This window comes from Tunturiibacter gelidiferens, from assembly GCF_051013345.1.
Lineage (GTDB): Bacteria > Acidobacteriota > Terriglobia > Terriglobales > Acidobacteriaceae > Edaphobacter > Edaphobacter gelidiferens_A.
The window spans coordinates 2,520,029-2,635,371 of the sequence record NZ_CP132939.1 but is presented as its reverse complement, the minus strand read 5'-3'; the positions used below and the strand labels follow the sequence as shown (position 1 = coordinate 2,635,371).

Genomic DNA, 115,343 nt, shown 5'->3' with positions numbered 1-115,343 from the left:
GTTTGTCGAGACTGAAGTATCGCTTAACTCGATGCGACTCCGGTGAGTTGTTGGGCTGTAGATTACTTCCGCCCCCGTTCAACCATCTCATGTACTACCTGAATCGCGACATCCCGTCAGTCATTCTGGACATAGTGCCGGCTTCCCTTGGCGACGAGCCGGGTTCCTCCTGCATCTGCTCCCATGCGGCGTCGGTGGCTCGATCCACATACTCTACAAAGACGAAGGAATCGGCTTCCTCAGTCGGGGCCATGCGAGTTTCGTTCTAACCCATTGCGGCTTCCAGCATGTATGGGACAACTAGAAGCAGCGGGCGGCGTTTCGAAAGATCACCGCAGACCGTCGAAGTCTGCGGTGATTGATCGGTCGATTACTGATCATGTGTCATCGAAAAGAGCGTTTCCTTACTGGATCTCGACGCCACAGATCTCCGGTTGGTTGACGCTGCCGTTGCTCAGATGGATGACGATCTGCCCTGAGTTGTTCGCCGTAGTAGTGAACTGCTGCACGTTGGCCTTGTATTGACCACCTGCAGCCGCCACGATATCGAAGTTCGTAAGAACGGGTGTCCCATTGATGGCGACATTGAACTCACGTTGACCTGTAGTTTTGAAGTAGAGTTCCGCGAAGTGCAGCCTTACGGTATGTGTGCTGCCTGCCGTGAAACCCGGGACAGTGTAAGTGATGGTTCCTTCGCGAGCATCCTGGTATACGGCTGCCGGCGCGGGATTGGTCACTCCTGCGGTGGAGATCGCATGCGTCACGGCAAAGGTACCACCTCCGGAGAAGTCTGTGTCCGCGACGAATGGTGATACGGCTGTTCCGCCCGAATTGATATCGACGTTCAATGTCCCTCCAGTCGAGCACGTGCCGCTTCCGGCATAAGACGTGAAGTCGTGAGGGGCACCGGCCGACGTTGTGGCACCACCAGTGTTGTTGATGACGTTGCTAATGCCGCCTGAACCGCTCAGCATCACAGTCACCATGTTGGTGAAATTAATCCCGGAGACGTTGGGGGCAAGAAGCGCATTGCTTTGCAGGATCGTTACATTTGGAACGTTAAAGAAAGAGTAGATACCGAGGCCGTAGGCGGTATGCGAGCAGACGTTTGAGGTCACCTCGTAGGAGGGGTAGCCGTTGGCGCCGTTGTAGGTCCATGAGCTTTGACTTGGAACGTCGTAAGGATCCTCGCTTTGATAGAAGATAGTTTCGCCGTTGTTGCCGTTCCATTGCACCTGGCTCTGTTGGTAGTGTTCGACTGCAAGCCCGAGTGCGGTCACATTGTCGCCGTTCACGATGAGGCCATGCGAGGCTGTGTTGGTGGTCCAGCCCACACCGGTGCCGTGATCGGCTCGCCATGCCCAGACGTTATCGAGGATTACGTTATTGCTATCCAGTTCAAGGCTGGTGGTAGCCGAACCAGCCTCGGCACCGCCGATACGAAAAGACACATCGCTGATCGAGGTTGGATTGTTGGCATGGCTTACGCGTGTCGCGCCTGCTACGCCAACCTGCATCAGTACGGGGGAGTTGGACGGGCCGGCGTCGATCATCAGGTCGGCGATTTGTACGCCATCGACATCGGCAACCGTGATTGCGGAGCCACCGTTTTGCGGTATCAGCGTCGGGTAGCCGAGGCCGAGGACGATCGCATTTGCGTTGGTGATGCTGATCGGCGCAGTGAGTTGGTAGATGCCGGGTGTAAGGATGAGATTCTTGCCGGAGGACAGTGCAGAGTTGATCTGCGCGGCTGTGCTTGACGGTGTCGCAATAAAGAAGGTACTGATGGCATCGCTATAGCCGGTCCCCAACCCTCCGTTCGCGGTCCAGTCCACGCCGCTCGATGAGGTTCTAACCGTGGGCACAAAGACGTTATAGTTCCCACTGCTGTCGAGGTAGAGAAAGGGCTTTTCGCGGACCACCGGCGTCGTCGAGAGAATAGTGTTCTTTGGGAAGGTGTTCGACGGTGCCGTGCCGGTAAACGTGTCGCCGGAGAAGACGAAGTTCCAGACATTGTCCGTGAAGGAGGCCATGGTACTGTTGCGCGTGTACCACTGTTGCTGGGAGCAGGCGTTGACGACGTTGTCTACCGTCGTGTCGGCGATGAAACCGCCGCTCGCCTCGCCGCAGCTCCGGTTTGTAAGCTCGAGACCGCCGGCAATATGGATGCGACGAAGCGAAGCACCTTGGGAGACACCCCAGGCTTCGGTGTTGCCTGTAGGCACGTTGATGCGCAAATTTTCCATCGAACGCCAGAAGTTCGTCGTCAGGTTGCCATTACTGTCGGTTACATCGAGATACAGACCGCCGCCATTTAAAACCGTCGAGTCAGGAGTCAATCCCAAGCCGGCAATGGAGGTATAGAAGCCCACCTCTTGGCTTACACCGGAGTATGTGCCTGGCTTGAATAGAACTGCGGCGCGGTTGCTGCTGAACTGTCCACCGCTTACCGTGGGATTGGAGATAGAGGCGATGTCTGAATTAATGACAGAGCCCGGTACTGACGGATCGAAGACGTAAACGTTTGGTCCAAAGATTGTTGAGTTGTACTGCGCGATAGCTGGCAGCGTGACGCCGCAGAGTGCAGCGCACAGGATGAGGGGTTTAATGACAGTAGTTGGAGTTCCAAAGAGACTCATGTGTGACCTCGTATTACAGGAGTGAAGTGGTGTGTTTGGCACAGCAGCCGGATGTGAGCCGCACCGTATCTTCAGAACGAGGAGAAGTAGAGCAAGTCCGAGGAGAGGACCAGAATGAACAGTGTTATCCAAGATTCATCCCGCAGATCTTCGGTTGGACCGGCAGGGCCGCAGTCTTTGCAGCAAGAGCTGCGTGGGACCACGACGTCGCAAATTATTGCATATGCACCATAAACTTGTCGTCCTTGATGAAGTCTCTCCATTGCCGAATGCAATTAATTCTGCCACCCAAGCGAGTTGTGCTGCCATCCGGTGCAACGGCATGCAGGCACCGCCGCGATATCTTCGCAACAGATCACCATCACCGATGCAACCGCATGGGCAGCGATCTACTACACCACTGATGGAGTAACCAGGCCGACAATCAACTCGGCCCAGTACACGGGCCCGATCCTGTCTCCCATGGAGACAACGCATTCTTCGTAGGTCCCTACGGAATAACCTCTTCATTGCGCGCTACCGCGAACGGAACGGCAGGTGAGAGAAACCCGCAGTAACGCGTCGAGGGTTCGAAGTTCAGGCAAAAGGCAGGTCTTGCCGTCCACGATGACAAACATGTTTGCATCTCACTTCAATTATTCAAAGATCCAATCACAGCCGCAGAGCAGTTCACATCCAGACAGCGCCAGCGTCCGCTTGACCGCCCGGACAATAGGCCCAAAACTTCCTCGACGATAGTAGGCGTAAACAAGAAACCATGACGATAAAGCCCGTTTATCTGCACCCCAGTATGGCCCAGATCATTTTGTCCACTTCTTCTGCGGGCGAAGAGGTGACTGCGGAGTTGCCGATGTTGGCGTGATTTGACTCTGAAATTCCTGCCTATGATTATCGGTTCCAGTTCGAAGTGGTTAATGTTGGCGGGAACGATTTGCGCGGCCCGGCGGCCACTTCTTCGCGGACAAATTCGGGCGTGATCCGGGGGAAACTGCGCGCCGAAAGGCTGACCGCGATGCTGCGAGAGAAGCGAGCGGTAAGCCGGGTCTTCTAACAACTCATAGGAGTGCATCGATTCACGCAGAGCAACAAATTCCATCTCCGGCGTTATGATCCCCTTACGGGCATAGTGCATTTGGCTTACGTTGCGACCACTGCGTGCGCGACGAGACACAAACGGAGAAGGAGAGCGCAAGTGGGACGTCAACAGATCTCGTTCACGCCAGCGCGCATACTCGGAAGTCGGACCCGAAAGAATCTCGGTATCATTGCGTTGTTTAATCCAGTCGATGCGAAGGTCGGGCAATCCGCGAGACAGGTCGATCCGCACGTCGGCGTCGTGCATGGACCGGACGTGTCGTAAACCGGCAACGGAGGGTTTTCTCCGATGCGATCACTATGGCGCGTGGGGGACAGAGCGATTTCTCGGTAAGGGACACGCAAATCCCCCGATAGCCTCGAAGGTAACGCTTGTGCGATGCCGGATAGGTGGAAGGTGTACGAATTGTCGAAAACGTTGGAGATTGTTTCAGCATTTGATCCTCTCGGCGCAGTGGATACCACTCACAACCGAACGATTCTTCCTCACCATGTCAAAGTCGTACGAAGAAGAAATACGTCCGCGTGGTGTTCATTGTTCGCTACCCCAGCGGCCATAGGGTTCCAAATGTGTTGATAACTTGGAATCAGCCTGATCGCCGGAGTGATCGCGAAATCGTAGAAGACCTCGAGCCCGTTCTCGTTTTTCACATTGGCTGCGGCTCCGGTGAGCCGCTGGAAGTCATTTTTCAAAGGCTGACTGATTCCATTGTGATAGGTTCCCAATCCAAAACTGTCATTGGGCCTGTGATCAGAGAGGCCATTGGAAAACAACGCTACGCTCGCATCACGCGTGATAGTGTTGGTCTCCTCGGGAGCATATCCGATGCGACCGAACAGACCGATTCCTCTGAGCGGCTGGCCGCTTCCGAGTTTCTTGGCGGCCGCTTCAGGCCGATCTTTCACAAAGAGATACTGCGAAAAGTTTCCGACCGTAACCCAACTCGTACCCTTATAGTTGATGGGCAAAGCCTGGGTCGAAGGAGTCCCCAACAGAACCCCGACAGCCTGCGGAACCTCCGACGGCGACAACTGCCCAAATGGTGACGTCAAATCGATTTTCGGCTTGTTGGTCCAGTTATATTGCGCCCAGGATTGGCCGGGCAGGTTGCCGATTTTATATGAAAAGATTGCGATGCCGTAAGCGTTGACCCGATCGAACGCCTTCGTTGCAAAATTATTTGCCTCGGTATTGGGATCGTACACGCCGCCAACAACGGTTACCCGTTGTGAAAGCGTCCAGATGCCAATCGCTGCCAGCGCATTGGTGTTATAAAAATTTAGGGCCATCGGATTCTTGTTGAAGTTCAGGTTCGCGAAGTAGTACTTGTAGCTGTCGCCGAAAAAGGTTTGATCGGCGTGGGTGAGCACGTTGGCCTTGCCTAAGATGACGGAGAATTTGGGCGTCAGCGCCTGAAGTAGGAAATATTCCGGGGAAGGACATCGTGGACGAAGAAGGGACCGGGAAAGGCCAGCCCGGTGTACTGAGGCACAGTGGAACCCACGGTAAAAGTATTTTGCGGCGAAGAGCTTCCATATCTGGATTCCAAGGTGATGTGGACTACGCCGCCCGGCCAGAGTCCGGCGCGCCCGGTATCCAGATTCATCGAAAGCTGGGTGTTTTGTATGGACGTGTTGCCGGTTTTGAGACCACCTGACGCTACGTCTTGATAAGCACTCGTGGAGTAAAGATCAAAGAAAAATCCATGACGAGCTAGATCTGTTCGCAGCCCGCCCCAATCACCACTCAATTGAGTGCGATAGCGAAAATCTCCCGCGTCCGTTCCTGGCAGCCCGAACACGGGTCCATTGTTGAGGAATGGCAGGAAGACGGGTGCCAGATTAGCCAGAGAAGCCTTTTTGTTGGAGCTGGACCCCAAGAGTCAGCTGCATTCGCGCGTGAAGGCGTAGTTTTCTCTTTGACCGGATCGTTGTCATGAGTTGGGTCGGCGATCACGTTCTGAGCCGCATCCACATCTGGCGTCATTGGCGCGCCGAACCCATTGTGTCGTGAGGATACGACACGGGAGCGACACAACGGCGGATTGGCCGTTTCGAACTTGCAGACGGGGGAACGATTTTTCTAGACGAAGTCGGAGAACTCTTGCCCGACACTCAAGTAGCGTTGCTGAGAGTGCTACAGGAACGGGAATTTGAGCGCCTCGGCGGAAATCAGTCCATCCAGGTTAACGTTCGGGTCGTCACTGCCACCAATCGAAATCTCGAAGCAGCCGTATCCAAATGGATCCTTCCGCCAAGACCTCTTTTACAGGCTAAACGTGTTTCCCATCGAGGTACCGCCCCTTCGCGAGCGGAAGGACGACATCTTGATGCTGGTCGAGTATTTTGTGCAGCGATATGCTTCCCGTGCAGGCAAGAATATCCGTTCCATCGACAAAAAGACTGTAGATCTGCTGCAGTACTACGAATGGCCAGGCAACATCCGCGAGTTACAGAACGTCATTGAGCGCTCCGTTATTCTATGTTCCAGTGAAGTCTTTTCCGTCGATGAGTCGTGGCTCTCCAAAGGATCTTCTGGGGCAGCATCTCGGGTTCAAACTCCCGCACCTCTCAAGGTAGAAGCTGAACCCCGCAGCGAGCGGGAGATCATCGAGGCGGCGCTGGCCGAATCTAGAGGGCGGGTTTCCGGACCGTCAGGGGCGGCAGCCAGACTTGGAATTCCACCATCTACCCTCGACCACCGCATCAAAGCCCTAGAGATCGACAAAACCAGGTTCAAGTTTCGCTGAAGCCCGCGCGGCAATCACCAGAACCACCATATTCACCGGAATCACCCAATTCCCGACAAATCCCTTTTCATTTCGACACCATGTGATGGTGCTGCTCGTGTCTTTTCCTAACTTTACGCATTGGCAGAAGACTTGCAATCACTCAAGCAGTAGTGAGCAGAAGGATAGGAGCGTAAGCCAACAATGACCTGCAGAATCGACCGCCGACTTACCGGGCAGGACCGCGCGATGTTGTACATCAGTGGACGAATTACGGAGGAGTGTACGGATACGCTGCGGGCCTTGCTGGAACAGGAAAAGGGCGTAGTGACCATCGATCTCAAAGACGTTCTCATCGTGGACCGGGAAGCCATAAAACTGCTGGGAGTGAGCGAGTCAAACGGAGTCGAACTTAAAAATTGTCCAGCCTATATCCGTGAATGGGTCACAAGAGAGACGGCAGATAGGAATACGTCCGAACGAAGAAAAGGAACGGAGGACAGCGAAGATGTTTGATGCATTTGATGCAAATGACCAGCAGAGCCGTGATTCGGAGGAAGTGAAAGCGGTATTCAGACCTCCGGTTGGCTACTCAGGAGTCCGAAACCGCCTGGCTGATTCGGATGTGATAGAAAAACGTCTCTTTGCGAGCGAACCCGAGAGCAATGAGACGATCTCCGAAGACGCGATTCGTGATGAGCTCTCTCGAATTCTGGAGAGTTCCATATTTGTTCAATCCGACCGACTAGGCCGATTTCTTCGGTTTACTGTGGAGAAAACGCTGGCAGGCGATGGGGAGATGCTAAGGAATATCTGATCGGCACGGAGGTGTACGACCGCCCTAGTTCCTATCGTCCCAATGAGGACTCGATTGTGCGCGGTGAAGCTCGCAGGCTGCGAAGTAAATTGAAGGAATACTACGAATCCGTTGGCAAGAACAACCCACTTTCTATCTACTGTCGGCCTGGCAGCTATGTGCCTATGTTCCGAAATCAACGTGGACGTGTGAACTTTACTGCCACAGAAGCCGCTCCTCGTGACTCTCTAACTGGTGGAGACGTCATCCGGATAGCGGTTCTGCCTTTCTTAGACGCTTCCGGCACCGCCTCGTCTGGTATTTGTGCTCAATTGATCACCGATGACTTGATTCACGAACTGGTGCGGACAGATGGGATTCGCGTGACCGCCGCAAGTTCAGTAGCGCCGCTGGTCGCGAAAGCTATGGGCATTCGTTCTCTGGCCCGAAAGCTGGACGTTCAGATCGTACTCGAAGGTACGGTGCGCCACGATAACAACCTATTGCGCATTACCTCCAGGGTCGTTGATCCTGCAGATGGATTTCAGATCTGGTCTGAAAGGATCCAAACGGAGCCAGATCTGCAAGATCTTTTCAAAGTCTCTGAGCGAATTGCATCGTCGCTCGTAAGCCGGATCCGCCCGACCAATGGCTTCAACGAGCGACAGCACAGTCTGCATCATGTTCGGCTGATTCTGAACTCGCCGGCCGAATCCGGCCTTCTGACACACACCTGTGATCGTATTCAACAATCTGAATATCAAGCTAAAGGGCCAAATCCAGATAGGAGGGTTTCGTTCGTGAAGACCGGTCCCGGAGGTGCCTGGACGACGGGTAAACCCGGAAAGTTCGGCGAACTGCAGCAAACCGGTTGAAATTGATTGGTGAGATGCGCTCTAGTCTACTCACACGCACGCTTTCTGTGGCGAGGATGCTGATGGGTTGAACCCGGCCGTCTCGAATCCTTACGCTACTTGCGCTCATCGAAACACTATTGCAATTGTGGAGACTACGACATGGCCGCTTTTTGTGCATGCTGTGGAGCAGAGATTACCCCGAAACCCCAGGCGTGTCCTGCATGTGGCGCCCCTCGCCACGGAATGTCGCCGCCGCCTGATCTACTGCGTACGTCAGATGCTGAGGCCGATCCTCAAAAGACGTCGAAGCGTTTGGAAGCTAACTAAGCCGCTATCAAAGTAAGCGGCAGTAAAACCTCTATGGCATGTGCGAGATATAACTGCTTTTTAAGGCACATTGGTACAAACGTTCCCGAGAATGAGGTCGACGGCGGCGCAAGCCAATCGCTCGAATTCTGCATCAGTTTTATGCTTACCGACTCCTGCTAACAGACGGTAAAGGATGTCTCCTGTCAATGAGTCGTGAAGCATCACCGCAATCCGTTCAATCGGAACAGTTGTTTTTCGCAACTCTTCCCGATGACTTTCTAATACAGATCGTATGAAGGATGCCGTTCTGGCAGGGCCGTGCGTATACCACGCCTCGCCTACTTCGGGACAATTCGCCGCCTCACCGATGGCCAGGCGATGAAGATCCACGGACCGTTGTGCGCTGATGAGCTTCAGAATGTAAAACGAGAGTTTCTTCAGGCTCTCTTCAAGGTTCAATCCTGTGTAATCGATCTTCGCGAGCGGCTCATTCGACTCGCGGCAGAGATTCTCGATACTGCTGATGAACAGCCCACACTTCCCGCCGAATTCGCTGTAGACGGTGCTCTTCGAACCACCGGCGAACTCAACGATCTTGTCGATGGTGACACCTTCATAGCCGCGCTTCAGAAATAGGTCCGCCGCGACTCTCTGAAGTTTGACATTTCGAGCTTCTCCGCGCGAAATCTTGTTAGGCATCCATCTCTCCTTTACTGAATGCAAAAAAATCACTGCGATCCCCAACTTCACTTCTCTTGTAATAACAGCATTTTATGTGCTTCTTTTTCATCGGGATCCCTGGATCGCTGATGCGTCGAATTCGCCGGCGCGTGCATCTTATATGTAATGTACAGTACAGTACATTTTTTGGGCAAAGACAATCGTGAACCACTTGGAGGTTATACATGGGAAGCAAACCTGATAACTCGCTCTTTCACCCGATAGCTGACCTGATTGCAATTCAACAGGGAGTCACCATTCGGTCGATGTCCCAACCGGGATCAAATTCAACGATCAGCGTTGTGCATCCCACTGAACTAAGCAGCGAGACCCAGCAGACACCGGGATCGCTGAGGATGTCCGCCATTGCAACGATGCATGGCATCGTCTCCTCGCTATGGGCAGGCATATTTTTGGTCGAGCCTTCAGCTAAGACCGGCATTCACCACCACGGCGAACAGGACACCGTCGTTTACGTCCTGGAAGGAGAGGCGTGTGTGCGGTGGGGCGATTTCGGAGGACATTCCGCCACTGTTAGGGCGGGAGATTTTCTGCATGTTCCGAGCTGGTTGCCGCATCAGGAAATAAACCTGTCGGAGGAAAATCCATTCCGATGGGTGGTCGTGCGAAGTACGCCAGAGCCGATCGTTGTCAATCTGCCCGACGATTTCTGGACCCCGACCATCTCAAAACCGATAGAGAGGAAACACAGATGAACATGAGAAGAGATATCTTGAGCATCACTGTCGAAAAATCGGCCATTCTCAACACGCATTCCAAATTCTCAACACGAAAAGGAGCAGTCTAATGAATAAGGAACAGATTCTTTCAGCTGTAGCTGCCGGCACGTTCACTATCGGTGGCGATATCACGGTCAACCGGATGGGCTATGGCGCAATGCGCATCACTGGGGCAGGAGTGTGGGGGCCTCCCGCAGACAAGACCGCTGCCCTATCGACTTTGCGGCGTGCGATTGAACTCGGTGTGAACTTGATCGATACAGCCGACTCCTACGGTCCTGGCACTTCCGAAGAATTAATCGCAGCGGCCCTTTATCCATATCCAGCAGGATTGGTAATCGCGACAAAAGGTGGATGGGAGCGGCCCGGACCAGGCCAATGGACGCATAATGCCAGCCCGAAACACCTCATCGAAGCACTCGAGGGAAGTCTAAAGCGCCTGCATGTTAACCGCATAGACGTCTACCAACTGCACGCGCCCGATAATGCCGTGTCCTTCGAGGCTTCGATAGAAGCACTGGCCAGACTGCGCGAGCAAGGTAAGATTCGCCATGTCGCGCTCTCGAATGTGACTCGCGAACACGTAGAGAGAGCCCGCGTGATCGTGCCGATTGTCTCTGTACAGAACCGCTATAGCTTCGCTGATCGGGAGTCTGACTTTATCGTCGACTATTGCGAGCAGAACAACATCGCATTCCTTCCGTGGGCTCCCCTTGGTCAAGCGAAGGAGGCACACGACGCCATCAAGAAAGTCGCAAACGATCTTGAGGCGACTCCTTTGCAGGTCGCCTTGGCCTGGCTACTCAAACGTTCCAAAGTGATCCTGCCTATTCCCGGAACGTCTTCGGTCAGGCACCTGGAGGAGAATATCGTTGCTGCGGGTCTTGAACTCCCTCAGGCCGCGTACGACAAGTTGTCTGCGGTAAGCCATCCTCCCGCAAGTCTGCGTGGTTGAGGCGTTGCCAAGCTAAGCCTTTGCACAATCGACTGTCGCCAAAATATAGATCTGGAGATAAGAATGATGAGACGTTCACGCTTCGCAAAGTTCCACGTATTAGCCCCTCTCACCTTCACCACCCTTCTTCCGTCTGCTCTCCACGCCCAGCAGACGATCACCGGCCAGGCTGCCTTCGCGGACTACACGCAGCAGAAACCGGGCGTCCGGCGAAAAATTACCGTAGCAGACCTACCAGAACCAAAGCCGTCCGAGTCTGTAGACAACGGTCCCTCTCTCGTTCCAAGGCCTGAGGCCGCGTGGCCCATTGCCCCAACCGGTTTTACGGTCCAGCTGTATGCGGGCGGTGACGCAGCCACGCCCATGCAGCGATCCGAAAACAAGAAGGAGACGCACGCGCCTACCTCTGGCACCTTCGTAATGCCCCGCATCATCCATGCTGCACCCAATGGCGATCTCTTCGTAGCGGACTCGCAGGCCGGCTCCATACTAGTACTGCGCGGCGTTACCGATGCCGGGAAGGCAGCTACCATCAGCACCTACGCCACAGGTCTCGATCATCCCTTTGGCATTGCGTTTTATCCTTCTGGTGCGAATCCTCAATGGATCTATGTCGGAAATGCCACGACCGTCGTCAGGTTCGTCTACAAGTCTGGAGATCTTAAGGCTACCCGCACGCCTGAAACAATCGTGCCCGATCTTCCTGGCTATGCCCAACTGCGTGGCGGTGGTCACTGGACACGCGATGTTATCTTCTCTGCCGACGGCAAGCGCATGCTTGTCTCAGTTGGAAGTGGATCGAATGCCGACGACCCTGACACGCATCCCAGCGAATTCCATCGGGCGGATGTACTCGAATACACTCCTGATGGCAAATTTGTTGAAGTGTACGCTTACGGCATTCGTAACTGCGTCGGCGAAGCGATCAACTCTATTACCGGTCAGCTCTGGTGCTCCACGAACGAGCGTGACGCCCTCGGAAACAACCTCGTTCCAGACTATGTGACCTCCGTGAAAGAAGGCGGCTTCTATGGTTGGCCATGGTTCTACATGGGGCCCCATCAGGACCCGCGCCTGATGGGCACCCATCCTGAGCTCAAGTCCAAGGTGATTACACCCGATGTTCTGGTTCAACCCCACATGGCCTCCCTCGGAATGACCTTCTACCCCACTAGCAAATCCACCTATCCCTCCGAGTACGACGGTGACGGATTCGCAGCCGAACACGGGTCCTGGAACCGCGCGAATCGCGGAGGCTACGAAGTCATCCGCATTCCCATGAAGAACGGCAGAGCCACCGGCGAGTACGAGGATTTTCTTACCGGGTTTGTTACCGCGGATGGACAGGTCTGGGGCCGACCGGTAGGAGTAGCCGTGGGCCATGATGGCGCTCTCTACGTGACAGATGACGGCTCTCGCAGCGTTTGGCGCGTATCTTACACCGGCAAATAGCCGGGCCACGCTGAGTTTCGAACGGACCGTCAACCCAAATGGGGACAACCAACATGATTTCCAAATATCACAGCATTGGAATTGCCGCTATCGTCACCGGAGCATCTCTGACGGCCGTACTCGCTCAAACTCGCGCGAGTAGCGTTGCAAGCGGTCAACGCGAAATCCTGCTGCAAACAACCCAATCGTGGAACGGCAAGCCCTACACACACTACCCAACGGGTCAGCCACAACTCACGACGATTAAGCTGACCATCGCACCACACACCGTCCTGCCATGGCACACGCATCCATTCCCAAATGTCGTCTACGTGCTTTCAGGCACGCTTACGCTGCATGACAAGGCCAGCGGCAAGACACAGGTTGTTCATCAGGGACAAGCGGTAGGGGAGTCAGTGGACGATGTGCATCGAGGCGAGTCTGGTGATGAGCCCACCGTGCTGCTCATCACCTATGCCGGCACCCCAGGTGTTCCGACTTCTGTTCCTGCAGCAGGCGAGAAAGCGGAGTACTGAATCATCTCTGCTCAACCAAACTGTTAATGAAAGACAGTGGAGGCGCTTGCGCCATCAAATGGAAAGCAAGAGTCAGCAACAGGATCGTATCGCGCCGCTTCTTTCTCGCAGCCGGTTCAGCAGCGTTGAGTAGGGTTTCACCTGCAGGGAACATGGAGGGGGAGATGACACAGACGAAGACAGAACCTTAGGGACGTATTCTCAATGGGAGAGTGGCTGTAGGTACTCGAGCGGCACGCGGAATTGGACGGAGCGCAAGAAAACTCAGTCGCCAACATCTCCTCGGTGTGTTCTTGCCAGCCCCTCCTTTAGTTCGATTCGCTTGGAGTGCCCTCCCCTTATCTCGGCTTTAAGCGCCCACCCATGATCGGTGAGGACACTCCTAATCACATTTATTTCTCATAACCAATTGCTAGCACTTTTGCCAGTGTCGCAATTCAGCCCAAAACTGCACAATAATAGTCACTTCGTTCTTCTAGGCAAACCTCGTGTTGAACGTACGATACCGTCACTCTTCTTGCCGTCAGCTCAGGCAATACCGAAAGGGTTAGATATGAAAACGAACCTCAAGATGCAACCCGCTACCGCTAGGAAATTCGGCTCTGGCGGTCTTGTGCTCGCGCTGCTTCTCGCCGCCGTGCCCGTTTCTGCGGACGACAGGAAATCAGAGACGATCGACGCTCAGGCGATGGGAACCAGCACCCAGATGGGCCGAAATGTCGCCGTCAAGGTGATCATCCAACAATTTTCCACACAAGAGGACCGGCAGGTCCTCGTCGATGCCTTCAAGAAGGGCCAAAGCCAGGGTTTGGTGAAAGCACTCACCAACATGAAACCTGTTGGCCGGATCGCCATCACAGGCACAGTAGGCTTCGACCTCAGTTACATTGCCCTGATTCCCTCGCCCACGGGTCGCAAGATTCGGTTTGCGACGAATCGACCGATCAGATTCGCCGAAGCCTATAACGGCGGCCCAAGCACTGCCTACGATTTGACCGCGGGCGAATTTGACCTGAATGATTCAGACAAGAACAAGAGTGCCGGTGTTCTCTATCCTGCTGCTCAGCTGATCATCAACAAACAAGGTCAACTTCAGTTCGAGCTTCGCAAGAATCCTTGGAAGCTTGTCAATATCATCGACTGGAACGGTGCTGGTTCCAAGAATGAAACCCCGCCTAAGTAGGTGCATCCTGTCGCATCCAGAGGGTTCGACCTTAACCATCGCTCTGCAACTAACCAATGACCACATCGATTCTTGGCCCAATTATTCTCTACTGTTTGAGACCCATAGCTGCTAGCGCCTGATTGGCGAAGATTGGAGAGGCGTCCTGAAAAGCCAACCCCGTCGAAGTCGCCACGAAGTCTGTCAATTCTTGTTCTTCATCCTCGTCTTGTGCTCCGCCAGCAGCAGCACTCAGGCGAAGGCTTGGCAGCAGCCGCACTCAGCAGACGCGGCGGATAGTCAAAGCGCGGTGCCTGAGGTCCCTCCTGCCACAACACCTCCCGTCTCCGCCATCCCATCTCCCGCAACAGCCACCGCTCCTGCACCTCCGCCCGTGCCTGTCGACCCGCTAGGCCGCACCACACCTCACGGATGTGTCCTTGGATTCCTACGCGCGGCCGAAGCGAATGACTACGAAAAGGCCGCGAATTATCTCGACGGAAAGCGATCAGGCAAACAAGCCCAGGAACTGGCCCAACAGCTGAAGTATCTACTTGATCAAGGACTATCCACCAGCATCGACGATCTCTCGCGCTCGCCCAACGGTAACGTCGAAGACCAGCAGCGCTTATCGCGGGAAAATGTCGGGACCGTAAGCACTCCCGCTGGCGATCTCAAGGTGATGCTCGATGAGGTTGAGCGCCCCGGCCAGCCAGCCGTTTGGCTCTTCTCCCAGGAGACGCTCCAACTCGTTCCGGCCGCATACGCCGGCTTGCACCCCACCGATTACGAGCACTTTTTCCCAGCCTGGATGGCGCGCGTTCGTTTCCTCTCAGTACCTCTATGGCGATGGGTAAGCATTCTCTTCTTCGTTGCGCTCGCGTTTGTCGCCGCATCCCTCCTCAGCAAGGCCATGATCTGGTTGGTCAAAGGAATTCTGCGAAAGAGAGTGTCATTCCGAGTTGAGGACTCCATTCTCGCGCTGAAGACGCCTATCTTTTGTCTGACGCTGGCAATCCTGAGCCGCGCGGCCGGGGGACATGCCATTACTGCGCTCGGTCGAAACTACTGGAGGATCGCTGGGCTCGTTCTTGGATGGGTCAGGTGTTGCATGGCTTTTGGTGCGTATCTCCGACATCTTCGTCAATTTTGGGTGCGATCGATACTTCCAGCGATCGCAGGTCGAGCGGGCTACCTTCGTCGGCCTCCTCGGTCGGCTCTTCAAGATCTTCGTTGGCCTTGTTCTCATCGTCGCGCTGTTGAGTCGCGCCGGCGTGAATGTCTCAGCCCTCATCGCCGGCCTCGGAATAGGCGGTATTGCACTTGCTCTCGCCGCGCAAAAGACTCTCGCCGACCTCTTCGGCGGTCTCTCCATCATCATGCGCGGCGCCGTGCGCGTCGGCGACTTTTGCCAGATCGACGGCATTACCGGAACCGTGGAAGACATCGGGGTCAGCGCTCTGAGCCTTCGCACCCTGGACCGCTCGATCGTATCCATCCCGAACTCAAAGGTCGCTGAAGTCGGCCTGCAAAACTTCTAGCTCCGCGATCAGTTCTGGCTCCGCCAAATATTTACCCTGCAGTTCGACACTCGTCACGACGTAGTTGAGATCGTGCTGGACGAGATCACCGAGATCTTGTGGGGGCATCCTGATATCGACAAAAGCTCGGCGAGAGCGCGGCTCATCAACCTGACCCCCTCTGGTCCACAGATCGAGGTCTCTGCCTACTACCGCAAGCGAGGCGCCGACTGGACGGCCTTTCTCGCTCAGCAGGAGAGCCTGGTTCTCAAGATGATGGGCGCAATCGAAGCAGCCGGAGCCAGCCTCGCCTCTCCCGTCGGCGCACTCCGTATGGAAATATCAAACACTCCTAACCCCTCCTCCACCCCTCGCTGATCTCTGGAGCGACCGAAGGATCGGTCCTTTTGACTGAGTTGCGGTTCGCGACAACGGCTACACCGTGACAGATACTATGGCGAGATTTATCTGTGCAATGCGGTGTACCCCCTGAGCCCCTCTGCTACCGCTTCGACACTTATCTCTGCTGGCCGCTACCAGGCGATTTACTTGCTTTCCAGCACCACTCTGTCATAGAGCGCCTGAGTCGGTCGTGCGTCGTGCCGGTACAGTTTCCCGAACTTCTCAATTTCTGCCGCTGTAACCGTGACCGGATGCTTCAACACAAACCAGGCCACGTTCTCGCTACAGGGCGGTGTAGTCAGCGACCCCGAAAACGTGTAATAACCTCGGTTCGCGGGCAACAGGGCAGTCAGATCAATCGGAACGTTGTCCAGAACCTCTTCCTTTTCTCTTTCCTTCGGCAGGTCGTTCCACAATTCGTGAACCAGCGAATTGTCCACGCCTTTCTTCAGCAAGATCGCCACAACCGCCACGTGGCCCGTCAGGTCGACGTGCACTAAGTGCACTGCCATCTCAAAATGCTTTCCATGGATCGTTTCTTCGCTGGGACGGTGGAAATGAAACTGTACCAGTTGGTATTGTTTGCCGCCTGTACGGAGAAAGCTGCCGGGCGCGTAATTGATCATGATGGTGTGGCCGTTGTCGATGATATCTAAACGGGAGGGCTTGTAATCGAATTGCAAGGCCGGCAGATCTGCCTTCTGGGTATTGCTGATGTCGACCGGGGACTGATGATGTCCATTCTTGCAAGTGGCGAATTCCGGTTTCAAGTCGCCCCAATGGCTGGGTCCTTCGGCCCCGTCGTAACCCCAGTCGTGTCCGAGAGGTGTGCCGGTGAGGTTCTTGTTCCGTTGAAGCGAGTTGTTGTCCACAGCGATCTGGTCAGGAAGAGCACCTTGTCCCGAATATCCTGTCGATCCCGTTGCTGTCGGCTGCTGATCTCCAGCTTCAGATGGCATACCACTAGTGATCAGCAAAAAAGATAAGGTAATTGACAAAAGCCGCTTTACAAAAGCCCTGTCACGTTTTTCTCTCCATCCGGGAAAAGGCCTCGGGTCTCGCTCTTCGCCTTGATTTGCCATGGATGATCCTCGTTTGGCGGCTGAGGCAAATGGCATAAACTGCCTCGAAAATTATGCCCCGGTCTATCTGCTCTGAGACTAGAGGACAAGAATTGATTGAGGAAGTAGCAAAATTCGTAGAGTTAGAGAACTACGGCAGAGAGGCTGTGATATCCAGATGGGTCTTGTTGAATTTGGTACTGACAAAACCGACAGGTGTGTTTTGGGTGCGCTGATCAACGGTGTATTCCTTATAGCCGAATTTTGCCACCGAGGCCTCCAAGCACATACAGGCTCGCCCGGTTACTATTTTTTAGGTAGCGTCCAACTCCTGCGCCGAGGGTCGTTTGCAGATTGATCTCCTGCACAGAACTTTGCAGGAACGCGGGATGGCTGATCAGGCATTACGTATTGAAAAGCATCAGGTACACTAGGTGGCTCATGGACCTTGAGCGGAGGGTGAAAGATGAGCGTCAGGGACTGTGCTGGTTTCAAATCGTTGTCAATTCATGGGTGAAGAAACGTCTCCACTAAGCATGTGCTGTCGTTCTCCGGTCTGTGCTCCCCTGTTCCAGAAACCGGCCCGGAATTCCAGGGTAGGTGTAATTTTGCAGTACTCCCCGGTTCTTCCAGGAGGTTCATAGGTGAAGGCGGAAGACCATACGAGGCTTGGCACAACCCACTTGAATCTCCCTGAGCTGAAACTGTTAACTGACCAACAGTTAATGGTCCAGCTAAAGAACGGCCTCAACGACGCTCTTGCCGTATTGTTTGAGCGGTACCATCGTCTTGTCTTCAGTATCGCGCTCAAAATCGTTCGAGACCGAGGTGAGGCCGAGGACGTAACGCAAAATGTGTTCCTCGAGATCTACCGCTCGGTGGCACAATTCGACCCTGCCAAAGGCAGTCTTAAAGTGTGGCTTCTGCAATATGCTTATCATCGCGCCCTCAATCGCAAGCAGTACCTGAATGCAAGAAGCTTTTACAGTCAAGAGAGCATAGAAGATCTCACGCCCATCTGTCGCGAAGGAATTTTTACATCAGGGAAATACGCACCGGGAGAAATGCAACGACTGCTGCAACAGGCTTTCGGCTCACTGGGGAAATCTCAAAAACGGGTACTTGAGCTCGCAAAGTACGAAGGACTTTCCATGAAGGAGATTGCGGACAAAACTGGAGACTCTTTATCAAACGTCCGGCATCATTACTACCGGGGCCTTCAAAATTTGCGTTCGTTTATCACCCAGCCACTTGGAAAGGACAGGTGCTAAAGCAGCCATGAGTGACCATTCACACTATGAAGAGTTGGTTGCCCTGGCGGCGGGCGGCCACCTCAGTGACGAGGAACTGAGTGATCTCCAGAGGCACGTAGAGACCTGCGCGCAATGCAAAGAGGCAGCGGCGGAATTCCGTGAAATTATCCAAATTGGCATGCTGCCGGTGGAGAGCCCGTTCCGCCGGAGCATCAACATGATCACGAACCGGCCCGGCCCTGGAGCAATAGAACGGTTTATCAGAAGGGCGTCATTGGAAGGTATAGCGTTTTCGCCAGAAGTCAAAAGACCGTCCCACTCCCAATGGCCACGTTTCAGTCTCGCCGCGGCGAGCGCCTGTGGGCTTGCCGTTATCGTCACCGCAGTCCTTTACCTTTCTCATCACCTTGGACCACCTTTTCGACAGCTTGACCAGGATCCGATGCAAGCCCGCCAACAGCTCGACCATCTAACCCTGCAGAACTCTACCCTCGAAGCGACGATCTCCCGCCTGGAACAAACAAATGCCGAATACCAGCGCGAAACCGAGGGGCTGCGCAGTCACATGGCCGTACTAACCTCTGCAGCAAGCCGCCATGACAACGACCAGAGGCGAGCAGACACAGCGCAATCACTGTCCCAAAGCACTCAGTTGCTCGAGGAAGCCGAGGCCGAAGGGAAGACACAGGAAAAATTGCTGGCCGATGCCAGAACAGAATTAGCAGGATTGAAAAAGGCCCGCGCTTCTGACCAAGCATCGATCGTGGCGGACCAAATTCGCATCAACGAACTGTCTGAACAATTGAAAACTGCCAGGGCGAATATAAATATGGAGAAGCAGCTCGCCACTGCAGGTGGAGACGTTCGCGACTTGATGGGTGCCCGTCAGTTGCATGTCATAGACGTTCGGGATACAGATCCCAATGGAAAACCTGGCAAGGCCTTCGGCCGTATCTTTCTGACAGAAGGCAAGTCGCTTGTTTTTTACGCTTTTGACCTAAACAACGGCACTAAAGACGAGGGAAGAAGACGTACGAGGTGTGGGCACAGCAGGAAGGCAACGCCGGTTCTTTGCGTAGTCTCGGGTTTTTGAAGGCAGACAATAGGATGCAAGGGCGTTGGGAGCTGAAGTCTGCCGATCACGCAGCCCTTAAGCAGATTAACTCACTATTTGTCACTGTCGAACCGCAGGGCGGGGCGAAGACTCCCAGTGGTCGACGGCTCCTGTTTGCCTATCTCGGAGAAGCCAATCACCCTTAGGCGTGGTCTTGCTTGAGTATTTTATTTGTGGGGAGATTTCTGTGTTTTACGGGGGTTTTAGACGAAAACGGCGTGCAGAACGTGGTTTTTCGATGGTTAACTTGTGGTGGAATGCTGGTGAAAGCTGGTGTGTTGACTGTCACTTTTCAGGGGGCGAAAATACGCCACGGATTCTGGATTTATTTTTGCGCGATTTCCGTTTTGGGAATGGATAGGCGCCCGTTGGCCGGGCGGTACGAGCGGTTTGTGTTCCAAGCGTTCCTGCCCCACCGGCAAAGCTGGCGGGACCCCATTCCGCAAAGGCGCGAAGGATAGGGACCCCGGCTGTTTCGGGTTGGTTGGAAGATGGAAGGTGCAGGGACCGGGCTTAGAACTGCAGTTTGAGTGTGAACTGTGCGGAGCGCGGACCACCCAATGTGTACAGTGCACTCTGTCCTCCCAAGGCTGCGCCGTTGCCCAGCCGAATGTTCGTCGTGGAGCCCGGACCTATTTTGCCAAAGGATGGATCAAAGACATAGCCTGGTTCGCTTGCCCCCGGGGCTCCGAACATCGGGTGGTTGAAGACATTGAAGTACTCTGCGCGCACATTGAGGGTGATGCGTTCGGTCAGGTTGAACCGCCGCCGCAGAGCGAGGTCGGTCTGATCTATCGAGTAGGGACTGCGCAGCCCGTTTCTGGGGAAGTCTCCAATCTGCCCAGCGGGGGGCTTGGTAAAGGCGGCCGGATTCAACGCTGTGCCGCTTGGCTGGCTCGGATCAGCTATCCAAAAGGGTTGGCCCGGAACGATCTGAGCCTGGGTTCTATAAGAACCGAATACGGGCGAGACCGCGCGCATGATGATGTTAATCGGCGGTGCCGAACTGACTCGTACCAGGCCGTCGATTGCCCAATCCCTGAATATCGCATTACCTATACGGCCCCATGCAGGCGCCGGCAGATGGTAGGAGACTGCTCCTGCAAGAGAATTCGTTATATCGAAATCGGATGGCGTTAATGGCGGTAGCACGATCTGACTCACACTCGCCGCCGCTCCTAAAGGGGCGGAATCATCGGAACCCAGATCGCTTGATTTTGCAAAGTTATATGAGACCAGCGCCTGCAAGCCATGGGACATCCGCCGCTGAAACTGAAGCTGTAAAGCGTTGTAGTGGGAGTATCCCGCGTTTCTTGTGGTGAGGACCGCTCCCCCGACGCCAAGGTCCACCAGCAAAGGTGGAAGGATCTTGTCTCCTCGCAGTAAGCGGCTGGCGTTGGCTCCTACATATGTGGCTGTGAATGTCTGATTTGCTCCCAGCTCCCGCTGAATCGCTGCGTTCCACTGGAGGGTATACGGAAGGCGCAGGTTCGGATCAACGGCGCCGATATAAAGTGAATTCGTATCGATTGTGGTGGAGAATGGCGGGGGCGCAAAAACCGAACTAGTCAGGTCGAGAGGTACGGGTGTAGAAAAGGTGGCGAAGTTGCTCCGGATGTATGGGAAGTAAAGAAAAGCGCTCCCAAAGTCGCCGTATCCCAGATCGTAGTAGACGCCAAACGCTGCCCGCACCACTGTTTTGGGCGTGATCTGGTACGCCGCGGCGATGCGGGGGCGAAGTTGTCGAATCTAGTGTGCCAGGCGCTTCCTGGTACCACCGCAAGCGGGTTCGAATCGAAGATTCCAGGTGTCCTGTAAAGAGGTTGACTTGAGTTCGTCGAGGCGGGCGGAGTGTTGATCTCCCACCGCAACCCATAATTGACGGTCAGGCGACTGGTGGTCTTCCAACTGTCCTGTGCAAACAACGAGTAATTATTCACGCTCACGGAAACGGGGTCGCCCGCCTCTAATAGAGCGCTGTCTACGGTACCTGCCACCAACTGCTCGAAACTGGACGGGAAAAGACCATATCCCGTTGGTTCCGAAACCTTAGGGTTGAGACGCCGATAGTCGATACCGAACTTGAATTGATGAGTCCTGAAGGTCCAGGACAGGGTATCCACGAAATTGAGTTGCTGCTCAATATTGTTGTATAGCTTGCCCTGCCTGACCAGCATGTTTCCCGCAAAGGCGACCAGCCCCTGCGCTGTGTCAGAGCTATAGGGGGAGGATGATGGGAAGATCACTGAGGAATCGGGCACCACGGCGCCGTGAAAGTCGGTAAGGGAGTTGGAATAGGAGGCGGTACTGCGGCTCCAGTTCGCGCGGAAGTCGTTCAGCATTGAGGGACGGAGCGTGATGGTGGCACCCGTGGTGAGGGTATCCAAATCGACGGTGCTAGCCCCCAACTGCTGCCACTGCCGAGTCACGTCATGCGATGGTGCGTGGTTATAACGCGCAAACAGGACGACTCCAGGAGCCGGGCTGGAATCGATGCGGATACTGGTTGCGTCGAGCGAGGAAGGATCCGAGTAGGCGTCGGTCAGATTGGCCTCGCACGGATTTGTGATGTTGTCGCAGAAGGGGTCGATAAGGGGTGCGCTGGGATCCGGGAGCGGAAGCGCATTCACCAAAGGCTGATAGGCCGGTGCAACTGCACCGCGTGCAGACGCGGTATAGAACGCATCCGAGGCGGTCTGAGGCAGGCGCAACCGCAGCCCTTCGTACGAGAAGAAGAAGAACGTCTTGTCTTTTACGATGGGTCCGCCAAAGGTCCCGCCAAAGTCATTCTGGCGCAGCGGGGGCTTGGGCAATGGCGGTGCGTCAAAGTAGTTGCGGGCATCGAAGACATCGTTGCGCAAGTAATCGAATGCTGTACCGTGAAATTGGTTGGTGCCGGATTTTGTGACGATCGAAACCTGCCCCCCAGGAGTACGTCCAAATTCGGCCTCATACGAGGAGGTCTGGATGCGGAACTCCTGCATGTCGTCGACGGAGACGAAACCGTTGGTGCCGCCTTGCGAAGTGAATGCCGGTATCGCACCGCCCAGTGCCTGACCGGGGGAACCGATCTGTACACCAAAGTTCGTGCCCACACCATCGACCAGGAAATAGTTGGCGTCGGTACGTTGCCCATTGACACTGAACTGGCCGGGGCCCAGGTCTGAGGAGGTGAACACTATACCGGGCGCCACCGATATCAGGGACTGAAAGCTGCGCCCATTGAGGGGCATGTTGTCCACAAACCGCTGGTTCACAACTGTACTGACAGCGGCCGACTGGGTCTGGAGCCCGGAAACGTTGCTCTGAACAGTAATGCTCTCTGTCCTGAGTCCGATTGCGAGTGTGAAGTTTTCGTTGACGGCGTCCTGCGCATATAGCTGAAAGCTGGGCTGAACGACGGTGCGGAAGCCTTCCTTTTCGATGGTCAGCTGGTAGATGGCCGGATGCAGGGCGGGGATGACGTAGATCCCGTCCTCGTTGGTCGTGGTGGAGGTCGAGACGTTGGTCTCGATGTTGGTAATTTTGCATTCGACTCCGACGATCGCGGCATCGCTCTGGTCCGTGACTCTGCCGGAGATGCGGGCGTCTCCTGTTTGTGCGGAGGCCGACATAGCGGTCACAACGAGAAATAGGAAGAGCCCGGGATATCTCATGGAACTTCTCCCTGATGCTCGCGCACACCAACGACTCTGCTCTTGCTAAGTACCGGGAAGAATAGCCTGTGCGTGGGTGAGATTCAAGCTGGAGAGGCCGAAAGACGGACGGGCTATCCAGAGACGCCATTTCGCTGCGGTTCGCCAAGGCGCCAGATATCGTGTTTAAGAATAGGAAGCTCCAAAGGTCGGTTCACCTCATCCACCTCGCTATCGAGTCGATAACCCATGCACAGGCGGTCAGGTGATCGCATTGGACCGAAACGGAGTAATGAAATAAGCCCGCGGCGCAGATCCCGTGCTCGGCAAGTAGGTGTAAAAATCCCGGTAAAAAGTGTCACACACAACAGTGTTTGAAGACATAAAAGCACAGATATTTCGCGCGAACGGATAGTGTGATTGTCACACACAATGGCAAACAGCCCTTCATCTCCGTAGCGAACTTACGAATAAGGGCGGCCCGGAAAAGCACTCCGGGCCGCCCCTTTTCATTTCCTGCGACGGCGTTACTTCTCGGCGGCCACCGCATTGATGAAGGTAAGCCCGTATGGAGTGCCATATCCCGTCACATTGTCCCATCCGGGTGTGACCGTAAGAGAGGTATCGATACCGAAGCCAAGGACAGCCCAGGTGTCGCCCCCCACAAAAGGCCAAATCGCGCTAGTGAATCCAGTGCTGGTCTCCAGAGATCCGCTAAAGAGATTGGCTGCTGAGTAGTAGGTAGAACCATTCTGATCAAACACGACCCCGGCAGGATTGGTCGCAGTGTTTGGTGTTGTTGGTAGAACATCCAGGATGTCGCCCTTCGGCAGCGCTGCAATCGCTGGTGCTGCCTGCCCGAGGGGTTTGCCGGCTTTCTGATTCGCTATCGCCCAGAAGGCAGAAAAAATTGGGCTCGCTAGACTCGTGCCACCGTAGCCAAACTGCAGAAACGCTGCGCCGAACTGGTTTGACAGAACGATAGGCACTCCGGTGTAAGGATCAGCGAGGGCAGAGACATCAGGAGTTTGCCGGCCCGTCCCCGGAAGAGTTTTCTGCCATGAGGGCTTGGGGAAAAAGATGCTTTCGCCGCCCCCGGCACCAGCTACAAAGAAGCTGTTCCCGGCCGGTGGATCCTGCACAACTCCACCCCGCATGAGGTAGTTGCCGACGGTGCCCCAGCCGGTCGTGATTGTTCCTGTTGAGCTGCCAACCTGGTTAAGAATACTGGTTCCACCGACCGCGGTTGCATGAGGTGAAACGGAGGGTACGCCCGCGGCACCAACCGGTGTGCCCAATCCTTCATCTCCACTATCGCCTGTCGAGAAGTTGACTGAGATACCCTTGGCCGTTGCAACTGCGAGAGTCTGGTCCCACGATTTTTGTTCGAGAGAGCCGGCAATGAGGTCCGTGTCAATCTCGTAGCTATTTGAAACAGAGTTGCCGAGTTTGTGCGAGACGGCGTACCGAATGGCATCCTGGAAGTCTTCGCTGTCCTGACCTGTTGTGACGACAACTACAATTTTGGCGCCGGGAGCCATCGCATGTGCCCATTCGACATCGAGTGCAATCTCCGTGTTCCAGCCGGTTAGGACACCCGCATTAGGATCGGCCGGTTGACCTTCCGGATAAACGATTTTGAAGTTCGACGAGGTAAGCGTGGGCAGGCCCATGATATTGCTGAAGATGTTGGCATCTTTCTCGATCGTGGAGTCCCCATAGGCTTCCACAAGAACGATTGTTTGACCGGTCCCGTCGAGCCCTTTCTGATATGCAGCGGTCAGTCCATACGCGGCCTGCAGGCTTGCGGCGTTGTAGTCGCATGAAATTAGAAAAGCTGATTTCCCTGCATGTAGACGTTTCCGAAATAAACACCGTTAGTTGCAGGTGTGCCAGACTGAAAGTCATAGGCTTGCGGAGCGGATAAACACTGATCGGTCATCAGGCCTCTCAGGTTCTTTGAGAGAGCTGAGGCTGTAGAGCTGGTTACCTCCGTTGAGGGATAGAACTGTTTCGTTTTTGGATCAATGGCGCGCGAAACAAGCGGATGTGCCTGATGACTTTCCAGACCCGCAACGGTGGAGACGTACTGTCCAGCCTCGCCGCTCAGTTGCGCATTCTGAACATTTGCACGGAATACCTTTCCGTTATGCCGATATTGGTTAATCTGGGTATTGAATGCTTGAGCAACATTTGAGGCAGCGCCGCGCACACGAATGGTGAAGCCGTTTGTGTCCGTAGACAGAATCGTCAGTCCCTGCTTTTCCAACTCCTTACGAACAATTGCGATCTGCGCATCAGTTGGCCCGTAGGTCTTCAGATCGGCGTCGGTCATCCATTTGTGGAACGTCGGGGAGGTGGGGTCGTACAACGCCTCGACAGCCTTGTCGAATTCAGTCTGCTTGGGGAGTTTAAGGTGCACCGTGAGGTTCATTTCCGTAGAAGGATTCACAGGGCCCAGGTCAGTCGAATAACGAATGCCGGTTGACACGTTATTTTCTGCCACTTGGGCGTAGGCGGATGAAATTGTTGCGAGCGAAACCAGAGCACCGGTCGCCGCGCTCTTAACGAATCTTTGAAATCTCATGCATCCTCCATAACAAATTGACTGAATTAAAGATGGGACAACGGCAATGAGACGACTCGGGATAAAACTCTTATCCTCGAGAGCTCATTCTTCTCAGCGATAACAGAATCAGGGACTCGGAATTTGTGGACGGGGCAAGAGAGGCAAGAGGGGCAAGCAAGAGCAAACGCCGATGATTAAGTTGGCGAAAGCTTAACACTCTCGAGCGAGGCGACAATAGACCGCAGAAGGATAGTTTTCAAACTACCCGAACGGGTATGTGGATTAGGCGTCGAGGAGGCCGCGCTGAATGGCAATCACCACGGCCTGGGTGCGGTCGTTGGCTTGAAGCTTCAAGAGGATCTTCTTCACATGCATCTTGACTGTGTTTTCAGTCACGAATATGAGATCGGCGATTTCCTTGTTACTCTTACCCTTTGAAATAAGACCGAGGACTTCAATCTCGCGCTCGCTGAGTTTTTGCGATCCGATGTATTGCGTAAGCTTCTCTGCAGTCTCAGGCGACAGGCAGCTGCCACCTGCGACGACGCGACGCACCTGGTTCCCCAAGGTGGTGCCGTCGATGCCCTTCAGCAGGTATCCGCGCACGCCCAGGCTGATCGCGTTATAGATCGAAGCATCTCCTTGCGCCGAACTCAGAATGATGATGCGTGCCAGCGGGTCGGTACCAAGCACTATGCGCACAACGTCGAATCCACTCTGGTCCGGCAAGCGCAGATCGAGCAACATTACATCCGGACGGCAATCCGAATACATCTCGACTGCTTGCTTTCCAGTGGCGGCAAGGCCGACGATCTTCATATTTTGCCGCTCCAGCACGCCCGCAAGTCCCTCCCGCACCATGGGATGATCGTCCACAATGAGCACGCGGATTGGAGCGTCCTCAGCTTGCTGCTGTGTTATTGCCAACTCTGATTTTCCGTTTGCCATTGCGCCGCCAGAAAGAATTGTAAGTCTTTACGCGCAGTATAACGTTGGTTCCTTGTCCTGGCTCACTCTCTGTCAGAAGCGTCGCACCGATCCTCTGTGCATGCGCCTGCATTCCACGCAGCCCAAAGTGACCTGGGCGGCCATGCTGCAGCAGCTCTTTTGTCATGCCCTTTCCATCATCGGAAATTTCGACTTCCAGCATATCAGGCAAAAAATGAACCTCTACTGACACATATGCGGCATTCGCGTGACGAAATGAGTTCGCGAGTGCCTCGCGGCAGATACGGTACACTTCGTCGCGAACCAGTGGATGTACCTCGCGTGGTTCGCCGGTGCAAAGCAGGTCGAATATCGGCAACGGGCCTGATCGAAACTCTGCTTCCGAGTGTTGAAGCACTTCCACGAGGCTGTATTGCGCAACCGCGGTCGAGTGGAGGTTCGACACCATGTTCCGGCTGCGAACGATCGTCTCGCGCATGCGTTCTGCCAGTGCCGCCAACATCCCCCGCGATGCCTCAGGACGATCGGTGACTTCAAATCCAATGAGTTCAATTTGTAAGGTAGCGCCAATCAGATCTTGGATTACTGTGTCATGAATCTGATGCGCAATTCGTTCGCGTTCTGCAGCCCGCTCCTGAAAACGGAGACTCAGTCGTTCTCCTCTTCGGCGAGTAAATCGCCGGGTGATTTCTACGACAACTCCTATAACAACCAAGGTTGCCAATAGCAGGAACAATCTCGTCTGCCAGAAGAACGGCTGCAGTTGTATCTGCGCCTGGGCCGGGATCCTACTTGAACCGCCCTCACGATTGAAGGCGACAACTTCGAATCTGTAACTGCCTGGAGGGAGTCCAGTGTACGAGACTTCGCGTGAAGTGCCTGCATCGACCCAATCGTGATCCCATCCCATAAGGCGATAGTGAAACCGTGTCTGCTCGGGGGCGACCGTGGCAGGAGATGTATACGCGAAGGTAATGCGATGCCTGCCAGGAACTATCGTGAGATCGCCAGCTAAGTGATGCAGATCGTCAACGACGATACTGTCCACAACGGCCTGTGCCGGTCTTACATCCGGCAGGTGCGGGTCAATAACGGCTGGCCCTTTGATAGTTGCAAACCAGAGACGCCCATCATGCGCCCGTATGGCAGTAATTTGATTCAAAGGAAGAATATAGCGGCTTCTCAGGCCATCCGCCTCAGTAAAGATCTCTGGATCAACTCGAGAGATGCGGCCGTCAGCGTAAGCCGTCCACATCTCTCGGGTGATGCGGGCAATCGCGCTCGCAGTGACAATCCAAACGTTATTCTGGTCATCGCTCAATATGTCGAGCACCAAGTTGCCGGGCAGCCCTTCATTCTGTGTCAGCATGCGCCCCGCACCATTCGTTCCGTTTCGGAGCAATACGCCATTGCGGGTGCCGACAGCTATTCCGCCTTTAGGCCACGCGACACAATGTACCGCCTCGTGAGTTGAAAGTGCTCGCTCGAACCGTTGGCCATTCCAGCGTTGCAATCCTGTTGCGTCTCCGGCCCACAGAGTCCCTTCGCGATCCACCGTCAAAGACGACAGTGGTGTCCCGCTGAGCCCATCCTTACTCCCGAACTCGGTAAGTTTGCCATTCTTTAATCGAAAGAGACCTCGATTGTCGATGCGAAACCATACACTTCCATCGCCGGAGATAACCGGTGTGCTCACATATCCGTGCGGAATCAATGGCATCTTCGTAAATCTGCCAGCACGCTGTTCAAAGATCCCGTAATCTGAAATTGCGATCGCCGGTATGCTTCCGTTCTCGATGAACCCGCGCACCTGTCCTGGTAACAACCCCTGCGCCTTGTCGAATCGTTGCCAGTGTCCTGCTTTCCAGCGCATGACCCCGCCTTCCAAAGTCCCGGCCCAGATGGAGCCGTCCTTCTGCTCGAAGATCGACTCCGTCTGACTGCGGTTCCCGGACAGCTTATCTAACGTGGAATAGCTCGTGAATATGCCCTGATGCAGACGCTCAAGACCCGCAATGGTCCCCAGCCAGAAATCGCCGTTGCTATCTTCGAGAATCGTGCGAACGTCGTTGCTTGCGAGGCCATCCGCTTCCGTCAATGTCTCCAGCTCATCTCCTGACCTGCGACTCAAGCCGTGCAGTCCTCCACTCGCCATCCAGAGACGATGATGGCTGTCGATCGTCATACTGACAAAGTTTCCCAGGCCAGGGTCTTTGACCTTTGTAAAACCGCTGCCCTCGAAGTGAAAGAGATGATGGCCATCTCCGGCCCACACCCCCAAAGCGGTCTGCATGGACTATATGGCAGTCCGGTAGCTTGTACTTCGCAACGGTGGCTCTCCCCGCATGCGGAAGATATTTTCGCGGTCCGCGATCCAGAGCGAGCCGTCGCTGCTCTCCGCCATATCGCTGAGCCTGTGCACATCGTCAGGCAGCGGGGCAGCTACAAGTTTGTCCGCATGAGTCCGCTCCAACCGACTCTCAAAGTAGAGCCAGAGCTCGCCATCGTTTGAACGCGCCAACGTCTCGATCCGATAACGGGATCGCTGCTCAAAGAAAATCGGTACAAAGCGGTGGCGTTCATAATGAAAAAGACTAGAAGCTGTCACGATCCAGAGCCCATCCCCGCCGTCTTTCACAAGTGCGCCGATGAAACCCTGCAACTCTGGAGGACCATCCTGGCTGAACCCGCGGAAATGGACACCATCAAAACGCACGAGACCATTCATCGTGCCTACCCAGAGGAAGCCATCTGACGTCTGCGCGAGAGATGTAACGAAATTCTGCGGTAATCCTTGCTCGGTCGTCCAGGTAGTCAGCACTTCATTTCGAAGCAAAGCGGAGGGCTCCAAGGCCCAGGCTGTGATTGAACTGCATGCCATCCCAAGCAACACGATGAGCGTTTTACAAGCGATGATTTTTGAGAATTCAATTTTGGTGGTGAACAGGAAGCTGTTTTCCATCATATGCGGCTCATTGTTCCCAGCTCAAAATACACGAGGCCATTGGAACCTTGCGCTCACGTGAGTTTACCGGAAATCCGTCACACTTTGAATCGGGGCATCCGTTACAAGTCCCTCGCGCCGGTGGGGACTGGATCTGGCATTTAGGGCTCGTCTTTCGCTGTTCCCTGCCCTTAGGTTTTCAGTTTGCGTAGAGGGCGTTCGCAGGAGGTGGCCCTTTCTGAGGCAATATGATCCACATTGCCGTAAAACCGGCTTTTCGGAGATTGACTCCGAACATTTATTCATCGCATGACCTGAACCTGGCCGAAAATTTGCGGGTTTACGACAGGCACTGCCGCCGCGCGGGGCAACTCATTCAGTTCGGGTGCGTGGCTACTAATGGCAGATGAAAGGGGGTCCCAAAGGAGACTCCCGCGCAGTCAAACTCTTCCGACGTGGGTAGACAGGAAGCTCAAAGATATCGCACGGGGCCGCTGGGCGGAACATCGGAGCGAGTCTTGTATCCCAAGGGATCGAGATCCAGGGGCACGTCTCGTCCGTGTCTACTGCGCCTTTGAACAAACGAACTGGGCGGCTGCTTAGCGGTGACTTCACGCCTCCCCAGACTGCGAATGTAACTTTCAATCACCCGTTCTCTCTGACGGAAGTACACCGGCTCTACTAGCCTCGCTATAATCGGTTCGCCCGCATTGGTGATGCGAAGCCCCTTATCGAGTCTGCACCGAAGATCGTTACCGGGTCCCACCACGACCGTATGGAGGGAAGACCGAGCTTCCTGCGCGACCGCAGGTGATACAGATACGGTCAAGAATAAAAACGAGAAAAGCATACCCCGTGATGTACGACTTCATAGTTCACCTCATGTAGTCGGGCAAATGCGAGCTCGGTGCTGGTTGAGCGCCCGCAACGGGGATCTTCGTGGAGCAGGACGCCTGTCATAAATTGCGCAGTGTTCCTGGACGTGTGATCTGCCAGTCTATATCCATAGTTCCTGCCAAATGCGCCGGCACCGTCTTTCCAGTCTCTGGGGTAATTGTTTGGTGGATTGATCATCTGATGGCCAGCCCCAAGCGCAAGCAAGATGACCGCTGGAGGGCCAAATGTCTTATGAATTTAGATCTGAAGCTTATCTTCTGCCGTCAGAGGAATCATGGTCCGTCGTGGGGCAGCATGGGCAGTCGGTTTAGTTTCTGACCCGAGACAGTTGTAGGACTCTGAGATTGGTCTCGTGTCTGACCTGCTGGCATCGGTGCATCGGGGATAGCGGCCTCGACCAGGTCATTCGCCGCAGATGTTAGCTTATCTTCCCTGCTGAGTGGAGATGGAACCGCATCTTGCGAATGGTCGGTGAATGGGGCTGCCGTTCCAGAGACGATGGTACGCGAATGAGCGTAAAGTATGGCAGTCGCATGCGACCGTCGCGCCAATCCTGGCGGATCAGGCTGCCAAAGCATATGAATCGGGCGGTCCTGAGGCGCTTGCTCGTTTCTTGCAAACCAATGATGAGGGCCGCGCACTGCAACTCTTTTTGCTCGACGGACTCTATAAAGATGTGCTGTCCGGCCACTGACAAACGGCCTTCGTGTTGCGCACGCAGCGAAGAATGGTCAGATCGTCGTACTCCGAGCCCATATCGCTGGCTACAGGGTTGTCTCTTCCTCGGGGCATCCCTACCGTTCTGCTGCTTTACCTGAAATTCGGTCTGCGTGAGATAGCTGAGGCGCTGTTGGGCGAGGGCCTGCCGTATACCACTTTTCTGGTCCTTCTGGTCTCACTACTCTGCTTCGCGCTTGCGTATCATATTGCGTAGCCAATCAACAGTATTCAGTCAACGGCTAGACGAGTCGCACAACGGGATCTCAAGGCGCGAGTGCCAGCTTCGGTGTCCAGGCGATTTGATGAATTGGCATCTCTGGTAAGAGACTCTGACTCGAGAGTGGGCCGTCTGGCCTGCTGGCTCAAACGCAAAAGAATCTTCTGAATTCGGTATCACATGAACTTACCCGGCAGACGCCGACGACATGTCCCAACGACTCGATCGGGACATCGCGAGGATCGATGTGTTGATGGACAGTATTGACTCTCTCTACTTGAAGCCGGGCTTTCATCTGCAGAGAGAGAAGATGTAAATTTTGCTCAACTGGTCGAGGAAACAGCGGCTACGGACTAAATGTTGATCAGACTGTGGGGTTTCCCGCGAGCATGACCTCCTTCAGTCCTTACGCCAACTCCCTGACGCCGGTTTCAGTTGGCCCCTTCGGCGACATTTGGCTACGGCGCGTATGTTCCTCTTCAGGACATCGACAATAGCTTCCTGTATTCCGGCGTAGTGAGCTGGACCAAGGGCAACCATAGTATTAAACCAGGCCTCGCCCTCCACGTTCGATTCACCCAACTTGACTTATCCCTCACGCTGCAGACTCCTCGTATACCCACCCGACGATCGCATGACAGCCACACCGTGAGCTAGTGTTTGCTCACCTCTTATAAGTTCTGCTTCTTGTGCCAACATACGTTGACAGCTTCGATCAGTTCAATTGGAATGCGACGCCAGTCTAGAACTTATAGCGGACGAAGGAGATGCGGAGGACAGCTTTCTGACAGCATGTAGTTCAAATGCTGTGAGTCCTAGTTGGCTGGTTGAATCTGGTTTCAATCACTTGCAAGTGGCCCGGCCTTGCAGACTGAGGTAATGAGGCGGCGAGAATTATTACACTGGACTGGCAAGCATTGATCCTCCATTCGTGGCCATTTCGCTGCAGATCATGGCATCGATAACGTATTGTCGGGCGGATCCGCAACGGATGAGTGAAAGAGAACGAAGTACAAGAAAATCTCTGGCGCATACAACGAATCCGGTGAAGCCAGGCGTGCATTGGCGTTAGCAATTGATCTCGCCAAGATTCTGGGTGTCTCCGTCACGATAAGCCGAACCTCCTGGTAATCGGGCTGACTGCACTTCCAAATCTCTTCTCGCCTTGCACTTGCCAGCTCAATCTATCTCCACGGTAGGCATGTACTCGACTAAGTTGATGTAGGCCGCGTGAGGTTAGCTTTGTGCTTTAGGGACTACAAGGAAGATGTAATTGTTTCCGAAGGGTACGGTTGCTACGATCACGCAATTGCTGCTGATGCTCGGCTATCAAGAGCACTCGGAATGGCAAGAGGTTGCTGCGATTGTTAGGGCCGCGGTGAAGAATTTGCGATGAACAAACCTAAGCTAGCCGTGACAACACGATTTCTGCCTGCGTTGCAAGAGTGCATTGCAAAGGAATATCAAGCTCTGCGTCCTACGATTTATTCGACTCTCGGGTGCGAAGATCTCCTGGCATTGGCAATGGAAGCCGAAGCGATGCTGGTCGCACAGAAGGCTCCGTGCAGCGTCCTCGGGCTCACTGATGTGCGTTCCATAGTGCATGTTCGGCACAAAGCGCGGACCATTCGCCACTCTGAAAGTGTTCGACCACTCGAGGCTTTAGTTCGGTCTCGATGATGAGTCGCGAGAGAGTCGACTCGAAAGGTAGTGTCGTACACCGCGAAAGGAATAAATGTGCTGAAGACGTCCACAAGACTCGCGGCGACACATCGAGAACCTGCTCGATGCTGGAGCGCGCGATGGTGGCGGGCACCGAGGGCGATGCTCCTTATGTTTGCCTTTTGCCACTTCGCTCCCTGCGCACTGGCTGATGACAACAGCGACCCAACCGGAAGGCTAGAAGGAACCGTATTTGTCGCAGGGAAAGGTCACCAAACCCATACGTCAGGAGCGAAGGTTTTGGCGAGCGGCCCAGTTAATATCGAAACAGAGACAAACGCAGATGGGAAGTATGTCTTTGTCGCGCTGCCTCAAGGAAGCTACACGGTCGAATCTACCTCCTCTGGTCTCGAAGCTATACAGACGATCGCTGTCCATGCCAATCAGGTGGTTCAGGTCCCGCTCCAGCTGAGGCCGCCACAGGTCAACACCTCGGTGACAGTAACTGCCAGCGAGACGAATGCCAAGAACACCGTTCCAACGGAGACCATCAACGAGAAGACAATTCGCGACGCTCCCAATGTGAATGAGCGGTTCGATACACTCCTTCCGCTCGTTCCCGGCGTGGTTCGGGGACCGGACGGACACATCAATCTAAAAGGCGCCAGCAGCACTCAGAACGGCGCACTCGTCAACAGCGCAAATGTCACAGATCCGGCAACCGGTTCTCCGGCCATCAACCTGCCGATTGATGTGGTGTCGTCGGTTCACGTCATGTCGAATCCTTATGACCCGCAATACGGAAAGTTCACGGGAGCGGTTTCATCCGTCGAAACAAAGACAGGAAGTTATGATAGCTACCACTTCTCCATTCAGAATGTGCTTCCGCGAATGCGAGACCGCGACGAGCACATCGTCGGAATCGGAGCCGCCACGCCGCGGATGACCTTTACCGGTCCAGTGGTGAAGGACCGCATCGCCTTCACGCAATCTTTGGAATACCGCTTTGTGCGCACTCCCGTTAACAGCCTTCCACCACTAGAACGGGACACGACGCTTCAGGGCTACAACTCCTATACGCAGTCCGATCTGAATCTTAGTCCTAAGCAAACGGCGACAGTGTCGCTCGTGGTGTATCCCCAAAAGCTGCAGTACATGGGTTTGAACACCTTCACGCCTCAGCCAGCCACGGCCGATTTCCATCAACGTGGGTATCAGATTTACGCTCAAGATCGGTACGTGACTGGGACCGACAGCGTTTTGGTTTCGCAGTTGAGCTACAAACGCTACGATGCAGACGTTACCGCACAAAGCGATGACCCTTATCAAATTCTGATCGATACGACAGAGGGAGGATTCTTCAGCCGGCAAGCACGCCGGACGTATCGCTACGAATGGGCGGAGAGCTACGATTTCTCTCCACGACACTTTCTGGGCACACATCAATTGAGGACCGGCTCAAATTATTCATACTCCTCGTATGTTGGCCGGCAAGTCTTTCTACCCGTCGAAATTATCGACGCATCGGGTGTGCCCATAGAGCGCATCAGTTTCACTGATCCGACTTCGTTCAACATTAATCAGAATGAGACTGCCGGGTATATGGCGGATAGATGGGCACTGTCTCAACGCTTATCCATCGACATCGGTATGCGTTTGGATAACGATACGATAACAGGATCCACACATGCAGCTCCGCGCGCAGGTTTTCTTCTTTCCCTGACAAATGATGGCAGGACGCTGCTCAAGGGCGGGGTGGGGATTTTTTACGACCGCGTGCCGCTGATGATTCCGACCTTTGAGGAACTGCCGAATAGGACAGTCTCCCTGCTTGACAAGAACGGCGACCCATCCAACTCAATCTCCTATCTGAATCGTGTCACGGGAGGGCTTCACAATCCGCAAAGCGTTTCGTGGAACGTTGCACTCGAGAGGGAGGTTCTCAAATCGCTTATGCTCCGCGTCGGCTATGAACAGCGCAACACCTCTAAGGTCTTCGTCGTCTCACCTAACTCCAATGGGAGTTCAGGCATTCTTGCCCTTTCAAATTCAGGACGAGATTCTTACCAGGAAGTTCAGGTGGCAGGACAGTACAAGCTTTCGCGCATCACGTTGAATAGTTCCTATGTCCACTCGCGAGCTTACGGGAACCTTAACGATCCTTCGCTGTTCTTCGGAAGCTATCCCCAGGCAGTGATTCAGCCGGATGCTCGGGCGCGATTGCCTTTTGATGCGACGAATCGTTTCTTGACCTGGGGTGAGATTCAGGGTCCCTGGAAGCTGACGATTCTTCCTGTGTACGACCTGCACACGGGCTTCCCCTATTCGGTCGAAAACGAACTCCGTGAATATGTCGGCCCGCGGGATAGCAGGCATTATCCGCGATTTTCGTCCCTTGATCTTCAGGTGTTGAGGCCGGTCTCGTTGCACCTGGGTAAGAGGGACCTCCATATGCGGGCCGGTTTCAGCGTATTCAATGCCCTCAATCACTTCAACCCGCGCGACGTGCAAAACGTGGAAGAGAGTAGTCTCTTCGGCGATTTCTTCAACGATGCGTGGCGAGAGTATCGCGGCAAGCTGGTGTTCCAGTTCTGACTATGAAAAATCAAATCCTCATCTTCGGCACTTTCCTTCTACTGTTCACGGCCACCGCTGTCGGCGTGTCCGAAAGCGATCCTGTTCCCAGCGCAGATGTTCTAGTGGCAAGAATGTTGGCGCACAACACGCAGCGGCAAAGTCAGCTTGCGGGATACCGCGGAATGCGGCGATACGTTCTCGAAAACGATCGAATGAAGAAGCATGCTGAGATGGTTGTACGCGTGGAAGGCGACGCGGACGAAACGAAGCACTTTGAAGTTGTCAGCGAGGAGGGCTGGAAAGCGGCCCAAAAGCATGTTCTGCAAAGGATGCTCGCAACGGAGTCTGAAGCATCCTCGCCGGAGATGCGCCAGAAGGCTCGCCTGAGTTCGGAAAATTACGAATTCTATATGGCGAGAACCGAATTGTTGGACGATCGCATGGCCTACATCATCGACGTTGTCCCCAGGCGACGCGACGGGCTACTATTCGAGGGCCAAATCTGGATTGATGCTCAGGATTACGCGCTGGCGAGGGTTGAGGGTAAGCCCGCGAAGAATCCATCTTTCTGGACTAGCAGCGTGCGTTTCGTTCATGCATACCAGAAGAGCGGTCCATTCTGGTTCCCAACTTCGACCGAGAGTGTCACCGATGTGCGTATTTTCGGCGCAACGAGCCTCACCATCCACTATTTCGACTACACGCCGAGTCTACCGCAAACGACCGAAACAGTGAGTGCGGCGTCGATGGGAGGTATTACGCAATGAGAAATATCAGAATCCCACATCCTTCACCGAGAGGGGCGCGCATCGAGTCAATCATTGTCTCATTCTGGCCGCAGGGAACGGCAGCCGGCTCATCAAGGCGTCCGGAGGATCTCCCAAGCCTCTCGTCCAGCTACACGGCAAGCCCTTGCTGGAACATGTAATCCTGGGCGCCCATGAAGCGGGAATCGACAGTTTTGTGATTGTGGTCGGCTACGGTGCGATTGCCATTCGCCAGTGGCTTTCCGAACGGCCGCTTGGCGGGGTTTCGGTAATTGTGGTGGAGAACTCTGAGTACCGTAAGGACAATGGCGTTTCGGTTTTGAAGGCCCGGGACCAGATCCGCGATCCCTTTCTGCTGCTCATGGCCGATCATATCTTCGAGCCGAAAACAGCCAGGACACTCCTTAAAGAACCGCTCGCGCCGGGCGAAGTTATTCTCGCAGTGGATCCGAAACTCGATCGCATTTTTGATCTTGACGACGCGACGAAAGTTAGACGCGACGGCGATCATATCGTGGATATCGGCAAGCAGATCGCCGAGTACGACGGCTTCGATACAGGCATGTTCTTGTGCAGCCCTGCTCTCTTCGACATTCTTGAATCGGTAAAGAAGGAGGGAAATTGTTCATTGTCGGACGGCATGCGCATGCTGGGAAGAGAAAGCAGGCTGCGCGCCTTCGATATCGAGGATGCAGCGTGGCAGGATGTCGACACCCCGGAGGCGTTGGCCTACGCGGAGAGTATCTTTGACCAACAGTTCTGCCGAACTCCTTCCGCAGAGAGTTACACCAATGTCTAAGTCGACGACGGTGAGGCAAATGGCTTTTCGCGCCGCCACGGCTATTTCCGGCATTGCGCTTCTGGCCTGCTTGATCTGGCGAGTCGGACCGGGCAGTCTCCTGGAGAATATCTCCACGCTAGGGTGGGGACTTGCCCTGATCGTAGCCTTGGGCGGAGTTGCGCATCTTGTGAAAACCTGGGCCTGGCGACTAACTCTCACAGGCGGCAGAGGCGGGGTTTCATTTACACGCATGCTCCAGCTTCGACTGGCGTCGGAAGCCCCGGGCCAGGCCGGAGCCCTTGGGCTGATGTTCGGAGAAGGGCTGCGAGTCTCTGCCCTCGGCTCTAAGATTCCCATCGACAGCCGTATATCGTCAGTGACGCTCGATCGTGCAATGTTCATCGCCTCCGGCGCGATAGTTAGCTTAGTGGGGACTGTAGCCGCACTTCTCGTAATCTCGCTCCCCCATGCGCTCCGCTTGTACGCAGTCCTGTTTGCCGTGACATTGTTCGGCCTGCTCTCTGTCGTTGCACTAGCAATGCTGAATCGCTGGCGCTTTGTGTCGCGATCCGCGCGGGTATTTTGCCGATTGGCCTTTCTGCGCCACCGACTGGAAACAAAACTGCCGCTGGTCTACTCGGTCGAAAAGAAGCTCTTCGATTTCCATCGCTACACGCCCGGCCTATTCTGGGCCAGCCTCGCCCTCAATTTGGTATGCCATGGCATGGCAGTGTTGGAGGTGTATCTGGTTCTATGGCTGATGGGAGTCAAAATCGCGTTCTTCGGCGCTCTCGCATTTGAGGCTCTTACCAAGCTCGTCAATGCCGTCGGGGTATTCAATCCGGCGAACGTGGGTTCTTATGAGGGCGGAAACATGATTATCGCAAAGATGCTTGGGCTTACCGGCGCTGTAGGGCTGTCGGTAGCAGTCGCCAGACGGCTGCGGGCAATCTTCTGGGCCGCTGTTGGAGGACTCTGCCTATTCCTTTTATCCAAATCGAAAGCCCATGGCAACTCAGGCGAGAGTTCCAAAGGCGTGGCGAAAACGCCGCAATCCAGGGTCGACGGGGAGGAAGCCAACCCCAGGTTCACGACCATCATCGTTGCCAACGCCTTTCGTGGAGCAGGTGAAGCCGGATCACCGCTCATGCGGGTCGGCGAACTTCCTGTCCCGCTTCGAAACATCCTTTCAGTACAAAAGTCTGTTGGAAGTCGAATCATAGTGTGCGTGGATCCCACCACGAGATCACATGTGGAGTCCGAACTGATGGGCACAGGGCGTCTTCCCTACTCCGTAGGGTGGCTCAAAGCGCGTTCGGATACGCCGTTGTCTCGACTGTTGAAACAGATTGCATCCGAATCCGGCGACGATCAGATGATGTTAGTAGAGGGAAACAGCGTTTATCATCCGGCGCTGTTCCGGCAGGCGAAAGAATGGAGTAAGAACAGCGACGCCTTGGCTCTGACCGCCAACGACCAGCCTATTGGCATTTACGCGCTCTCTGCCGATATGGCGTTGGCTGCGGCGAAGCACTGCCCATCGGAAGTCTGCAGCCTTGACCAACTCCACGCCTGGCTGATTTCAACTCACTCGGCCGAGTGCAAACCGGTAGACGGGAGTTTGTGGCAGCGAGTGCTCACTCTGGAAGATCGCGCCGCCGCAGAAGCGAAGTTGGACCGCTGGCTGGTGAAGCCCACAGACGGGATCTTCGCGCGGATGAATCGCAGAATCTCTGTGCCGATCAGCCGGCAACTCATAAAGTTTCCGATCACACCGAACATGGTCAGCATGTTTACTCTTGGAGTTGGCGTTGCCTCTGGCGCATTCTTCGCGTGCGGTGGTTACTGGAACGTGCTGGCAGGAGCGGTGCTGTCAGTCTGGGCGAGCATTCTCGATGGCTGCGATGGAGAGGTTGCTCGGCTAAAGCTTCTGGAATCGGATTTTGGTTGCTGGTTGGAAACAGTGTGCGACTATCTGTATTACTTGCTTATCTTCGCGGGGATGGCGATAGGACTTATACGGACTTCGGATGAGAGCATGTATCTTACTTGGGGAATCCTGCTTCTCTGTGGAGCTGTCATGAGCTTTCTGGTCACTGGGCTTGGCAGACATCGTCTCGCTACGGGACGTCCCGAGCAGTATCTGAGAATCTGGCAGGCGAAAGCGGAAGGCAGGCGATCGAATCCTATTCTGTACTTCGGTCGATATACCGAGTTCATTGTCCGGCGCTGTTTCATGCCTTATGTTCTCCTGTTCTTCGCTGTCTTCAACATCACGAAAGTAGTTTTCTTTTTGGCGGCGATTGGCGCTAATGTGGTTTGGTTGATATCCCTGTACTCGTATTGTGCCTTTGCGTTTACCAGAAGATCTCCGATAAGAAAAACTGCTGCCGTTCCTTCTGAGAATTCTGCCTGAGCGTGAAAGGCCCTAAGGTTGTATGAATTTCGAAGATGAACAGCTTTTGAGGGGTCATCACGTAGGTTTCGAACTTTTTGGTTATCCAAGGATATGAGTTCCAACCAGGAGATCGAAGTCGGCAACTTTGCGCCAACAGGCCGGCTGTTCAGGCCTGGGAGCCCAATCCAGGTAATCGACTGGAATATCGATCGCGGGCTTCAACTGGGAGGCATCATAGACTTCCTGGCCACGACGAACGCGGATCTGATTCTTCTGCAGGAGGTGGATCTCAATGCAAGGCGAACTCATCGACTCAATGTTGCGCGAGAGCTTTCGCAGAAGCTGCAGCTGAACTATATTTTTGGACGCGAGTTCCAGGAACTGACTCAGGGCTCGCGGACTTCGCCGGCCTTTCACGGGCAGGCCACACTCTCTCCGTGGCCATTGTCAAATCCCCGCATCCTCAAATTTCGCCGACAGTCAAGCTTCTGGCGTCCACGCTGGTTCCTTCCGGACATTGAGGTGTTTCAAGAGAGAATTGGTGGACGGATTGCCTTAGTGTCCGAGGTGAGCATCGGTGGACGGACACTAGTAACTTACAACTTACATCTTGAGAGTCGTGGCGACGATGCTTTGCGCTGTTCCCAACTCAATGAGTGCCTGGACGATGTGCTGCGCTGCAGTTCCACGACACCGAAACTCCTTGCCGGCGACCTCAATCTCGACGTTTCGCGAAGTGTTGCGGCGGCCAACGCGATAAGGCAAGCACAGTTTCTCAGTACTGCAGCGAAGGATCCGGTGCGAACGACACCTCCGCATTCGCTCATCGATAGGGGTCGGCCCATCGACTGGATATTCGTCCGCGGATCATTTCGAGTTGCACCCCTGCGCATTCACAACTCGGTTTCAGCTTCCGACCACTACCCACTGTCAGTGAGACTCGCTTTCATGTAGCGCGAGATTTTAAGTCAAAGAAGGCGAGTTCAGGCATTTAGGCAGTGCTCCTCACGGCGTCGCAGGTATCCCGGTTTGCCCAGTCGCGCTGCCATTCCAGGGTCACAGAGAGGGCCGTCACCGGTTTTACTCCCGCCTGGACACACGACGCATCGCATTGTCGTGTGCGAGTCGGCTAAGGTCGCCGCAGCAGTCTTCGCCCACGTAAACCTCGTAGCCATCGTGGATCGCCTACATGGTCGCCTGTCGATCAAAGTTACTCGTTCGGAACAGCATTTGCGGTTGGTGACGATCAGCGCTACGACGCAGTTGCCTGGCGTGAGAAGTCCTTTTTCGCTACGCTTCATGTTCCGTTATTTTGACCCATATTCATTTCTCCGTTGGTTTCGTATAGTTGAACTTTCAAAATCGCTCCTTGTAGTCGTTTGTAATATCCATGGTCTTCGCAACGATTGCGCCTCCGAGCAAGGTGCAGTGGCCCGGCGATACTAGCACGCTGGGGAGCGAGATAAATTACATGTTGCGGTAAAGGCGTCCTGCGGATTTATCACCCGCAGACCCAGGTCCATTGCTAACAGCGCATTCGTGCAGGATGCAGCTCATAGCGCGCTGAACCACACCTGCAACTTTTCCATTTAGGTCGAAGTGTGGCGTTCGGAAAGGTGTAGATTACGACTTCATTTAAATCGATGCAACAGAAGAAGACCATCGTTAGCCCACGTGCGTGCAGCTCGCGACTACAAGGAAGATGTAATTGTTTGTGGCGGCGGGGATTGCTAGGATCGTGCTATTGGATGGCTGAATGGATCGAGGACTCCGTCGGACTCTCAAAATAGACCTCGAGCTTTAAGCGATGAGGATTACCGAGGATATCCGTGGCGATTGCGGCAAGAAGTGCAGAAGGATATCCGAAATATTGGTCCAATTTGGTGTGCGTGCGCCGGTGAGGTTTATCCGTAACTCGGCCGGACATTGCCGTTGTTGGCGGGGGTTTACTTGGCCGGCTTCATATATAGCGCGCCACTTAGGCTGGGCTATGCGTCGCGCTATATATGAAGGACGGGCTTTACAGGTAAAGAGTCCGCTCCAGGTGTAGCAGCTGGAAGGATTACTCCGGCGGCCGGAATTCCAAGAAGGACTAGTTTCGCTGCAAAGGCAAGGCTGACTTCATCTATAGCTGCCAGACCATGCACTAGGAGGACAAGCATATGACACGCACCGAGCTTGAAATCAATCAGCAAGACATGTGGAGAATATTGGTCTTCGAACAGCGAACCACCCTCACACTCGCGGTTGAGATGCTATTGCGTTGCCAATTTTCTCCCGAACAGATCCTGACCAAGACGGCGTCGGCACTGGAAGGCTCACACTACGATTCGTGAGGTTTGCGAGGGCAGATTACCAGAGCCCGCCGCCGCGCGACGAGAATCAAAAGAGGCGGGATGGCAACTGCCAACCTCGCGGGAGCAGTATTGCTACACCCCAGTTTTCATAAAAGGCATTCTCATGACAACTACGGACCTCAGCACAGAACAAGAAGAGATGTGGAGAACATTCTTCGACGACAATCACGCAGATCTCGTTATCGTTGCTGAGATGCTTTTGCGTTGCCATCTATCCCCCGAAAGAATCCTCCGCAAGGCATTATCGGGCCTGGAAAGCTCATCCTGCGAGGTGACCTTTGAACAGGCAATCCAGGCCGTCATCGATACCGTCATTGAATACAATCGGGAGACTGGAGTGCCCGGCCTTTTTTGTAGCAGCTCTCGTGAGAGAAACTGTACAAAAAAGAGCTGAACATGGCGAAGGGAAAGAAGCATACACCGGAGCAGATCGTGAGCTTGTTGCGGCAGATCGAGGTGCGGTTGCAAACGGCAAGGCAACTCCGGTAGCCTGCCGGGAAAATGGGATCACCGAGCAAACGTATTATCGATGGCCGAAAGAGTACGGTGGCTTGCAGGCGGACCAGGCGCGGCGGCTGAGGGAACTAGAGCAGGAGAACGCGAAGCTGAGAGGTGGGTGAGTCAGCTGAGCCTGGAGAGGCTGGTGCTGAAGGACATCGCCTCGGGAAATTTCTGAGTCCTGAACGACGGCGCTATGCAATGGATCATGCGCAGGAACGAGGCATGAGCGAGCGGCCGCCTGCCGATTGGTGAACCAGCCACGCGGCACGTAACACTATCAGCTGACACAGCGCGAGGACGAAGCTCCATTGATATGGCACAAGCAATGTCCTCGAAGTGTCGAGAGTTCGCCAACACGTGGTGTTCGCGGCGGGGCTGGGTCCGTATTCCTCCTCTCGGAACCTGTCAGATTGTGAGGACGACTCAGCCAAAAGGGTGGCCCTCAACGAGGTAACGTTGGCCTTTGTGGAAGCATACCGTCTAGGGAGAGTCTGCACAAGTTCTGCATCGCTTGCCTGATTGATTAATCTGATAGCTGCGAGGAGATTGCGATGAAGCAGCAGAGTCTGTCGAGTCAGGGTGTGTTTGAGAAGTACGGGCGGAAGAGTCGGCGGGAGTTGTTTCTGGACGAGATGGAGCAGGTGGTTCCATGGTCTGCGCTGGAAGCCCTGGTACGACCGCACTATGCGAAGGCGGGCAAGGGACGGCAGCCGGTAGGGTTGGCGATCATGCTGCGGACTTACTTTGTGCAGCAGTGGTTCAATCTGTCGGACCCTGGGGTGGAAGAGGCGTTGTACGAGTCTGCGGCGCTGCGGCGGTTCGTTGGCGTGGACCTTGGGATTGCGCCTGCGCCGGATGAGACGACCATCCTGCGGTTCCGTCATCTGCTGGAGAGGCACGAGCTGGGCGGGTTGATGCTGGATGCGGTGAACGTGCATCTGGATGCCAGGGGCATCCGGATCGCGACGGGCACGATTGTCGATGCGACCATCCTGCATGCGCCTTCGTCGACCCAGAACGCGAGTGGCGAGCGCGACCCGGCGATGCACCAGACCAGGAAGGGCAACCAGTGGTACTTCGGCCTGAAGGCGCATATCGGCGTGGACGCGAGGGAGGGCATCGTCCACTCTGTGGCGACGAGCGCAGCCAGCGTGGCGGACTGCCACATGTTACCGGAACTGCTGCACGGCCAAGAGCGTAAGGTGTGGGGCGACGGCGGCTATCAGGGCCAGACCGACGCCATCCAAGAGGCCGCTCCGAAGGCACAGGACATGACCTGCAAGCGGACGAAGTTCAAAAACTATGTCGACGAGTTACAGAAAAGAAGAACCGGAGTAAGTCGAGGGTGCGGGCCAAGGTAGAACATCCGTTCCGGATCCTGAAGCGCATCTTCGGCTTCGACAAAGTGAGATACAGAGGCATCGCGAAGAACCATCACCGCCTGTGCGCGAACTTCGCGCTGGTGAACCTGTACCTGCACCGCAAACGTCTGGCAGTCCTTGGGCAGTAGTGCGCCTGGAAGCCCCGGAAAACGGGCGGATGCGCGTTCCAATTAGCCCTCCAACAGCATCAAACCAACCAAAACCCGCGCATCTTCCATGCCCACTCCTGACCCCAGAAAGTCAGACGCCTACGCAGAGGTTCCCTAGTTCAGAAGGTGCTCATGCACCTTCTCGAATAGCTTGTGATTGTCGCGATAGTCTACGCGAATCCCAATCAGAACGGGGCCAGGGATCTCAAATGCTTTTTTGAGCGTTGACCCGAATTGATCGGGTGGGTCGACCATGAACCCGACTGTTCCAAAACCTTCGGCATACTTCACAACATCGACGGGCCCAAGGTCCACTCCTGACGTGCGTTTGTATTTCGGCTGTTCCTGAACGGCTACGCATATCGTAGGTGCCGTCAATCCAGACCATATGCACGAGGTTTAGTTTCAACCTCACTGCGGTTTCGAGCTCCATGGCGGAAGACAGGAACCCGCCATCGCCCGAGATGGACAGCGTCTTTTCGTTTGGTCTTACCAGGCACGATGCAATCCCACGGAAGTGCGACGCCAACGTCTGTTGGCCATTGCTGGTCAGGATCTGCCGCGCTCGGAAGCTGAAGAGAAAATGCGCGATCCAAAGATGGAAGGAGCCCATACAGCCCAACTCGTAAGCGAAGTCGGGATGTCAGGTTGGGTAAAAGTGGAAGTGATCGGAGACAGAAGGACACTCCACCTGATGTGGCAGAAACCTTACGAGCGACCGAACTCTGGTTAAGGCCGGTTTCACGGTTTCTTCCGTATACCTCTGACGACATCGTCTTCGCCAAGCGGCTCATCGACGTGGGGACGGCAGCAATCATGCCGCTCGGAGCTCCCATTGGTAGCGGGCTTGGTCTTCAAAATTGCACGAGCCTTCGAATCGTGAGGGAAATGATTGATCAAGTGCCACTGATCGTCGATGCGGGGGAGGTACTGCCTCGGATGCAACACTAGCTATGGAAATTGGATTTGATGCCGTACTGATGAACACAGCGATCGCTGCTGCCCACGATCCGGTATCAACGGCACACGCGATGAAACATGCCGTGATTGCTGGCCGACTGGCCCATATTTCAGGGCGGATGCCGAAGCGATTGTACGCAACGGCCAGCTCGCCTCTTGAAGGCATATCGGGTTACTACATGCCTATGTTGTTTTCATAAGCAAGCGGAATCTGCTAGAAACGAGATCATGGGCATACAAGCTTATGTAATTGGCGTACAAGCACACGCTGACTAGAACCTATCTCGTAAATCGACTTAGGGAACCTCTGCGTAGGCGTCTGACTTTCTGGGGTCAGGGAGTGGGCATGGAAGATGCGCGGGTTTTGGTTGGTTTGATGCTGTTGGAGGGCTAATTGGAACGCGCATCCGCCCGTTTTCCGGGGCTTCCAGGCGCACTACTGCCCAAGGACTGCCAGACGTTTGCGGTGCAGGTACAGGTTCACCAGCGCGAAGTTCGCGCACAGGCGGTGATGGTTCTTCGCGATGCCTCTGTATCTCACTTTGTCGAAGCCGAAGATGCGCTTCAGGATCCGGAACGGATGTTCTACCTTGGCCCGCACCCTCGACTTACTCCGGTTCTTCTTTTTCTGTAACTCGTCGACATAGTTTTTGAACTTCGTCCGCTTGCAGGTCATGTCCTGTGCCTTCGGAGCGGCCTCTTGGATGGCGTCGGTCTGGCCCTGATAGCCGCCGTCGCCCCACACCTTACGCTCTTGGCCGTGCAGCAGTTCCGGTAACATGTGGCAGTCCGCCACGCTGGCTGCGCTCGTCGCCACAGAGTGGACGATGCCCTCCCTCGCGTCCACGCCGATATGCGCCTTCAGGCCGAAGTACCACTGGTTGCCCTTCCTGGTCTGGTGCATCGCCGGGTCGCGCTCGCCACTCGCGTTCTGGGTCGACGAAGGCGCATGCAGGATGGTCGCATCGACAATCGTGCCCGTCGCGATCCGGATGCCCCTGGCATCCAGATGCACGTTCACCGCATCCAGCATCAACCCGCCCAGCTCGTGCCTCTCCAGCAGATGACGGAACCGCAGGATGGTCGTCTCATCCGGCGCAGGCGCAATCCCAAGGTCCACGCCAACGAACCGCCGCAGCGCCGCAGACTCGTACAACGCCTCTTCCACCCCAGGGTCCGACAGATTGAACCACTGCTGCACAAAGTAAGTCCGCAGCATGATCGCCAACCCTACCGGCTGCCGTCCCTTGCCCGCCTTCGCATAGTGCGGTCGTACCAGGGCTTCCAGCGCAGACCATGGAACCACCTGCTCCATCTCGTCCAGAAACAACTCCCGCCGACTCTTCCGCCCGTACTTCTCAAACACACCCTGACTCGACAGACTCTGCTGCTTCATCGCAATCTCCTCGCAGCTATCAGATTAATCAATCAGGCAAGCGATGCAGAACTTGTGCAGACTCTCCTTAGGGCATGCCCGATCACCCATACCAGAAACATGTAATTTCGATGCTTACTGTGCTTTGCTACGATCAGCATCGGAGCACGTCATTGATCCCCATCTCATTGTGAGGATCTAATGAAAGCCAACGTGCACGAGTTTATCGTGTTCTTGATCTCTATTTCAGCCTGCAGCATTCGTAAGCCGATGTTCAATTGATAAGTCGACTGCCACCAGCGTTGGCTTATGGAAACATCCACAGAGGCGCCATGATGAGAGGAAGCGACGCCAGTAGTTGAGCATCTGTTAGTCGACTGTCAGCCTCCAAGCGGTGACCGACTTTCATTTCAATCATTTACAAACGGCCTTTGCTTTGCATTAGGGCAATGGTGAGTGACTGGAAACGGAGGGATGCATGACGCTTGATTGGCAGGTTTTGGTGATCGCCTTCATCGCCATATCCCTTCACCTACTGGCACGGGGGCCTGACCTGCGGAGCCTTGAGATAGATGGCCAACTGCCTGACCGGAACTTCCTAGGCACGACTCCGATCAAAATCACAGCAGCACGCGATAGATGTTTTCAAAACCATTCGTGCGATTGAACCTGATTTGCGAGAACCGAAGGGATGTATCTATGACTGAAATGCTTGAGGTTCTCGCTAAACACGGGTACTGGCTGCTCTTTGCTTCCGTGCTTGGCAGGCAAGCCTGTTTGCCAGTACCTGCGAACCTGCTACTGGTTGCCGCGGGTGCGCTTGCCGGGCTGGGGCGATTGAGCTTGCTCAGTGTCGTCGTGTTCTCAGTCACCGCGTTTCTATTGGCAGATTTGGCGTGGTACAAAGCTGGCCAGAGATGGGGCAGCAGCATACTCCATTTCATTCTTGGCGCTACGCACGGTTCGGAGCCACGCGTGGACAAGCTTACTGCGACCTTCGGCCGGTATGGAGTGAAATCTCTGTTGGTATCCAAGTTCATCTTAGGTGTGGATGCAATCGCCGCCCCCATGTCGGGGATCTCCGGAATTAGTCTTCCCAGGTTTCTGATCTTCGATGCCCTCGGAGCAATTCTTTGGGCGTGTGCTTACGCATCCCTTGGGTACGCTTTCAGTAACCAGTTGGACAGCATTGCAAAGTACTCCGCGAAGATTGGAAAGATGATGGTCTTAGCGGGAGTTGCAGGCCTTTGCGTGCTCATCGTCCGCAAACTGGTTTTCCTTCATCGCTTTCTCAGTGAATTTAGGCTCGCCCGGATCACGCCAGATCAACTCAAGTCAAAGCTGATCGCAGGTGAAGATGTTCTGCTCCTCGACTTACAAGGAGGCAAAAAACACTGTCAAGGTCTGATGGGTATTCCCGGTTCAATCAGAATCGACCCTCGTCTGCTCGGTCATTATAAGAGGGAGTATCAGGATATCGATCTGCCGGTAAATCGAGAGGTGATCCTTTATTGCGCCACTTTGGGAGAACGCCGTAGTGCTCGGGTGGCCCTCGCGCTTCACCGACGGGGGTTTGAACGCGTTCGGCCGCTTGCTGGAGGTCTTCGAGCCTGGCGCGACTGCGGTTACCCAATTACACGCGATGTTCAAGTGTTGGCAGCATCGGAACAAGCAGCCTTTGTACTGCGTGAGATCATTCGTTATTCACCAGCGATTAGTGCCCAGGGCCTAAATATGAGCATTGCGAATCCCAATCGGCTCCTGGAGCGGGCACAAGATGGGACCGCAAGCGACACAGATACGCGCCTCCCGTTCTTACAACATTGCCATCAAGAAGAGGATTCTCGGGCAATCGTCAATATCCCGGCAACAAGCTCATTCAGCAAAGGGAGTGAGCCGGAATGACATTGCTGTTTGCAGTGCGGGGGTGTATTGATTCTTCAAATGATCAGTCTATGTCTTTTGACAAAACTGTCTTCGAGTTTGAAATCTAAATCGGGGCAACTCACATGAACTCACCTATCTATTCCGGCAGTGACGTATCTCTCGATCGCGGTTCGAAGGCGATAAACGACGAGCTGTTGGTTTTGGCTGCAAAATCTGGAGATACCGCCGCTTTCGTTGAACTCAGGAGACGTCACGCCACTAAACTCCTGCGGACGATATACCGGGTCACCAGGAATTGGGAAGACGCAGAAGATGCTCTGCAGGATTCCTTTCTAAAGGCTTATCTTCATCTGAATAAATTCGAGAACAGATCCACCTTTGCATCTTGGCTCACCAGAATCGCGATCAATTCGGCTCTCATGATTTTGCGGAAGAAGCGTCCCTACGAAATCTCGATTGACGCTACCCGCGACGGATTCGAAGCCGGCGACAGGTGGGAGCTGCGGGACCTTAGGGACGATCCTGAGGGTTGCTATGTGCAGATTGAGAGGAAAGAGAAGCTCAGAAGCGCGATACTGCGGTTGCGGCCTGACTTTCGAGATGTGGTGGAGTTGCAGCAGACACAGGAATACAGCGTAAAGGAGCTGGCGCAGGTTCTCGGTATTTCGTTAGCGGCCGCCAAATCGAGGCTGTCGCGCGCAAGGATGGCTTTGCGCGAATCTCTGCGGCGAAACTCATTCGAAGCCTGACCTGTGAGGCGGGGCTGAGCGGCGTTTCCTTCACGGACTGATCAAGCAAAGAGTTCCGCTAATAGGTTTTACGCTTTGCTGCGAATTTATAGAGTTGATCGACATTGGCATCGCTCATGCCGAGAAGAAGCGTAGTCTCCTGGTACGAATAACGGAGGAGTCCGCACAGAAAATACACTGCACGCTCGGGCCATTGAAGCACGCCGATCTGTGAGCTTCCCGGAAATCCAGCCTTCACTGGATCTGGTTTTCCTGCCAGCACGGGTGAGTTGGCGGTCTCACGGTTGTGAGACTAGAGAATCCAGGGCTCGGCAGCCTCCTTCGCTGGTGACGCGATCCGGGTCTGCCAATCGTCAGGCAACTGGTAATTGTCATCGTTGTGAACTCGATTGTCGGAAGAGATTGCGCAAAACTCTTTCGCGCCGCGCACGTGCTCACCCTTCCCCTAGGGCTTTGTATCACCGGGCATCCAGCCCGAAAGTGTTTCGGCGAGAAGCGAACTATACGCTTGCCAATCACCTGCGTTATAGGCGTCGTCTATGGCCCCAAATCGATCTAAGTTCCAGGCCCGTGTCCGCGTCTTCATCATTGGTGCGGATCCAAGCACGAAGATCTGGTCTGCCTTTCACGACATCCCCGTGATACCACTCGACGGCCATGACGCGGTGACCTGGACGACGGGGATTTGAACAAGCCCTTCATCGCGTTCGGAACTGCAAAGTGCCGGTGATCGCCATGCTTCACAGCAGTGTCTGGGGCGCGGCCTGTGACCTGGCCGTGACTTGCGACCTCGCCATCGGTACACCCAAAACAACTTTCGTCAATACTCCTGTCAAGTTGCGGATCTCCTAACACGGCCGGGATGTCGCATTCCTAGGACCGTTGCCCCTGCACATCATTAAAGAAATGGTCTTGACGAGCAATCTACTCTCCGCCGAAGATGCCTATCCCTTCGGGCTGCTCAATCGCCTCGTGAGCCCAGAGAAACTGGAGTCAACGACGATGGAAATTGTGCAGACAATCGCCGGCCGCGCGCCTCTGGCGGTTGCGGTCGTCAAGGCAGAGCTGAGTAGCCTGAGCAGGGGCGCACCCATGAGCGCCGACGAGTACGAGTTTATTCAAGGCGAACGGCGAGCAGCATTCTTTAGCGACGACCTCAAAGAGGGCGTCAAGGCTTTCTTTGAGAAACGAGCGCCTGTCTTCCAGGGCAAATGATCGCGGGAGGCTGCAAATAATCGACGATTCGGAGATACTTTCAGCTTGCTGCTCAAAGCGTCAGGCGCCAGCCATGGGTAGACTTATGGCGTCACTGCTTCTAGGCAACGGTCAGTAGTACGTCGATATTTCCCCGGGTTGCATTGGAAACCGGAGCCTTCGTGACGCTCTTCGCGTACACCAGTCCTTCTCCGGCACGAGGCCTCTGCCTTCCCACCGCGAGCTTTCACTACCTGGATGGAGGCAATGTGCTCGGAGGTCTAAGTGGCTGCATCCGTAAACACAGGGGAGTGAATCTCCACACATTGCTTTCGGTCGTGCCAGCGCCGCCGCCATGCTTGCCACCAGCTATGTGCTTGGCGACTACCTCTACGGGAAGCACATGTTGCGTTTACGACCGGTGATTGCGCGATTGAATACAAAAGTCGAGACCGTCGGATCGTTCCGCCTATGACGCTGAACACATGAGCGTAATGGACGACACCTGAGCCAATCTCTTGTCATTTGCCACGGTCTTGGCGGTCCTCGGGTGGTGATTGAGTCCTGCTTTCAAAGATTTACGAATGGTCTCTGCCGTGCACCTCAACGAGCAGCTTCGCCACCTGCAGGGAGCAAGAGACATCCACAGCACGACCAAACAAAAATTAATCCAGGTCCGTGTCGGAAACAAGGAGCGTAAGAAATGACACCTGCCGCAGAAGTAGACGTACCGTCAACCCCTCGCTAAGCGCTTACGGACGAGCAAGATCCACGATTCAAGGATCGCCGCTGACTTCGGAGGAACTCAGGAAAACCAACGCTTACTGGAGAGCATGCAAATATCTGGCGCTCGGGATGATCTATCTGCAGGAGAATCCTCTCTTGAAGGAGCCGCTGAAGCCGGAGCATATCAAGAACCGTCTGCTCGGCCATTGGGGATCGAGCCCTGGCCTCGCATTCATCTACATCCACCTGAACCGGCTGATCAAGAAGCTTGAGCAGGACGTTATCTTCATGGCCGGACCTGGGCATGGCGCGCCAGGGGTTTTGGGCCCGTGTTATCTGGAAGGGACATACTCCGAGATCTATCCAGACAAAAGCGAAGATGTGTTGGGTCTCCGCGATTTCTTCAGGCAGTTCTCGTTTCCCGGCGGTATCGGCAGTCACTGCACGCCGGAGACGCCGGGTTCAATCCACGAAGGGGGCGAATTGGGGTATGTGCTCTCTCACGCCTGCGGCGCGGCATTCGACAACCCTGAGCTGATCGTCGCGGCAGTGGTCGGAGACGGTGAGTCGGAGACGGGGCCCTTGGCAACTTCGTGGCACATCAGCAAGTTCCTGAACCCCATTCGCGATGGCGCAGTTCTGCCGATTCTCCACTTGAACGGCTACAAAATCAACAACCCTACTCTTCTGGCGCGAATTTCACACCAAGAGTTGGAAGAACTGATGCGAGGGTACGGTTGGACGCCCCATTTCGTGGAGGGCTCAGACCCTGACAGCATGCACCAGGCAATGGGGGCCACCGTCGAACATTGCATCAAGGAGATCCGTGCGCATCAAGAGGAATGTCGACGCAGCGGCGTGGCAACGCGGCCGCGCTGGCCAATGATTGTGCTTCGTTCCCCGAAGGGTTGGGGCGCTCCGAAAGATGTGGGCGGTCACAGGCTCGAGGGCTTTTGGCGTGCCCACCAGGTCCCGCTGACAGATGTGAAGAAAAACGCCGAGCAATTGCGAGTGCTCGAGGCCTGGATGCGCGAGCAGAAGCCTGAAGAGTTGTTCGACGAGAATGGCAAATTCATAGCGGAGTTGAAGGAGCTGGCACCCAAGGGGATCCGCCGCATGAGCGCCAATCCTCACGCCAACGGCGGCATCCTAAAGAGAAACCTGCGCTTGCCTGATTTCGCCGACTACGCGGTGAAAGTCGACCAGCCGGGAACGATTGAGGTCGAGAATGTTCCGCCCCTGGGGAACTTCTTGCGAGACGTGATGAAGTTGAACATGCACAACTTCCGCGTATTCGGTCCGGACGAAACAACATCGAACAAGCTGCAGGCGGTATACGAGGTCAGCAAGAAATTCTGGATCGCCGAGTCCTTTCCCGAAGACAAGGACGGGGGCGAATTGGCGACCGACGGACGCGTCATCGAGATGCTCAGTGAACACACGATGGAGGGCATGCTCGAAGGCTACCTGCTTACCGGGCGCAATGGCTTCTTTTCCTCCTATGAAGCGTTCATCCACGTCATCGACTCCATGTTCAACCAGCACGCGAAGTGGCTCTCGATCTGCAGTCATCTGTCCTGGCGTCGAGATATCGCCTCGCTGAATCTCCTCATCACTTCGACAGTATGGCGACAGGACCATAACGGTTTTACCCACCAGGATCCCGGGTTCCTGGACGTTGTTCTAAATAAGAGCGCCGCCGTAACTCGCATCTACCTTCCGCCCGACGCTAATTGTCTGTTGTCGGTCGCCAACCATTGCCTCAGGAGCGAAAACTATGTCAATGTGATCGTTTCCGACAAGCAGCTGCATCTTCAGTATCTGAGCATGGATGCCGCGATTGAGCACTGCACGAAAGGTATCGGAATCTGGGACTGGGCGAGTAATGACCAAGCTGGAGAACCAGATGTCGTATTCGCTTCGGCCGGCGATATTCCGACACAGGAAGCGCTTGCCGCAACAGTGTTGCTACGCGAGGAGTTCCCTGACCTGAAGATTCGCTTCATCAACGTTGTCGACCTGTTCAAACTGCAACCGAGCACGGAGCACCCTCACGGATTAACGGATTCCGACTTTGATTCCCTGTTCACAGAGGACAAGCCGATCATCTTCAATTTCCACGGGTATCCATACCTGATTCACCGCCTCACCTACGCTCGCAAAAACAAAGGGATCCATGTTCGTGGTTACAAGGAGAAAGGCAACATCAACACTCCAATGGAGCTGGCGATGAACAACGAGACAGACCGCTTCAGTCTGGCGATCGATGCCATCGATCGCGTACCCAAGCTGCAAAAGATCGGAGGGCACGCGAAAGAGAAGTTCCGTAACCATCAGATCGCATGCCGGGCCCACGCGTACAAGCATGGCATCGACAGCCCGGAGATTACCGGATGGAGGTTCCCGCACCCGTCAGCCTAACCTGAACGAGAGCGAGGGGTGGCCGTCTCATAGCAGGGCGGCCACCCCATGGCCTGCTTCCTATAAAGAGTGGCATGCTAGCGAATGCCAGCGCGAAAGGACCCCTGAATGAGCCCAGTAAGCGATCTCCTAACTGCCCCTGCACTGCCATTGCCGGCACTGCCATCAATCGAACAGACTAGTATCAATACCATACGTACGCTCTCCATGGATGGTGTGCAGGCGGCCAATTCGGGGCATCCTGGAACTCCCATGGCATTAGCGCCGGTTGCCTACAGTCTCTGGCAACAATTCCTTCGGTTCGATCCGCAAGATCCCGTATGGCCGAACCGCGATCGCTTCGTGCTGTCGATAGGGCATGCGTCCATGCTGCTCTACTCCCTGCTTCATTTGACCGAGGTCCGGGCAGTCAGCAAAGACTACGAAACTCTCGGTGAGGTGTCGGTGCCACTGGACGCCATCAAGGCGTTTCGACAGTTGGACAGCCGCTGCCCCGGACATCCGGAGTATCGCTGGACCTCTGGCGTGGAAACTACTACAGGGCCGCTTGGCCAAGGCGTGTCCACCAGCGTCGGCATGGCGATCGGCCGGCAGTGGCTGGCCGCGCGGTACAACCGCCCCGGTTTCGAGGATCTCTTCGACTTCAACGTCTACGCGCTATGCGGAGATGGATGCATGATGGAGGGCATCTCCAGTGAGGCTGCCTCGCTTGCGGGACATTTGCGACTTTCGAATCTGTGCTGGATCTATGACAACAACCACATCACGATTGAAGGCAACACTTCCCTGGCCTTCACCGAGGACGTGGCCACGCGATTTATCGGATATGGATGGAATGTCACGCGGGTTGGCGACGCAAACGATCTGGAGATGCTTGCGCGCGCATTCCGAACCTTTCAGAATTGCAAAGACCGTCCGACGCTGATCATCGTGGACAGCCATATCGGGTACGGTGCGCCGCACAAGCAGGATACCAGCGGGGCACACGGTGAACCCCTGGGCGAGGAGGAGGTCCGACTCGCGAAGCGAAACTACGGCTGGCCAGAAGATAAGAAGTTCTACGTGCCCGATGGCGTTTACGATCATTTCCGTGAGGGCATCGGCAAGCGCGGGAAACAGCTGCGTGACGCCTGGTTCGCGCGAATCGCAGAATATCGGAAGCAGTACCCGGAACTCGCCGAAGAACTCTATCGCATGCAGCACCGCCAGCTCCCTGAAGGTTGGGACCATGACCTTCCGGAATTCCCCGCGGACGCGAAAGGCCTGGCGACGCGTGAGTCCTCGGCTCAGGCATTGAACGCAATCGCCAAGAATATGCCCTGGTTGATCGGAGGGTCCGCGGACCTCGGACCATCTACCAAGACCCGTATTACGCAGGAGGGCGCGGGCGATTTCTCGGCGGAGAACTATGCCGGACGTAATTTTCACTTCGGTATCCGTGAACATGCCATGGGAGCCATCCTGAACGGACTGAGTCTGGTAAAGGTCAGGCCCTTCGGCTCGGGATTTTTCATCTTTGTCGATTACATGCGCGGCTCGATGCGGCTGAGCGCGTTGATGGAGCTTCCGGTTATTTTCGTGTTCACTCACGACTCGATTGGAGTTGGCGAGGACGGCCCGACTCATCAACCCATTGAACAGCTAGCGCACATGCGCTCCATGCCTGGCCTAATCCTGATCCGGCCGGCCGATGCGAATGAGGTAGTCGAGGCCTGGAAGGTGATCCTGCAACTGCATCATGCGCCGGCCGTGCTCGTACTCACACGCCAGGCGGTGCCGACGATCGATCGCACAAAGTACGCCCCGGCCGCAGGTCTGGCTCGCGGAGCTTACGTCCTGGCGGATGCCACCGGCGGCTCGCCTGTGGTCATCTTCATCGCGACCGGAAGCGAGGTTGCGCTATGCCTTGAGGCTTACGAGCAGTTGACTAAGGAGGGAGTGCGGGCACGAGTGGTCAGTATGCCGTCATGGGAGCTATTCGACGATCAGGATAAGGATTACTGCGAGTCTGTTCTACCTCCGCAGGTTCGAGCCCGAGTATCAGTGGAAGTGGCGTCAGATTTTGGCTGGAGCAAATACACCGGGTCCGAGGGGTGCAGCATTTGTATTGAGACCTTTGGAGCGTCGGCGCCCCTCAAGCAACTGTTGAAGAAGTTCGGCTTCAGCGTGGACCACCTCGTAACAGCAGCGAAGGATCAGATTGCGCTGCACAAACCTCGCAACTAAAGGGAGTACATCATGAGAGTGGGCGTGGCAGATCACGGCGGCTTCGAAATGAAGGAGCAGCTGGCGAAGTTGTTGGCGGAAGGAGGCCACCAGGTAGTCGACTTCGGCAACAAGATATACGACAACGACGATGATTACCCGGATTTCGCGATTCCTCTCGCAACGTGCGGTGGCAAGTGGCGAAGTAGAACGTGGCATTTTTGCATGCGGGAGCGGCGTGGGAGCCTCGGTAGCTGCGAATAAGGTCGGCGGCGCTCGAGCGGCGCTCTGTCACGATGACTTCTCGGCCCGCCAGGGTGTGGAGGACGACGCCATGAATATTCTCTGTTTCGGGGGCCGCACCATGGGAATCGCCGTTGCGTGGGACTGCGCGAAGAACTTTCTTGGCGCAAAGTTTAGCGGTGCGGAACGGCATCGCCGCCGGCTAGCCAAGGTTACTCAACTCGAAGGTGGGACGATTGCCTATGCAAGCGATCCCAAATAACTCCAGATAGCTGAACCTAAGATGGGAAATTGCAATGACAAGATGGGAGATTACAATGACGTTACTTGATTCCTTGAAGAAATACACTATCGTTGTGGCGGATACGGGCGATATTGAAGCCATTGCCAAGCATCGGCCTCAGAACGCCACCACCAATCCGTCGCTTCTCTTTCACGCTGCCCAGATGCCGACTTACAGGCACTTGGTGGAAGAGGCTTCGAAGGAGATTAGCCGATGAGTGCAGCGCGCGCGGTACTTTGGGATATGGATGGGACGTTAATCGATTCAGAGGAGTTCCACTGGATCTCCTGGCGCGACACGATGGCGAAAGAAGGCGTTCCCATCACCCACGAGCAGTTTCTTTCCTCATTCGGGCAGCGCAATGACTCCATCATCCCCAGGTGGCTCGGCGCTGCGTCGACTCCTGAATGGGTAGAGAGGATCTCAAACGCTAAAGAAGAGTTATATCGCGACCTTATTCACAAACATGGGATGTCTCCGCTGCCCGGGGTTTTCGATTGGGTCCGCCGGCTTCACGAGGAGGGATGGCTGCAAGCTATTGCTTCCGCGGCGCCGCGTCCGAACATTGAGGTAGTCGTTGAATCGCTGAAGGCGGCCCACTATTTTCAGACCATCGTTTCCGCTGAAGATGTGCAAAAGGGAAAGCCGGATCCGGAGGTGTACCTGCTTGCCGCTTCGCGGGTCGGCGCATCACCTGATCGGTCTATTGTCGTAGAAGATGCCGCGGCTGGGGTCGAAGCAGCGCGTAGCGCGGGGATGCGAAGCATTGGAGTGAGTCGCAACGGTAAGTATCTCGCTGCTGACTTAGTCGTAGGGTCTCTTGACCTGCTGGATGCCGACGCATTTGAAATCCTTCTGCGGATCTAGCTGGGTGGCGAAAACTACAGATCCAGTGATCAGGGCGTTAGGTTGTCCCTCTGGGGACGGGTTAGAACAACGATCGACCTGGGAGCAACTTTATAATTCATCTGTTCCAATGGCACGCCAATTTCTGAGAAGTCCTTAGGACTCGGCAAGCTCGTGTCCACGACTCTGATCCACTCCTGTGGCGAACCCTCCTGAATTTGAAACTCCAGGTCTTCCCAGTAGCCATTGATCATCGCGTAGATGTCATCATCTCCTTGAGAGCCGCCATGCAGGCAGAATGCCACGCTGCGCGAGTCGGGGGATAGGTCGACTGTATGCCCCGTTCCGTACCAAGAGACGTCCTCCCGCCAGAACCTGCTACGACCCAGACTAGGATGACTCTTTCTGAATGCGATCATGCCTTTAAAGAAACGGAATATGTCCTGATTCGTCTGCAACTGACTCCAGTCAAGCCATCCCGTTTCGTTGTCCTGGTTGTAGGGATTGTTGTTACCGAACTGGGTATTCATGAATTCGTCCCCTGCGCGAAACATTGGGATCCCATTCGACAGAAGCAGCAAACAGCAGAAGTTCTTAACTTGCTTTCGACGGAGCGCGAGCACTTCGGACGGCACGGCTTCATCCCCTTCATGACCACAGTTCCAACTGTAGTTTTCATCCATTCCATCCTGATTGTTGTGACCATTCTTCGAGTTGTGTTTGCGGTCATAAGAGACAAGGTCGTACAGGGTGAAGCCGTCGTGTGAAGCTATATAGTTCACACTCTGGTAGGCGTGGTAGGCGTCCCCGCGACTGTCTGGAAAGAAATCATCGCTGCCATAGATGCGTCGCATCAGGTCAGGAACCATTGCAGCGTCGCCTTTGACAAACCGGCGAATGTCGTCGCGAAAACGTCCGTTCCACTGGAGCCAGGTCAGGCCTGGGAATCCGCGCCCGAGTTGATAAGCGCCTGTGTCCCAGGGTTCCGCGATTAAACGTAACCGCCCCAACTCCGGATCAGCGGCAATTTCACTGAAGAGAGGAGCTTCTCCCCAGTTGAGAGAGCCATCCGCGTTGCGGCTGAAGACCGACGCCAGGTCAAAGCGAAATCCGTCGATATGCATTTCGTCCTTCCAGCAGCGCAGGCTGTCCATCACCATCTTGCGCACGTGACTCTGGCCGAAATTCAAGGTATTGCCGGTCCCCGAGTAATTTGCGTAAGGATTAATCGGGTCGGAAGAACGCATATAGTAGCCTGGGCCGTCTAAACCCTTGTAACTGTAAATTGGCCCTCTGTGGTCGCCCTCGACGGTGTGGTTGTAAACGACGTCGAGGACTACTCCGATCCCGGCCTGATGCAAAGCCTTCACCATGTTTCGGAATTCAAGATGCTGCTCATCTTCGTCACAGCTACTCGCATACTGCGCGTGTGGTGCGAAGAAGTTCAAAGGCATGTAGCCCCAGTAGTCGGCCTCCTGCGGGTCACGCTGAAAAACCGGCATCAGCTCGACGATCGTGATCCCGAGTTCTTTCAGATATGGAATTTTTCCCACCAGGCCTGCATAAGTTCCCGCCCGGCGTGGATCTATACCCGAGTTGGATTGCCTGGTGAATCCCTTCACGTGAAGCTCGTAAATGATCGCATCGAATTCGTGATGCTGTAAGCGGTCTCCCTCCCAGTCAAATGTCGCGCGGTGAGCCGCCAGGACGCCCAAGGGTGCCTTCCCTGCGTTTGATCCCTCACGAGCAGCCAGCTCCCGATCGAAGCCGGGTGGAAAGAAAATACATTTGGCATACGGGTCGAGGAGAACCTTTTCCGGATCGAAGCTGAAAAGTTGAGGCCCTGTTGGCCCTGATACTGAATATGCATAATAGCGAGCCGCGGCAATTTCGCTAATAGGCAACCGGCAGTGCCATATCCGCCCTGACTTGTTACGCAGAAAATCGAAGCGGAAGGCGATGAAAGGGTTCACCAGATCCGTAGCTGAATAAAGGAGGAGCGTGACGCTCTCGGCATGTTCGGAGTGAACAGCAAAGTTGAAAGCCTGCTCCCTTTCGATCCATGTGACACCAAGCGGCAGCGGGCTACCCTCAGTCTGCGCCCATGTTGGGCGTTTGGCGGCTGTGGCCAACGTGGGCTGCGCCGCATCGAATGGAGTGTCTAATTCGACCGGCACCATGTGAGTGGAATTTTTCAATCTGCCCTCTGTACCCCGTTAATTTCGATGACCATCTTGGGATATAACCTTTCACTTCATCGATTCGTTGTCTATCAGCTCTCAATCTTGGGGCCCACTGGACCATGCACTATCTCCGTTCCCATCCATGAATCTGCTGAAAAAGGACGGCCAAGCTCAGGAGTACTTGGTACGGCAAGCTCCTGGACGGTCATGGGTCCAGCAAGATATCCACTGCCGCCTGCTCTGACGGCAGCGGAGAAGGCGCCGGCCATGCGTACCGGATCAATTGCACGCGAAACCGAAGAATTCACCAGTACGGCGTCGAAACCCCATTCCATCACCTGACATGCATGCGATGGAAGACCAATGCCCGCGTCGACGATCAGCGGAATGTTCGGCGCACGCTGGCGCAGTTCACGGAGCGCGGAAGGATTACGCGATCCCTGGCCAGTGCCGATTGGGGCAGCCCAGGGCATCAGCACCTCACAGCCAGCATTCATAATCGCCTGCACAGCGCGGAGCAGATTCCAGAAAGACCGGCCCGCATCGTTTGCGCCCGGAAGCTTACGCCTCAAGGATACCGTCAACAAGCAGGGATCGCCGACGCGAATGGCATCCGCTAGTTGCCGAGGAGATTCGTAGCGCGCAGTCCCTAGTAGTAGGCGGCTTGCAAAACGGTGTCCGTACAAAACAAGTTGGTCTTCATTTTCGGATTTCGTCATTTCAGCCTCCCACTGTAGGGTGAACGATAACAATCTGGTCACTTGGATTGAGGCGACACTCCTCATAGGTTATGCGCGGAACAAATTCTGCGTTGCGGGCCACCGCGAATGGAGTTGACGGCGAGAGCAGCAGCAACAGCGCAGCAGGTGTTGGGGGTTCCGGCAGAGGCTGCGGGTGACCGTTCACGATGACAGACATGCGCGTTTCTCCTCCTGCGCATCAGCACAGGTTGCGCGAGCCGGAGTGCACTCTGCGCAGACAAGACCATCGCCCGGTAGACTCCATCTCCCCATGCCCGGACAAAACAGCCAACGCCTCCTCGACAATGGTGGGCGTCAGGAGGAAACCATGACGGTAAAGGCCCTTGATGCGGAGTAGGCGCCGTTCGCGATCATATTGAAATGCGGGCTGGTTATCGGGCAACGCGGGCCTCACCTGCGTGGCGAATTCAAGAATGCGCGCCTCGGCCAGAGCTGGCAACATCGAAAACGCAGAGGAAAGCAGCTCAAGCGAACCACGCACCGAAACTGGAGAGCGATCGTCACTTTCGATGCTGGTTGCGCCCACAACTAGCTTTCCTTCCGCACGTGGTACCACGTACACCGAATAGCGCGGGTGTAGCAGGCGCAGCATATGACGCAAGTCGATCTCAGGCGCAGCAAGCCGCGCAATCTCGCCGCGAACCCCGCGCAACTGCGGCCAATCGCGGCGTGCACCCATACCCCGGCAGTCCACAACGACTCCCGCATCGGGCAACGGGTCATCCGGAATGAAGGTCTGCCAGTGGCACGGCACACTTGCCTCTTCGAGTGCGACGGCGACCGCCTCCAGCAGAGCGCGGTTGTCCACCTGCGCCTCGCCGGGAAGGTGAAAAGCCTCTGGACATCTTGCGCCAAGCGCTGGTTCCAACTCATCCAGTCGTGCGGCATCGACATGTACTAGCCGTGCCTGAGCGTCGCGCTCTGTAAGTATCCTCTTGTAACGTCGCGCTTCGCCAACGTCCTCGCGGTGCCAAAGCAGGAGCGTTCCCGTGTCGCGATAGAAAACTGGATGCGGCAACTGGTCGAGCCATTGCGGCCATAGGGTAAGACTATGCCGCCCCATAGCTACGATCTCCGCATCAGCATCGACGGCTTCTGCTGCCGGAGTAATCATCCCCGCGGCCGCCCAGGCGGCGGAGCCCTCTCCTAAGCTGCTGGCAGCATCATAAAGCGCAGCTGTAAGCCCGGCACGTGATGCCCGCCAAGCCAGACAACGGCCCAGTAAGCCGCCGCCCACGACTGCAATATCAGGCCATGTGACAGGTAGACCTGACCGCCTCGTTCGGCAAACTCGCGCGCCTTTTTCTGCCATGCCATCGTGCACACCTGAGCCGTACTTCTCACGAATCTCCTCCGTGATCTTCATCGAGCAGAACTTCGGGCCGCACATGGAGCAGAAAATGCGCAGTCTTGGCACCTTCCTGAGGCAATGTTTCGTCGTGATACTCGCGTGCGCGATCCGGATCGAGACTGAGATTGAACTGATCTTCCCAGCGAAACTCGAAGCGCGCCTTCGAGAGCGCGTTATCGCGGAGCTGCGCCCCAGGCCATCCTTTGGCAAGGTCCGCGGCATGCGCGGCAATCTTGTAACTGATGATGCCCTCGCGCACATCGTCCTTGTCGGGCAGACCAAGATGCACTTCGGGGTCACGTAGCAAAGCATTGCCGTGCCATACCAGCCGATCTGCGCCGCGCCGATGGCGCTGGTGATGCGGTCATAGCCGGGAGCCACATCCGTGACGAGCGGCCCCAACGTATAGAATGGAGCCTCGAAGCAATGCTCCAGCTCTTTGTCCATGTTCTCGCGGATGCGCTGCATAGGCACATGTCCGGGACCTTCAATCATCACCTGCACGTCGTGCTCCCACGCACGCTTCGTCAGCTCTCCCAACGTGTGCAGCTCAGCAAATTGCGCCTCATCGTTGGCATCGTAGATCGAGCCGGGACGCAGGCCATCGCCAAGGCGAAAAGAGACATCGTAGGCCTTCATAATCTCGCAGATTTCGTCGAAGTGGGTGTAGAGGAAGCTCTCCTGATGATGCGCAAGACACCACTTGGCCATGATGGAACCGCCACGCGAGACAATGCCAGTCAGACGCTTCGCCGTCATGGGAATCCACGGCAGCCGTACACCGGCATGGATCGTGAAATAATCAACGCCCTGCTCGGCCTGCTCGATGAGCGTGTCGCGCATGATTTCCCATGTAAGTTCCTCGGCGCGTCCGCCCACCTTCTCAAGCGCCTGATAGATGGGAACAGTGCCAATCGGCACGGGTGCATTACGGAGAATCCACTCCCGTGTTTCATGAATGTGTTTGCCAGTAGAGAGATCCATGATTGTGTCCGCACCCCAGTGAATGGCCCAGACCATCTTGTCCACCTCCTCGGCGAGCGAGGAAGTAACCGCCGAGTTTCCGATGTTGCCATTAATCTTGACCTTAAAGTTTCGACCGATAATCATCGGCTCCAGTTCGGGATGGTTTATGTTGGCCGGAATAATGGCGCGCCCCGCTGCCACTTCCGCGCGCACAAACTCAGGCGTGATCTGCTCAGCAAGCCTCGCGCCGAGAGGTTGTCCGCGATGTTGGCGCAGGAGCAAAGCATAGGCTGGATCCTGCAATAAACGATCCAACTGCATCGACTCGCGCAAGGCAACGAACTCCCTCTCCGGCGTGATGATGCCCTTGCGTGCATAGTGCATCTGGCTGATGTGCTGACCGCCGCGCGCGACGGACCATGGGTCTGGAGGGGAACCGCAAATCGATGGTTAGCAGATCCTGTCGGCGCTGACGGCCATACCCTGAACTGGGGCCTGTGAGCGACTCGGTGTCTTTGCGTTCTTCGATCCAGGCAGTGCGTAGGTCGGGAAGCCCCGCGCGAGATCGACATTGGTTCAGGATCGGTATAAAGGCCGGAGGTGTCGTAAACCGGAAGAGGGGGTTCTTCCACGCGATCACCATGGCGCGTCGGCGAAAGAGAAACCTCACGATAGGGTACGCGCATATCAGGGCGACTGCCGGAGATATACCGCTTGTGCGAGGCGGGAAAGGGTGACGGAGTATGCCTCGTGACGAACGGTGTGGCGATTTTGAGCATTTGATCCTCTCGTTTAATGACAAGTTGTAGAGCTGCGCCCTGTTTGCAGCCGGAGTTTCCAGAGATGGCCGTGTTTAATGATGGCAGGCAGCCATCACGCGTCGAAGATGGCCTGCGTCCGCATCGAATGAGTCGCAATCATCACTTAATCCACCTTGGTTTTGCTGTCGGATTTTTCGAGGTGCCCGCCGAATTCGTATCGCATCGCGGACAAGAGCTTATTGGAGAACTCAGCCTCGCCGCGCGAGCTGAATCGCTCGAAGAGTGCGCTGGTCAGAACCGGAACCGGAACCGCTTCATCGATAGCAGCTTTGATCGTCCACCGCCCTTCGCCGGAATCTGAGACGCGACCGGCGAATTTCGAGAGATTTGGGTCCTCCAGCAGAGCAGTGGCAGTCAGATCCAGCAACCATGAGGAGATGACGCTTCCGCGGCGCCAGAGTTCTGTGATATCGCGCAGGTCCAGATCGTATTGGTAAAGATCAGGGTCACGCAGCGGCGTGGTCTCAGCATCGACTGCGCCGTCTGCTTGTTTGCCAATATTTGCGGCCCGCAGGATGGCCAGTCCCTCTGCATATGCCGCCATGATTCCGTATTCAATTCCGTTGTGGATCATCTTGACAAAGTGGCCGGCACCACTCGAGCCGCAGTGCAGATAACCCTGCTCGGCGCTGCCTTCGCTGTTTTCCCGTCCTGGTGTGCGCGGAACGTTGCCCATACCAGGGGCGAGCGTGGCGAGTACCGGATCAATGTGATTGACCGCCATCGGCTCGCCGCCAATCATCATGCAATAGCCCCGCTCAAGACCCACACACCGCCGCTGGTGCCGACATCGACATAGTGGATACCCCTTTGAGCAAGTTCTCGGGCGCGTCGAATGTCGTCTACGTAGTAAGAGTTGCCTCCGTCGATGAGGATGTCGCCCGGCTCAAGATGAGGCAGAAGGTCAGCGATAGTCTTATCAACAACCGCAGCCAGAACCATTAACCACACGGCTCGAGGCTTCGCAAGTTTTTGCGCCAGATCTGCAATCGAGGAAGCACCTACTGCGTTGTGAATGACTAGGTCGTTCACGGTTTTCGGTGACCTCGCGTAGACCACACAGCGGTGACCCCTATTCATAAGACGTCGCACCATGTTGGCGCCCATCCTTCCAAGTCCGATCATTCCAAGTTCCATATTTGTCTCCTGAATGCAATAACCGCTACGTGAGAGAAGAAAAGCTTCCTTCCTGCTTGCAACAAAACCCCTGTTCGGTTGCACCTTTAAATATCACGAGCCTCATGATTGGTTCACATGCGCTCATCCTCGAGATCGGCCTGCGAAGAACGCAGTTCTCCATTTCCACTTGCGATAGCCGTACGCAGCCGGTTCATAGAAGCCGCCACTCCTGCGCTGTCGCCAAAGATCGATGATCCGGCCACAAAGACATCGGCACCCGCTGCTCGAGCCAATGGCGCCGTGGTCTCATCAACGCCGCCGTCCACCTCAATCTGACAGCGATGATTCAAGTGCTCGATCATCTGACGGAGTCGTCCGATTTTTGGCAGAGTGCTGTGCAGGAAATGCTGGTGGCCGAAGCCGGGATTGACGGTCATGACTACAACCAGATCCAATTCCACCAGGATCTCTTCGAGCACAAGGGCAGGAGTTGCCGGATTGATTACGACTCCCGCGCCCTTTCCCAGTTCCTTGACCCTCCGAACAGTGCGATGCAGGTTGTTGTTGGCCTCCCAGTGGACGAGAAACGAATCGGAGCCAGCCTCGACAAATTCTTCAAGGAAAAGGTCCGGGGCCGTGATCATCAGGTGTGTCTCCAGTAGAAGCTTAGTGACACGCCTGAGCGACTTCACGATTGGAGCTCCCATCGAGATGTTTGGAACGAAATGGCCATCCATCACGTCGACGTGAATTCTGTTGGCCCCAGCCTTCTCCGCCTCGGCAACTTGTTCACCGAGACGGGCAAAATCAGCCGCCAGGATTGACGGAGCTAGCTTCACCAGGTCTCTTTCCATGTGTTCGTCCCTTCAGTTGCCTTACGCCGGAACCGATTGATTGCGGGTCTCAAATATTTCCACAAACTCCTTGCAGCGGTGGGCAATCTCCTCTACTGCGGCCTTCCGCGTGATCCGATTCGTGCGCCAGTTGACAAGAGGATCCCAGAAGCTAGTCCGGCCTACCGCGAAGCCGATGAAGCCCGGAACCGTAGCGGCGACCGTCAGCCATTCGCGCACCTTCGCGTCGTCCTCACCACGGCCAAGGATGATGCAGCCTACCCCCGCACGCCCCCTCGGCGGGCGGACGCCACAATCTTCTCGCAGTCATCGCGCCGGTCAAGCCCCTCGATCTTCCACACATCAGGTTCGACTTGCGCATCCTGGAGTTCCTCGATGGTTTGCGCCATTAGTCCGGGACGCAATTCCAAATCGTAGGCCCTCCTGTCTCCATTGAGCTGATCGAGTTGTCCCTTTTCGGCCGGGACGAGCAGCTCAAACATGAACTGGCTGTGACTTCTGCCGCTGTGCAGATAGTCAGACAGACGTTTGAGACGATTAGAACCCTTCCTTTTTATCTACTAACGGTGTAGTTGGCTGCTCAGGCTAACGGAGCATTGTTTCCCGTGGTCTTTGAGTGGGCACGGCATCTGGGCGAAGCCTAGCCGCAAGCTGCCGCTCCAGTTAACCCCGGCGGAGTGACGATAACGTGAAGTGGTATTCGCTCCATCAGTTTGTCGAAGCGTCCCTTGCGCTTAAAGTGCTCCATGAAAACGGGCTTGTTGATGACTGGCAGGGTGTGCACAGCCACACCGCCCGCCAAATATACGCCGCCAGTCGCCAGGAACTTGACTGCGAGATTGCCGGCTTCGCTACCCAGAATAGAAACAAAGCAGTCGATGGCTGTCGCACACAATTTGCTCGGATTCTCAGGATGAAGCGCCTGACTGATAATCACGACGGAAGGATCCGCCGCAGCGTCAATCAACTTTGCTACATCCGGCTTTTCGGGCAGATGTTCGACGTCGCGAAGATATCTGTAAATATGCGGTATGCCGATGCCCGAACAGACGTGCTCGAAGCTCACATGGTCGAATAACTTGATCATGTACTCAAGTAAGTGGAGCTGTCTCTCGTTGGTAGGCGCAAAGTCTGAATGACCTCCCTCGGAACTGTGGGCGGTGTAACGGGATCTGTCCCAGGTAAGGAAGGACTCACCCAGGCCGGTACCTGGCGCAATTACCGCAATGCTTCCTCCGGCAACAGGTTCGCCGCGATTGACAGTGCATACGTCACTTGGCCTCAGGATAGGAACTGCACGGGCAATCGCCTCCAGATCGTTGATGAGGTGGACCGAGTTGACATTAAGGTTCAGTTCCTTCGCGAGCGAGTCCTCGTCAATCATCCAGGGCAGGTTCGTTGTCTTCACCCGGCCATCGATCACCGGCCCGGCCACCGCAAAGCACGCCCGATCGACTGGCTTCTTTGCTTTGGCTAGGAACTCCTTGGCCATGACCCCCAAGCTGGGATAATCAGCGCTGTGCACCCTCTTTTGCGCCAATGGTGCATGCGCGCCAGCTTCGCTCGAGAAGATGGCCAGATCCGTTTTCGTGCCGCCAATATCGCCCGCAATCAGCATTAATTCCTCCGGTTTCGCCCTTTTAGATGTTTCCGTACCGCTCGCTATTGGGCTTTGAGCCTTGAAGCGCGTAGTACAAGATGTACAGATAGCAGATCACCGGCAGAACGAATGCGTGGTGAAGCCCAACACTGTCGGCAATTGCACCCTGGATCACCGGCAGGACCGCGCCGCCTACGATAGCCATATTCAGGAGTCCGGATCCAGTTCCGCTCAAAGAGCCGAGTTCTGCTTCTCCCAGACTGAAGATGGTCGGGAACATAATCGAGTTGAAGAACCCGACGGCGAGAATGGTCCACATGGCGACGTGGCCGCTCAAGAGCATGGAGGCCATGACGAGCGCTCCGGCTGCAATCGCGCACAGGGCAAGCAGATATCCGGGCTTAAGACGCTGCAGAAGCGGCGCGCCAAGAAAGCGTCCAATCATAGAGCCGCCCCAGTAGAAGGAGACATATCCGGCCGCGGTCTTGGCGGAGAAGCCGGCGATCTCGGACAAGCCGAAATAGTTCACCAGAAAGCTTCCGATGGAAACCTCCGCGCCCACATAAGCAAAAATTCCTAGCGCGCCGAGGAGGAGATTGCGGTGCTGCCAAATCGAATCGTTCGCCTTCTGTTCGGAAACGGTATTCGCGGCTTCGATCTTTGGCAACTTGGAAACGCCGATCAACACTGCCAATAACAGCAACGCTACACCGATCACGGTATATGGCATCTTGATCGAGGAGGCTTGCTGTACGCGATACAGGTGCAGAGCTTCCGGCGTGAGTTGCTGCAACTGGGCAAGCGCCAATGGTGCTGCGCTCAAAATCAGCAGTCCCCCGATTTTCGGGGCGAGGGTGGTGCCCAGCGAATTGAAGGCTTGGGTTAGATCCAGCCGACTGGAGGCCGTTTCGGGTCTACCGAGCAGATCCACGTAGGGATTGGCCGACACCTGGAGCCCGGTAATGCCTGCGGCGAGAACAAGGAGCGCGGTCAAAAACAGAGGGTAGGAAACAGCGGATGCGGCGGGTAGAAAGAGGAACGCTCCAACAGCCATCGTCAGCAGGCCAACCACCATGGTGGTTTTGTAGCCGATGGTATTCACGACCTTTGACCAAGGTACCGAGAATAAGAAGTATGCCGAAAAGAAGGCAAACTGGACCAACATGACCCGGGCGTAACTGAGGTCAAAGATCGACTTCAAGTGCGGGATCAGAATGTCATTGAGGCAGGTAAGAAACCCCCACATGAAAAACAGGGTAGTGACGATCGCCAGAGGGCGCGAGTAATTTTGCGCGGCTGTCGCAGATTGAATAGGCTCCGACAGGCCAGCACGCGCATTGATTTCACGACTTGCCATTGTTCTTCTCCTCGGAGGTCTTTGCCGGGACACGGCTCCCGCAAGCTTCCAATTACCACCACATCTCAGTCTGTACTCCGTAGGTCAACCCATTCGTTCTGTTCGTATATGGCGCACCGCCTACCTGACCGCGGAATCCGTCCGACCAGTTCGCGTAGGTAAGGAATGCGCGCAGGACTGGCCTGCTGAAAAACTTGCGGCCCACCCCGATTTGTGGCGCTACAGTAACCTTGCGCAGCCAACCGTTGTACTGACCGGGCGCGTTTGTGTGATCGAAACCTCCCTCCACTGCAAGCGAGAGATGCTTGGTGAAAAACACTTCCGGCCTCGCGCCAAATGACTCCCACTGGTTCCAGCGATGTTGCGGGTTGCCATCTTTGGTCTGCTGGTAAACAAATATTGGCAAGATGGCGAACCGGTCATTCGGTTGATAGAGAGCCTGTTCCGTGATGAGCAGTTGCGCTGAGCGATTGATGTAGGGTGCTGGGCCAATGATCGACGTACTGAAATTACTGGCCGCGCCGCTTCCGTACTGGACGGAAAACGAGTGATAGCCACCATGCCACTCCAGGAGTTCATGTTTCAGCCCGAAGGCGTATCCGTCTGTCGTCGGTATGATCGTTGAGGATGTACCGCCCGTACCGCCCTTTGACCATGCGTAATCGAACCACCCAGACCAGAGACCTTCAAGTAACCCCCAGAGGTGAGGTCCCTTGACGCTATAGAGACGCACATCGATGTTGCTCTTCGCGAGGGTGCCGTTTTGGGTAACAATGTCGGGCCGCGCCCCGGACAGGAACGCCACGGCCAGCTTGCCGACGCGAACATCGACATCCTCAACGCCCCCACCGTAGCCGCTCATATCCAGCGGATAGAAGTCATCGATTTCGACGTGCTGGCGGCGGTAGTATCTTTCGCCGGCCCAGAACTTGGCGTTCGGCTGGCTCTCCAGGACGTTACCAGCCTGAACAAAGGCTTCACGCAGACGGAACTGATCGTTACCGACGCCATTGGGGAAGTTCGCATAGCTCGCGGAGTTCGTGGTGTTCGCCTCAACCATGACCTCCGTCTTCGCCCATGCCTTATCGGAAGTTTCATCTGGATTGATCCAATTGTTGACAAAGATGAATTCCCCGTAGGTCTCTGCTTCATTCCCGAGGCGATATTTCGCGCCAGCTCCGGGCGCCTGAAAGGCAACTTGTTCCCCACCCTCGCTGTTCAGACCGTAGCCGGAGCGAAAGTATCCATGGTATTCAAAGGCGTTAACGTGTTCCTGCAGCTTCGAGATCTTGACATCAGCTTCTTTAAGAAAGTCATAGGTCGGTTCCTGCGGTAGCTGGCCCTGGAACTTCCCTCCGACCTGATCCGAGTTTCCCATCACTGCCTTCACCACTTGCTGGGCGGCGAGATTCGTTGCCGAGATCGTCCCTTCTTTTGGTGTCTCTTTGGCCTGTTTCTCCCTGTCGGCTTTCTCTTTGTCAATTTGCTGTTCCAGAGCATTTATGCGCTGCTCAAGCTCGTGAGTAGTCGTCTCGTACTGCTGTTTAAGCTGCTTTAGCTGTTCTTGTAGCTGGTCGGATTGTTGACCGGCTGCGGGCAAAACGCCCAAGGACACCGTCGCAATGCCACACAAGAACCACCGAACCGGGCGGCTCCGCGGGTGCTTGGTTCCAACTTCATCGTTCACTCCTGCCATCGGCTCTTTGTCCGCCGGTCGATGCATCGCACTTCTATTTAGCACTCAAATGACCACTTCAGAATCCGCGGAAAAGGGGAATTGGAGTGAGCGCAAGATGAGTAGAATCAGTGCTCAGGACGAATCATGGGCGCGCGGCCGCTAATCCGGGTGTCGGGGTGAGGAGGCAAGAGTTCGTCAGATGACGAGGATCGAACACAACCGGAATTTCAGCAGGTTAGCAGAACTGGGCGCGGTAACCCCGGGCGTCGCTTGAAGCCAGCCGCAGCGATATGCGTGATCCCAGGACTTCGCGAGGGCGTTTGCATCGCCTACGGATTACGAATAATGACGGGAGAGGGATGCCTTGACCGGCTCAGATTTTGCGTTGGCGACGTCTTACAGAGAGTTGCGCCAGCGAACGAGCCAGGGCGGCATGAACGAAAGGAACTTCCTCGGTGGAGATCTTTTCGCGCAGACGAGCGTCAGCTTGTTGCCGGGCCTCTTCCGCCTTTGCATCGTCGATACTGTCGGCAGGAACAGCCATATCGGTCACGATGTTCACACTGTTGCCAGTGATCTCGACAAGGCCCTCCCCAACCGCCAGCAAATTCTCGCGCCCATCTTTGCGCACAATCATTTCGCCCGGCACAAGCTGCGTCATGAGCCGGATGTGATGAGGGAGGATGCCCATTGGCCTTCCGCACCCGGTAGTCTCACCATGTCTACGTCATTCGAGTAGACCACAGCATCGGGCGTTGCGATTTCGAGTTTTATCGTGTTCGCCATGGCAACGTCACCCCTTAATCTCCTCGATGGCGCCCTTCATGTAGAAGTTTCCTTCTGGAACGTCGTCGTGTTTTGCCGTCGATAATTTCCTTGAAGGCACGGACGGTGTCAGCCACAGGAACCTGTCTGCCCTCCCGGCCGGTGAAAGCCTGCGCGACGCTGAAGGGCTGGCTGAGAAAACGTTGCACCTTGCGGGCGCGGGCAACCGTGAGCTTGTCGCTCGGCGAAAGCTCGTCCATGCCGAGAATGGCGATGATGTCCTGGAGGTCCTTATAGCGCTGGAGGACCTTCTGAACGCTGCGCGCGATGTCGTAGTGCTCCTGTCCGACAATTTCGGGCGTCAAGGCGCGGGAAGTCGAAGCAAGGGGATCCACGGCTGGATAGATGCCCAGTTCGGCAATCGAACGTTCGAGCACGATGGTCGCATCCAGGTGCGCAAAGGTTGTGGCCGGCGCCGGGTCGGTCAGGTCGTCGGCGGGAACATATACGGCCTGAAACGATGTGATGGAGCCGCGCTTGGTCGACGTGATTCGCTCCTGGAGAGCTCCCATTTCGGCTGCGAGCATCGGCTGATATCCTACGGCGCTCGCGGCGCGGCCCAGCAACGCCGAAACTTCGGCGCGCCCGCCTGGGAGAAGCGGAAGATGTTATCGATGAAGAGCAGCACATCCTGACTCTTTTCATCGCGGAAGTATTCGGCGATGGCCAGGCCGGAGAGAGCGACGCGAAGGCGCGCCCCGGCGGTTCGTTCATCTGTCCGTAGATCAATGCGATCTTCGATTCGTCCAGCTTGTCGGGTTTGATGACGCCTGCGTCGCACATCTGGTTGTAGAGGTCGTTTCCTTCGCGCGTGCGTTCGCCGACACCTGCAAATACAGACACGCCGCCATGGAGTTTGGCAACGTTGTTGATTCAAAGAGACATGGAAATGAGCAACGACGTCAGTCCACCGAATCGTGCCTACGCCGGGGATCAGGCCCAACCAGTTCGCGGTGAGAATGAAGATGAAAACGCTCGCGAAAAACCAGAACGTCCGCTTGACGAGATGCGAACCGATGATGCCTTCGAGAAATGTGTACAGCCCTTCCACCAGCCATTCCCAAAAATTCTGGATACCACTGGGCATCAGGTTCATGTGTCGGGTAGCGACCTGAGCAAAAAGGATGAGGCCCACGGCAACTATCCAGCAGGCGACCATGGAATTGGTGATTGGGAAGCCAAACGGCTTGGCGATCTCTACGGCTTTTGGCGACGGACTCTGTCCCTCCAAATGAGGCGTGGAAGGAGCCGGTGCAGTCTGTCCGGCGTTCACGGCCAGGGCTTGATGAGGGGCTAAGCAGATAAACATAGCGGCAAAGAGCAGCGCTATCAGCTTCGTTCTGAATCCAGGGCAAATCGAGACGCGCTCGAGGAAAGTGGAGCGGTGGATTGAATTGACACCGAGAACGCTTCGGGTGCGCGAAACAGCTTGAGTGGTATCGTCAGCATCCGAGCCTCGCCCTCCTCGAACAGTCCTTTTACATGTCTCGCGCAAGGACTGTTGCCCTTCCTAAATGCATTCTGGATTCCATTCCGAGCAGGTACGCCGGTAGTCGAGGCAAGTATCGCTGGAGCGAGACTTTAGGGAGACTTCGCTCGTCGAAGGTTCGCGATGCAGGACTGTCGTGCCAATCGGCGAACGACGAGAATTTGTCAGATGGCAGGTAGACGAACAATTGCAACCGCGAGCACGAAGACGCTGGTTAGAGCGCATCACAGCGGAAGCACCATCATATTGATTGAGGAAGGATTTCGTGCTGAAGGCGGTCGATGGCCACTTATGCGGATCGATTCGAAGCCGGCGATCGATGTGACGTTTCTGTCAGTTCATGCAACCACTGAAATGCCGGGAGCGACAGCATGTCCTCGGTGCAGCGCCAGCGCCAGTTCCCGTCGACACGACCAGGCACGTTCATACGAGTTTCACTGCCCAAATTGAGCAGGTCTTGCAATGGAGCCATCGCCAATGCTGCCGACGACGACCACGCCAGGTCTATCAGTGCCGGCGCTGCTTCTTGACTCTCGCCCGGAGCACGCTTAAGGTAACTCCACAGATTTTGCCGCTGATAGCCGGGTAGTTCTTCGTACCACTCGCGAGTCGTGGCATTGTCGTGCGTGCCGGTGAAAACGACGGTGTTGTGGACGAAATTATTCGGTAGATATGGGTTATCAGGATGGCCATCGAAGGCGAACTGCAGGATTCGAGTCCCGGGCACGCGGAATTGATCGCGCATTGCTTGCACATCCGGCGTAATCACACCGAGATCTTCGGCAATGAACGGGAGATGACCTAACTCAGTTTGCACGGCTTGGAACAAGGCGGCGCCCGGGCCCGGTACCCACTGCCCTGACTGGGCCGTGGGTGCCCCGGCTGGAATATGCCAGGCGGCCGCGAAGCCTCGGAAGTGATCCAAGCGGATTACATCCACGTGCCCTAGCAGCGCACCTACTCTATCGATGCACCAGCGATAGTCAGTCGAACGAAGAGCGTCCCAGTTGTAGACGGAATTCCCCCATAATTGTCCTTCCGAGCTAAAGTAGTCGGGAGGAACTCCGGCAACGAACTTCGGACGACGTTGTTCATCCAATAGGAAGAACTCCGGGTGTGCCCAAGCATCGCTGGAATCCGGGGAGACGAAGAAAGGCAGGTCACCAATCAATCCCACGCCTTTGGCGTGAGCGTATTCCTTCAGCTGATCAGCCTGCCGGGCGAGCAGGAATTGTGCAAAGCGGACCTGATCGACTTGACTTGCTAACTCTCGATTGGTCCCCGCGAGAGCATCCGGTTTGCGCTGAACCAACTCCGCCGGCCACTCAAGATAATAGACACCGCGATACTTGGCTTTCAAAGCTCGGAATAGCGCATAGTCTTCCAGCCAGTTCGTATGTTGAGCACAAAACTGTTCATAGGCAATGCACAAGTCCTTACGTTTCTCGGCTCTAAAATTCGTCCACGCCTTTTCAAGCAGCTGGTTCTTGAACGGTGTGATGCGGGAGTAATCGACAACGTCCGACGGAAAGTGAGCCTCGCAATCGCTCGCCTGCAGCAGTCGCTCTGAGATGAGGCCCTGCGGGCTGATCAAAAGGGCATTTCCAGCAAAGGAGGAGAGGGATTGATAGGGCGAGTTTCCGTAACCGGTTGGGCCGACCGGCAACGCCTGCCACCATCTTTGGCCGGCATCATGCAGACGGTCGATCCATGAAAACGCCGATGGTCCCAGATCACCGATCCCGTAAGGGAGGGTAGAGATGTAACGTGCAGCAGCAGGCCGGAAGCACGGTATCCGGATGGAAAGGGAGGGCCCGGGACTCCTCCACCAGAAATACTCATTGCTTCACGCCTGTCGAAACCAGAGCATTGTTGACTATCCCCTGAGCTTCGCTGACGATTGCGCTCAGGTGGGTCTCACTCTTAAAGCTCTCTGCGTAAATTTTATAAATGTTCTCTGTGCCTGACGGCCGAGCCGCAAACCAGCCGCTGCCAGTAACAACCTTCAATCCGCCGATGGGAGCACCATTGCCCGGAGCTGAGGTCAGCTTCGCTGTAATTGGCTCGCCCGCGAGGTCCGACTCCTTTACTGCGTCGGGCGAGAGCTTTTGCAGTTTCGCTTTCTGCTCCGGAGTAGCGACCGCGTCGATGCGCGTATAGAACGGTGAACCGAACTCTTCAGTCAGCTCGCGGTAGTGCTCCCCGGGTCCCTACCTGTTCGCGCGGTAATCTCAGCCGCCAGCAGGTCCATGATCGGCCCATCTTTATCGGTGGTCCATACCGTACCGTCAAGGCGAAGAAAGCTCGCTCCGGCGCTCTCTTCTCCACCGAAGCAATACGAGCCGTCAAATAGGCCAGGTACAAACCATTTGAAGCCCACCGGAACTTCGCGCAACTCGCGGCCAAGCTTATGAACGACCCGATCGATCATGCTGCTGCTCACCAGGGTTTTCCCCACTGCGACTTCCTGCCGCCACTTGGGACGATGTGTGAGCAGGTATCGAATGGCTACGGCGAGATAATGGTTGGGGTTCATCAACCCCGCAACTGGAGTGACAATCCCGTGCCTATCTGAATCCGGATCGTTTGCGAAAGCCACCTGGTATTGATCTTTTAACCCGACGAGACTGGCCATCGCATACGGGCTCGAGCAATCCATGCGAATTTTTCCGTCATGATCCACGGTCATGAACGAAAACGTCGGGTCAATTGTCGGGTTGACGATTGCGATGTCCAGTCCGTAGATGACGTTGATCGGCTCCCAATATGGCCGCGCGGCTCGCCCAGCGGATCCACGCCAAGTCTCAGCCCGGCGCTGCGAATCGCATCTATGTCAACGACGTTCCTGAGATCGTGAACGTAGGGCAGGATCAAGTCTTCATGATGGGTATATGCAGCACGAAGGGCCTTAGTGAGCGGAATTCGTTTGACGCCCGCATTGCCCGCCCGCAGCAGATCATTCGCCCGGCGTTCAACCCACCTCGTCACCTCGGTATCGGCCGGACCACCGTTGGTGGGGTTGTACTTGAAGCCTCCGTCCTCCGGCGGGTTGTGCGATGGCGTGATTACGATGCCGTCAGCGAGATGCTCCTTGCGCCCGCGATTATAGACGAGTATGGCTCGCGAGATGACGGGAGTCGGTGTTACACCCTCGCCCTGCTGGATGACCGTTTCCACGTTGTTTGCCGCGAGCACAGTGAGCGCCGTATGCTGTGCGGGCCCGGACAGCGCGTGAGTGTCTTTCCCCATATAGAGCGGGCCGTCTGTTCCCTGCCCTCGCCGGTAGTCACAGATTGCCTGGGTTATCGCCAGGATGTGCGCTTCGGTGAAGGTACCGTGGAGGGTGAGCCACGGTGACCGCTCGTACCGAAGATAACCATCTGGTTGGGATCGGCTAGGTCGGGACGGCGCTCAAAGTACTCCCTCTCCAGCCGCTCTACATCTATCAGCATTTCCTTCGGAGCGGGTTTGCCTGCGAGCGGCGAAACCATCTCGCCGGCTCCGCCCGCTTTCGACTGGGCTACTAGGCTATTGGACATGGTTCCACCTTCCATATCTCGGATGCATATTCGGCAATGGTGCGATCGCTCGAAAACTTCCCGGAGCTCGCTACATTCAGGATCGCTTTGCGCGCCCACGCATCCCGATCAGCATACAACGCACCGAGCTCTTCGTGCGCTCGACAGTAAGAGGTCAAGTCCGCCAAGTGCATGTAATGATCGCCCTGGGTCAAAAGCACATCGCGCAATGGAGCAAAGACGCCCGGTTCATTGGGGCTGAAGTGGTCTGAGAAGATTAGATCCAGAGCCGCTCGGGTCTCCGGCTCATTTTCATAGTGCCAGTAGGGGCTATACCAACTTCGACTGTTCTCGACCTGTTCTACCGTGAGCCCGAACAAGAAGAGATTCTCCTCTCCCGCCTCTTCTGCCATTTCGATAGTCGCACCATCGCGCGTTCCGACGGTCAAGGCTCCGTTCATCATGAACTTCATATTGCTTGTTCCACTGGCCTCATAGCCGGCAGTTGAGATCTGGTTGGAGACGTCGCTCGCTGGAATCAACCGTTCTGCCAATGAAACGTTGTATTCGGGGACGAAGACAACTTTGAGCCGTCCGCGCACCGCGGCGTCACTATCGATCGTCTCCGCCAGGTTGTTGATGAATTTTATGATCAGCTTGGCCAAACGGTAAGCCGGCGCCGCTTTGCCGGCGAAGAAAAATGTGCGCGGCGTCATTTCCAGGCCGGGGTTTGACCGCAGGCGGTTGTAGACGACGATGATCCGCAGCGCGTTTAGCAACTGCCTCTTATATTCGTGGATGCGCTTGACATGGCAGTCGAAGACCGTGTCAGGGTCTACTATCTGCCCCGTCGTCGATTTGAGCCAATCGGCAAACTGCACTTTCGCCTCACGCTTTGACGCAAGGAACACTTCACGAAAGCTGCGATCCTCGGCGAATCGACCAAGCTCCTTGAGCTGGCTTAAATCGGTAATCCACCGTTGGCCTATCGCCTGCGTGATTTCACGAGACAGCGCCGGATTGGCCTGGAGCAACCAGCGTCGCGGTGTTACGCCATTCGTCTTGTTGCTGAAACGCTCGGGAAATATTTCGGCGAGATCCTTGACCGTCGAGGTCCGCAACAGTTTCGAGTGGACAGCGGCGACGCCATTCGTGCTGTGCGAGCCGACGATCGCGAGGTTCGCCATCCGGATCTTCCGTTGACTACCCTCTTCGACAAGGCTCACACGCTCGATCCGCCGATCGTCGCCCGGGAAGCGAAGGCGAACCTCGTCGAGCAGGCGCCGGTTAATCTCATAGATAATCTCCAGGTGACGGGGAAGGAGTATCTCAAACCATGCCGCGGGCCATTTCTCAAGAGCTTCCGGCAGCAACGTGTGATTTGTATAGGCGAGCGTCTTCTTTGCCAATTCCCATGCCTGGTCCCATCCTAAGTGCGCATCATCCAGCAGGATTCGTAGTAGTTCAGCGACCGCCATAGAGGGATGGGTATCATTGAGTTGAATCGCGACCTTCTCGGGCAGCTCGTTCCAATCCGTGTTGTGCCGCTGAAAGCGACGCACGAGATCGGCCAGTGAACACGCCACCAGGAAATACTCTTGCACGAAACGTAATCCTTGCCCTACAGTCGTGGAGTCGTCAGGATAGAGCACCCGCGTGAGCGATTCCGCTTCCAAAGTCTCGCCTAACGCACCAACGAAGTCACCTGTCCCGAACTCCTTAAAGTCAAAGAAATCCGGCGCGGCCGCAGCCCAGAGCCGGAGCGTGTTGATCGTCTTTCCTCCATAGCCCACCACAGGACGATCAAAGGGTATCCCGATCAGGCTCGACGGACGGCCACGGACGACCTGAAAACTACCCCCGCGCAACTGAAAGGAGCAGTTCAGCTTCACTTCCACCTTTTCATGAGGTCGAGCAATCTCCCAGGGATCGGTGTCGCGGAGCCAATTGTCCGCGTTCTCCTGTTGCCAGCCATTCACGATGGATTGCTTGAACATGCCGTATTCGTAGCGCAGTCCATAGCCTGTCGCGGGGAGTTGCATGGTAGCCATCGAGTCCAGGAAACAGGCCGCGAGGCGGCCAAGGCCTCCGTTGCCGAGGCCCGCATCCGGTTCCTGGTCGATCAATTCAAGCCAATCGATGCGCTTGGCATCAACCGCATGCTGCACGACGGGATCAAGTAGGAGGTTGCTGACATTGTTCGCCAACGAACGCCCGATGAGAAATTCCAGCGAGAGATAGTAAATGCGCTTGGCATTCTGCCGTTCATACGTTGCCTTCGTCAACACCCACCGCTGTGCAAGGATGTCGCGGACGGAGTGGGAGAACGCCTCGAAACGCTCACGCGCACTCGCGACTTTCGGATCAATCGCTCTGTCAAACACTATATGACGTTCGTAAAAAGCATTCTCGGTCCCCACAAACGGAATTGGACCGCAGCCGTATTGTTGGAGAAGCGCAGAAATACTTGCTGAGTTCTTGTTCAGCAGGTCAGGTGTTGCGGACTTCAATACCGTGGTGCGCTGGTTGCTCATTGCAGATCCTTGTGGTGTGTGTTTTATAACGTCACGTGTGTATGCAACACACAGAGCTAATGATTGTCATTCCAAAGCCGGATCACAGGCTCGGAAAGATTGTGCTCGTAACCGAGCACACTCAGACTCGCCGTGCTAAGCACTAAATACCTGCCCGAGCTCGGCGGGAGCGCCATCCACCGGCTGGCAACGCGAAGGAAGTGGCCGCTGGAAAACAGGAGCACGTTTCCCCCGACCGTTCGGACGCGCTCGATCACACGGTCCGCCCGCTCGCCGACCTGGGCTGGTGATTCGCCACCCGGACAACCGTCACGAAACAACTGCCAATCCGGGCGGTCTTTGAGGATTTCGGCCGACCGCAGCCCCTCATATTGGCCGTAGTCCCACTCCAAGAGCTCAGGAAACACATCCGCGACAGCTCCAAATCCGGCCAGCTCGCAGGTTCGGGTTGCGCGCTGGAGTGGGCTGGTAAAGACCTTCGTAAATCTCGTGCCCTTCAGACGCTCCCCGAGGCGCTGGGTGTTGCGCTCACCGTCTTCCGTCAGCGGCAAATCGGTACGGCCAGTGTGCTGGCCCGACTGAGTCCATGCTGTATCGCCGTGCCGCGCCAGATACACCATCGGAAGTGCTTCGCTCATGAAGTTTCTCTCCTTGAAATGCCCGATCTGATTGTTAATTTCATCTACAGCATCACCCTGTTCTGCCAACTTTTGCCGACGCCTGCGCAAGCTTCCAACATTCCGCTGCTATGGCCCAATCCTCCTCGGCTCGAATCACGAGAACGCGGACCCGGGAATCCGCTGCGGCGATATCACGGTCAAGAGATGTCTGTTGATTCGCCTCGCTATCCAGCTTCAGACCAAGAAATTCGAATCTGCTGCAAACCGTAGCCCGCACTTCGGGGGAGTTCTCTCCCACGCCCGCCGTGAACACCAGGACCTCAAGCCCTCCCAATACGGCGGCCATGCCGCCCACCGCAGCCCGCAGACGATGCACGAATATCTCGTATGCCAGCTTCGCTCTCTCGTGACCCTCCTTCATTGCAGAGAGAATGTCGCGCATGTCGCTCGAAACTCCCGATATTCCTAGCAGTCCCGATTTTTGATTTAGCAACCCATCAATCTGTTCACAGTTGAGTTTGTCTTGGCGCATGAGGAAGATCAGAATCCCCGGATCGACGGATCCTGAACGCGTCCCCATCATCAATCCGTCCAGCGGGGTGAACCCCATGGTGGTATCGATGCTTTGCCCGTCTTGAATCGCTGTGACCGAGCATCCGTTGCCTAAGTGGCAACTCACCACTTTGAGCGGCTTTGGCTCTTTTCCGAGCAACTGGGCGGCACGGCCGGCACAATACTCGTGGTTGATACCGTGGAATCCGTAGCGGCGTATGCCGCTCTTGAACCAGTCGTAAGGACCCGGATAAGTCTGGGCATACAGCGGCATCTGGCGATAAAAGCCAGTGTCGAAGACAGCGATCTGCGGGACCGGGCCGAGAAGACTCTCGACAATCACCATGCCTTCCAATTCCGCACGGATGTGAAGCGGCGCGAGCGTGGAAGCATCGGCAATTGCCGAGCGAACTTGGGGCGTAGCTACGACCGGGTCCTCGAAATGCGGGCCGCCGTGGACAACGCGGTGGCCTACAGCATCGATCTCGGAGAGAGAGGCCACGGCGCTCGCCGGGCCGACGTTCAGTGTGTTCAATAAGTGCCGGACGAACTCTTCGCGTGAACGAACCTTCAGGTTTTCCTTCTGAACGTCTCCCTGCGAGTTCTTCACCGAAATCGCGGCAGTATCGCTGCCCCACTCGATTCTTCCCTCCCATAGGGGAAGCGGCGGATGGGCCGGAAGCGTTTCACCAATTTCGTAGAGGCAGGCCTTCTGGCTGCTGGATCCCGAATTGAGGACAAGAATTTTCATGGGTTCTGAGATCCCGCTCCTGTTTTACGCTTCCTTTGCGTTGCCTGTCCGAACCAAGTGGAACTAAGTCTGGCGCGCTGTCGGCTGCAAAATCTTCGACCGGGTACTCCCGGCCGGCGCATTCAGCAGTCGCCTCAATTTCCGTCCCCACCGTTGGCACGTCTCCTCAGAGATTGGATCAAGCAACTATCTGCGAGTAAGCACACCAAAGGCCAATCGGACTTGCCAATCCAGGGAGAGCAATTTCCTTTCCCCAGAAGTACATAAGCGGATCTAACTGCGATGCGCCGTTATCCAGCCGCTCCAGGTGGCGGACGGTCATGGCAAGAGTTTGGCAGGTGACACATCCAAGAATTGGCACAGTGCTTTTTGTCGCACCAATCATAGAGCCGCATCGCATTGTTCCTACTGGGCTATCGAATTAATCCACGCGCTCGCCGCCGATCTTTCGAAGCGCCAGCGGAGCGTATCAATGAATGAGATGGTCGCTTTTCTCGCAAAACACGGATACTGGCTGCTCTTTATCTCAGCCGCTTCACTATCGCGGTCTTTTACCAAGAGCAAGCCTTCACCTGGGTTGTTTTTCTATGAGTTGCTTTGCCGTCTTGAAGAGGTGATCGACATTTGCGATGCTAGTCTCGAGAAGCTTCCGCACGGCGAATGGGCTCGAAAACAGGGGCCCTATTTTCCAACCGGCAGTATCGCCGGTTGTTCGAGCCAGAACTCGAGTAGAGATTCGCTGGGAATCGAGAGATGCTCGCCCCGTTTGGAAGCGGCGATGGCTGTCCCGCCAGCAGCACCGGCAAGCACACCAATCCCAGCGCCCTTTCCTCCTCCGGCTAGGCCGCCGATGAGCGCGCCCAGTCCAGCGCCACCGACAATCTTTTTCGCTGTATTCGAGCCTTCTCCTTCCCCTTGATCTCATATGTACTGGTTGAGAGCGGATAGGCTGTGCCGTTAATCAAGATATCGGTCAGCTCCAGTGTCAGTTCGGAACTGCCCGCCATTCGGCCGGCGGATGAAGCCGAAGCGAGACGACCATAAATTGGCGTTCCCCTCGGTGCCACCACCACATCTTCGACTGTGAGATTTGTCTCGAGACTCGCAGTAAACCGGTAGCCCGCCGTTTGTTTGCTGGAATCCACCGAATCTATCATCCGCACCAGGATCCTGGTTCCCGCTGGAACGGTGACTTGCTTTGCATCCTGCGCCGCGGCGGTCATCCCCGCTATGACAGTTACCAGCCCCGCCATGAGTATCGCCGCCCAAATCACTACTTTTCGCATTTCTAATCTCCTCTGTTTGAGTTACAAGTTTTTCCCAGCAAGGGGCAATGAAGAATCGATTTGGAGGTCAATGATCGAAAGGAGTTGATCTTCGACCTGAAAGAAGCGAGCTGCTGTGGTTGCGCCCAATGCCTGTTTGAAGCGGCCATAGTATTTTGTGAGAAGCTCAGGCCGCTGCTTGCGATATGCCAGCGCTTTCCGAATCAGCTCGTCCGCCTTTTCATCTGTCATCTGATCGTACGTACGCGCATACTCTTGAATATTCGCCATTCTCAGGTCATTCAGCTTGGCTAATTCCGCCTCGTACTCGGTGTAGATGGGCCAGAATTTTGCCGCGTCAGCGGCGCTTAGCTGCATAACCGCTCCCAGGACCTCCGCTTTCTGCTGCCGCACGTCCGAGCGCAGGAGCTCGATGTATTCCTCCGTATTTTTTGAGTATTTGAGTTCGGCGATGTGCCGGCCTGCTCCTCGGTCTGCTTCGGTTGTTTGTTATCCTGGGCCCGCGTAGCGGGGACAAAAAGCAGTGTTGCCAGAACCAGAATCCAGGCTGTTTTATCCATTTTCATCTCTCATTCTCCTTCACATTTTCTGGGTACTACATCAAACACTCTGGGCGTCGTTGAATGATCAAGTTCCCCGACGCCAATTGGCTCCTACGCATCACTGCGGACGGCACGGGATCTTCAGCTTGCGTATTCGATAGGCTAACGTCGTCCGTTTCATTCCGAGTCGCACCGCTGCACCGTCGGGACCCCCGAGAATCCAGTTGGACTTCCGGAGAGCCCGGAGGACGTGGTCCCGTTCCGCATCCACATGAGTACTCAGCTTCGAGTCCTCTCCTGAGGTGCCGCTTCTTTCAAATCGGCGAGAGGTGCACGGAGGACACTCCCGGGTGACAGGATCACCGCGCGCTCAATGAAGTTTTGCAGTTCACGCACATTGCCTGGCCACGAGTAAGTCGCCATTACTTCCATTGCCCGGGAGGGAACGGTCTCAATGCGTCGATTCATTCGCCGCGCGTACTTGTCCACGTAATGGCGCACAAGCAGGGGTATGTCCTCGCGGCGATCACGCAAAGGAGGAACAGTTAGAGGAAAGACATACAATCGGTAATACAGGTCGCTTCTGAACTCGCCATCTTCGATCATCTGTTTTAGGTCTCTGTGCGTGGCCGCGATCACCCGAACATCTACCTGCTGAGTACGGGTGCTACCTAGTCTTTCGAATTCACCCTCTTGCAAAACCCGCAATAGCTTGGGCTGCAGCTCGAGGGGAATGTCGCCCACTTCATCCAAAAAGAGAGTCCCCTTGTCCGCAGCCTCGAAGCGGCCGGCCTTTTGCATGACTGCGCCGGTGAATGCTCCTCTCTCGTGTCCAAAAAGTTCACTTTCGAGTAAGCCTGAGGGGATCGCGGCACAGTTGAGCTTAACGAACGGCCGGCCACGCCGGGTGCTCAGATTATGAATGGCACGGGCGATAAGCTCCTTTCCGGTACCCGTTTCTCCGGTGATTAGCACACCGGAATCGGTCGGTGCCACGACCTCGACCTGGGAGAGCACGCGTTGGAGCGCGGAACTCCTGCCTACAATTTCCTCAAAACGTGCCTCGGTGCGGATTTCATCCGCGCGGTAAACCCTCTCGTCGGCCAAATTATCCGGAAGCCCTCGCAGCTTTCCGTAAACTCCCGCCCATTCAACTGCCATCGCTACCTGGCGCGACAGGAATAACATGAATTCGATTTCATCCTGGGTGTAGGCCGTGTTCTCGCGCCTTCCCATCGCCAGAATGCCCAGGGTCTGGTCCCGGCTGACCAGCGGCAAGACGCAGCTACGCTTGAATCCAGCCACAACCCTATTTTGATCCCCGTCCGCGCTCGTCGATGCTAGGTCTTCGGCCTTTTCAGCCGAGGGCTTGCCAACGGACAAGACAGCAGCCGTAAGCACCTCTACCAGCGAGTCCACTGATTTCCTGTCAAGGGCGGTCTCGTCGCGCAATTCGAAAGCATTCAGGCGAAGCCGGCCGCTCTCAGGATCTACCAACCCCAGAATCGCAAAATCTGACTGGATAACGCGCCGGGCGCCCGCCACCACAGCTGTCAGAAGATCATCGAGATTCGGATTGGCAACCAGGCTGTTCGTCAGCTCCTGGAGCAGCTCGAGCCGCTCACACATCACACACAATTCCGACTGGGCGCTGCGTGACCTCTCAAAATGCAACACGCTGGCGACGGCCAGCGAGACCTGCTCCGCCACCATCGATAAGAATCGCATCTCCTCTTCGAAATAATTGTGGGGGCGAAAACTGACAAAGCTGAGTACCCCTATTGGGCCGCTCGACGTACGCAACGGCAGCCGGCAGAGAGAGCGATACTCAAAACCCAGATTCTTAAGCGCTTCTCTTCGCGGGGCGAACCGCTCATCTAGTTTCCAATCCGAGATGAAAAGTGGTTGTTTCTGTTGATAGACCCACCAATATGTCGTTTCTTCCATGGGAACATCTAGTGTTGGGAACTGCCCGGTCCCAATGGAGTGCCAGAGTACTTCGCTTGAACCTTCTTTGAAAACGATAAGATCCAGGAAATCAAAGTCCAGTAATGGCCGCATAAGGGCGCTGAGGTTGCACGGTAGATCCTCGGGGCTTTGGGACACCAGAGAATGGGAGAGGCGCGATAGCGCGTCATAGCGTTTTGCCGACGTCCCCGACTCCAACAATGGCAGGGGTAGGCGCACCCGGTGCAAAGAGCTGGTGAAAGGTGGCATCGTAGTCGGTGCAAGCTTGGTCGCGCTCATTCTACCCTCCTCATCGTCAGCGGAGCGAGTAACCAGGACCCCCGTAAACTTACTATCAAGTTTTATGCACGATGATGTTGTGGGCAACAGCTTGACCCTTGGGGAGTCGATGTTGCCAGTGGTGTTGAAGCCCCGCGAGAAAAGTCCTGAGAGGGAGTTATGAGAAGTCACAGTGGTAGCGGAATGCCAATTGCCAGCCAACCAGCACTCTTGTTACGTGATCTGAGTGCCGACGGCCCTCGAGTTCCGGGTCGGACGATCCCGAGTTTCTTCATACGAAACTGTGACGTCGTACGGTCCATAGCGAGTCGGGTCGCTGATCCCGTCGCTCCCCGCCCGCATTACAGCTAAATAATCCTTCTGCACGTCTCGTCGCAATCGCCACGGATCTCCTCGGTAATCCTCGTCGTCTAAGCTCGATGGTCTATTTGAGAGTCCGACGGAGTGCTCGATCCATTTAGACATCCAATAGCGCGATGCTAGCAATAGTTACCGCAGCAAACAATTACATCTTCCTTGTAGTCGCGAGCGGTAGCACTCGGAATAACGATGGTCTTATTCTGTTGAATTCGCCCTCGTTTAAATCGATCTATATCTTTCTGAGATTCACACTCCAACCGAAATGGAAAAGTTGTAGGTGTGGTTAACCGCGAGATTCGGCTTGAGGGGACTGCCCTTGTTTTTTGATCACTGCAAGACGATTGCCGACGGGAATATTGAGCGAATCGAATCACTTGGTGGCCGTATTGCCGTTCAGAACAGGATGGCTTTTCAGCGCGAATATGTTGTCAACGTTATGGCGCGCAGCAGGCCAAGCGCACTCCTCCAAGAATGTTGGAGACGGGAGTTCCGGTAGGGCAGGCACAGACGCCACGCGGGTCTCGAGCTATAACCCTTCCTTCTCTCTACTGGCGAGTGACCGGGGAGACCATCGGTGGGTTGAGCTTATTTCCGGAAAAACACCGGTTCAATCGCACGAAGCGCTCGAGCGCCTATTTCGTTTGGGAGCAGCTGGTTTCTACGGAAGACGGCAAGAAAGGATCGCTAGCCCAAGGGCAGCTCGCCGACTTGGCGGTCCTTTCCTCAGACTACTTTTCAATTCCTGAAGAGGAAACCAAGAACCTGGAGTCGGTGTTGACTATTGCGGGGGCAAGGGGCAAGGTAGTCTAAGCGGCAGGCGAATTCTCAAGGATGGCGCCTCACTATGTTCGTTCCAATGGTTAGTAAAGATTTTCGCGATCGCGTAGATGCTCTGCATGGGATTCGCGCCAACCGACCTGGGAAAAATGCTTCCATCAACGAAGTAAAGCCTCCGCGTCCTCCAAACGTGAAAATCCTACGTCACACGCTGTTTTGAGGCGCGAATCCATCTTGTTGGTCGCCTGTATGGGCGCTGAAGTGACCATCGTACGATTCGAGATAAAGTGCAGGTTCTCCTCCACAACCGCTGCCTGATCGGGAGAAGTCAGGACATGCGTGTGAAACGCCACGGTCGTGTCCTGTTCGCCAAGAATATTGGCCGCTATATTCACTAATCACCCGTCACACATTTTCTCGTGAATCTTCCTCATACCGTAGTCTCAATCGCACCGTTTCTTATCGCAAATCAACGTTGACCACAAGGCTCGGATGCGGCTGTCGCACGCGCGTAAGAACTTGGAATCATGTTGCCGCAGATTCTTCCACGACTGCGGTCGGCAGAGTGAAATGAAACGTCGCGCCTCGTCCGTTGTGGGGTGTGGCCCACAAACGGCCACCATGCGATTCCACGATGGAACGGCTGATCGCCAGCCCCATGCCGCTGCCTTGAGGTTTGGTGGTGAAGAAGGCATTGAAGATATCATCCGCTGCTCCGGCCGGTAATCCTATGCCGGTGTCGCTGACTAAGATCAGCACTTGCCCTCCCTCGCCTCGTCCCGTTTTGACCGTGAGCACTCCGCCGGTCTCCTTCATCGCCTCGATACCATTAAGCATCAGGTTCATCAGTACCTGCTGCAGTTGCACTCGGTCCGCCGTGATTTGGGGAAGATTGATGCCAAGGTCCGTCCGAATCGAAACGGCATGCCCGTTAGCTTCACCCCGCAACAGCAGGACCATTTCGCCGATGACCTCATTTACCGCGACCAACTCCCGTTTGGGAGGGGCCTTTTTGTACAGCGATCGCAGACGGTTGATGATTTCCGAGGCAAAGGTGCCCGCCTCGATGATTCTTTCCGTCCCTTTGCGAACTTCGGTCAGTTCGGGCGGGTCGCGCTGAAGCCAACGCAAAGATGCCTTGGCATGATTGGTTGTTGCAGTGATGGGCTGTGCCAGTTCGTGCGAGATGGAGGCGACCAGTTCTCCCATCGTGCTGACCCGACTCGCATGGGTAAGATCCGCCTGGAGTTGTTCAGCACGTTTGCGATCTTCAATGTCGTTCGCCACTGCACACCACATCTCGATCTTGCCTCGGTTATCGCGCAGAGGCCTGGCGCGCGTCTGGAACCAGCGATAGACTCCGTCCGATCGCCGAAGCCGCGCTTCATAATCCAGCGGTTGGCCAGTCGTATGCGACGCGCGCCATCTTTCTGTGACGCGCTTGAGATCGTCGGGGTGAATCGCCTTCTCCCATCCTGAACCTGAGGCCTGTTCCGAGCTCAATCCGGTGTATTCGAGCCAACCCCCGTTAATAAAAGTGCGATTGCCTTTTGGGTCGGCAACGAAAGCCAGGGTCGGCATGGTTTCTACTGCGTCGCGGAATTTCTTTTCTTGCTCCTGCAACTGGTGAACACGCATTTGATAACCGGCCCAAAGCAGTGCAAAAAAGACGGCGATGCACGACAATCGGAACCAGTAAGTTTGATAGTAGGCCGGGTCGACGTTCAAAGCGATTGCAGTTTCTGGTCCGTTCCACAACCCCTCGCTGTTGCTGGCGACTAGCCGGAATCGATAGTGGCCGGGCCCAAGGTTCGTGTAAACAGCCTCTCGCGCTGCAACCGGCTGGCTCCAGTTACTGTCGAAACCTTCGAGAAGATATCGAAAGCGAATGCGCTCGGGCGCCGCGAGACTCAGCCCCGTGTATTCAAATGTGATTCGCCTGGGAGATGGAGGAATTTGAACGAAGACGGCGAGATTTACGGTGGTGTTATCGGCGGTGATCGTCTCGATGTGTGGCAGTGCGGGAGCTGAATTGTCATTGATCTGGGATGGATTAACAACCGACAAGCCGCTGCTGAGTGAAAACCAGATTCTGCCCGCTGAATCCGAGACCACCGATCGGCTTCGCTTCACTCCTTCAGTGCTCTCGAGACCATCAGCCTGGTCATACTCGTGAACATCGACTGCCTTCACAACACCACTTAGCAGTTTGTCACGCGGAACCCGCAAAACATGATCTGAGGTAGCAATCCAAAACCTTCCGCTCTTGTCGTCCGCCATTCCGAGGACTTGTTCGCGCAAAACGTCGGGCGATTCATGAGGAACTTGAAAACGGCTAGAGGCAAAAAAGGCAAGACCAGCAGACGTTCCACTCCAGAGAGTTCCGGATGAATCCTCGAAAAGGCAGTTCACCTCTGGGGAAGGCAAACCCTCTACCGTTGTATAGGTTCTCCATTGGCCGTTTGAAAAAGAACTCAGCCCGGTAGGTGTGGCAAACCACATTGCACCATCGCGGGCTTCGAGGATGGACGAGACCGTATTCGAAGCGAGGCCGTTGGTCGTCGTGTAAGTGGTGAAGTGCCCATCTTTGAATTTGCTGACGCCGCCGTTTAGTGTGCCGACCCACACCGAACCATCGCGGCTCTCATAAACAGCATAGGCACTGTTTTGGGCCAGTCCGTGTGCCTCTGTATAACTCTCGCTCGCTTTCGCACCGTTGCGAAATCGTAAACGGGCGAGTCCGCCGCGTTGACGTCCGGCCCACACCTCATCTTCCCGTCCACTGATGGAATAGACGACCTCATTTGGTGGTATCGATGTAACGGGTTGAACGCGGCCGTTCTCGAGAACATACAGCCCACCTTGAGCGGGAGCGAACCAGGTGCGGCCCTCCGGGTGGACATATACAGGGCCATTGTGTTCGAAACGACGATCGCTAACAGAGGAATAAGTTACGAACGCACTGTCCCGAATGCGGCCGAGCCCGCGCGCACCTCCGATCCAGAGATTTCCTTCGCGGTCCTCGAACAGCGCGTTAATTCCGCCGTCTCCACGAAGCCCAGTTTCTTCGAAGAACGAAATGCCTTTTCCGTTGATGCGCAGTAGCCCGCGCGTCGTACCCACCCACATATTCGAGTCACGATCGCGCAGGAGGCTCAAAACCGGAACATTACCGAGGAACGACGGCAATTCAATGCGGCGAAAGCCTGTGTCATTCCCGTGATACAAGCCTGAGTCGGTGCCGACCCACAACTCTTCACCGATCTGCAGCAGAGAATTGATCTTTCGGTCGGGCAATCCCGCATCGACGTCGGTGACTCGCCCGCCTTTAAGAAAAAAGAGGCCATCGCCGAGCGTCCCCAGCCAAACCTTGCCGTCGGCTGTTTCGGCCATTGAGATTACTGGGGGAAGTGGGTCCCAATTTCTGAACTCCGTCTGCCGTGAAACGGAAAGTGCCCTGCTCGACGTCCGAAACCAGTACTCCGTCGTGGTTATCTTTTGACAGAACGGTAATTGCGCCTTGATCGTATCTAACGCTCTCAAACTTGCCATCTTTTTGGCGTACCAGATAGGCACCCTGGGGACGGATCCACAGTTTTCCGCCAGCATCCGTAAGCAGTTGCAATATGGGAACGTTCGAAGCGGCGGCGATGGAAGCAAAAGAGACAGGCCTGAAATTAAAGCCGTCGAAACGTATCAGGCCTTTGTCGGTTCCAATCCAGAGGTATCCATCCGCGGTTTGCGCGATGCCGTTGACAGCGCCGCCGGGAAATCTGGTTTCGATCGTCCATTGTTCGCGGACGTACTGCGAAGGCAGACGGTTGGGATCGAGTGCACGTGCATCAGTGACAGGGCCCGCTAGCACGATCCCAATAAGAGTCCATCGAGTTTGCTTCAACCAGTAATTCACGGGAGGTACTCGAATTTGTCGATTATGACCTCATTTTCGTTTTTCAGGGGTATTTTGCCTTGACGGAATACATACAAGGCGATGCGCACTGATTCGCCCTCCGGGGAAGGTACACCGGAAGTAAACACGTGCCGGTTAAGGACACGGCCGCCTGTATTGCCCGATCCGGCTAGGGTCGAAAACGTTACTTGCCCCGGTTCCCAGTGGAAGGAATGCGTGTAGGCGCCGGGGGACACCCGAAAGGCAACAGAGTTAGCCGGAACGTAGTAAGGCTGGACGACGTAATTCACGTTGGTATTCTCAGGGTCCCCCCAGCGGCCAAGCTCAACGTCCAACTCGTGCCGGGCGCTCTCTGTGCCAACGCCGTCCCAGGCGACTAGCGTTAGAAGAGCAGAAGGTTCGAGATGAGAGACATCGCGCAGGTGGAAGCTGTAGGTTCCGTATCCCAGGCTGCGCATGAGCTTCACCTCCGCCGCAGCCCATTTTCCCGGGCTTCCCGAAATGCGAAGATGCAGTGCACCGCTTTCGTCCGTCCAAACGTTCGCAGGATCGAAAAAGTTTCTTGACCCAGCGTGAAAAATTGGCCCGGTGCTCGTCGTCCACTCGTAGCCGCTAAAGTTCAGTATTTTGGGCGACGGGAGTATCGGCGGTGGGCCTTCCCCGTTAACAACTGCCAGCGCCATCACGCCGTTGCCGACGGTCGGTAATGATTCAGTCTGTTCAGGCGGATTGTAGGTTGGATCAACCAGCAGGGCGGCATATTGTAATCCCAGATGGACTGAAGCTTCCCACCGGCCGTCAGCTTCGATATTCGTAAACGGCAGATCTGATTGCCGGCACACGCCCCATCGCCCATCTGTCATTGCGTACAACACAATTCGCTGCCCGGGTCGAGCCCCTGTGACACGACCTTCCATTATGTCTCTCTTATAGTCACGACCTTCGGTTATGACTATCTTGTAGGGATCCTCCTGATATGCGGCGGCAACCTTGCCGAAAGCAACCGTCGGAGTCGAATTTTTTGATGAAGAGTGGCATCCGGTCAGCACAAAGGACGCCAACAGCACTGACAGTGTTGCGTTATATGCGACTATGTGCGAGCGCGACATCATCGATCTCCGTCACGATCCGAGGTAATCGGCGCTACGAGTAGCAAGCTCACCAACACGAAAACGCGCCGTGTCGGTCCGCGATTGGTGGCTTCCGACCTATTGTAGAACGATTGAATTACATATTGTGCATTGTTCTTATTCGCAGCGTCACCCCAGCGACTGACCTCTACGTCCATCTCGCGATAGTGCTGCTCGCCAGCCGAGTCCTCGAAGATATACAGAGTGAAGACCGCAGCAGGTTCTAAGTGAGAAGTATCCCGCACGGTTACCGAATACGTGCCGTACCCGAGACTGCGATTTAGGAATATTTCTGCACACGACCACCTGTCCGATTTCTTCTTGATCTGCAGGTGGAGCGCGCCGCTCGCATCGGTCCATGCATTTTCGGCATCGAAGAGGTTGTTCGTGCCTCCCTTGTCATTCGCAATCATGCGAACACCCCAATCGTAGCCGCTAAATTTAAGCGATCCGGTCGGCGCAAATTGCGGCGCTCCAACGCCCTTCCCGATTGTCACGAGAGCGACGGAACCGCCCTGGGTCGGAGCTACATCCATCTCGGGTTGCGGTCCAAGGTCCGGAATCGGCTTTATGGGACTGGCAACCGTTCAGCGCAATGCAGAAAACCAGTTGCAGCAAAGGTGGTTGAACCGGTCTGTACGACCTTCGTCGACTTGAACGTGATCAACGGGTCTTGCTCGACGTTGATGAAGTCCTTGCCCTTTAGCTTGTTGTTCTTCATGCCGCTACGGGTATTTACCGTGGCTGCCTGAATCTTGATATCCAAAACCACAATGGTGACATCAGAGGATGTAAACGTGAGGCTGGCGTCCCACTTATTAAAAATCCCCGTTATTGGGACGGAGGCCTTCATATCAAACTTGATAATGCTTTCCACCGGTGTAACCGCGAAAACAGGAACCCGGCGATAGCAAGGCGGCTGTTGCAAGCATCGGCAGCAGTGCCAGATATCTCATCTGCATAAACTTTCCCTTTCCTGGTCGTCGTTCAACGGCCGCGCCTGTTGCCCACAGCGGGCTGCGTGATGTAAGCCGTGCGAATGATCTTGTCCGATAGCCAATATCGACCTCCTTCTTTTCCTGTGTTTGTCTGACAAGCCTGGCTCAGATTGTGCGCGCAACCACTGCGGCCTCGGTAGCTTTCGCCTGGGCGGTGATTGTAAATGGGCGCTCGTTGACGTCTGATTAGCGCCTGTTGTGGTGGTGGTTTGGGTATTGGCGTTCGACATTGACGGTGACCCACGCGATGCGGCTTCGGCAACGAGCAAATCGGATGACAGATCTAGAAGCAAAGGAAGGAGGCCGAAGGCACCAGTCTGTGTTGCACTTGCCGAGTGAAGAAAACGAAGATTTTGTACTGGTGTCCGGCCTGCAAGAGCCAGAGCACAGAGCGACTTTCGACGGCTCAAAGTTCTCCTAAATACTGCTGACACCAACAACGATACCCTTCAGGAATGATATGAACTGCGAAGCCACCGATTATGCCTGAGACGGACACAAAAACCGACTTGAGCATCTGCCTGTTCCCGATACTCTCAAAAAACCTGAAGTACATCCCAAGGCCGGCCTGTCAAACCAAATCCTCCCGTGACGGCCGAGAACTGTGACACCCCCGACATAATTCTTGACTCCAAACTTCGTGGGCTATTTTTTCAACAATGCTGCCTTGGTCGCTGCCAGTTCCTTGAGTTTGTCCTTGCCGACTTCGGGATATTTCAAATCAAGCGAGGCCAGCGTCTCGACGACCGCCGCTGCCACAACGACTCGGGTGAACCATTTGTTGTCCGCCGGCACGACATACCACGGCGACTTTTCTGTGGCGGTGTTGCGGATCATGTCCTCGTAGGCTTCCATGTATTCATCCCAATGCTCGCGCTCGGCCGCATCGCTGGCGGAAAACTTCCAGTTCTTGTCCGAGGTTTCGATGCGTTCGAGGAAACGCTTTTGCTGTTCCTCGTTTGAAAGGTGCAGGAAGAATTTCCGCACTACGACGCCATTGTTGGAAAGATATTGCTCAAAGCTGCGGATGTCCTCGAAGCGATGTTCCCAGATTTTCTTGGTGATGAGTTCAGCCGGAACTTTTTGCCTGGCCAGAAACTCCGGATGCACACGCACGACGAGGGTTTCCTCGTAATAGCTGCGGTTGAAGATGCCGATGTGGCCGCGATTCGGGAGGCACTTCATGCAGCGCCAGAGGTAGTCGTGGTCGAGGTCCTCGGCGGACGGTGACTTGAACGAAAAGACTTGGCAACCCTGCGGATTGACGCCGGACATGACGTGCTTGATGGTACCGTCCTTGCCGGCGGCGTCCATGGCCTGAAAGATGAGCAGCACGGCCCACTTATCCTGCGCATAAAGTTTGTCCTGTAACTCGGCGAGCGCCTCAATGCCCATGGTCAGCGCCTCTTTGGCACGCACGCGTCTCCAACCCGGCCGTGAGAGAATATTCGGCTACTTCTTCTCTGCTGGTTATTACGCGTCAGCTCCCTAGCTTAGCCTGGATGGTGGTGATTGACACCTTCAAGCTGGGATTCTCACATTTCATAAGCGTTGACGTCGTCGTCAGCGGAAATGATTTTCATGTTGAAACTCCTGCAGTATGGATTGCCAGTCTTCGCTGAATGGCCGCGTAGATTCCCCGCGAGACGGAGGAGGGACGACAGGCTTCTCTGCCTTCCTCAGCAGCTCGTCCAGCCTAGCTTCGATGCGCTAACGTTTGCCTCTCTCTTCGAGATATTCATATCGGTGGTCGCCTGTCGAACTCAGATGACTGATGGTACTTAGCTATCTGAAAGGATGGAATTCCATCTTCATGTAGGGTTGCAACATCAATGAGTGGGTTCAGCCTGCATTCATCAATGCCATTTACATTTCGAAGCTATTGCGCACATGAGACAGCTGGAGCGCAGTGCTGGCCTAGCGAGGAAGCGAAAAGCTGAAGCGAGCGCCGCCATCGTCTCGATTGGCGGCAACGAGAGCGGCACCATGTGCGGCGGCGATCGACTGGCAGATTGCAAGGCCGATGCCCATGCCTTTTCCTTCCTAGTGAAGAACGCCTCGAAGATCTGCTGGAATCGGAAATACCGATCCCAAGTATCCTCTGCATCGACCACGACCTCCTCTTTTGAAAGAGGAGACCGGACAATGGGCGTTCTGTTAGAACTCCCCGACGCATTAACATAATCAATTGCATTCGATTAGGTTCAAAAGGACCTGCTGGATCTGTATTCCGTCGGCCACAATTTCAGCACGTCCGGACCAAGCTCCCAAATGAATGAAATGTCACCGCGCGAATATTGGGGTGCATCACTCTGTAGTATTTGGAGGATGAGACGGTTCACGTCGACTCGGGACTAGAAAGCAGGGGAATTCGGAACGACGGTTAGTTGTGGCTATTTCTCAATCGGCATTTGATGGAGCAGAGGGGGCATGTGTTCTGGCTAGGACAAGTTCTGATGATGTTGGTCACAGCACCATTCTGGTGAGCTAGCAAGGCCCTGCCATCGCTTCTCGACTATACCGAGATCGCACCGATCTGCCGGTATTGGATACCCATATTTACAGAATACGCCAGCTTGTAATCATCGAATCTTTCTTGTGGTTTGCAACATATAACCCTTGTCGTAACCTGTTCTTTCAGCGAACGGATTGCCGCAAAAAGATGTCCGGCTCCTTCACGCAATAGAATAGGAAACGCCTGCCCACCAAGGCGGAGGAGGTCATTCATGGGATCGCCGAACGAAATGGTGTACATCGTTGACGATGATTCGACGGTGTGCGATGCACTTTCATCTTTGCTGCGTGCAAACGGTAAAAACGTTCGATTGTTTTCTTCGGGAGCGGAGTTCCTAAGCTTTGAGCGAGGGGACGTCGGCGCATGCCTTATCCTCGACCTCAGAATGCCCGGAATGGATGGCCTGGAAGTTCAGAAACTCGTTTCGAATCAAGCATCAATTCCAGTTATCTTTGTTACCGGACAGGGTAACGTTCCCTCCACTGTGAGGGCGATGAAAGGTGGTGCGGTGGACTTTCTCACCAAGCCCATTGATGAAGCTGTGCTCCTCGCCGCCGTCGAACACGCCCTTGAGAAAGACAGAATTGCAAGATGCGAAGCGCTTCAACAGGCGGACCTACTTGCGCGCTACCATTTGCTAACGCCTAGAGAACGGGAAGTACTGCCACTTCTAGTTAGTGGTCTATTGAACAAGCAGGCTGCATGGGAGCTGGGGATCACGGAGTACACGGTTCAAATACACCGCGGGAATATCATGCGTAAGATGAAGGCGGATTCCTTTGCGAGGTTAGTCAAGCTAGCGGGAAAGCTCAAATCTTGAACAATCCACAGCAATTAACACGAATATGTAGGGTGGGTTTAGCAGTCCGTTCTTGTAGAGTTCAATAGAGGGCTGGAGAGAATTGAGATGGGCGAACTTGCTCGAACGATCGCGGTGATCGACAACGACGACCGTGTACTCGAATCGCTTCAGAACCTTCTTGCATCATGCGGCTATAAGGCGAAGGCGTATTCATCTGCTGAACTTTTTCTCACGTCGGGTGCGCTCTCTCGCACCAGTTGCATCATAACCGATGTCGAGATGAGGCGGATGAGCGGCTTAGGACTCCTTCAGCATGTCAGAAGCAGGCAGTTGAATGTCCCTGTGATCATTATCACAGGCAAGCCATCCGAGAACTCAGAAGCCCTCTATCTGAACAGAGGTGCGAACGGCTTCTTTAGGAAGCCCCTCGATGGAGATGCACTTTTGACCCTAATAAACAATCTGTGCTGCGACCCTAGGTAGGCTGAGGATGATATTCGCTCGTGATCACCTAGGTCTTCTCCAGATCTCAGGGCATGGATATCCTCCAAAGCCGATCGCCTTTCCGTGTGCGCCAAGGCAAGTTTGGAGGAGATTTTCAGATAGATACGCAGGCTCTCCGCCCCATTTGATCGCCGAGCGTCCTCGGCTCGAACATAATGTCCTCCAATTTGCGATGGATAAGAGTGACAATCCCCCTTTTGGAGGGGATCTGACGCCACACGAGAATGAGACTTTACATTTCGTTTAGCTCCTCACTGATCCTGCCCTTGTGAAGATAGACAGCCACGCAGCCCAACAAGCTGATCACAGTGGGGCAAAAGTCTTTCAGTTCAGACAGTGTCGCAAGTTCAAAGCTGCGGCACCTTCGGACAGGGCTCGGTAACCCGAAACACCGACCGCCGGCCAATTAGATGATCCAATTTATTTCGGGTTAGTCAACTGCCGTTCAGTCGGAGGAGCTACCGTGAGACGCAGCTTTCCTGCTCGGCTCGCTTCGGTCTGGGTGCCCGAATCTAACTAGCGGTGGGTCAGGAAACCTTCCATTTGGTCGAGAGCTTGGCGATCTTTTCGCTCAGGCTCGGGTGCATTTTGGAAACCGGTTGCAGTGAATTTGGCCGACTATTCTTCGGCGTGGGGCTCATGAGCGCCTTCATAGATAGGGCGATCCGCTTCGTCTTTGCGTCGGCGCTGAGCACTTTAACCTTCACAATCTGTCCGGCCTTGACCGCTTCGGAGGGATCCTTAATGAAGCGGTTAGAGAGTTCGCTGATGTGCACAAGGCCGTCCTGATGGACGCCGATGTCGACGAATGCGCCGAACTTGGTGACATTGGTGACGACGCCTTCGAGGATCATTTCTGGCTGAACGTCGGCGAACTTGCGAACTTTTTCGTTGAAGTTGGGAGCGACAAATTGCTCGCGTGGATCGCGACCTGGCTTGCGCAGCTCCTCCAAAATGTCCTTGACGGTGAACGCGCCTGCGTCGATTTGGCAGGCATCGACCTTGGTCAGGAGTTGAGGGTTTGCGATCAACTCGCCGACCGGTGTATCCAGAGAGCGGGCGATTTTCTCGACCACCGGATACGATTCCGGATGGACGGCGGTGCAATCCAGCGGATTCTCGCCGTCGCGGATGCGCAGGAAACCGGCAGCCTGCTCGTACGTTTTCGCACCGATGCCCGGGACTTGGTTGAGCTGCTTGCGCGAGCGGAAGCGGCCATGCTCGTCGCGGTGAGTGACAATGTTTAGCGCGACCCGTTCGGTGATTCCGGCGACGTAGCGCAGCAGCGTCCACGAGGACGTATTGAGGTCGACGCCGACGCGGTTGACGCAACTCTCGATGGTTGTCTCCAGTGACTGCTGCAACTGGCGTTGGTCCACATCGTGCTGGTACTGGCCGACGCCGATGGACTTGGGGTCAACCTTGACCAGTTCGGAGAGCGGATCTTGCAGGCGGCGTGCGATTGAGATGGCTCCGCGAACGGTCAGGTCGAGATCGGGGAACTCCTGGCGGGCGACGTCGGAGGCAGAGTAAATGCTGGCCCCGGACTCGCTGACCGTGACCGAGAAGATGCTGTCTAGGTGATACTGGCGCAGCGTGTCGCGGACAAAAGCATCGGTTTCCCGTGAGGCAGTGCCGTTGCCGATTGCGATGGCGCGGACGCTATACTTCGCGAGCATTGCCACCAGCCGGTCGGAGGCCCCACCGGCAGCGCTCTTAGACGTGTGCAGGTAGAGAACATCGTTCGCGAGGAACTTGCCCGTCTCGTCGACCACGGCGACCTTGCAACCGGTACGCAGGCCGGGGTCGATGCCGAGTACGGAGATGGGGCCGGCCGGCGCAGCGAGCAGGAGATTTTGCAGGTTATCGCGGAAGACCTGAATGGCGTCGGTGTCGGATCGCCTCTTTAGCTCGACGCGAATCTCGCCCTGGATGGAGGGGCTGAGGAGGCGTTTCCAGCAGTCATCGATGGCGAGTTCGAGCTGTGGCGTCCAGTCTCCGTCGGCGTGCAGGATGCGGGAACGAAGCAGGCCGTTCGCGCGGAGCGGATCGATCTCGATCAGGAAATAGAGGATCGACTCGCTTTCGCCGCGGCGGATAGCAAGCATTCGGTGAGAGGGGATTGTCTTCACCGGCTCGCGATACTCGTAGTACATCTTGAACTTTTCCTGCTCGTCGACGCTATCGATGCATCGGCGGCTTTGGATGATGCCCTCTTCGAACATCAGATGGCGAGTCAACTTGCGCAGGTCGGCGTCCTCGCTAATCCGCTCGGCTACGATGTGGCGGGCACCTTCGAGGGCGTCCTCGACGCTGACTACTTCCTTCTCCACGCTAACGAAAGTGGCAGCGAACTGGTGCAGCGGCCGGGAGGTGGGCTGCCGATTCCAGAGGTAGTCGGCAAGCGGTTCGAGGCCCTTATCGCGAGCGATTGTCGCTTTCGTCCGGCGCTTTGGGCGGTATGGCAGGTACAGATCTTCCAGCTCTGCGCGGTCAAATGTGGCTTCGATCTTCGCCTTCAGCTCATCGGTCAGCTTGCCCTGTTCTTGGATTGAGGCGAGGATGGTCGCGCGGCGGCCGAGGAGATCGCGGAGGTAGGCGAGCTTTTCCTCGATGGCGCGAATTTGCACCTCGTCGAGATTGCAGGTGGCCTCCTTCCGATAGCGAGCGATGAAAGGTACGGTGCCGCCCTCGTCGAGCAGACCGATGACCGCGACCAGCGAGTGCATAGAGATATTGAGGGAGTTGGTGATCTGCAGCAGAGCTTCGGGGGACAGTGCCTTGGTGTCAAGCATTCTCTCCTATCGTAGCCGGAGAGATTCTGGAAAACGGGTCTGCGCGGCTCCAGCTGGATTATATATGGATGCGTTGGTTGCCCCGCATGCTCCCACAGAAGGCCAGCCGCTACGGGGAGTAACCAGGGGACCTTCGAACTGCGCCCAAACCTCCTTTCCTGAAGCACTCCGAAAAACAAATCCATTTTCCACAAACAGGGCGGGATTGTCCCTGCCTTCCCGATCTGCCGATCTCTCACCTCTCTCTAGAGGATGTATCCGAAGGAAGCAATCCATGAAAAAAGGCCAACGAAGGGCGCGCAGAATGCTTTCATCCCGGTCGATTTCCCGCACCTCTGCCAGAGAATGCATGAACTGCCAGAACGCTACATGGCGCCTTTTGCTCCAAGCTGAATACAGCGCTCCAGAGTCGGGCAACAAGAAAGGAAATGACCTCCGTCAACTTCTTCGGCTTCGACCAAGTGGCCGCTTACCTCAACGGAGTTGCGGTTCCCTTCGGCGACGGCGGACTGCATGAGTCTCTCCTGATATCACCTCCGATCCGATTCGAGGCCTTGCGCCACGTCTGGAGCAACTGCGAGGACTAGTCCGGTATATACGAGAGGTGGTGGCTCAATAAGTGATCATCTGCAGGGGTGGAGTGCCCGGCAAATTTTGTGCCAGTGAGAAACATAAGAAACTGGCATGAGAGGAGCTTTGTATGGGACGAGGGAAGAGGTATCAACCGGAGCAGGTGGTGAACCTGCTACGACAGATTGAAGTGGCGGTGGCGAACGGGAAGACGACGGCACAAGCCTGCAAGGAAGCGGAGATCGTGGAGCAGACGTATTTCCGTTGACGCAAGGAGTATGGCGGTCTGCAGGTGGATCAGGCGCGACGGCTGAGGGAGCTTGAGCAGGAGAATGCGAAGCTGAAGCGTCTGGTCGCTGAACTAAGCCTGGACAAACTGGTGTTGAAGGATATCGCGGCGGGAAACTTCTAAGCCCTGAGCGACGGCGTTGTGCGGTCAGCCATGCTTGTGAGCATGGAGTGAGTGAGCGGCATGCGTGCCTGCTGTTGGGGCAGCCCAGAGGCACGCAACGCTACCGACCGACGCAGCGTGAAGACGAAGATGCTCTGACTCAGGCCATCGTAGTCCTTGCCAGCCAGTATGGCCGCTATGGGTATCGCCGGATCACGGCGCTGCTCCAGCGAGCCGGCTGGCAGGTAGGCAAGGACCGAGTCGAACGTATCTGGCGTCGCGAAGGGCTGAAGGTACCAAAGAAGCAGAAAGCGAGAGGCCGGTTATGGCTCAACGATGGCTCGTGTGTGCGGCTCAGGCCGACACACCCCAACCATGTGTGGAGTTACGACTTCGTGAGTGCGCGAACTCACGATGGCCGCAGTGTGCGCATCCTGAACTTGATCGATGAATCCACGCGGGAGTGCCTGATGATCCGTGCCGAGCGGCGTTGGAGTTCGGCCAAGGTCATCGGAGCACTGGCCGACGTGATGGTGTGGAAAGGGGTGCCGGAGCACATACGTTCCGGAGTTCGTCGGGAAGGACCTGCGCAAATGGCTGGCGGAAAAGGTGCAAAGACGCTACCTCCTCGCGAACGAAAGCGGAGGAAGCTTGCGACCGGATGTCAGAATAGACAGGTTTCCTACGATGTCAGGCGCTCCAACTCTGACGCGCTCGTCCATGTCAGGTGTTAGTTTTTGCTGCTAAGTGCAACCTGGACCGGCTTTCCGCTCCGGCAGGCTAATGCCTTCTGCCTCTTAATATTGTGATTCGGCTTCTCCTAGACTGGCGTTTTTCCGCCAGTTGCCCCATAGATCTCACCGGTGATGTAACTTGCATCATCAGAGGCTAGAAACACGAAAACGGCCGCCTGTTCGACGGGTTGAGCGGGGCGCTTTAAGAGGGTGCTCTCACCAAAGAGCGGACCTCTTCCACCGGCTTAGTTGCAGGGATCAGGGGGTCCAAACAGGGCCTGGAGTGACGCCATTTACGCGGATGGCGTGTTTGATACAAAGCTTGAGAAGCTCTTGGTGAGACTGACGAGAGCCGCCTTGGTCTATGCGTAAGGTGCAAGTTCGTCCTTCGGTACGAAAGCTTCGATGGAGCAGCTGTTCAGAATCACGCCGCCGGGCTTCATCTCAGGAAGTGCAGCTTGTTTGAGGAAAAACGTTCCATAAACATTAGTTCGGTAGGGTTGCCACGAAGTCGGGTTTTCCGAGTCTGACTGCCATCTATCCAACGGTTTGTTCCGGCGAAAATATCATCAAATTGACCTTTGCGAATACGGTGGAGCAGTTCGACGCCGGCGATTGTGATGGCGGCGTAGTCGAAGTTCTTGAAGCCGAGCATGGGCCTGGTTCGGGACTTGATACCCCGATGATCCTGTTCGATCAGATTGTTCAGATATTTCGAAGATCGCAGCTTGGTGCGCTCCCATGCCTTGTCTTCGTTTGGAATTTCACGCACTGCTCGATGCGAAGCGGCATAGCCATCAAGCGACGGTGTTGCCATCGCGGTCGACGGCGCGATACAGGTAGACCCAACGGCCACGGACCTTCAGATAGGTCTCGTCAACACGCCACGAGCGACCGCTCTTGCGTGCATAGCCATTCCAGCGCTTCTCGAACTCCGGAAGATGTCTTTGTACCCAGCGCATGATCGTAGTATGCGCAATATCCAAAACCGAGTTCGGCCATCATCTCGACTAAATCGCGGAGGCTGAGTTTGTAGCGTAGATACCAGCGCGCGCACAGGACGAGGATCTTGCGATCAAAATGTCGCCCCGCAAACAGCTCCTTCATCCCCTTCAGCTCGCCCATCTCCGGGTCTCTTGCTTCAATCCACTACTCCAATCGGTTCCAGAATGCTGTCTGCGTCAGAGCCCTGAAACCGATCTTCCGCTTCGACAAAGTGAAATACCGCGGCATCAAAAGAACCATAACCGGCTCTGCGCCAACTTCGCGCTGGTCAACCGCAACCTGCACCGCAAACGCTTGGCCCTGCTCGGGGTACTGTGTTCATTGGCCGAAAACGGCCTGCTCGACACTTCAAATCGTATCCCACACCTCATCACCCCGCCGAATGCACGCAACAACATAGTTTGTTCACCGCCACCATCAAATCACGCTCCTGTGCAGACGCTCCCTGGGGCCTCAATCCATTCGGCGGCCAGTAGCGACGGGAGATCTCGCTGGCTAACGGGTCCGTCCTTAGTTGGAAACATATACGACGTCGACCCAATAGTTGGTTGATTGAAAGGTTGCATTGGGGAAGCCGCCTGCCGAGCCGTAGATGTAGACTCCGTTTGGACCATCAACGCCGTTAGCCAGTGCGTGAAGTGGAGGGTTATCGACACCAGACTGTGCAAAGAATTTTGAATTATCCGAGTAGTGTCCCGCCGGGGCAAAGTAGGATGCAATGTAGGTTGTATTGGCAGCTATCGGTACTGGGGTTGCGAAGCTAACCTGCTGCCAGCCAGAGGCGCTCTCGCTAGTAAAAGTTGCGGTCCCCAGCAAGGTTCCTGTGCTGGACCAAAGGTGGCCTGTATGGGTACCGGTATTCGTGGCGGCTTTATAGAAGCGAATGCCGGCGATCGAACCCCCTGCATCCGCACGGAACTTGACACCCAGTTCGACAGCGTTGCCATCACCGCTATCCACCGTTGCAGGAATGTTTGACGAATTCCAGATGGTGCTGCTCGTGGCCTGCGCGGCCGACGAGAAATTCGCCGTCGCATTCGCTCCGCTGACCGTGACGGCCTGGCTGGCCGGCGTGAAGGTAAACCCAGCCTTGGTGGGCGTGACCGTATACGAGCCGTTCGCTATCCCGGAGAAGCTATAAACTCCGGACCCATCTGCAGTCACCGTAGCGGTCGCCGCTCCAGTCAGATTCACCGTGGCTCCTGGACCGCCAGCGCCGCTGATCGTCCCGCTGATCGTAAAGGTAGCCTGCGCGGCCGATGAGAAGTTCGCCGTCGCATTTGCTCCGCTGACCGTGACGGCCTGGCTGGCCGGCGTGAAGGTAAACCCAGCCTTGATGGGTGTCACCGTGTACGAGCCATTCGCTATCCCGGAGAAGCTATAGACTCCGGACCCATCTGCAGTCACCGTAGCGGTCGCCGCTCCGGTCAGATTCACCGTGGCTCCTGAACCGCCAGCGCCGCTTATCGTCCCGCTGATCGTAAAAGTGGCCCGCGCGGCCGATGAGAAGTTCGCCGTCGCATTCGCTCCGCTGACCGTGACGGCCTGGCTGGCCGGCGTGAAGGTAAACCCAGCCTTGGTGGGCGTGACCGTATACGAGCCGTTCGCTATCCCGGAGAAGGTATAGACTCCGGACCCATCTGCAGTCACCGTAGCGGTGGCCGCTCCAGTCAGATTCACCGTGGCTCCTGGACCGCCAGCGCCACTAATCGTCCCGGAAATCGTGAAGGTGGGGGTTGAGGTGTTTGTGTATACGACGTCGACCCAATAGTTGGTTGATTGAAAGGTTGCATTGGGGAAGCCGCCTGCCGAGCCGTAGATGTAGACTCCGTTTGGACCATCAACGCCGTTAGCCAGTGCGTGAAGTGGAGGGTTATCGACACCAGACTGTGCAAAGAATTTTGAATTATCCGAGTAGTGTCCCGCCGGGGCAAAGTAGGATGCAATGTAGGTTGTATTGGCAGCTATCGGTACTGGGGTTGCGAAGCTAACCTGCTGCCAGCCAGAGGCGCTCTCGCTAGTAAAAGTTGCGGTCCCCAGCAAGGTTCCTGTGCTGGACCAAAGGTGGCCTGTATGGGTACCGGTATTCGTGGCGGCTTTATAGAAGCGAATGCCGGCGATCGAACCCCTGCATCCGCACGGAACTTGACACCCAGTTCGACAGCGTTGCCATCACCGCTATCCACCGTTGCAGGAATGTTTGACGAATTCCAGATGGTGCTGCTCGTGGCCTGCGCGGCCGACGAGAAATTCGCCGTCGCATTCGCTCCGCTGACCGTGACGGCCTGGCTGGCCGGCGTGAAGGTAAACCCAGCCTTGGTGGGCGTGACCGTATACGAGCCGTTCGCTATCCCCGAGAAGCTATAGACTCCGGACCCATCTGCAGTCACTGTAGCGATCGCCGCTCTAGTCAGATTCACCGTGGCTCCTGGACCGCCAGCGCCGCTGATCGTCCCGCTGATCGTAAAGGTAGCCTGCGCGGCCGACGAGAAATTCGCCGTCGCATTTGCTCCGCTGACCGTGACGGCCTGGCTGGCCGGCGTGAAGGTAAACCCAGCCTTGGTGGGCGTGACCGTATACGAGCCGTTCGCTATCCCCGAGAAGCTATAGACTCCGGACCCATCTGCAGTCACCGTAGTGGTCGCCGCTCCGGTCAGATTCACCGTGGCTCCTGGACCGCCAGCGCCGCTGATCGTCCCGCTGATCGTAAAGGTAGCCTGCGCGGCCGATGAGAAGTTCGCCGTCGCATTTGCTCCGCTGACCGTGACGGCCTGGCTGGCCGGCGTGAAGGTAAAGCCAGCCTTGGTGGGCGTGACCGTGTACGAGCCGTTCGCTATCCCGGAGAAGGTATAGACTCCGGACCCATCTGCAGTCACCGTAGCGGTGGCCGCTCCAGTCAGATTCACCGTGGCTCCTGGACCGCCAGCGCCACTGATCGTCCCGCTGATCGTAAAGGTGGGGGTGTTTGTGTACACGACGTCGACCCAATAGTTGGTTGATTGAAAGCTTGCATTGGGGAAACCGCCTGCCGAGCCGTAGACGTAGACTCCGTTTGGACCATCAACGCCGTTGGCCAGTGCGTGAAGTGGAGGGTTATCGACACCAGACTGTGCAAAGAAGTTTGAATTATCCGAGTAGTGTCCCACCGGCGCAAAGTAGGAAGCAATGTAGGTTGTATTCGCAACTATCTGTATTGGCGTCGTGAAGCTAACCTGCTGCCAGCCAGAGGCGCTCTCGCTTGCAAAAGTTGCGGTCCCCAGCAAGGTTCCTGTGCTGGACCAAAGGTGGCCTGTATGGGTACCGGTATTCGTGGCGGTTTTATAGAAACGAATGCCGGTGATCGAACCCCTGCATCCGCACGGAACTTGACCCCCAGCTCGACAGCGTTGTCAGGACCGCTATCCACCGTTGCAGGAATGTTTGACGAATTCCAGATACTACAAGGACAAGTCGCCGGCACGACATTGACGCTGACTCCGCTGCCAGGCGTCTCGATGTTGGCACTGTCGTCGACCGCACGACTCAAAAGTGTTATCGAACCAACAGCATTGGGGGTCCACACAAAGCTCCAGTTAGAACGCCCCGTAGCAGGATGCCAGGTTTTACCGCCATCCCCAGAAAACTCAACTCCTGCGACGACGCCTCCAGAATCACTCGCCAATCCGGTTACCGTAATGCTCTTTCCGGCTATCAGGGTGGAATTGCTTGCCGGAGCGGTAATGACCGAGGCAGGCGGAATCGTATCCGTAGAAGCGCTCGCAGGTGTTACGCCTAGCTGCAACGTGGCGGGCTGCACCCCCATGTCGGCAAGCAGATTCACTGTGGCCTGTTGCATGTTCGAATCTGGTGCTGGATTCTGGAAACCAAATGGATTGTCGTGATTACTGTTAAGACCCCACGACCAGTTCACCGTTCCAGCGTTGAAGACCAGAGCACCACTGGGTGCGCGGTAGAGCGTCAAATGATGAGTTGCCGTTCCAGCGCCGTAGGTTCCGCCGTAATCCAAGAGCAGATCAACGGTCATGTTGTACGTCGAAGTTGAGAGGTGGAAGACCCCCGCTGGCCGGAATCCGTTATCTACGTCCAGGTTCCATTCGTAGCCAAGGGATCCGATCGGGAGCGTATAGGTTCCATTCGGCGCAAGTGTAGCAGCGGCAGTATTGCGCCAGAAGCGCATCTTGCCGTCGTCCGAAGGCACCTTCATGGTGAGACTGCCGTCATTATCAGGACCTGTGCCATTGACCATAAAGAGGTTGCCGGTCAGGGCGTTTTCTGGCTTGCCTCCATCGGCTGGCGGACTGAAAGTCGGATCCCGCCACGTACCAGTCCAGGTCGGTGGATCACTAGGATCCAATTTTGCAAAGGCGAGAGTCTCCTTATAGCAGACCACGGTTCGGTTCGGCGTGTTAGTTCCATCAATGCTGTTCTCCCAACGCGTCTTCCAAAACATCTCGTTGCCGCTGAAGAAAGCCAGGTTCACGCCGGCATCGCGAGCTGCCTGCACATTGGCCCGCTGCGGCCCCGACCAATACTCGTCGTGACCAGAATCCATGTAGATCTTGTGATTCTGAATCAGTGTCCCATTACGTGCCGCGTCTACATCTGTGAAATAGGTCACGTCGTAACCATTTGCTTCCAGCCACTGAACCATGGGGAATTCAGGGCCGAACACCCAGCTATCCGATTCATCCGCAAAATTCCTCGTAAAGAAGGGGCGGTTGTAGCTGACCTTGTAAGATCGGTTGCTGATATCGAAGGTCGGCGATGAAGGACCATAGAGGCTCCCTCCACCGTAGTAGTTGTAAGCCTGCCATGTTTCATCAGAAGTTTGGTATAGGATGGCCGAGTGGCTACTGTCATTTCGCACAATAAAGACGATGTGGCTGTCTCCACCGGTATCTGTCCGCACGAGATGGGCGAAGTAAATCCCAGAGGTGGCATTTGCAGGTACTTGCCAAGAGGCAGATACTCCCCAGTTGCCGCAATCGAATAGCTTTGTAGTAGGGTCTGTGATACAGGCTGGTTGATGCTGGGGGAGAGGAACAGATGGCGAGATGGTGGCTACCTTGCGCGCACCCATGCCACCGTAATAACCCATGCGATAGATGTTGATCGTATAAGCTGTTGCCGGCGTGCTTATCTTGAAGAACACCGTCCCGCCTTGGTTCACACTTATATCGCTGGCAAAACCCTGGATGGTCGGATCACCAGCATCTTGAGGACCCACATCCCACTCACTGGCAGGGTTTCCCGGTAGGCAATTCTCAGCCACAATCGGATTAGCAGGATTGTTGCACTGAGCATGGGCTTGACCACAAAATCCAAAAAGCGCGAGCAACGCCGCTCGCAGCGCCAACTCAAAGATCCTATTCGGGTCGAGCTTCCATATCGTTGACGATGTCTTTGTTTTTGTGCCCTTCATTGGATTTTACCTCGGCAGTGCACAGTTGGTGAGCCGAATTCCTCCTCGAATTGCTACGTATGAACGAAAGCAATCCGGGAATCGGCTGCCGCCACAAATGCCAAATTTGGCCGATGTTGTTTTCGGATCTTCGGGTGGATCGGCCATGCAGCGCCCTTACTTTCCCTTCGCTGCACGTAAGGTGCCAAAATATAAACACTATTCCTTCAACGGACACGACGGTTGATTGGACAGTCCGAACTATGAATTTGCAACCTTAGCGACATCCTTCTGCATATTTGAAGAAAAAACTGAGTCGTTTGGTCTCTGCAGCACTTTCTACTGCAATTTGCAGCCGTTTACCTAGGGCCAGCGAATCGGTGTAAATGCTCCGTAATTATCGGCAACAACGGCGAGATAATCTACGACTTTCAATTTTTTCGACGCCAAACAGATTATGCAGGTGAGCACCGTGCCATCCGCGTCGGCGTCGCCCGCCATTGCGAGACAAATTGCAGAAATCTCATACCAATACGTTGGCGGTACCGATTGGAGCGGCTTGGGTGAAAGCATACACTGGATTCCCGCATGACTGGCTAGAACGATGGCTTTCTCTGCTCTGTTAAGACCGCGCTTGTTGGAAGGAGTGCTAAGATGAATCGCTGCCAAGCTGCTACATGATTGTGAGTGACACTCCTCAAGTCTTCTTCGTGACGAATCGATAGAACTTCAATGGGCTCCGGTTTGATTCAGGTCGTCCCCCTAGGTATCGAGGTTTTCCACAGATATTAGCTTCCTGACTCCACAAAACAAATCGGGCGCCCGAGGGAGTCGCAGCCGGAGTGATGCCGGTTGATCTTCCCTCCGCTGTTCAGCGTCCACGATTCAACCGGTTCCAACAAATCTGCGCCACCACCCACTGCGGCAAATGCCCAGCTGTCGATCTGCAAAGGCGATTGCTGTGTCTGCCGGGGAACCCGGCCATATAGCAGGCAGTAATATCTGTGATGCGGTCTGATGGCTCTTCGGTGCCAATACGGTTGACCCCTTCACCGCAACTAATGAGGAACGCACGGGCCAGCATCATCCCTTCTGGGCAAGCTGGGATCTCGTCGAGTTTCCATGGAGCGAGTAGAGCTTCGTGATTCTGGTCTGCCTGGCCCCTTTTGTACCAGTTGAGAAGCGATAAAACTGGAACAAGAGGAGCTATGTATGACGCGAGGCAAAAGCATACAGCGGAGCAGATCGTGAACCTGCTGCGGCAGGTTGAGGTGGGAGTAGCGAATGGCAAGACATTGCCACAGGCGTGCAAGGAAGCCGAGATCGTAGAGCAGACGTACTACCGTTGGCGCAAGGAGTACGGTGGATTGAAGGTGGACCAAGCTCGGCGCCTGAAAGAGCTTGAGCAGGAGAACGCAAAGCTGAAGCGGTTGGTCTCCGAGTTGAGCCTGGAGAAGCTGGTGTTGAAGGACATCGCCTCGGGAAACTTCTAAGCCCTGAACGACGGCGCTGTGCAGTGATCCATGCGCGTGATGCGCATGGCATGAGCGAGCGGCAGGCCGGCCGTGTGGCGAAGCCGCCACGCGGCACCCAGCGCTATCGGCCGACACAGCGGGAAGACGAGGACACGCTTACTCAGGCCATCATCACGTTGGCCAGTCAGTATGGCCGTTATGGATACCGCCGGATCACGGCGTTGCTCCAGCGGACAGGCTGGCAGGTTGGCAAGGACCGGGTAGAGCGGATCTGGCGTCGTGAGGGGCTGAAGGTTCCACAGAGACAGAAGCCAAGAGGGCGGTTGTGGCTCAACGGCGGGTCGTGCGTGCGGCTGCGTCCGCAGCACACCAACCATGTCTGGAGCTATGACTTCGTGAGTGCTAAGACGCATGACGGGAGGACGGTGCGGATGTTGAACCTGATCGATGAGCATACCAGGGAGAGTCTGCTGGTGCGTCCCGAACGGCGATGGAGCAGCGCCAAAGTGATCGAGGCGCTGGTTGATGTGATGGTGATCAAGGGCGTTCCAGAACATATCCGTTCCGACAACGTACTAACACAGGAAGGAAAAGCTGGAGAGAAGAGAAGGTTCCCTAGCATCCCGTATGGGATGTTCTTGATGACGACTGTACCTCCAAGTGGCTTCCACGAGCAAGGGCTGAGCGTTCGACCATAGCGACACGAGATCTGCCGAGGGTGCGCAGTCTCCACTGTACTCAAAATGAAATCTCAACCAAGTGGAAGGCCGGATCATTATCTACGAGGTCCTCACGGCCTCGACGGCCCAGGTGAAGCGGCTCTTCCACTTGGCGCCGCTGCTTCATAGAAGCAGCGGAAGTCGGTTCCGGTCTTGATGATCCCATGGGCCACGCGAGCCGATGCTGCGTCCGTGTCTTCTCCAGCGAGATCTGAGCATAGGTCAGCGACAGCTCCTGAAAGCCATGGATCTGGTTCGTGAGCGGGTCATGGTAGTGCTGAGTCACGCCAGTCTTGAGCAGATGAAGCAGGACTTGGGCGTCCTTCGGATCATTCTTGTCCCAGGAGTTATGCATCGCTTCACGGGTACGGGCCACGGCTAAGGAAGCGATCAACTCCAGATGAATCCTTCGCTCTCAGGAAGTGGGCAAGTGGCCGATGGTAGTTGCCGGTGGCCTCGAAGACGACCCGCACGGGATGCTTCAGGCCATGGAGGTAATCGGCAAAGAGCCGGAACTCGGCCGCAGTGTTGGGCAGAATCAGGCGCTTGCGGTTCTTCCATCCCGGCGCTTCAATCAAGACATCGTGACGCAGCTTGGCGATATCAATGGCTACCAGAACCGCTGGCGTTTGAGTAGGCTGGACAAGGGACATGGCTGGTTCTCTCCTAAGTGAAACTAGGCATACGTTCAGCTTAGGAGCCAGCCATGGCCCAGGAAGTCGCCAAAGACCTTCGCAAATGGCTGGCTGATACCGGTGCAAAGACGCTCTATATCGAACCCGGAAGTCCCTGGGAGAACGGTTACTGCGAGAGCTTCAACTCGAAGCTCAGAGATGAGTTCCTGAACGGAGAAATCTTCTACTCGCTCAAGGAGGTGCAGGTTCTGGCCGAACGCTGGCGGGTTCACTACAACACGATCAGAAGCCTGGGCGACTGAAACCAATCTCACGGGGCGTAAAGTGCCGGGAATCGTTGCGCGCTCCCCAGCTCTTCACGCCCCGTCCGGCAGCCATCCACATTCGGTCGAAGGGATGCCCACGGAAGCGTGCGGTTGGTCCCTGGCGGTTCTTCGGCAGATCGGCGAACTGGATTCCGGTGTCGGTGAGCACCGTATGGATGCGGTACGGAACAGCTTCTACGAGCGCTTCGAGGAAGGCAGCGGCAGCTCGCATGTCAGCTTTTTCCACGAGTTCGACGACGGCGAACTTTGAGGTCCGGTCGATGGCACGAAAAGATAGAGCTTGACTTCGGCCGTTCTCACCTCGGCCAGGTCGATGTGGAAGAAGCCGATCGGATAGCTGTCGAACTTCTTCCTCCCGGGCTTGTCTCCTTCCACCTCGGGCAGACGGCTGATGCCATGGGTTTCCGACAACGATGAAGCGAAGATCGGGTCAGTTGAGGGATCGTGGCCTGCAAAGCATAGAGGCAGTCGTCCAGCGGCAGCAGCGTGTGCTTGCGAAACGCCACGATCATGGCCCTCCTGCTCGACAGACAGAACCGTGGACTTTGGAACGGTTGGCCCAGTCCGGCGATCCGCCGCGGACTCACGACTCCTCCACTTGGCAACCGTCTTCGGGTCGATGCCATGCCGCCGAGCCAGCACCCTCAGGCTCTCTTGACTATGCTGTATCGCTTGACGGACCGCCTCCGTCGTTGTGGCGCTCCGGTGCAAAATCTGTCCCATAGTGCCTCCTTCCACGCTCTGGAAAAGTATTCACCATCAAATGCCGGGACTAAACACCTAGAGTCGCACGCGAAGCTGTTTATATCGCTTCTGGGAAATGCCATCCTTGAACAGCGATGTAGGGTCAGGCTCAACATCGCTGTTCAAGGAGATTCGCTGTGGTGATCAAATTAAGATCGCTTAGGCATCTGCGAAATCCTTCTGGTGCGGCCTGTAGATTTGGGTCGGAAAGGGCTGCTGCACATTATTGTAGAAAAGATATGCTCCGAAGCAGCCAGCAAACGGAAAATCATGAATCCAGAAGAAGATGTCCCCTTCCCGACCGTCCGATAGTGCGAGTGGGTTACCATCGGGACTTAAGGCGACGAGTTCTCCACATGCTGCCAGATGATCCAGACCCGTTGTACTCCCTCGGCGGGAGCGGTCGGAGGGTTCGAATATCTCCGGAAGCAATAGATTACGGTAGATAAAATTCGGTGTTACCAGCCGTGTTACCAAAATCTTTCAGACATAATCGGAATCGCTTAGAGCACCCGGGTATTAGCCCCGGAGGGGTTATCCATGAGGTCGTCACCTGTCTCTCTCTACCTGCGCAGGAGTCATCCTCAACGACAAAACCGAGAACTGATAACGGACACCCTCCGAAGATCGCGGCATCTATACGCTGTAGTGGGGCTGGCGGTGAGATGCAGGAAACGCAAGCGTCTGCTAGGCGATCCAATGGCGTCGGCCGGATTGTCTGGAGCTAACATCAGAGTAGGACAAGGACTTCATCGTGGATGGGCTGGCGCACTGCCGTCTGGTGCGTATCCTGAGCTTGATGGCGGTGCCCAAACGCGAGTGGTGTCTAGCGCTGGGCAGCGGACGTGGGGTGCAAGCGGAGAGTCATGCTGACTAGCGACCTGCCACTTCCATGCGGTTCTAAGTATCTCGATCAAACCACGTTGAGGGGACCAACGGAGCTTTTTCCTGGCGTACTCCCCATCGCAAACAAGGATCGGTGGATCTCCAAGGCTTCTTGGGAGAATTAGCCGTGGAACAGGTAAACCGGATACTTCTTCCGCGGCAGAGATGACTTCTAAAATGGAAAATCCATTTCCGGTCCCTAAATTAAAAACATCAGATTCCCCTTCGTTGATCAACAGATTTAGAGCGCTAACGTGCGCAGAAGCTAAGTCATTAACATGGATATAGTCACGGATGCAAGTGCCATCGGGAGTGTCATAGTCATTCCCAAAAATGCTAACTGCTTGTGAGTGTCCTGAAGCTGCTTTTAGGACAAGTGGTATTAGATGGGTCTCCGTCGATCGCAATTCCCCCAACATTCCCGACTCGTCCGCACCAGCAGCATTGAAGTATCGCAAGGCGACAAACTTGAGGCCGTACGCGGCCGAGTAGCTTTTCAATGCATCTTCAAAAGCCGCCTTCGTGTATCCATAAGGACTCATTGGATTTCGTGGTGTTGTTTCTCGGATAGGAAGCTGCTCCGGTGCTCCGTATACAGCGCAGCTGGAAGAAAAGATAAACTTGGTTATCCCGGTATCTACTGTTGCATTGAGTAAAGTTAGAGCGTCCGCGATGTTAGTTCTGTAGTACTCCCTGGGATTAAGAATGGATTCGCTGACGTAGGCTTTGGCCGCAAAGTGCATCACCGCGTCGACATTCTTAAGGGAGTGGCGCAAGCATTCGTAATCAGCCATTTCGCCCTGAATAATTTCAAATTTATCTACAAACCTCCGATGCCCAGTGCTAAAGTTGTCGTAAACTACCGGGATAAAGCCACGTTCGCTAAGACGCAGGGCAACGTGGGATCCTATGTATCCCGCTCCACCTACCAAGAGAACTCTCAAGAAGAACTCCCGTGTGCCATCGTTCCAAGCTCGTTCCTCTTTATACGAGGGCCTGACCTGTCCCAGTTTTTTGAGGCAGTGATAACTGGAGATTCTCGGTTTGGGTTTGTCTTCGATATGCCAAGGCAATCCAAGTCGTTCATGTTCTCTCCTCAGGAATGATGACCGCGTCGCCGGGTCGGAGGCTAAAGTTTGCTTAGGGTTGCACAGTATTGGACTCAGCGCGGCGACGCTTTGCCTTGAAGTTGATCGACCAAAGACCGGACACCGCCAGAATTGCGACTACCCAAAGTGGACCATGAGAGGGACAGCCATGTACTGTGCTTTATCCTCGCGCGACAGTAAACAGCAAATAGATGGCCATACTGATGGCCCTTTTTCAGAGATCACTGGGTCAAACCGGGGCCAAATCTAACCGTAAACGAATGTGAGTCCCATTTTTTTGCATATTATGTATAGTTGTGTGCGATGTAGAGGCAATTCAGTTCGCTTCTTCGTTCATGTTCCTGTGCTGCGCCCACCGACGGGTTCAATTCAGAGGGTAGATATCGGATCCACAGATTCCGGTCAACAGGGAGCCTGCCGGGAGCGTGCGGAGTTCTAATATCACCGCTTTGGTGATTTACGTGCAGGCTTTTGGGGAACGACTGTAATTGAATGAAGCTCCTCATCGCCATTCCGGCTCTGAACGAAGAAGCAAACATCGAGAATATTATTCAGCGCTGTCTCGGGGCAAGGGATGAGATTATCGCCAACGCACCGATCACTGAAGTCGCCATCACAGTCGTTAGCGACGGCTCCACGGATCGGACAGTCGACCTGGCCTGCCGGTACACCCACAATGTTCAAGTAGTCGTTTTCGAAAAGAATCGAGGCTACGGCGCCGCCATCCAGCACGCCTGGCAAGGATCGGATGCCGACCTTCTCGCTTTTCTGGATGCTGACGGAACTTGCGATCCCCGGTTCTTCGCCAACCTTGCCCAATCTTTGTGGAACGAACATGCTGACGTCGTGCTCGGATGCAGGCTGAACCCCGAGACCAAAATGCCGCTGCCTCGGCAGGTAGGCAATCTGCTTTTTGCAGGCCTTCTCACTCTGCTCTCTGGCCGTCGCATTCGCGACACTGCCAGCGGCATGCGCATTGTTCGGAGAGAAGCCTATAACCGATTGCGCCCCTTGCCTAGTGGTCTGCACTTCACCCCGGCCATGAGTGCACGTGCGCTACTCGATCGCGAAGCTCGCGTTAAGCTTGTCGAAATTGATATGCCCTACCACGAGCGTGTAGGCGACTCCAAGTTGAAGGCCGGCCGGGATGGCCTCCGCTTTTTGGGGGTGATTACCAAAACCGCTCTTATCTATCGTCCCGTCCGGCTGGCAGCCCTTCTCACCGCGGGAACACTCACATTTGGGGTCTCTCTGTATCTTCTTCGCGGCCTCCGAAAGTAAGCTCTGTCTAAGCCGCCTTACTCAGCGCATGGACCCGAACTCGATGCAGTGGTTCGCAATCGGGGATGCCATCGGGAGAGATACAGAACTACATCAGCTTGTGTCAGGATGATAGGCCTGCGCAGCCGGACAATGTAATTGGCGGGCGAAGCAAGTAGCCATAAGAAAGGCGATGATTCCAGTAATACTCACGTGGTAATTTTTCGGAAACTGGGAATTTGTATATGACGATGGATCCTTCAGCTCGCACGAGGCGAATTGTCGAAGCCTCGCTGGTCGCTCTCGTACTGGTCGCAGCATTTGCCATTCGAATGCTTTACCTGGATGAGCGGCCGTTTTGGGTGGACGAAGCCGAGTCTTCGATCAACGCGCTAACGATTCTCGAAAATGGCTATCCGACGGATACATATCTTGGAATTCCGATTTATGAGAACACCCTGATCCAACCGTGGCCGGGAAACGCGGAGTACGAGTTTCGCGACTTGAGTTACTCAGACAAGCACGTCGCCATTTATCATGGCTGGCTTCCGTTGTACGCCATAGCGGGATCGTTTGCACTTCATGGAATTGCTCCGGATGAAGCGAATCGGGCAGGTTCGGTAAAGCATGATTTAAGTGAACGCAAGCGCCGTACCAGGGCAGCCCGATTACCTGCGGTTCTTTTTGGATTGCTATTTCTCGCGGTGGTGTTTGCCGGAGGGAGGAGGCTCTATGGCCCCGACGCAGCCTGGGCAGGACTGGTTGTGGGATCTATTTACCCGTATCACCTTGCCATCTCCCATCAAGCTCGCTATTACTCCGCTGAAGTCGCCCTGACAACGGCATGCGCCGTTTCGCTGTGGCTATTCGTGAAGGATTGCAAGTGGAAACACGTCTATATTGCGGCGGTCGCGTTTACACTGCTCTTTCACACTCATCTGCTGAGTTTCTTTGCGGCTGGTCTCGTTTGGCTGCTGGTTGCACCTCTGATCGTTCGTCAGCATGGAGGGGGCGTACGCAAGCTGGTCGCTTTCACGGTACTTGTGGCCGCGGGGACGCTGCCGTGGATCATCGCAACGGAGTTCTACCGACAACAGGGGCGCATCCCGCGTGCCTGGCCATTGTTGAATCTCCCGGCCGATTTTTGGCGATATCCGCCTGTTCACGCGTCCTCGGCGATAGGGGCATCCTCCTCGCGTTGCTGACCGCTTGGGTGGGTGTGATGAAGCCCCGTGTTTCACGACGTCTGGCGACGCCCGCAAAGCAGCTCGGCCCCGTTCTTTTGTTTCTGGGTGTTTGGGCTGCCTGTGGATACGCGACGTTCTTCGCATTCGCGCCAACGGTCAGTTTCGACAGAAGCCGGCTAAACCTGAGTTACTGGGGACCGCTGTTTCTGCTCGCGTCCGTGGCCTCCGCGGCCATCGCGCGTGTCCTGGTACCGCGCCATTCGGTAGTGCTGGCTCCTATGGTCCTATTGGTGATTTTCTTCGTGACGGGCCACAAGCTGAATTGGCACGAGACGTTTTCGGGAGGCTCCTGGAAGGAGGATGCAATCTTGCTGGACCAGCTCGGGGCCATGCCTTTGGAGCGCACGACAAAATTCTACGCGGCTCCAAACGACCATTTAATTCTGAGCTTCTACTCAGGACTTCCGGTGCAGGACATCACTCCAGTGCGAAAGCCGTATCTGGATTCGTACAGGGGTGACATCGTTTATATCGACCGCACCGTTTCCGTCGACACTGGTTTACTTACCGCGGAAAGCGTCCGGGCGGCGGCTCTTCGAGATGGCTTACGGCTGTCGCCGGAAGCTGCAGAGACATGGTCTATCTTGCTGCGCACGCGCGATTATCGCGAAGCTATGCTGAAATCACTTTCACGTGGCTCGCCACACGAGATTGAGCCGGTACCCCCGTTTGGGGGCAGCTTCTGGATGCACATCACCGCAAGCTTCCATCAGTATTTGCAAACTCCTCCTTGGAGCTTGTGACCAGAGGCTTTGATATAAGCTCGTGGTCGGACTGGCGTGTTGTGCTGAAGTATCGATACGTTGGACCAGCGGCGCGCAGTGGTACTCACGCCAATTACGCTGCGCGGCTGCGCGGAGCTGATGCTGTCATCCTGACACGAGCACGAGCTGACACAGCTCTGTATCTCTCCCGATGGCATCCGCCGGATGCGAACGACGGCATCGAGTTCCGGTTGGTGCGGTGAGTAAGCAGTAAACGAACCTAGACGGGGTCGCCTTCGGAGGCCGCGAAGAAGATACTAGAGACCTTAGATGTGATTGCTTCCGCGTTGAGAAGGGCTGCCAGCCGGACGGGACGATAGATGAGAGCGGTTCTGGCCCTCAAAAAGCGCGCAGCAAGGCACTACCGAATCAACCACACCAAGTTGTTCGCAGATCGGCAAACGCACATCAATGGCATCGAGAATTTCTGGAATCAGGCCAAGCGGCATATGCGTAAATTCAACGGTTTCCCAAGTCCCGCTTCCCGCTCTTTTTGGAGGAATGCGTATGGCGATTCAACC

100 protein-coding genes and 17 pseudogenes (1 of these 117 cut by a window edge) are annotated in these 115,343 nt (G+C 55.4%); 49 read left to right on the top strand and 68 right to left on the bottom strand.

The features are described from left to right. Positions 1 to 94 precede the first annotated feature (94 nt). Both RBB80_RS12995 and RBB80_RS12990 read right to left on the bottom strand, forming a co-directional pair. The gene (locus RBB80_RS12995; RefSeq protein WP_433968602.1) at positions 95 to 253 is read right to left on the bottom strand and encodes a hypothetical protein; all 159 of its coding nucleotides are present in this window, start codon (positions 251 to 253) and stop codon (positions 95 to 97) included. 151 nt (positions 254 to 404) lie between these two features. Beyond that, positions 405 to 2,639 carry a malectin domain-containing carbohydrate-binding protein gene (locus tag RBB80_RS12990; protein WP_433968601.1) on the bottom strand — a complete coding sequence of 745 codons (2,235 nt, stop codon included), beginning with the start codon at positions 2,637 to 2,639 and terminating at the stop codon, positions 405 to 407. 312 nt (positions 2,640 to 2,951) lie between these two features. Here RBB80_RS12990 and RBB80_RS12985 point away from each other — a divergent pair, with 312 nt between their 5' ends. Continuing rightward, on the top strand, positions 2,952 to 3,125 hold the full coding sequence (locus RBB80_RS12985; RefSeq protein WP_433968600.1) for a chitobiase/beta-hexosaminidase C-terminal domain-containing protein: 174 nt from the start codon (positions 2,952 to 2,954) through the stop codon (positions 3,123 to 3,125). A gap of 145 nt (positions 3,126 to 3,270) precedes the next feature. On the opposite strand, the gene RBB80_RS12980 is transcribed toward RBB80_RS12985, so the two are convergent. The 4 genes and pseudogenes from RBB80_RS12980 to RBB80_RS12965 all read right to left on the bottom strand — a co-directional run bounded on the left by RBB80_RS12980 (position 3,271) and on the right by RBB80_RS12965 (position 5,614). After that, positions 3,271 to 3,981 (bottom strand): hypothetical protein, encoded by a 711-nt coding sequence (locus RBB80_RS12980; protein ID WP_433970159.1) that lies wholly within the window; start codon positions 3,979 to 3,981, stop codon positions 3,271 to 3,273. Positions 3,982 to 4,022: 41 nt separating this feature from the next. After that, positions 4,023 to 4,199: pseudogene (locus RBB80_RS12975) on the bottom strand (hypothetical protein); the annotation flags it as partial. 21 nt (positions 4,200 to 4,220) lie between these two features. After that, the gene (locus RBB80_RS12970) at positions 4,221 to 5,105 is read right to left on the bottom strand and encodes a carbohydrate porin (RefSeq protein WP_433968599.1); all 885 of its coding nucleotides are present in this window, start codon (positions 5,103 to 5,105) and stop codon (positions 4,221 to 4,223) included. A gap of 35 nt (positions 5,106 to 5,140) precedes the next feature. Beyond that, positions 5,141 to 5,614: a hypothetical protein gene (locus RBB80_RS12965; protein ID WP_433968598.1), complete on the bottom strand. Its 474-nt coding sequence runs from the start codon at positions 5,612 to 5,614 to the stop codon at positions 5,141 to 5,143. Positions 5,615 to 5,769: 155 nt separating this feature from the next. On the opposite strand from RBB80_RS12965, the pseudogene RBB80_RS12960 reads away from it, so the two are divergent. From RBB80_RS12960 to RBB80_RS12940, 5 genes and pseudogenes are all read left to right on the top strand, one after another. Further along, positions 5,770 to 5,964 (top strand): annotated as a pseudogene (locus RBB80_RS12960) (sigma 54-interacting transcriptional regulator); the annotation flags it as partial. Between the two features lie 49 nt (positions 5,965 to 6,013). Beyond that, positions 6,014 to 6,484, top strand: a complete 471-nt coding sequence (locus RBB80_RS12955) for a helix-turn-helix domain-containing protein (protein ID WP_433968597.1) — start codon at positions 6,014 to 6,016, stop codon at positions 6,482 to 6,484. Positions 6,485 to 6,667: 183 nt separating this feature from the next. Then, positions 6,668 to 6,979, top strand: a complete 312-nt coding sequence (locus tag RBB80_RS12950; protein WP_433968595.1) for a hypothetical protein — start codon at positions 6,668 to 6,670, stop codon at positions 6,977 to 6,979. Next, positions 6,972 to 7,280 carry a hypothetical protein gene (locus tag RBB80_RS12945; RefSeq protein ID WP_433968594.1) on the top strand — a complete coding sequence of 103 codons (309 nt, stop codon included), beginning with the start codon at positions 6,972 to 6,974 and terminating at the stop codon, positions 7,278 to 7,280. The genes RBB80_RS12950 and RBB80_RS12945 overlap by 8 nt, the downstream gene beginning before the upstream one ends. Positions 7,281 to 7,369: 89 nt before the next feature. Beyond that, positions 7,370 to 8,134: a hypothetical protein gene (locus tag RBB80_RS12940; RefSeq protein WP_433968592.1), complete on the top strand. Its 765-nt coding sequence runs from the start codon at positions 7,370 to 7,372 to the stop codon at positions 8,132 to 8,134. A 369-nt stretch (positions 8,135 to 8,503) separates the two neighbouring features. Here RBB80_RS12940 and RBB80_RS12935 read toward each other — a convergent pair whose 3' ends face one another. Next, entirely contained in the window at positions 8,504 to 9,124 is a 621-nt protein-coding gene (locus RBB80_RS12935) for a TetR/AcrR family transcriptional regulator (RefSeq protein WP_433968591.1), read from the bottom strand. Positions 9,125 to 9,330: 206 nt separating this feature from the next. Here RBB80_RS12935 and RBB80_RS12930 point away from each other — a divergent pair, with 206 nt between their 5' ends. From RBB80_RS12930 to RBB80_RS12910, 5 genes are all read left to right on the top strand, one after another. Then, a complete protein-coding gene (locus tag RBB80_RS12930; RefSeq protein ID WP_433968590.1) occupies positions 9,331 to 9,861 on the top strand; it encodes a cupin domain-containing protein in 531 nt (176 codons plus the stop codon). A gap of 91 nt (positions 9,862 to 9,952) precedes the next feature. After that, on the top strand, positions 9,953 to 10,840 hold the full coding sequence (locus tag RBB80_RS12925) for an aldo/keto reductase (protein ID WP_433968588.1): 888 nt from the start codon (positions 9,953 to 9,955) through the stop codon (positions 10,838 to 10,840). A 66-nt stretch (positions 10,841 to 10,906) separates the two neighbouring features. Then, positions 10,907 to 12,292: a PQQ-dependent sugar dehydrogenase gene (locus tag RBB80_RS12920; protein ID WP_433969654.1), complete on the top strand. Its 1,386-nt coding sequence runs from the start codon at positions 10,907 to 10,909 to the stop codon at positions 12,290 to 12,292. 53 nt (positions 12,293 to 12,345) lie between these two features. Beyond that, positions 12,346 to 12,807, top strand: a complete 462-nt coding sequence (locus RBB80_RS12915) for a cupin domain-containing protein (protein WP_433968586.1) — start codon at positions 12,346 to 12,348, stop codon at positions 12,805 to 12,807. Positions 12,808 to 13,234: 427 nt separating this feature from the next. Beyond that, entirely contained in the window at positions 13,235 to 13,990 is a 756-nt protein-coding gene (locus tag RBB80_RS12910) for a hypothetical protein (RefSeq protein ID WP_433968584.1), read from the top strand. Positions 13,991 to 14,597: 607 nt separating this feature from the next. On the opposite strand, the gene RBB80_RS12905 is transcribed toward RBB80_RS12910, so the two are convergent. After that, positions 14,598 to 14,765, bottom strand: a complete 168-nt coding sequence (locus RBB80_RS12905; protein ID WP_433968583.1) for a hypothetical protein — start codon at positions 14,763 to 14,765, stop codon at positions 14,598 to 14,600. A gap of 244 nt (positions 14,766 to 15,009) precedes the next feature. Here RBB80_RS12905 and RBB80_RS12900 point away from each other — a divergent pair, with 244 nt between their 5' ends. Next, on the top strand, positions 15,010 to 15,510 hold the full coding sequence (locus RBB80_RS12900; protein ID WP_433968581.1) for a mechanosensitive ion channel family protein: 501 nt from the start codon (positions 15,010 to 15,012) through the stop codon (positions 15,508 to 15,510). 72 nt (positions 15,511 to 15,582) lie between these two features. Then, positions 15,583 to 15,867, top strand: coding sequence for a hypothetical protein (locus RBB80_RS12895; protein WP_433968580.1), 285 nt, complete (start codon positions 15,583 to 15,585; stop codon positions 15,865 to 15,867). Positions 15,868 to 16,034: 167 nt separating this feature from the next. On the opposite strand, the gene RBB80_RS12890 is transcribed toward RBB80_RS12895, so the two are convergent. Further along, positions 16,035 to 16,973, bottom strand: a complete 939-nt coding sequence (locus RBB80_RS12890) for a carbonic anhydrase (protein ID WP_433968579.1) — start codon at positions 16,971 to 16,973, stop codon at positions 16,035 to 16,037. Positions 16,974 to 17,596: 623 nt separating this feature from the next. On the opposite strand from RBB80_RS12890, the gene RBB80_RS12885 reads away from it, so the two are divergent. The 3 genes from RBB80_RS12885 to RBB80_RS12875 are packed head-to-tail and all read left to right on the top strand — an operon-like array spanning position 17,597 to position 19,465. Then, the gene (locus tag RBB80_RS12885) at positions 17,597 to 18,223 is read left to right on the top strand and encodes an RNA polymerase sigma factor (RefSeq protein WP_433968577.1); all 627 of its coding nucleotides are present in this window, start codon (positions 17,597 to 17,599) and stop codon (positions 18,221 to 18,223) included. Positions 18,224 to 18,230: 7 nt separating this feature from the next. Beyond that, positions 18,231 to 19,298 (top strand): hypothetical protein, encoded by a 1,068-nt coding sequence (locus RBB80_RS12880; protein WP_433968575.1) that lies wholly within the window; start codon positions 18,231 to 18,233, stop codon positions 19,296 to 19,298. Beyond that, positions 19,244 to 19,465 carry a hypothetical protein gene (locus RBB80_RS12875; RefSeq protein ID WP_433968574.1) on the top strand — a complete coding sequence of 74 codons (222 nt, stop codon included), beginning with the start codon at positions 19,244 to 19,246 and terminating at the stop codon, positions 19,463 to 19,465. The genes RBB80_RS12880 and RBB80_RS12875 overlap by 55 nt, the downstream gene beginning before the upstream one ends. A gap of 1,422 nt (positions 19,466 to 20,887) precedes the next feature. Here the strand turns inward: RBB80_RS12875 and RBB80_RS12870 are convergent. The 6 genes from RBB80_RS12870 to RBB80_RS12845 all read right to left on the bottom strand — a co-directional run bounded on the left by RBB80_RS12870 (position 20,888) and on the right by RBB80_RS12845 (position 29,436). After that, on the bottom strand, positions 20,888 to 22,975 hold the full coding sequence (locus tag RBB80_RS12870) for a TonB-dependent receptor domain-containing protein (RefSeq protein WP_433968572.1): 2,088 nt from the start codon (positions 22,973 to 22,975) through the stop codon (positions 20,888 to 20,890). A 506-nt stretch (positions 22,976 to 23,481) separates the two neighbouring features. Further along, the gene (locus RBB80_RS12865) at positions 23,482 to 24,684 is read right to left on the bottom strand and encodes a S53 family peptidase (RefSeq protein ID WP_433968570.1); all 1,203 of its coding nucleotides are present in this window, start codon (positions 24,682 to 24,684) and stop codon (positions 23,482 to 23,484) included. A gap of 98 nt (positions 24,685 to 24,782) precedes the next feature. Beyond that, positions 24,783 to 25,541: a protease pro-enzyme activation domain-containing protein gene (locus tag RBB80_RS12860; protein ID WP_433968568.1), complete on the bottom strand. Its 759-nt coding sequence runs from the start codon at positions 25,539 to 25,541 to the stop codon at positions 24,783 to 24,785. A gap of 264 nt (positions 25,542 to 25,805) precedes the next feature. Then, entirely contained in the window at positions 25,806 to 26,450 is a 645-nt protein-coding gene (locus tag RBB80_RS12855) for a response regulator (RefSeq protein WP_433968567.1), read from the bottom strand. Next, entirely contained in the window at positions 26,425 to 28,764 is a 2,340-nt protein-coding gene (locus RBB80_RS12850) for a sensor histidine kinase (RefSeq protein ID WP_433968565.1), read from the bottom strand. Before RBB80_RS12850 ends, RBB80_RS12855 begins: the two co-directional genes overlap by 26 nt. 3 nt (positions 28,765 to 28,767) lie before the next feature. Continuing rightward, positions 28,768 to 29,436, bottom strand: a complete 669-nt coding sequence (locus RBB80_RS12845; RefSeq protein ID WP_433968563.1) for a ligand-binding sensor domain-containing protein — start codon at positions 29,434 to 29,436, stop codon at positions 28,768 to 28,770. A 1,351-nt stretch (positions 29,437 to 30,787) separates the two neighbouring features. Here RBB80_RS12845 and RBB80_RS12840 point away from each other — a divergent pair. The 6 genes from RBB80_RS12840 (at position 30,788) to RBB80_RS12815 (ending at position 40,388) form a co-directional block, all read left to right on the top strand. Continuing rightward, on the top strand, positions 30,788 to 31,006 hold the full coding sequence (locus RBB80_RS12840; RefSeq protein ID WP_433968562.1) for a hypothetical protein: 219 nt from the start codon (positions 30,788 to 30,790) through the stop codon (positions 31,004 to 31,006). Positions 31,007 to 33,211: 2,205 nt separating this feature from the next. Continuing rightward, positions 33,212 to 35,506 (top strand): TonB-dependent receptor, encoded by a 2,295-nt coding sequence (locus RBB80_RS12835; RefSeq protein WP_433968560.1) that lies wholly within the window; start codon positions 33,212 to 33,214, stop codon positions 35,504 to 35,506. Positions 35,507 to 35,508: 2 nt separating this feature from the next. Next, positions 35,509 to 36,255, top strand: coding sequence for a hypothetical protein (locus tag RBB80_RS12830; protein WP_433968559.1), 747 nt, complete (start codon positions 35,509 to 35,511; stop codon positions 36,253 to 36,255). Further along, complete coding sequence (locus tag RBB80_RS12825; protein WP_433968558.1) at positions 36,224 to 37,054, top strand: NTP transferase domain-containing protein; 831 nt, start codon at positions 36,224 to 36,226, stop codon at positions 37,052 to 37,054. Before RBB80_RS12830 ends, RBB80_RS12825 begins: the two co-directional genes overlap by 32 nt. Positions 37,055 to 37,073: 19 nt before the next feature. Continuing rightward, complete coding sequence (locus RBB80_RS12820; RefSeq protein WP_433968556.1) at positions 37,074 to 39,452, top strand: lysylphosphatidylglycerol synthase domain-containing protein; 2,379 nt, start codon at positions 37,074 to 37,076, stop codon at positions 39,450 to 39,452. Between the two features lie 93 nt (positions 39,453 to 39,545). Then, positions 39,546 to 40,388, top strand: coding sequence for an endonuclease/exonuclease/phosphatase family protein (locus tag RBB80_RS12815; protein WP_433968554.1), 843 nt, complete (start codon positions 39,546 to 39,548; stop codon positions 40,386 to 40,388). Positions 40,389 to 40,514: 126 nt separating this feature from the next. On the opposite strand, the gene RBB80_RS12810 is transcribed toward RBB80_RS12815, so the two are convergent. Further along, the gene (locus tag RBB80_RS12810) at positions 40,515 to 40,592 is read right to left on the bottom strand and encodes a hypothetical protein (protein WP_433969653.1); all 78 of its coding nucleotides are present in this window, start codon (positions 40,590 to 40,592) and stop codon (positions 40,515 to 40,517) included. Between the two features lie 1,004 nt (positions 40,593 to 41,596). Here RBB80_RS12810 and RBB80_RS12805 point away from each other — a divergent pair. From RBB80_RS12805 to RBB80_RS12795, 3 genes and pseudogenes are all read left to right on the top strand, one after another. Further along, on the top strand, positions 41,597 to 41,770 hold the full coding sequence (locus RBB80_RS12805; protein WP_433964656.1) for a hypothetical protein: 174 nt from the start codon (positions 41,597 to 41,599) through the stop codon (positions 41,768 to 41,770). 417 nt (positions 41,771 to 42,187) lie between these two features. Beyond that, positions 42,188 to 42,561, top strand: a pseudogene (locus RBB80_RS12800) (transposase); the annotation flags it as partial. A gap of 282 nt (positions 42,562 to 42,843) precedes the next feature. Beyond that, positions 42,844 to 43,802 (top strand): IS5 family transposase gene (locus tag RBB80_RS12795; RefSeq protein ID WP_433968553.1). Its coding sequence is split into 2 segments (ribosomal slippage): positions 42,844 to 43,606 and positions 43,606 to 43,802, totalling 960 coding nucleotides; the frame shifts between segments, so codons are not numbered across the junction. Between the two features lie 135 nt (positions 43,803 to 43,937). On the opposite strand, the gene RBB80_RS12790 is transcribed toward RBB80_RS12795, so the two are convergent. Further along, positions 43,938 to 44,201 carry a thiamine pyrophosphate-dependent enzyme gene (locus tag RBB80_RS12790; protein ID WP_433968552.1) on the bottom strand — a complete coding sequence of 88 codons (264 nt, stop codon included), beginning with the start codon at positions 44,199 to 44,201 and terminating at the stop codon, positions 43,938 to 43,940. Positions 44,202 to 44,241: 40 nt separating this feature from the next. After that, positions 44,242 to 44,436: pseudogene (locus RBB80_RS12785) on the bottom strand (thiamine pyrophosphate-dependent enzyme); the annotation flags it as partial. An 83-nt stretch (positions 44,437 to 44,519) separates the two neighbouring features. On the opposite strand from RBB80_RS12785, the pseudogene RBB80_RS12780 reads away from it, so the two are divergent. After that, positions 44,520 to 44,983 (top strand): annotated as a pseudogene (locus RBB80_RS12780) (hypothetical protein). Positions 44,984 to 45,219: 236 nt separating this feature from the next. On the opposite strand, the gene RBB80_RS12775 reads toward RBB80_RS12780, so the two are convergent. After that, positions 45,220 to 46,179 (bottom strand): IS5 family transposase, encoded by a 960-nt coding sequence (locus RBB80_RS12775; RefSeq protein ID WP_433964127.1) that lies wholly within the window; start codon positions 46,177 to 46,179, stop codon positions 45,220 to 45,222. Positions 46,180 to 46,857: 678 nt separating this feature from the next. Here RBB80_RS12775 and RBB80_RS12770 point away from each other — a divergent pair. Both RBB80_RS12770 and RBB80_RS12765 read left to right on the top strand, forming a co-directional pair. Further along, positions 46,858 to 48,063 (top strand): VTT domain-containing protein, encoded by a 1,206-nt coding sequence (locus RBB80_RS12770; RefSeq protein WP_433968551.1) that lies wholly within the window; start codon positions 46,858 to 46,860, stop codon positions 48,061 to 48,063. 104 nt (positions 48,064 to 48,167) lie between these two features. After that, positions 48,168 to 48,794 (top strand): RNA polymerase sigma factor, encoded by a 627-nt coding sequence (locus tag RBB80_RS12765; RefSeq protein WP_433968549.1) that lies wholly within the window; start codon positions 48,168 to 48,170, stop codon positions 48,792 to 48,794. A gap of 58 nt (positions 48,795 to 48,852) precedes the next feature. Here RBB80_RS12765 and RBB80_RS12760 read toward each other — a convergent pair whose 3' ends face one another. After that, positions 48,853 to 49,032 (bottom strand): hypothetical protein, encoded by a 180-nt coding sequence (locus RBB80_RS12760; protein ID WP_433968548.1) that lies wholly within the window; start codon positions 49,030 to 49,032, stop codon positions 48,853 to 48,855. A gap of 301 nt (positions 49,033 to 49,333) precedes the next feature. On the opposite strand from RBB80_RS12760, the gene RBB80_RS12755 reads away from it, so the two are divergent. The 9 genes from RBB80_RS12755 to RBB80_RS12715 all read left to right on the top strand — a co-directional run bounded on the left by RBB80_RS12755 (position 49,334) and on the right by RBB80_RS12715 (position 56,733). After that, entirely contained in the window at positions 49,334 to 49,483 is a 150-nt protein-coding gene (locus RBB80_RS12755; protein WP_433968546.1) for a hypothetical protein, read from the top strand. 46 nt (positions 49,484 to 49,529) lie between these two features. After that, positions 49,530 to 49,646 (top strand): hypothetical protein, encoded by a 117-nt coding sequence (locus RBB80_RS12750; RefSeq protein ID WP_433968545.1) that lies wholly within the window; start codon positions 49,530 to 49,532, stop codon positions 49,644 to 49,646. Between the two features lie 30 nt (positions 49,647 to 49,676). Next, positions 49,677 to 50,009 (top strand): enoyl-CoA hydratase-related protein, encoded by a 333-nt coding sequence (locus tag RBB80_RS12745; protein WP_433968543.1) that lies wholly within the window; start codon positions 49,677 to 49,679, stop codon positions 50,007 to 50,009. 753 nt (positions 50,010 to 50,762) lie between these two features. Continuing rightward, the gene (locus tag RBB80_RS12740; RefSeq protein WP_433969651.1) at positions 50,763 to 53,135 is read left to right on the top strand and encodes a phosphoketolase family protein; all 2,373 of its coding nucleotides are present in this window, start codon (positions 50,763 to 50,765) and stop codon (positions 53,133 to 53,135) included. 108 nt (positions 53,136 to 53,243) lie between these two features. Next, on the top strand, positions 53,244 to 55,361 hold the full coding sequence (tkt, locus tag RBB80_RS12735) for a transketolase (protein WP_433968542.1): 2,118 nt from the start codon (positions 53,244 to 53,246) through the stop codon (positions 55,359 to 55,361). 12 nt (positions 55,362 to 55,373) lie between these two features. Beyond that, positions 55,374 to 55,604: an RpiB/LacA/LacB family sugar-phosphate isomerase gene (locus RBB80_RS12730; protein ID WP_433968540.1), complete on the top strand. Its 231-nt coding sequence runs from the start codon at positions 55,374 to 55,376 to the stop codon at positions 55,602 to 55,604. Continuing rightward, a complete protein-coding gene (locus RBB80_RS12725; protein ID WP_433968539.1) occupies positions 55,492 to 55,845 on the top strand; it encodes an RpiB/LacA/LacB family sugar-phosphate isomerase in 354 nt (117 codons plus the stop codon). Before RBB80_RS12730 ends, RBB80_RS12725 begins: the two co-directional genes overlap by 113 nt. A gap of 55 nt (positions 55,846 to 55,900) precedes the next feature. Beyond that, positions 55,901 to 56,083, top strand: coding sequence for a transaldolase family protein (locus RBB80_RS12720; RefSeq protein ID WP_433968537.1), 183 nt, complete (start codon positions 55,901 to 55,903; stop codon positions 56,081 to 56,083). Then, positions 56,080 to 56,733: an HAD family hydrolase gene (locus tag RBB80_RS12715; RefSeq protein WP_433968536.1), complete on the top strand. Its 654-nt coding sequence runs from the start codon at positions 56,080 to 56,082 to the stop codon at positions 56,731 to 56,733. Before RBB80_RS12720 ends, RBB80_RS12715 begins: the two co-directional genes overlap by 4 nt. 29 nt (positions 56,734 to 56,762) lie before the next feature. Here the strand turns inward: RBB80_RS12715 and RBB80_RS12710 are convergent, their stop codons facing one another. The 29 genes and pseudogenes from RBB80_RS12710 to RBB80_RS12570 all read right to left on the bottom strand — a co-directional run bounded on the left by RBB80_RS12710 (position 56,763) and on the right by RBB80_RS12570 (position 83,766). After that, a complete protein-coding gene (locus RBB80_RS12710) occupies positions 56,763 to 58,910 on the bottom strand; it encodes a glycogen debranching protein (RefSeq protein ID WP_433968534.1) in 2,148 nt (715 codons plus the stop codon). A gap of 74 nt (positions 58,911 to 58,984) precedes the next feature. Further along, positions 58,985 to 59,614, bottom strand: a complete 630-nt coding sequence (locus tag RBB80_RS12705; RefSeq protein ID WP_433968532.1) for a hypothetical protein — start codon at positions 59,612 to 59,614, stop codon at positions 58,985 to 58,987. A gap of 1 nt (position 59,615) precedes the next feature. Continuing rightward, entirely contained in the window at positions 59,616 to 59,813 is a 198-nt protein-coding gene (gene thiS, locus RBB80_RS12700) for a sulfur carrier protein ThiS (RefSeq protein ID WP_433968530.1), read from the bottom strand. A gap of 21 nt (positions 59,814 to 59,834) precedes the next feature. Beyond that, positions 59,835 to 62,357, bottom strand: a complete 2,523-nt coding sequence (gene thiC, locus RBB80_RS12695; protein WP_433968529.1) for a phosphomethylpyrimidine synthase ThiC — start codon at positions 62,355 to 62,357, stop codon at positions 59,835 to 59,837. 203 nt (positions 62,358 to 62,560) lie between these two features. Beyond that, positions 62,561 to 62,752: pseudogene (locus RBB80_RS12690) on the bottom strand (hypothetical protein); the annotation flags it as partial. Positions 62,753 to 62,897: 145 nt separating this feature from the next. After that, positions 62,898 to 63,539 carry a hypothetical protein gene (locus RBB80_RS12685; RefSeq protein ID WP_433968527.1) on the bottom strand — a complete coding sequence of 214 codons (642 nt, stop codon included), beginning with the start codon at positions 63,537 to 63,539 and terminating at the stop codon, positions 62,898 to 62,900. Further along, complete coding sequence (locus tag RBB80_RS12680) at positions 63,536 to 63,931, bottom strand: NAD(P)-binding domain-containing protein (protein WP_433968525.1); 396 nt, start codon at positions 63,929 to 63,931, stop codon at positions 63,536 to 63,538. Before RBB80_RS12680 ends, RBB80_RS12685 begins: the two co-directional genes overlap by 4 nt. 113 nt (positions 63,932 to 64,044) lie before the next feature. Then, positions 64,045 to 64,752 (bottom strand): ribulose-phosphate 3-epimerase, encoded by a 708-nt coding sequence (gene rpe / locus RBB80_RS12675; RefSeq protein WP_433968523.1) that lies wholly within the window; start codon positions 64,750 to 64,752, stop codon positions 64,045 to 64,047. A 36-nt stretch (positions 64,753 to 64,788) separates the two neighbouring features. Beyond that, positions 64,789 to 64,986 (bottom strand): 2-deoxy-5-keto-D-gluconate 6-phosphate aldolase domain-containing protein, encoded by a 198-nt coding sequence (locus RBB80_RS12670; RefSeq protein WP_433968522.1) that lies wholly within the window; start codon positions 64,984 to 64,986, stop codon positions 64,789 to 64,791. 38 nt (positions 64,987 to 65,024) lie between these two features. Next, positions 65,025 to 65,249, bottom strand: a complete 225-nt coding sequence (locus RBB80_RS12665) for a hypothetical protein (RefSeq protein ID WP_433968520.1) — start codon at positions 65,247 to 65,249, stop codon at positions 65,025 to 65,027. Positions 65,250 to 65,407: 158 nt separating this feature from the next. Beyond that, positions 65,408 to 66,385 (bottom strand): glucokinase, encoded by a 978-nt coding sequence (glk, locus tag RBB80_RS12660; RefSeq protein WP_433968518.1) that lies wholly within the window; start codon positions 66,383 to 66,385, stop codon positions 65,408 to 65,410. Between the two features lie 22 nt (positions 66,386 to 66,407). Further along, the gene (locus RBB80_RS12655) at positions 66,408 to 67,724 is read right to left on the bottom strand and encodes a sugar MFS transporter (protein ID WP_433968516.1); all 1,317 of its coding nucleotides are present in this window, start codon (positions 67,722 to 67,724) and stop codon (positions 66,408 to 66,410) included. A gap of 52 nt (positions 67,725 to 67,776) precedes the next feature. Beyond that, positions 67,777 to 69,447: a maltoporin gene (locus RBB80_RS12650; RefSeq protein WP_433968514.1), complete on the bottom strand. Its 1,671-nt coding sequence runs from the start codon at positions 69,445 to 69,447 to the stop codon at positions 67,777 to 67,779. A gap of 328 nt (positions 69,448 to 69,775) precedes the next feature. Next, complete coding sequence (locus RBB80_RS12645) at positions 69,776 to 69,946, bottom strand: ATP synthase delta/epsilon chain alpha-helix domain-containing protein (RefSeq protein WP_433969650.1); 171 nt, start codon at positions 69,944 to 69,946, stop codon at positions 69,776 to 69,778. A 54-nt stretch (positions 69,947 to 70,000) separates the two neighbouring features. Next, a pseudogene (locus RBB80_RS12640) lies at positions 70,001 to 70,122 on the bottom strand (hypothetical protein); the annotation flags it as partial. 73 nt (positions 70,123 to 70,195) lie between these two features. Beyond that, positions 70,196 to 71,100: pseudogene (gene atpD, locus RBB80_RS12635) on the bottom strand (F0F1 ATP synthase subunit beta); the annotation flags it as partial. Between the two features lie 109 nt (positions 71,101 to 71,209). Then, positions 71,210 to 71,386: pseudogene (locus tag RBB80_RS12630) on the bottom strand (hypothetical protein); the annotation flags it as partial. A gap of 619 nt (positions 71,387 to 72,005) precedes the next feature. Then, positions 72,006 to 73,457 (bottom strand): 4-alpha-glucanotransferase, encoded by a 1,452-nt coding sequence (gene malQ, locus RBB80_RS12625; RefSeq protein WP_433969648.1) that lies wholly within the window; start codon positions 73,455 to 73,457, stop codon positions 72,006 to 72,008. Between the two features lie 97 nt (positions 73,458 to 73,554). Then, positions 73,555 to 73,764: a hypothetical protein gene (locus RBB80_RS12620; RefSeq protein WP_433969647.1), complete on the bottom strand. Its 210-nt coding sequence runs from the start codon at positions 73,762 to 73,764 to the stop codon at positions 73,555 to 73,557. Positions 73,765 to 73,898: 134 nt separating this feature from the next. Next, complete coding sequence (locus tag RBB80_RS12615; protein ID WP_433968513.1) at positions 73,899 to 74,375, bottom strand: hypothetical protein; 477 nt, start codon at positions 74,373 to 74,375, stop codon at positions 73,899 to 73,901. Between the two features lie 26 nt (positions 74,376 to 74,401). Next, on the bottom strand, positions 74,402 to 75,010 hold the full coding sequence (locus RBB80_RS12610) for a hypothetical protein (protein WP_433969646.1): 609 nt from the start codon (positions 75,008 to 75,010) through the stop codon (positions 74,402 to 74,404). An 8-nt stretch (positions 75,011 to 75,018) separates the two neighbouring features. Further along, positions 75,019 to 75,255 (bottom strand): hypothetical protein, encoded by a 237-nt coding sequence (locus tag RBB80_RS12605; protein ID WP_433968511.1) that lies wholly within the window; start codon positions 75,253 to 75,255, stop codon positions 75,019 to 75,021. Beyond that, positions 75,240 to 77,768 carry a glycogen/starch/alpha-glucan phosphorylase gene (locus RBB80_RS12600; RefSeq protein WP_433968509.1) on the bottom strand — a complete coding sequence of 843 codons (2,529 nt, stop codon included), beginning with the start codon at positions 77,766 to 77,768 and terminating at the stop codon, positions 75,240 to 75,242. Before RBB80_RS12600 ends, RBB80_RS12605 begins: the two co-directional genes overlap by 16 nt. Before the next feature lie 56 nt (positions 77,769 to 77,824). Further along, positions 77,825 to 78,406 carry a histidine phosphatase family protein gene (locus tag RBB80_RS12595; protein WP_433968507.1) on the bottom strand — a complete coding sequence of 194 codons (582 nt, stop codon included), beginning with the start codon at positions 78,404 to 78,406 and terminating at the stop codon, positions 77,825 to 77,827. A 52-nt stretch (positions 78,407 to 78,458) separates the two neighbouring features. Further along, positions 78,459 to 79,691, bottom strand: a complete 1,233-nt coding sequence (locus tag RBB80_RS12590; RefSeq protein ID WP_433968505.1) for an acetate/propionate family kinase — start codon at positions 79,689 to 79,691, stop codon at positions 78,459 to 78,461. Positions 79,692 to 80,530: 839 nt separating this feature from the next. After that, positions 80,531 to 80,977 carry a hypothetical protein gene (locus RBB80_RS12585; RefSeq protein ID WP_433968504.1) on the bottom strand — a complete coding sequence of 149 codons (447 nt, stop codon included), beginning with the start codon at positions 80,975 to 80,977 and terminating at the stop codon, positions 80,531 to 80,533. Positions 80,978 to 80,998: 21 nt separating this feature from the next. Next, entirely contained in the window at positions 80,999 to 81,334 is a 336-nt protein-coding gene (locus tag RBB80_RS12580) for a hypothetical protein (RefSeq protein WP_433968503.1), read from the bottom strand. 303 nt (positions 81,335 to 81,637) lie between these two features. Next, a complete protein-coding gene (locus RBB80_RS12575) occupies positions 81,638 to 81,790 on the bottom strand; it encodes a helix-turn-helix domain-containing protein (RefSeq protein WP_433968502.1) in 153 nt (50 codons plus the stop codon). A gap of 8 nt (positions 81,791 to 81,798) precedes the next feature. Continuing rightward, positions 81,799 to 83,766, bottom strand: a complete 1,968-nt coding sequence (locus tag RBB80_RS12570) for a sigma 54-interacting transcriptional regulator (protein WP_433968501.1) — start codon at positions 83,764 to 83,766, stop codon at positions 81,799 to 81,801. Between the two features lie 729 nt (positions 83,767 to 84,495). Between RBB80_RS12570 and RBB80_RS12565 the strand changes: the two genes are divergently transcribed. Continuing rightward, positions 84,496 to 84,936 carry an amidohydrolase family protein gene (locus RBB80_RS12565; protein ID WP_433969645.1) on the top strand — a complete coding sequence of 147 codons (441 nt, stop codon included), beginning with the start codon at positions 84,496 to 84,498 and terminating at the stop codon, positions 84,934 to 84,936. Here the strand turns inward: RBB80_RS12565 and RBB80_RS12560 are convergent. The 9 genes from RBB80_RS12560 to RBB80_RS12520 all read right to left on the bottom strand — a co-directional run bounded on the left by RBB80_RS12560 (position 84,905) and on the right by RBB80_RS12520 (position 92,972). Further along, complete coding sequence (locus RBB80_RS12560) at positions 84,905 to 85,054, bottom strand: hypothetical protein (protein WP_433969644.1); 150 nt, start codon at positions 85,052 to 85,054, stop codon at positions 84,905 to 84,907. The two genes, RBB80_RS12565 and RBB80_RS12560, sit on opposite strands and share 32 nt — an antisense overlap. 7 nt (positions 85,055 to 85,061) lie before the next feature. Then, positions 85,062 to 85,298, bottom strand: coding sequence for a hypothetical protein (locus tag RBB80_RS12555; protein WP_433968499.1), 237 nt, complete (start codon positions 85,296 to 85,298; stop codon positions 85,062 to 85,064). Positions 85,299 to 85,428: 130 nt separating this feature from the next. Then, entirely contained in the window at positions 85,429 to 88,296 is a 2,868-nt protein-coding gene (locus tag RBB80_RS12550) for a two-component regulator propeller domain-containing protein (protein ID WP_433968497.1), read from the bottom strand. Continuing rightward, a complete protein-coding gene (locus RBB80_RS12545) occupies positions 88,232 to 88,768 on the bottom strand; it encodes a two-component regulator propeller domain-containing protein (protein WP_433968496.1) in 537 nt (178 codons plus the stop codon). The genes RBB80_RS12550 and RBB80_RS12545 overlap by 65 nt, the downstream gene beginning before the upstream one ends. Positions 88,769 to 88,809: 41 nt before the next feature. Beyond that, positions 88,810 to 89,925 (bottom strand): hypothetical protein, encoded by a 1,116-nt coding sequence (locus tag RBB80_RS12540; RefSeq protein WP_433968495.1) that lies wholly within the window; start codon positions 89,923 to 89,925, stop codon positions 88,810 to 88,812. Then, positions 89,922 to 90,479: a hypothetical protein gene (locus RBB80_RS12535; RefSeq protein ID WP_433968494.1), complete on the bottom strand. Its 558-nt coding sequence runs from the start codon at positions 90,477 to 90,479 to the stop codon at positions 89,922 to 89,924. Before RBB80_RS12535 ends, RBB80_RS12540 begins: the two co-directional genes overlap by 4 nt. Before the next feature lie 32 nt (positions 90,480 to 90,511). Beyond that, positions 90,512 to 90,820, bottom strand: a complete 309-nt coding sequence (locus tag RBB80_RS12530) for a YceI family protein (protein WP_433968492.1) — start codon at positions 90,818 to 90,820, stop codon at positions 90,512 to 90,514. 766 nt (positions 90,821 to 91,586) lie between these two features. Continuing rightward, positions 91,587 to 92,360: a polyphosphate kinase 2 family protein gene (locus RBB80_RS12525; protein ID WP_433968491.1), complete on the bottom strand. Its 774-nt coding sequence runs from the start codon at positions 92,358 to 92,360 to the stop codon at positions 91,587 to 91,589. Positions 92,361 to 92,858: 498 nt separating this feature from the next. Further along, positions 92,859 to 92,972: a hypothetical protein gene (locus RBB80_RS12520; protein WP_433968490.1), complete on the bottom strand. Its 114-nt coding sequence runs from the start codon at positions 92,970 to 92,972 to the stop codon at positions 92,859 to 92,861. Positions 92,973 to 93,667: 695 nt separating this feature from the next. Here RBB80_RS12520 and RBB80_RS12515 point away from each other — a divergent pair. Both RBB80_RS12515 and RBB80_RS12510 read left to right on the top strand, forming a co-directional pair. Beyond that, a complete protein-coding gene (locus tag RBB80_RS12515) occupies positions 93,668 to 94,276 on the top strand; it encodes a response regulator transcription factor (protein WP_433968489.1) in 609 nt (202 codons plus the stop codon). A gap of 87 nt (positions 94,277 to 94,363) precedes the next feature. Continuing rightward, on the top strand, positions 94,364 to 94,741 hold the full coding sequence (locus tag RBB80_RS12510; protein ID WP_433968488.1) for a response regulator: 378 nt from the start codon (positions 94,364 to 94,366) through the stop codon (positions 94,739 to 94,741). Between the two features lie 548 nt (positions 94,742 to 95,289). Here RBB80_RS12510 and RBB80_RS12505 read toward each other — a convergent pair. After that, a complete protein-coding gene (locus tag RBB80_RS12505) occupies positions 95,290 to 97,557 on the bottom strand; it encodes a Tex family protein (RefSeq protein WP_433968486.1) in 2,268 nt (755 codons plus the stop codon). A 428-nt stretch (positions 97,558 to 97,985) separates the two neighbouring features. On the opposite strand from RBB80_RS12505, the gene RBB80_RS12500 reads away from it, so the two are divergent. Both RBB80_RS12500 and RBB80_RS12495 read left to right on the top strand, forming a co-directional pair. After that, positions 97,986 to 98,144, top strand: a complete 159-nt coding sequence (locus tag RBB80_RS12500; protein WP_433968484.1) for a hypothetical protein — start codon at positions 97,986 to 97,988, stop codon at positions 98,142 to 98,144. 113 nt (positions 98,145 to 98,257) lie between these two features. Beyond that, positions 98,258 to 99,118 (top strand): annotated as a pseudogene (locus tag RBB80_RS12495) (IS3 family transposase); the annotation flags it as partial. Between the two features lie 220 nt (positions 99,119 to 99,338). Here the strand turns inward: RBB80_RS12495 and RBB80_RS12490 are convergent. The 5 genes and pseudogenes from RBB80_RS12490 to RBB80_RS12470 all read right to left on the bottom strand — a co-directional run. After that, positions 99,339 to 99,458: pseudogene (locus tag RBB80_RS12490) on the bottom strand (SDR family oxidoreductase); the annotation flags it as partial. A gap of 233 nt (positions 99,459 to 99,691) precedes the next feature. Then, positions 99,692 to 100,368: pseudogene (locus tag RBB80_RS12485) on the bottom strand (IS6 family transposase). A gap of 399 nt (positions 100,369 to 100,767) precedes the next feature. Then, positions 100,768 to 102,369, bottom strand: coding sequence for a DUF4082 domain-containing protein (locus tag RBB80_RS12480; protein ID WP_433969643.1), 1,602 nt, complete (start codon positions 102,367 to 102,369; stop codon positions 100,768 to 100,770). Positions 102,370 to 103,298: 929 nt separating this feature from the next. Then, positions 103,299 to 103,547 (bottom strand): annotated as a pseudogene (locus tag RBB80_RS12475) (DUF4082 domain-containing protein); the annotation flags it as partial. After that, positions 103,442 to 105,679 (bottom strand): N,N-dimethylformamidase beta subunit family domain-containing protein, encoded by a 2,238-nt coding sequence (locus tag RBB80_RS12470; RefSeq protein WP_433968483.1) that lies wholly within the window; start codon positions 105,677 to 105,679, stop codon positions 103,442 to 103,444. The gene RBB80_RS12470 and the pseudogene RBB80_RS12475, both read right to left, overlap by 106 nt. Positions 105,680 to 106,866: 1,187 nt before the next feature. On the opposite strand from RBB80_RS12470, the pseudogene RBB80_RS12465 reads away from it, so the two are divergent. Beyond that, positions 106,867 to 107,705, top strand: a pseudogene (locus RBB80_RS12465) (IS3 family transposase); the annotation flags it as partial. Between the two features lie 166 nt (positions 107,706 to 107,871). Here the strand turns inward: RBB80_RS12465 and RBB80_RS12460 are convergent. Both RBB80_RS12460 and RBB80_RS12455 read right to left on the bottom strand, forming a co-directional pair. After that, complete coding sequence (locus RBB80_RS12460; protein WP_433968482.1) at positions 107,872 to 108,207, bottom strand: hypothetical protein; 336 nt, start codon at positions 108,205 to 108,207, stop codon at positions 107,872 to 107,874. A gap of 4 nt (positions 108,208 to 108,211) precedes the next feature. After that, positions 108,212 to 108,505: an IS110 family transposase gene (locus RBB80_RS12455; protein ID WP_433968481.1), complete on the bottom strand. Its 294-nt coding sequence runs from the start codon at positions 108,503 to 108,505 to the stop codon at positions 108,212 to 108,214. Positions 108,506 to 108,582: 77 nt separating this feature from the next. Between RBB80_RS12455 and RBB80_RS12450 the strand changes: the two are divergent. After that, positions 108,583 to 108,774: pseudogene (locus RBB80_RS12450) on the top strand (integrase core domain-containing protein); the annotation flags it as partial. Positions 108,775 to 108,904: 130 nt separating this feature from the next. Here RBB80_RS12450 and RBB80_RS12445 read toward each other — a convergent pair. Together RBB80_RS12445 and galE are read right to left on the bottom strand one after the other, a co-directional pair. After that, positions 108,905 to 109,536: pseudogene (locus tag RBB80_RS12445) on the bottom strand (IS481 family transposase); the annotation flags it as partial. Between the two features lie 770 nt (positions 109,537 to 110,306). Continuing rightward, positions 110,307 to 111,386 carry a UDP-glucose 4-epimerase GalE gene (gene galE / locus RBB80_RS12440; RefSeq protein ID WP_433968480.1) on the bottom strand — a complete coding sequence of 360 codons (1,080 nt, stop codon included), beginning with the start codon at positions 111,384 to 111,386 and terminating at the stop codon, positions 110,307 to 110,309. A 657-nt stretch (positions 111,387 to 112,043) separates the two neighbouring features. Between galE and RBB80_RS12435 the strand changes: the two genes are divergently transcribed. The 5 genes and pseudogenes from RBB80_RS12435 to RBB80_RS12415 all read left to right on the top strand — a co-directional run. Then, the gene (locus tag RBB80_RS12435; RefSeq protein ID WP_433968478.1) at positions 112,044 to 112,832 is read left to right on the top strand and encodes a glycosyltransferase family 2 protein; all 789 of its coding nucleotides are present in this window, start codon (positions 112,044 to 112,046) and stop codon (positions 112,830 to 112,832) included. 224 nt (positions 112,833 to 113,056) lie between these two features. Further along, complete coding sequence (locus RBB80_RS12430; protein WP_433968476.1) at positions 113,057 to 114,016, top strand: hypothetical protein; 960 nt, start codon at positions 113,057 to 113,059, stop codon at positions 114,014 to 114,016. A 17-nt stretch (positions 114,017 to 114,033) separates the two neighbouring features. Next, positions 114,034 to 114,801 carry a hypothetical protein gene (locus RBB80_RS12425; RefSeq protein ID WP_433968475.1) on the top strand — a complete coding sequence of 256 codons (768 nt, stop codon included), beginning with the start codon at positions 114,034 to 114,036 and terminating at the stop codon, positions 114,799 to 114,801. Further along, entirely contained in the window at positions 114,798 to 115,025 is a 228-nt protein-coding gene (locus RBB80_RS12420; protein ID WP_433968473.1) for a hypothetical protein, read from the top strand. Before RBB80_RS12425 ends, RBB80_RS12420 begins: the two co-directional genes overlap by 4 nt. A gap of 156 nt (positions 115,026 to 115,181) precedes the next feature. After that, positions 115,182 to 115,343 (top strand): annotated as a pseudogene (locus RBB80_RS12415) (IS1595 family transposase) (its annotated part continues 44 nt past the right edge of the window); the annotation flags it as partial.

What these genes read in the sequence shown, in the direction of transcription:
- RBB80_RS12645 (WP_433969650.1), bottom strand. Translation starts at nt 69,946, where the DNA reads ATGGCTGTTCCTGCCGACAGTATCGACGATGCAAAGGCGGAAGAGGCC.
- RBB80_RS12870 (WP_433968572.1), bottom strand. Translation starts at nt 22,975, where the DNA reads ATGAGATATCCCGGGCTCTTCCTATTTCTCGTTGTGACCGCTATGTCG.
- RBB80_RS12880 (WP_433968575.1), top strand. Translation starts at nt 18,231, where the DNA reads ATGAGTGACCATTCACACTATGAAGAGTTGGTTGCCCTGGCGGCGGGC.
- RBB80_RS12715 (WP_433968536.1), top strand. Translation starts at nt 56,080, where the DNA reads ATGAGTGCAGCGCGCGCGGTACTTTGGGATATGGATGGGACGTTAATC.
- RBB80_RS12845 (WP_433968563.1), bottom strand. Translation starts at nt 29,436, where the DNA reads ATGATGGAAAACAGCTTCCTGTTCACCACCAAAATTGAATTCTCAAAA.
- RBB80_RS12995 (WP_433968602.1), bottom strand. Translation starts at nt 253, where the DNA reads ATGGCCCCGACTGAGGAAGCCGATTCCTTCGTCTTTGTAGAGTATGTG.
- RBB80_RS12775 (WP_433964127.1), bottom strand. Translation starts at nt 46,179, where the DNA reads ATGAAGCAGCAGAGTCTGTCGAGTCAGGGTGTGTTTGAGAAGTACGGG.
- RBB80_RS12615 (WP_433968513.1), bottom strand. Translation starts at nt 74,375, where the DNA reads ATGGATTGCTCGAGCCCGTATGCGATGGCCAGTCTCGTCGGGTTAAAA.
- RBB80_RS12585 (WP_433968504.1), bottom strand. Translation starts at nt 80,977, where the DNA reads ATGCGAAAAGTAGTGATTTGGGCGGCGATACTCATGGCGGGGCTGGTA.
- RBB80_RS12500 (WP_433968484.1), top strand. Translation starts at nt 97,986, where the DNA reads ATGACCTCCGTCAACTTCTTCGGCTTCGACCAAGTGGCCGCTTACCTC.
- RBB80_RS12435 (WP_433968478.1), top strand. Translation starts at nt 112,044, where the DNA reads ATGAAGCTCCTCATCGCCATTCCGGCTCTGAACGAAGAAGCAAACATC.
- RBB80_RS12990 (WP_433968601.1), bottom strand. Translation starts at nt 2,639, where the DNA reads ATGAGTCTCTTTGGAACTCCAACTACTGTCATTAAACCCCTCATCCTG.
- RBB80_RS12535 (WP_433968494.1), bottom strand. Translation starts at nt 90,479, where the DNA reads ATGGATGTAGCTCCGACCCAGGGCGGTTCCGTCGCTCTCGTGACAATC.
- RBB80_RS12750 (WP_433968545.1), top strand. Translation starts at nt 49,530, where the DNA reads ATGCTTCACAGCAGTGTCTGGGGCGCGGCCTGTGACCTGGCCGTGACT.
- RBB80_RS12595 (WP_433968507.1), bottom strand. Translation starts at nt 78,406, where the DNA reads ATGAGCGAAGCACTTCCGATGGTGTATCTGGCGCGGCACGGCGATACA.
- tkt (WP_433968542.1), top strand. Translation starts at nt 53,244, where the DNA reads ATGAGCCCAGTAAGCGATCTCCTAACTGCCCCTGCACTGCCATTGCCG.
- RBB80_RS12515 (WP_433968489.1), top strand. Translation starts at nt 93,668, where the DNA reads ATGGGATCGCCGAACGAAATGGTGTACATCGTTGACGATGATTCGACG.
- RBB80_RS12805 (WP_433964656.1), top strand. Translation starts at nt 41,597, where the DNA reads ATGACACGCACCGAGCTTGAAATCAATCAGCAAGACATGTGGAGAATA.
- RBB80_RS12460 (WP_433968482.1), bottom strand. Translation starts at nt 108,207, where the DNA reads ATGCATAACTCCTGGGACAAGAATGATCCGAAGGACGCCCAAGTCCTG.
- RBB80_RS12425 (WP_433968475.1), top strand. Translation starts at nt 114,034, where the DNA reads ATGAAGCCCCGTGTTTCACGACGTCTGGCGACGCCCGCAAAGCAGCTC.
- RBB80_RS12830 (WP_433968559.1), top strand. Translation starts at nt 35,509, where the DNA reads ATGAAAAATCAAATCCTCATCTTCGGCACTTTCCTTCTACTGTTCACG.
- RBB80_RS12665 (WP_433968520.1), bottom strand. Translation starts at nt 65,249, where the DNA reads ATGTTTGAGCTGCTCGTCCCGGCCGAAAAGGGACAACTCGATCAGCTC.
- RBB80_RS12730 (WP_433968540.1), top strand. Translation starts at nt 55,374, where the DNA reads ATGAGAGTGGGCGTGGCAGATCACGGCGGCTTCGAAATGAAGGAGCAG.
- RBB80_RS12520 (WP_433968490.1), bottom strand. Translation starts at nt 92,972, where the DNA reads ATGGGCATCGGCCTTGCAATCTGCCAGTCGATCGCCGCCGCACATGGT.
- RBB80_RS12765 (WP_433968549.1), top strand. Translation starts at nt 48,168, where the DNA reads ATGAACTCACCTATCTATTCCGGCAGTGACGTATCTCTCGATCGCGGT.
- RBB80_RS12925 (WP_433968588.1), top strand. Translation starts at nt 9,953, where the DNA reads ATGAATAAGGAACAGATTCTTTCAGCTGTAGCTGCCGGCACGTTCACT.
- RBB80_RS12720 (WP_433968537.1), top strand. Translation starts at nt 55,901, where the DNA reads ATGACGTTACTTGATTCCTTGAAGAAATACACTATCGTTGTGGCGGAT.
- RBB80_RS12510 (WP_433968488.1), top strand. Translation starts at nt 94,364, where the DNA reads ATGGGCGAACTTGCTCGAACGATCGCGGTGATCGACAACGACGACCGT.
- RBB80_RS12945 (WP_433968594.1), top strand. Translation starts at nt 6,972, where the DNA reads ATGTTTGATGCATTTGATGCAAATGACCAGCAGAGCCGTGATTCGGAG.
- RBB80_RS12600 (WP_433968509.1), bottom strand. Translation starts at nt 77,768, where the DNA reads ATGAGCAACCAGCGCACCACGGTATTGAAGTCCGCAACACCTGACCTG.
- RBB80_RS12930 (WP_433968590.1), top strand. Translation starts at nt 9,331, where the DNA reads ATGGGAAGCAAACCTGATAACTCGCTCTTTCACCCGATAGCTGACCTG.
- RBB80_RS12550 (WP_433968497.1), bottom strand. Translation starts at nt 88,296, where the DNA reads ATGGCCGAAACAGCCGACGGCAAGGTTTGGCTGGGGACGCTCGGCGAT.
- RBB80_RS12900 (WP_433968581.1), top strand. Translation starts at nt 15,010, where the DNA reads ATGCCATTACTGCGCTCGGTCGAAACTACTGGAGGATCGCTGGGCTCG.
- RBB80_RS12915 (WP_433968586.1), top strand. Translation starts at nt 12,346, where the DNA reads ATGATTTCCAAATATCACAGCATTGGAATTGCCGCTATCGTCACCGGA.
- RBB80_RS12860 (WP_433968568.1), bottom strand. Translation starts at nt 25,541, where the DNA reads ATGAGATTTCAAAGATTCGTTAAGAGCGCGGCGACCGGTGCTCTGGTT.
- RBB80_RS12705 (WP_433968532.1), bottom strand. Translation starts at nt 59,614, where the DNA reads ATGACGAAATCCGAAAATGAAGACCAACTTGTTTTGTACGGACACCGT.
- RBB80_RS12540 (WP_433968495.1), bottom strand. Translation starts at nt 89,925, where the DNA reads ATGATGTCGCGCTCGCACATAGTCGCATATAACGCAACACTGTCAGTG.
- RBB80_RS12470 (WP_433968483.1), bottom strand. Translation starts at nt 105,679, where the DNA reads ATGAAGGGCACAAAAACAAAGACATCGTCAACGATATGGAAGCTCGAC.
- RBB80_RS12430 (WP_433968476.1), top strand. Translation starts at nt 113,057, where the DNA reads ATGACGATGGATCCTTCAGCTCGCACGAGGCGAATTGTCGAAGCCTCG.
- RBB80_RS12455 (WP_433968481.1), bottom strand. Translation starts at nt 108,505, where the DNA reads ATGTCCCTTGTCCAGCCTACTCAAACGCCAGCGGTTCTGGTAGCCATT.
- RBB80_RS12655 (WP_433968516.1), bottom strand. Translation starts at nt 67,724, where the DNA reads ATGGCAAGTCGTGAAATCAATGCGCGTGCTGGCCTGTCGGAGCCTATT.
- RBB80_RS12770 (WP_433968551.1), top strand. Translation starts at nt 46,858, where the DNA reads ATGACTGAAATGCTTGAGGTTCTCGCTAAACACGGGTACTGGCTGCTC.
- RBB80_RS12840 (WP_433968562.1), top strand. Translation starts at nt 30,788, where the DNA reads ATGGGGCTGCCGTTCCAGAGACGATGGTACGCGAATGAGCGTAAAGTA.
- RBB80_RS12570 (WP_433968501.1), bottom strand. Translation starts at nt 83,766, where the DNA reads ATGAGCGCGACCAAGCTTGCACCGACTACGATGCCACCTTTCACCAGC.
- RBB80_RS12755 (WP_433968546.1), top strand. Translation starts at nt 49,334, where the DNA reads ATGGCCCCAAATCGATCTAAGTTCCAGGCCCGTGTCCGCGTCTTCATC.
- RBB80_RS12685 (WP_433968527.1), bottom strand. Translation starts at nt 63,539, where the DNA reads ATGATGATTGGCGGCGAGCCGATGGCGGTCAATCACATTGATCCGGTA.
- RBB80_RS12650 (WP_433968514.1), bottom strand. Translation starts at nt 69,447, where the DNA reads ATGCATCGACCGGCGGACAAAGAGCCGATGGCAGGAGTGAACGATGAA.
- RBB80_RS12725 (WP_433968539.1), top strand. Translation starts at nt 55,492, where the DNA reads ATGATTACCCGGATTTCGCGATTCCTCTCGCAACGTGCGGTGGCAAGT.
- RBB80_RS12890 (WP_433968579.1), bottom strand. Translation starts at nt 16,973, where the DNA reads ATGGCAAATCAAGGCGAAGAGCGAGACCCGAGGCCTTTTCCCGGATGG.
- thiS (WP_433968530.1), bottom strand. Translation starts at nt 59,813, where the DNA reads ATGTCTGTCATCGTGAACGGTCACCCGCAGCCTCTGCCGGAACCCCCA.
- RBB80_RS12505 (WP_433968486.1), bottom strand. Translation starts at nt 97,557, where the DNA reads ATGCTTGACACCAAGGCACTGTCCCCCGAAGCTCTGCTGCAGATCACC.
- RBB80_RS12850 (WP_433968565.1), bottom strand. Translation starts at nt 28,764, where the DNA reads ATGCAGACCGCTTTGGGGGTGTGGGCCGGAGATGGCCATCATCTCTTT.
- RBB80_RS12950 (WP_433968595.1), top strand. Translation starts at nt 6,668, where the DNA reads ATGACCTGCAGAATCGACCGCCGACTTACCGGGCAGGACCGCGCGATG.
- thiC (WP_433968529.1), bottom strand. Translation starts at nt 62,357, where the DNA reads ATGCACTATGCACGCAAGGGCATCATCACGCCGGAGAGGGAGTTCGTT.
- RBB80_RS12935 (WP_433968591.1), bottom strand. Translation starts at nt 9,124, where the DNA reads ATGCCTAACAAGATTTCGCGCGGAGAAGCTCGAAATGTCAAACTTCAG.
- RBB80_RS12820 (WP_433968556.1), top strand. Translation starts at nt 37,074, where the DNA reads ATGGCTTTTCGCGCCGCCACGGCTATTTCCGGCATTGCGCTTCTGGCC.
- RBB80_RS12680 (WP_433968525.1), bottom strand. Translation starts at nt 63,931, where the DNA reads ATGGAACTTGGAATGATCGGACTTGGAAGGATGGGCGCCAACATGGTG.
- RBB80_RS12590 (WP_433968505.1), bottom strand. Translation starts at nt 79,691, where the DNA reads ATGAAAATTCTTGTCCTCAATTCGGGATCCAGCAGCCAGAAGGCCTGC.
- glk (WP_433968518.1), bottom strand. Translation starts at nt 66,385, where the DNA reads ATGCTGATTGCGGGCGATATTGGCGGCACGAAAACGGATCTGGCCATC.
- RBB80_RS12605 (WP_433968511.1), bottom strand. Translation starts at nt 75,255, where the DNA reads ATGTCCAATAGCCTAGTAGCCCAGTCGAAAGCGGGCGGAGCCGGCGAG.
- RBB80_RS12920 (WP_433969654.1), top strand. Translation starts at nt 10,907, where the DNA reads ATGAGACGTTCACGCTTCGCAAAGTTCCACGTATTAGCCCCTCTCACC.
- RBB80_RS12980 (WP_433970159.1), bottom strand. Translation starts at nt 3,981, where the DNA reads ATGCACGACGCCGACGTGCGGATCGACCTGTCTCGCGGATTGCCCGAC.
- RBB80_RS12815 (WP_433968554.1), top strand. Translation starts at nt 39,546, where the DNA reads ATGAGTTCCAACCAGGAGATCGAAGTCGGCAACTTTGCGCCAACAGGC.
- RBB80_RS12580 (WP_433968503.1), bottom strand. Translation starts at nt 81,334, where the DNA reads ATGCAGCTAAGCGCCGCTGACGCGGCAAAATTCTGGCCCATCTACACC.